Origin of the sequence: Eubacterium sp. AM05-23 (assembly GCF_003477535.1) — a bacterium.
GTDB lineage: Bacteria > Bacillota > Clostridia > Eubacteriales > Eubacteriaceae > Eubacterium > Eubacterium maltosivorans.
The window spans coordinates 1-115,343 of sequence record NZ_QUDF01000014.1; the positions used below are offsets into that span (position 1 = coordinate 1).

Annotated in this window: 98 protein-coding genes and 4 riboswitches (1 of these 102 running past the window's edge); of the genes, 69 read left to right on the forward strand and 29 right to left on the reverse strand. The window is 46.1% G+C overall.

Features of this window, described 5'->3' with window-relative positions; translation table 11 throughout:
• Both DW091_RS16565 and DW091_RS16570 read left to right on the forward strand, forming a co-directional pair.
• The coding region (locus tag DW091_RS16565; RefSeq protein ID WP_147365302.1) for a tyrosine-type recombinase/integrase at nucleotides 1–327 on the forward strand (327 nt) is incomplete at its 5' end.
• A gap of 257 nt (nucleotides 328–584) precedes the next feature.
• Nucleotides 585–5,669, forward strand: coding sequence for a hypothetical protein (locus DW091_RS16570; protein WP_118518721.1), 5,085 nt, complete (start codon nucleotides 585–587; stop codon nucleotides 5,667–5,669).
• Nucleotides 5,670–6,508: 839 nt separating this feature from the next.
• Here DW091_RS16570 and DW091_RS16580 read toward each other — a convergent pair.
• Nucleotides 6,509–7,423, reverse strand: a complete 915-nt coding sequence (locus DW091_RS16580) for a DMT family transporter (protein WP_058693997.1) — start codon at nucleotides 7,421–7,423, stop codon at nucleotides 6,509–6,511.
• A gap of 234 nt (nucleotides 7,424–7,657) precedes the next feature.
• Here DW091_RS16580 and DW091_RS16590 point away from each other — a divergent pair, with 234 nt between their 5' ends.
• From DW091_RS16590 to DW091_RS16620, 7 genes are read left to right on the forward strand one after another with little or no spacing between them, the layout of a single operon-like run.
• Nucleotides 7,658–8,287, forward strand: coding sequence for a histidine phosphatase family protein (locus DW091_RS16590; protein ID WP_058693998.1), 630 nt, complete (start codon nucleotides 7,658–7,660; stop codon nucleotides 8,285–8,287).
• A gap of 41 nt (nucleotides 8,288–8,328) precedes the next feature.
• Nucleotides 8,329–9,306, forward strand: coding sequence for a PhoH family protein (locus DW091_RS16595; protein WP_187368481.1), 978 nt, complete (start codon nucleotides 8,329–8,331; stop codon nucleotides 9,304–9,306).
• A 39-nt stretch (nucleotides 9,307–9,345) separates the two neighbouring features.
• Nucleotides 9,346–9,816 carry an rRNA maturation RNase YbeY gene (gene ybeY / locus DW091_RS16600; RefSeq protein WP_082669244.1) on the forward strand — a complete coding sequence of 157 codons (471 nt, stop codon included), beginning with the start codon at nucleotides 9,346–9,348 and terminating at the stop codon, nucleotides 9,814–9,816.
• Between the two features lie 28 nt (nucleotides 9,817–9,844).
• Complete coding sequence (locus tag DW091_RS16605) at nucleotides 9,845–10,222, forward strand: diacylglycerol kinase family protein (RefSeq protein WP_058694000.1); 378 nt, start codon at nucleotides 9,845–9,847, stop codon at nucleotides 10,220–10,222.
• Between the two features lie 22 nt (nucleotides 10,223–10,244).
• The gene (era, locus tag DW091_RS16610) at nucleotides 10,245–11,153 is read left to right on the forward strand and encodes a GTPase Era (RefSeq protein WP_118518725.1); all 909 of its coding nucleotides are present in this window, start codon (nucleotides 10,245–10,247) and stop codon (nucleotides 11,151–11,153) included.
• Between the two features lie 3 nt (nucleotides 11,154–11,156).
• Nucleotides 11,157–11,903, forward strand: coding sequence for a DNA repair protein RecO (gene recO / locus DW091_RS16615; protein ID WP_118518726.1), 747 nt, complete (start codon nucleotides 11,157–11,159; stop codon nucleotides 11,901–11,903).
• A 14-nt stretch (nucleotides 11,904–11,917) separates the two neighbouring features.
• Nucleotides 11,918–12,304: a VOC family protein gene (locus tag DW091_RS16620; protein ID WP_058694003.1), complete on the forward strand. Its 387-nt coding sequence runs from the start codon at nucleotides 11,918–11,920 to the stop codon at nucleotides 12,302–12,304.
• A gap of 60 nt (nucleotides 12,305–12,364) precedes the next feature.
• Here DW091_RS16620 and DW091_RS20750 read toward each other — a convergent pair whose 3' ends face one another.
• Both DW091_RS20750 and DW091_RS16625 read right to left on the reverse strand, forming a co-directional pair.
• Nucleotides 12,365–12,499: a hypothetical protein gene (locus DW091_RS20750; RefSeq protein WP_263422122.1), complete on the reverse strand. Its 135-nt coding sequence runs from the start codon at nucleotides 12,497–12,499 to the stop codon at nucleotides 12,365–12,367.
• A gap of 8 nt (nucleotides 12,500–12,507) precedes the next feature.
• A complete protein-coding gene (locus DW091_RS16625) occupies nucleotides 12,508–13,665 on the reverse strand; it encodes a uroporphyrinogen decarboxylase family protein (protein ID WP_118518727.1) in 1,158 nt (385 codons plus the stop codon).
• Nucleotides 13,666–13,827: 162 nt separating this feature from the next.
• Here DW091_RS16625 and DW091_RS16630 point away from each other — a divergent pair, with 162 nt between their 5' ends.
• The 14 genes from DW091_RS16630 (at nucleotide 13,828) to DW091_RS16695 (ending at nucleotide 25,567) form a co-directional block, all read left to right on the forward strand.
• The gene (locus DW091_RS16630; protein ID WP_118518728.1) at nucleotides 13,828–14,538 is read left to right on the forward strand and encodes a TetR/AcrR family transcriptional regulator; all 711 of its coding nucleotides are present in this window, start codon (nucleotides 13,828–13,830) and stop codon (nucleotides 14,536–14,538) included.
• A 154-nt stretch (nucleotides 14,539–14,692) separates the two neighbouring features.
• Nucleotides 14,693–14,810: riboswitch (cobalamin riboswitch) on the forward strand.
• A gap of 148 nt (nucleotides 14,811–14,958) precedes the next feature.
• Entirely contained in the window at nucleotides 14,959–15,711 is a 753-nt protein-coding gene (locus DW091_RS16635) for an energy-coupling factor ABC transporter permease (RefSeq protein ID WP_013381138.1), read from the forward strand.
• A gap of 1 nt (nucleotide 15,712) precedes the next feature.
• Nucleotides 15,713–16,033 carry an energy-coupling factor ABC transporter substrate-binding protein gene (locus DW091_RS16640; RefSeq protein WP_013381137.1) on the forward strand — a complete coding sequence of 107 codons (321 nt, stop codon included), beginning with the start codon at nucleotides 15,713–15,715 and terminating at the stop codon, nucleotides 16,031–16,033.
• A 79-nt stretch (nucleotides 16,034–16,112) separates the two neighbouring features.
• Nucleotides 16,113–17,000, forward strand: coding sequence for a cobalt ECF transporter T component CbiQ (cbiQ, locus tag DW091_RS16645; protein ID WP_083337076.1), 888 nt, complete (start codon nucleotides 16,113–16,115; stop codon nucleotides 16,998–17,000).
• A gap of 10 nt (nucleotides 17,001–17,010) precedes the next feature.
• The gene (locus tag DW091_RS16650; protein WP_118518729.1) at nucleotides 17,011–17,844 is read left to right on the forward strand and encodes an energy-coupling factor ABC transporter ATP-binding protein; all 834 of its coding nucleotides are present in this window, start codon (nucleotides 17,011–17,013) and stop codon (nucleotides 17,842–17,844) included.
• Nucleotides 17,845–17,991: 147 nt separating this feature from the next.
• On the forward strand, nucleotides 17,992–18,636 hold the full coding sequence (locus tag DW091_RS16655) for a cobalamin-dependent protein (RefSeq protein WP_158577926.1): 645 nt from the start codon (nucleotides 17,992–17,994) through the stop codon (nucleotides 18,634–18,636).
• A complete protein-coding gene (locus DW091_RS16660; RefSeq protein WP_058694007.1) occupies nucleotides 18,609–19,325 on the forward strand; it encodes a GntR family transcriptional regulator in 717 nt (238 codons plus the stop codon). The genes DW091_RS16655 and DW091_RS16660 overlap by 28 nt, the downstream gene beginning before the upstream one ends.
• Entirely contained in the window at nucleotides 19,322–20,023 is a 702-nt protein-coding gene (locus DW091_RS16665; RefSeq protein ID WP_118518731.1) for a GntR family transcriptional regulator, read from the forward strand. The genes DW091_RS16660 and DW091_RS16665 overlap by 4 nt, the downstream gene beginning before the upstream one ends.
• 221 nt (nucleotides 20,024–20,244) lie before the next feature.
• Complete coding sequence (locus tag DW091_RS16670; protein ID WP_118518732.1) at nucleotides 20,245–20,409, forward strand: trimethylamine methyltransferase family protein; 165 nt, start codon at nucleotides 20,245–20,247, stop codon at nucleotides 20,407–20,409.
• Between the two features lie 13 nt (nucleotides 20,410–20,422).
• A complete protein-coding gene (locus DW091_RS16675; RefSeq protein WP_207665245.1) occupies nucleotides 20,423–20,578 on the forward strand; it encodes a hypothetical protein in 156 nt (51 codons plus the stop codon).
• 75 nt (nucleotides 20,579–20,653) lie between these two features.
• The gene (locus DW091_RS16680; RefSeq protein WP_058694010.1) at nucleotides 20,654–21,958 is read left to right on the forward strand and encodes an MFS transporter; all 1,305 of its coding nucleotides are present in this window, start codon (nucleotides 20,654–20,656) and stop codon (nucleotides 21,956–21,958) included.
• Nucleotides 21,959–22,006: 48 nt separating this feature from the next.
• Nucleotides 22,007–23,281, forward strand: coding sequence for an MFS transporter (locus tag DW091_RS16685; RefSeq protein ID WP_096920008.1), 1,275 nt, complete (start codon nucleotides 22,007–22,009; stop codon nucleotides 23,279–23,281).
• 23 nt (nucleotides 23,282–23,304) lie between these two features.
• Complete coding sequence (locus DW091_RS16690) at nucleotides 23,305–24,711, forward strand: trimethylamine methyltransferase family protein (protein WP_118518733.1); 1,407 nt, start codon at nucleotides 23,305–23,307, stop codon at nucleotides 24,709–24,711.
• A gap of 94 nt (nucleotides 24,712–24,805) precedes the next feature.
• Nucleotides 24,806–25,567 (forward strand): formate/nitrite transporter family protein, encoded by a 762-nt coding sequence (locus DW091_RS16695; RefSeq protein ID WP_118518734.1) that lies wholly within the window; start codon nucleotides 24,806–24,808, stop codon nucleotides 25,565–25,567.
• Nucleotides 25,568–25,637: 70 nt separating this feature from the next.
• Here DW091_RS16695 and DW091_RS16700 read toward each other — a convergent pair whose 3' ends face one another.
• A complete protein-coding gene (locus tag DW091_RS16700) occupies nucleotides 25,638–26,522 on the reverse strand; it encodes a LysR family transcriptional regulator (protein WP_058694014.1) in 885 nt (294 codons plus the stop codon).
• Between the two features lie 153 nt (nucleotides 26,523–26,675).
• Between DW091_RS16700 and DW091_RS16705 the strand changes: the two genes are divergently transcribed.
• Together DW091_RS16705 and DW091_RS16710 are read left to right on the forward strand one after the other, a co-directional pair.
• Nucleotides 26,676–28,439, forward strand: coding sequence for an ABC transporter ATP-binding protein (locus DW091_RS16705; protein ID WP_118518735.1), 1,764 nt, complete (start codon nucleotides 26,676–26,678; stop codon nucleotides 28,437–28,439).
• Complete coding sequence (locus DW091_RS16710) at nucleotides 28,439–30,325, forward strand: ABC transporter ATP-binding protein (protein WP_118518736.1); 1,887 nt, start codon at nucleotides 28,439–28,441, stop codon at nucleotides 30,323–30,325. Before DW091_RS16705 ends, DW091_RS16710 begins: the two co-directional genes overlap by 1 nt.
• A 319-nt stretch (nucleotides 30,326–30,644) precedes the next feature.
• Here the strand turns inward: DW091_RS16710 and DW091_RS16715 are convergent, their stop codons facing one another.
• The 3 genes from DW091_RS16715 to DW091_RS16725 are packed head-to-tail and all read right to left on the reverse strand — an operon-like array spanning nucleotide 30,645 to nucleotide 33,994.
• Nucleotides 30,645–32,225, reverse strand: a complete 1,581-nt coding sequence (locus DW091_RS16715; protein WP_118518737.1) for an ABC transporter permease subunit — start codon at nucleotides 32,223–32,225, stop codon at nucleotides 30,645–30,647.
• A 13-nt stretch (nucleotides 32,226–32,238) separates the two neighbouring features.
• Complete coding sequence (locus tag DW091_RS16720) at nucleotides 32,239–33,003, reverse strand: ABC transporter ATP-binding protein (protein WP_118518738.1); 765 nt, start codon at nucleotides 33,001–33,003, stop codon at nucleotides 32,239–32,241.
• Nucleotide 33,004: 1 nt separating this feature from the next.
• Entirely contained in the window at nucleotides 33,005–33,994 is a 990-nt protein-coding gene (locus DW091_RS16725) for an ABC transporter substrate-binding protein (RefSeq protein WP_118518739.1), read from the reverse strand.
• A 301-nt stretch (nucleotides 33,995–34,295) separates the two neighbouring features.
• On the opposite strand from DW091_RS16725, the gene DW091_RS16730 reads away from it, so the two are divergent.
• Nucleotides 34,296–35,681: a sigma 54-interacting transcriptional regulator gene (locus DW091_RS16730; protein WP_058694023.1), complete on the forward strand. Its 1,386-nt coding sequence runs from the start codon at nucleotides 34,296–34,298 to the stop codon at nucleotides 35,679–35,681.
• A 44-nt stretch (nucleotides 35,682–35,725) separates the two neighbouring features.
• Here DW091_RS16730 and DW091_RS16735 read toward each other — a convergent pair whose 3' ends face one another.
• The 7 genes from DW091_RS16735 to DW091_RS16765 form a co-directional block, all read right to left on the reverse strand.
• Nucleotides 35,726–37,177, reverse strand: coding sequence for a trimethylamine methyltransferase family protein (locus DW091_RS16735; protein ID WP_013381113.1), 1,452 nt, complete (start codon nucleotides 37,175–37,177; stop codon nucleotides 35,726–35,728).
• Between the two features lie 37 nt (nucleotides 37,178–37,214).
• On the reverse strand, nucleotides 37,215–38,471 hold the full coding sequence (locus DW091_RS16740; protein WP_118518740.1) for an MFS transporter: 1,257 nt from the start codon (nucleotides 38,469–38,471) through the stop codon (nucleotides 37,215–37,217).
• Nucleotides 38,472–38,745: 274 nt separating this feature from the next.
• Nucleotides 38,746–39,537, reverse strand: a complete 792-nt coding sequence (locus tag DW091_RS16745) for an XdhC/CoxI family protein (RefSeq protein WP_013381111.1) — start codon at nucleotides 39,535–39,537, stop codon at nucleotides 38,746–38,748.
• A gap of 14 nt (nucleotides 39,538–39,551) precedes the next feature.
• Nucleotides 39,552–40,328 carry an ABC transporter ATP-binding protein gene (locus DW091_RS16750; protein ID WP_013381110.1) on the reverse strand — a complete coding sequence of 259 codons (777 nt, stop codon included), beginning with the start codon at nucleotides 40,326–40,328 and terminating at the stop codon, nucleotides 39,552–39,554.
• Complete coding sequence (locus tag DW091_RS16755; protein ID WP_041690285.1) at nucleotides 40,328–41,335, reverse strand: iron ABC transporter permease; 1,008 nt, start codon at nucleotides 41,333–41,335, stop codon at nucleotides 40,328–40,330. Before DW091_RS16755 ends, DW091_RS16750 begins: the two co-directional genes overlap by 1 nt.
• Nucleotides 41,336–41,399: 64 nt before the next feature.
• Nucleotides 41,400–42,440, reverse strand: a complete 1,041-nt coding sequence (locus DW091_RS16760; protein WP_118518768.1) for an ABC transporter substrate-binding protein — start codon at nucleotides 42,438–42,440, stop codon at nucleotides 41,400–41,402.
• Nucleotides 42,432–42,567: riboswitch (molybdenum cofactor riboswitch) on the reverse strand. Its footprint overlaps the gene before it by 9 nt.
• 92 nt (nucleotides 42,568–42,659) lie before the next feature.
• Complete coding sequence (locus DW091_RS16765; RefSeq protein ID WP_013381107.1) at nucleotides 42,660–43,574, reverse strand: hypothetical protein; 915 nt, start codon at nucleotides 43,572–43,574, stop codon at nucleotides 42,660–42,662.
• A 240-nt stretch (nucleotides 43,575–43,814) separates the two neighbouring features.
• Here DW091_RS16765 and gpmA point away from each other — a divergent pair, with 240 nt between their 5' ends.
• Nucleotides 43,815–44,558: a 2,3-diphosphoglycerate-dependent phosphoglycerate mutase gene (gene gpmA, locus DW091_RS16770; protein ID WP_118518769.1), complete on the forward strand. Its 744-nt coding sequence runs from the start codon at nucleotides 43,815–43,817 to the stop codon at nucleotides 44,556–44,558.
• A 183-nt stretch (nucleotides 44,559–44,741) separates the two neighbouring features.
• Nucleotides 44,742–46,058 (forward strand): ATP-binding protein, encoded by a 1,317-nt coding sequence (locus tag DW091_RS16775; RefSeq protein WP_118518741.1) that lies wholly within the window; start codon nucleotides 44,742–44,744, stop codon nucleotides 46,056–46,058.
• 28 nt (nucleotides 46,059–46,086) lie between these two features.
• Here the strand turns inward: DW091_RS16775 and DW091_RS16780 are convergent, their stop codons facing one another.
• On the reverse strand, nucleotides 46,087–46,764 hold the full coding sequence (locus DW091_RS16780) for an isoprenylcysteine carboxylmethyltransferase family protein (protein ID WP_058694049.1): 678 nt from the start codon (nucleotides 46,762–46,764) through the stop codon (nucleotides 46,087–46,089).
• 166 nt (nucleotides 46,765–46,930) lie between these two features.
• On the opposite strand from DW091_RS16780, the gene DW091_RS16785 reads away from it, so the two are divergent.
• Nucleotides 46,931–47,659: an NAD-dependent protein deacylase gene (locus DW091_RS16785; protein ID WP_074617133.1), complete on the forward strand. Its 729-nt coding sequence runs from the start codon at nucleotides 46,931–46,933 to the stop codon at nucleotides 47,657–47,659.
• A 30-nt stretch (nucleotides 47,660–47,689) separates the two neighbouring features.
• On the opposite strand, the gene DW091_RS16790 is transcribed toward DW091_RS16785, so the two are convergent.
• Together DW091_RS16790 and DW091_RS16795 are read right to left on the reverse strand one after the other, a co-directional pair.
• A complete protein-coding gene (locus DW091_RS16790; protein ID WP_013381071.1) occupies nucleotides 47,690–48,625 on the reverse strand; it encodes a DMT family transporter in 936 nt (311 codons plus the stop codon).
• Complete coding sequence (locus DW091_RS16795; protein WP_118518742.1) at nucleotides 48,609–49,475, reverse strand: AraC family transcriptional regulator; 867 nt, start codon at nucleotides 49,473–49,475, stop codon at nucleotides 48,609–48,611. The genes DW091_RS16790 and DW091_RS16795 overlap by 17 nt, the downstream gene beginning before the upstream one ends.
• Before the next feature lie 469 nt (nucleotides 49,476–49,944).
• Here DW091_RS16795 and DW091_RS16800 point away from each other — a divergent pair, with 469 nt between their 5' ends.
• Entirely contained in the window at nucleotides 49,945–51,267 is a 1,323-nt protein-coding gene (locus tag DW091_RS16800; protein ID WP_118518743.1) for an MATE family efflux transporter, read from the forward strand.
• Between the two features lie 47 nt (nucleotides 51,268–51,314).
• On the opposite strand, the gene DW091_RS16805 is transcribed toward DW091_RS16800, so the two are convergent.
• The 11 genes from DW091_RS16805 to DW091_RS16855 form a co-directional block, all read right to left on the reverse strand.
• A complete protein-coding gene (locus tag DW091_RS16805) occupies nucleotides 51,315–52,076 on the reverse strand; it encodes a peptidylprolyl isomerase (protein WP_038351261.1) in 762 nt (253 codons plus the stop codon).
• Nucleotides 52,077–52,138: 62 nt separating this feature from the next.
• Nucleotides 52,139–53,152, reverse strand: coding sequence for a spore photoproduct lyase family protein (locus DW091_RS16810; RefSeq protein ID WP_118518744.1), 1,014 nt, complete (start codon nucleotides 53,150–53,152; stop codon nucleotides 52,139–52,141).
• The gene (locus DW091_RS16815) at nucleotides 53,124–53,657 is read right to left on the reverse strand and encodes a hypothetical protein (RefSeq protein WP_013381064.1); all 534 of its coding nucleotides are present in this window, start codon (nucleotides 53,655–53,657) and stop codon (nucleotides 53,124–53,126) included. Before DW091_RS16815 ends, DW091_RS16810 begins: the two co-directional genes overlap by 29 nt.
• Nucleotides 53,658–53,704: 47 nt before the next feature.
• Entirely contained in the window at nucleotides 53,705–54,004 is a 300-nt protein-coding gene (locus DW091_RS16820) for a nitrous oxide-stimulated promoter family protein (protein WP_013381063.1), read from the reverse strand.
• On the reverse strand, nucleotides 54,004–55,656 hold the full coding sequence (locus DW091_RS16825; protein ID WP_118518745.1) for an ABC transporter ATP-binding protein: 1,653 nt from the start codon (nucleotides 55,654–55,656) through the stop codon (nucleotides 54,004–54,006). The genes DW091_RS16820 and DW091_RS16825 overlap by 1 nt, the downstream gene beginning before the upstream one ends.
• A complete protein-coding gene (locus DW091_RS16830; RefSeq protein WP_074617126.1) occupies nucleotides 55,607–57,391 on the reverse strand; it encodes an ABC transporter ATP-binding protein/permease in 1,785 nt (594 codons plus the stop codon). Before DW091_RS16830 ends, DW091_RS16825 begins: the two co-directional genes overlap by 50 nt.
• Nucleotides 57,384–57,758 (reverse strand): YbaN family protein, encoded by a 375-nt coding sequence (locus tag DW091_RS16835; protein ID WP_013381060.1) that lies wholly within the window; start codon nucleotides 57,756–57,758, stop codon nucleotides 57,384–57,386. The genes DW091_RS16830 and DW091_RS16835 overlap by 8 nt, the downstream gene beginning before the upstream one ends.
• A gap of 22 nt (nucleotides 57,759–57,780) precedes the next feature.
• Nucleotides 57,781–59,871, reverse strand: a complete 2,091-nt coding sequence (locus tag DW091_RS16840) for a heavy metal translocating P-type ATPase (protein WP_118518746.1) — start codon at nucleotides 59,869–59,871, stop codon at nucleotides 57,781–57,783.
• A 14-nt stretch (nucleotides 59,872–59,885) separates the two neighbouring features.
• Nucleotides 59,886–60,128, reverse strand: a complete 243-nt coding sequence (locus DW091_RS16845) for a hypothetical protein (protein WP_013381058.1) — start codon at nucleotides 60,126–60,128, stop codon at nucleotides 59,886–59,888.
• An 88-nt stretch (nucleotides 60,129–60,216) separates the two neighbouring features.
• A complete protein-coding gene (locus DW091_RS16850) occupies nucleotides 60,217–60,438 on the reverse strand; it encodes a ferrous iron transport protein A (RefSeq protein WP_013381057.1) in 222 nt (73 codons plus the stop codon).
• 12 nt (nucleotides 60,439–60,450) lie between these two features.
• Nucleotides 60,451–60,666, reverse strand: a complete 216-nt coding sequence (locus tag DW091_RS16855) for a FeoA family protein (RefSeq protein ID WP_038351731.1) — start codon at nucleotides 60,664–60,666, stop codon at nucleotides 60,451–60,453.
• Nucleotides 60,667–60,961: 295 nt separating this feature from the next.
• On the opposite strand from DW091_RS16855, the gene DW091_RS16860 reads away from it, so the two are divergent.
• From DW091_RS16860 to DW091_RS17005, 30 genes are all read left to right on the forward strand, one after another.
• Complete coding sequence (locus tag DW091_RS16860) at nucleotides 60,962–61,525, forward strand: DUF3793 family protein (protein ID WP_013381055.1); 564 nt, start codon at nucleotides 60,962–60,964, stop codon at nucleotides 61,523–61,525.
• Between the two features lie 24 nt (nucleotides 61,526–61,549).
• Nucleotides 61,550–61,978: a flavodoxin gene (locus DW091_RS16865; RefSeq protein WP_013381054.1), complete on the forward strand. Its 429-nt coding sequence runs from the start codon at nucleotides 61,550–61,552 to the stop codon at nucleotides 61,976–61,978.
• Between the two features lie 57 nt (nucleotides 61,979–62,035).
• On the forward strand, nucleotides 62,036–62,650 hold the full coding sequence (locus DW091_RS16870; RefSeq protein WP_118518747.1) for an L-2-amino-thiazoline-4-carboxylic acid hydrolase: 615 nt from the start codon (nucleotides 62,036–62,038) through the stop codon (nucleotides 62,648–62,650).
• Between the two features lie 715 nt (nucleotides 62,651–63,365).
• Complete coding sequence (locus DW091_RS16875; RefSeq protein WP_058694062.1) at nucleotides 63,366–64,022, forward strand: helix-turn-helix domain-containing protein; 657 nt, start codon at nucleotides 63,366–63,368, stop codon at nucleotides 64,020–64,022.
• A gap of 89 nt (nucleotides 64,023–64,111) precedes the next feature.
• Nucleotides 64,112–64,768, forward strand: a complete 657-nt coding sequence (locus DW091_RS16880) for an HAD family phosphatase (protein ID WP_118518748.1) — start codon at nucleotides 64,112–64,114, stop codon at nucleotides 64,766–64,768.
• Between the two features lie 119 nt (nucleotides 64,769–64,887).
• Entirely contained in the window at nucleotides 64,888–65,307 is a 420-nt protein-coding gene (locus tag DW091_RS16885; protein WP_058694064.1) for a MarR family transcriptional regulator, read from the forward strand.
• Between the two features lie 35 nt (nucleotides 65,308–65,342).
• Nucleotides 65,343–67,730, forward strand: coding sequence for an endopeptidase La (gene lon / locus DW091_RS16890; protein ID WP_118518749.1), 2,388 nt, complete (start codon nucleotides 65,343–65,345; stop codon nucleotides 67,728–67,730).
• A 161-nt stretch (nucleotides 67,731–67,891) separates the two neighbouring features.
• Nucleotides 67,892–69,007, forward strand: coding sequence for a 1-propanol dehydrogenase PduQ (locus DW091_RS16895; RefSeq protein ID WP_074617120.1), 1,116 nt, complete (start codon nucleotides 67,892–67,894; stop codon nucleotides 69,005–69,007).
• A 290-nt stretch (nucleotides 69,008–69,297) separates the two neighbouring features.
• Complete coding sequence (locus DW091_RS16900) at nucleotides 69,298–70,302, forward strand: ABC transporter substrate-binding protein (RefSeq protein ID WP_074617119.1); 1,005 nt, start codon at nucleotides 69,298–69,300, stop codon at nucleotides 70,300–70,302.
• A gap of 73 nt (nucleotides 70,303–70,375) precedes the next feature.
• Nucleotides 70,376–71,056, forward strand: coding sequence for an ABC transporter permease subunit (locus DW091_RS16905; protein WP_224168831.1), 681 nt, complete (start codon nucleotides 70,376–70,378; stop codon nucleotides 71,054–71,056).
• Entirely contained in the window at nucleotides 71,046–71,654 is a 609-nt protein-coding gene (locus tag DW091_RS16910) for an ABC transporter ATP-binding protein (protein ID WP_058696358.1), read from the forward strand. The genes DW091_RS16905 and DW091_RS16910 overlap by 11 nt, the downstream gene beginning before the upstream one ends.
• A 54-nt stretch (nucleotides 71,655–71,708) precedes the next feature.
• Nucleotides 71,709–73,586, forward strand: a complete 1,878-nt coding sequence (locus DW091_RS16915; protein ID WP_118518750.1) for an alpha-amylase family glycosyl hydrolase — start codon at nucleotides 71,709–71,711, stop codon at nucleotides 73,584–73,586.
• Nucleotides 73,587–74,159: 573 nt separating this feature from the next.
• Nucleotides 74,160–75,149: a ketol-acid reductoisomerase gene (gene ilvC, locus DW091_RS16920; RefSeq protein WP_038351264.1), complete on the forward strand. Its 990-nt coding sequence runs from the start codon at nucleotides 74,160–74,162 to the stop codon at nucleotides 75,147–75,149.
• A 116-nt stretch (nucleotides 75,150–75,265) separates the two neighbouring features.
• On the forward strand, nucleotides 75,266–76,861 hold the full coding sequence (gene cimA / locus DW091_RS16925; protein WP_096920031.1) for a citramalate synthase: 1,596 nt from the start codon (nucleotides 75,266–75,268) through the stop codon (nucleotides 76,859–76,861).
• A 22-nt stretch (nucleotides 76,862–76,883) separates the two neighbouring features.
• Nucleotides 76,884–78,146 carry a 3-isopropylmalate dehydratase large subunit gene (leuC, locus tag DW091_RS16930; RefSeq protein ID WP_058694070.1) on the forward strand — a complete coding sequence of 421 codons (1,263 nt, stop codon included), beginning with the start codon at nucleotides 76,884–76,886 and terminating at the stop codon, nucleotides 78,144–78,146.
• A 17-nt stretch (nucleotides 78,147–78,163) separates the two neighbouring features.
• The gene (gene leuD / locus DW091_RS16935; protein WP_058694071.1) at nucleotides 78,164–78,655 is read left to right on the forward strand and encodes a 3-isopropylmalate dehydratase small subunit; all 492 of its coding nucleotides are present in this window, start codon (nucleotides 78,164–78,166) and stop codon (nucleotides 78,653–78,655) included.
• A gap of 74 nt (nucleotides 78,656–78,729) precedes the next feature.
• Nucleotides 78,730–79,791, forward strand: a complete 1,062-nt coding sequence (leuB, locus tag DW091_RS16940; RefSeq protein ID WP_058694072.1) for a 3-isopropylmalate dehydrogenase — start codon at nucleotides 78,730–78,732, stop codon at nucleotides 79,789–79,791.
• A gap of 20 nt (nucleotides 79,792–79,811) precedes the next feature.
• The gene (gene ilvD / locus DW091_RS16945; RefSeq protein ID WP_118518751.1) at nucleotides 79,812–81,470 is read left to right on the forward strand and encodes a dihydroxy-acid dehydratase; all 1,659 of its coding nucleotides are present in this window, start codon (nucleotides 79,812–79,814) and stop codon (nucleotides 81,468–81,470) included.
• Between the two features lie 103 nt (nucleotides 81,471–81,573).
• Nucleotides 81,574–83,241, forward strand: coding sequence for a biosynthetic-type acetolactate synthase large subunit (ilvB, locus tag DW091_RS16950; protein ID WP_074617114.1), 1,668 nt, complete (start codon nucleotides 81,574–81,576; stop codon nucleotides 83,239–83,241).
• Between the two features lie 178 nt (nucleotides 83,242–83,419).
• Complete coding sequence (locus DW091_RS16955) at nucleotides 83,420–84,154, forward strand: flavin reductase (protein ID WP_224168832.1); 735 nt, start codon at nucleotides 83,420–83,422, stop codon at nucleotides 84,152–84,154.
• 117 nt (nucleotides 84,155–84,271) lie between these two features.
• Nucleotides 84,272–85,672 (forward strand): MATE family efflux transporter, encoded by a 1,401-nt coding sequence (locus DW091_RS16960; RefSeq protein WP_096920033.1) that lies wholly within the window; start codon nucleotides 84,272–84,274, stop codon nucleotides 85,670–85,672.
• A 211-nt stretch (nucleotides 85,673–85,883) separates the two neighbouring features.
• Nucleotides 85,884–89,429, forward strand: coding sequence for an InlB B-repeat-containing protein (locus DW091_RS16965; RefSeq protein ID WP_158577927.1), 3,546 nt, complete (start codon nucleotides 85,884–85,886; stop codon nucleotides 89,427–89,429).
• A 99-nt stretch (nucleotides 89,430–89,528) separates the two neighbouring features.
• Nucleotides 89,529–90,170 (forward strand): cytidylate kinase-like family protein, encoded by a 642-nt coding sequence (locus tag DW091_RS16970; RefSeq protein WP_058694078.1) that lies wholly within the window; start codon nucleotides 89,529–89,531, stop codon nucleotides 90,168–90,170.
• A gap of 364 nt (nucleotides 90,171–90,534) precedes the next feature.
• Nucleotides 90,535–91,371, forward strand: coding sequence for a phosphate ABC transporter substrate-binding protein (locus tag DW091_RS16975; RefSeq protein ID WP_118518753.1), 837 nt, complete (start codon nucleotides 90,535–90,537; stop codon nucleotides 91,369–91,371).
• A gap of 47 nt (nucleotides 91,372–91,418) precedes the next feature.
• Nucleotides 91,419–92,300, forward strand: a complete 882-nt coding sequence (pstC, locus tag DW091_RS16980; protein ID WP_096920815.1) for a phosphate ABC transporter permease subunit PstC — start codon at nucleotides 91,419–91,421, stop codon at nucleotides 92,298–92,300.
• 5 nt (nucleotides 92,301–92,305) lie between these two features.
• Nucleotides 92,306–93,511 (forward strand): phosphate ABC transporter permease PstA, encoded by a 1,206-nt coding sequence (pstA, locus tag DW091_RS20845; RefSeq protein WP_058694081.1) that lies wholly within the window; start codon nucleotides 92,306–92,308, stop codon nucleotides 93,509–93,511.
• Between the two features lie 11 nt (nucleotides 93,512–93,522).
• Nucleotides 93,523–94,284 (forward strand): phosphate ABC transporter ATP-binding protein PstB, encoded by a 762-nt coding sequence (pstB, locus tag DW091_RS16990; protein ID WP_074617109.1) that lies wholly within the window; start codon nucleotides 93,523–93,525, stop codon nucleotides 94,282–94,284.
• Between the two features lie 11 nt (nucleotides 94,285–94,295).
• Entirely contained in the window at nucleotides 94,296–94,976 is a 681-nt protein-coding gene (phoU, locus tag DW091_RS16995; RefSeq protein WP_224168833.1) for a phosphate signaling complex protein PhoU, read from the forward strand.
• Between the two features lie 148 nt (nucleotides 94,977–95,124).
• Nucleotides 95,125–95,212: riboswitch (cyclic di-GMP riboswitch) on the forward strand.
• A 117-nt stretch (nucleotides 95,213–95,329) separates the two neighbouring features.
• Entirely contained in the window at nucleotides 95,330–100,567 is a 5,238-nt protein-coding gene (locus tag DW091_RS17000) for a M60 family metallopeptidase (RefSeq protein WP_118518754.1), read from the forward strand.
• Nucleotides 100,568–100,577: 10 nt separating this feature from the next.
• The gene (locus DW091_RS17005) at nucleotides 100,578–101,333 is read left to right on the forward strand and encodes a hypothetical protein (protein ID WP_118518755.1); all 756 of its coding nucleotides are present in this window, start codon (nucleotides 100,578–100,580) and stop codon (nucleotides 101,331–101,333) included.
• Between the two features lie 396 nt (nucleotides 101,334–101,729).
• Nucleotides 101,730–101,908, reverse strand: a riboswitch (cobalamin riboswitch).
• A gap of 51 nt (nucleotides 101,909–101,959) precedes the next feature.
• Here DW091_RS17005 and DW091_RS17010 read toward each other — a convergent pair.
• A complete protein-coding gene (locus tag DW091_RS17010; RefSeq protein ID WP_118518756.1) occupies nucleotides 101,960–102,820 on the reverse strand; it encodes a LysR family transcriptional regulator in 861 nt (286 codons plus the stop codon).
• Between the two features lie 114 nt (nucleotides 102,821–102,934).
• Here DW091_RS17010 and DW091_RS17015 point away from each other — a divergent pair, with 114 nt between their 5' ends.
• From DW091_RS17015 to DW091_RS17055, 9 genes are all read left to right on the forward strand, one after another.
• Nucleotides 102,935–104,671: an ABC transporter ATP-binding protein gene (locus tag DW091_RS17015; protein WP_118518757.1), complete on the forward strand. Its 1,737-nt coding sequence runs from the start codon at nucleotides 102,935–102,937 to the stop codon at nucleotides 104,669–104,671.
• Nucleotides 104,668–106,416: an ABC transporter ATP-binding protein gene (locus DW091_RS17020; protein ID WP_118518758.1), complete on the forward strand. Its 1,749-nt coding sequence runs from the start codon at nucleotides 104,668–104,670 to the stop codon at nucleotides 106,414–106,416. Before DW091_RS17015 ends, DW091_RS17020 begins: the two co-directional genes overlap by 4 nt.
• Nucleotides 106,417–106,512: 96 nt before the next feature.
• On the forward strand, nucleotides 106,513–107,640 hold the full coding sequence (locus tag DW091_RS17025; RefSeq protein ID WP_096920810.1) for a DUF362 domain-containing protein: 1,128 nt from the start codon (nucleotides 106,513–106,515) through the stop codon (nucleotides 107,638–107,640).
• 465 nt (nucleotides 107,641–108,105) lie between these two features.
• A complete protein-coding gene (locus DW091_RS17030; protein WP_118518759.1) occupies nucleotides 108,106–109,389 on the forward strand; it encodes an MFS transporter in 1,284 nt (427 codons plus the stop codon).
• 20 nt (nucleotides 109,390–109,409) lie between these two features.
• Nucleotides 109,410–110,846 carry a trimethylamine methyltransferase family protein gene (locus DW091_RS17035; protein WP_118518760.1) on the forward strand — a complete coding sequence of 479 codons (1,437 nt, stop codon included), beginning with the start codon at nucleotides 109,410–109,412 and terminating at the stop codon, nucleotides 110,844–110,846.
• Nucleotides 110,847–110,850: 4 nt separating this feature from the next.
• Nucleotides 110,851–112,293 carry a trimethylamine methyltransferase family protein gene (locus tag DW091_RS17040; RefSeq protein WP_096920809.1) on the forward strand — a complete coding sequence of 481 codons (1,443 nt, stop codon included), beginning with the start codon at nucleotides 110,851–110,853 and terminating at the stop codon, nucleotides 112,291–112,293.
• A gap of 92 nt (nucleotides 112,294–112,385) precedes the next feature.
• Nucleotides 112,386–113,837, forward strand: a complete 1,452-nt coding sequence (locus tag DW091_RS17045) for a sigma 54-interacting transcriptional regulator (RefSeq protein WP_074617098.1) — start codon at nucleotides 112,386–112,388, stop codon at nucleotides 113,835–113,837.
• Nucleotides 113,838–113,860: 23 nt separating this feature from the next.
• Nucleotides 113,861–115,300: a trimethylamine methyltransferase family protein gene (locus DW091_RS17050; protein WP_118518761.1), complete on the forward strand. Its 1,440-nt coding sequence runs from the start codon at nucleotides 113,861–113,863 to the stop codon at nucleotides 115,298–115,300.
• A gap of 22 nt (nucleotides 115,301–115,322) precedes the next feature.
• On the forward strand, nucleotides 115,323–115,343 hold the start of the coding sequence (locus tag DW091_RS17055) for a trimethylamine methyltransferase family protein (RefSeq protein ID WP_118518770.1). 1,413 nt of this gene lie beyond the right edge of the window; only the first 21 of its 1,434 coding nucleotides appear in the window; its start codon is at nucleotides 115,323–115,325; its stop codon lies beyond the right edge, outside the window.

The window sequence follows — 115,343 nt, forward strand, 5'->3', positions numbered from 1 at the left end:
AAGGCCGTCCTGGCCCACTTTTTGGAAAACAGAGACCATCGCCCCAAAAAGCCTTTGATCACAGGAAAAAACGGCCGTCCCTGCGATACCCGCACAGTCCAGCGTCACTTTGCAGGCCTTAAAAAGGAGCTGGGCCTCAGCCCAAAGCTTACCTTCCACAGCCTGCGCCACAGCTTTGCCACCCGGGCACTGGAGGCCGGCGCAGAGATGAACACCCTGTCCGCCTTTCTGGGCCACGCCAGCGTCAGCTTTACCCTCAGCCGTTACGGCCACTGCGTGACAGCCCAAAAGCGGGAGCAGATGGAAAAAATAGCCGCGTGCTTTTAAAAGGTAAAAAAATAACGTTAAGTTAGGAACTTAACGTTAAAGGTATAAGCATACATACTATTAGAGTATCATAAAGGTGAAAAATTAGCAAGGCATTAAAGAAAAAAGTTAATGAAAAGTAAAGCATGTTAACTTAATAACAAATTTCGGGAATAAACATAAGCATTTTTTATATTTTCGTGTTAAGTTTCTAACTTAACGTCAGTCTGAATAAAAAAGATAGTGAAAATAGAAAAATGAACCAGAAGGAGACCACCATGAGTCCAACCGTAAAAACCACGCTTACCAAAACTTTGATCCTTGTTTTTTTCGCCTTGACGGCGTTTTTTGTGCTGCCCGGCGGGGTGTCGGCCGAAGAAAAGGCAGTGGGAGCTTTTACGGTGACGGGCGATTCCTCCGGTTACACCTATGACATAGACACCAGAACCCTGACCGTTAACAATGGCGCAGATGTGACCATTAAAAACACGGTACCAGAGACGCCCACTGAGGATAAAATCGTGGTGGCGGGTGACGCCAGCATCACCCTGGATGGGGTGAACATTAAAGTCAACAAGCAAAACGCCATCGACCTGCAAAGCGGAACTGCCAACATTATCCTGAAAGGTGATAACACTTTGGTGACAACTGAAGAAAATGGCGGTTACAGTAAAGCAGCCCTGCGGGTAGCTGAACAAGCAGCACTCGTCTTGGATGAGGGAGATACAAAGGGCAGCTTGGACGTAAAGGTGGATAGTAGTGGTTGGAGCGGCGCGGCCATCGGCTCAGATTGTGGTGATCTTGGGGAGATAAAAACAGCTGGCGCAATTACCGTTAACGGCGGCACCATTGTGGCTACGACAGTGGGGCTTCAGAAAGGTGCGGCCATTGGCGGAGGCGTGTATGGCAACGCGAGTAAAATCACCATCAATGGTGGTCATATAAAAGCCACCGTTCTAGGCGGTAGTGGTTTAAGTCAACATGCTGGCGCAGGCATTGGCAGCGGCGGACTTGGAAATAATGCTGGTGACATTACCATTACTGGTGGCGTTGTGTCGGCTAAAGGCGGAAAGTCAGATAGTCCTACTACAGGAGATAGTGGTGGCGCAGGTATCGGTGGCGGCAGCGGTTGTGCTGGCGGTGATGTTGTCATCACTGGCGGTACTGTACACGCCATGAAAGGCAGGGAGGGAGCCGAGGATATTGGAAAAGGCACTGGTAATGGTAATTCGGGGTCTCTAACCAATGGCATAGAAAAAGTCTCTCTGGTCACGCTCACCCTGAGTGGCGATTCTGTGAAAAACCAGGCCATCGACACTCTGGAAATTGGCGGTTACACAGGTGCAGACACATCATCTGCTGAAAATAAACAATACAGCATCGCCGAAATGACCACAGACGATGAGGGCAAGCTCTATCTCTACCTGCCCGATGATGACCCGGCAGCGGGCAGTTCGGCCAATGTTGCTTTACCGAACGGTAAGACAAAGACTTTATACGGGGGTGAAATTGCGGAATCAGGAAGCAGCCGTAAGGCCGATCTCGAAGCCTTCTCCATTGCCGTTGACATGAGCACCATCGGCGGCAATCTCTACATCTGGAACGATGGTTTTATGTACGGCACGTCAGCGGACGAAGCCGCCAAAATCCCATACAATGGTAATTACACCCTGACCGGCACCACCACCGCCAACGGTGTGGCTGTCATGCCCGGCTACGATGGGAAAACAGATGGGCAGGATGGCTACAAAACCATCACCCTGGACGGGCTGAACATTGACGTGAGCGATCATCAAGGCAGTTGCGCCTTTAACCTCAGAAAGAAAAACAGCACCACACCCGGCGCAATCGTCAACCTCCTGGTGGCCGCGAATAGCGACAACAACCTGAAAAGCGGCAAGCACCAAGCTGGCATCCATGTGCCGGAATCTGTCAGCCTGACCATTGACGGCTCCGGAAAATTGACGGCCACCAGCGGAGAAGGAAGCGCGGGAATCGGCGGCGATTATGAAAGTATAGAGGTTGATGCCACTAGTAGCAGCGGCAATGTCACTATCAATGGCGGCTCCGTAACAGCTACAGGTAGTGAAGGCGGCGCAGGCATTGGCGGAGGTTATGCTTTTTCAGGCTTTAGTGATGCCATCAGCACCAACGGCGCTGTTACCATCAACGGTGGCACCGTAACAGCCATGGGGAGTGAAGGCGGTGCAGGCATCGGCGGCGGTCATGCTGATGCAGATGTGGGTACCGCCAGCAGTAGCAGCGGCATGGTTACCATCACCGGCGGCACGGTGACCGCCAATGCTGGCTTTGATAGCGCAGGTATTGGCGGCGGGAGTGCTGCTTCCACATACATCACCGGTAATACCAGCAGCAGCGGCGGCGATGTTATCATCACCGGCGGCAGCGTCAAAGCCACCGGCGGCGGTAACAATGCCAGTAATATCGGAGCGGGGAATGCAGCAAACAAAACGCCTGGTACCCTCAAAAATGGCACCGGAGATGACACCAAAGACATCTACCTTACCACCATTCAAACCGCAGGCATAAGCCAAGCCACAGACGTTTACCCGGCAGGCACCCCAGCCAGCTACGGCCTGCAAGACGTCCAGACCGACAGCGCGGGCAAGCTCTATTTCTACCTGCCCGCCAACGACACCAGCGCCCCAGAAGCCTATACCACCGTCAGCCTGAAAAAAGGCAGCCAGAATGGTGCTCTGGCCACCGGCGATCTCTGGGTGGCGGACAACCACAATAATACCCTGCAGATCGGCGATGAGGACACCGGGGCAGCCTTTGACTCCAGCCCCCTGATCTACAACAAAACCGCCCAGATGCCGGCTTTAAAAAGAGAAAAAAACACCCTTGCGCCAAGTGCGATCTATTATAAAGACGCCAGCGGCAAATGGAGTGGTGACAACTCCAACGTTAACGCCGCCACCGGCTACAGCATCATCGCCCAGACCCCAGCGGATATAAACAGCGCCTATGGCCAGAAAATCATCAAGACCGCTTACGATATTAAGCAGGCCACTCCAGTTGTCACCTGGCCCACCGCCAGCCTGACCTACGGGCAGACCCTGTCCCAGGCCAGCCTGACAGGCGGCAGCGCCAAAGGCGTGAACGGCGCAGATCTGCCCGGCAGCTTTGTCTGGGAAAACCCCGATACCAATCCGGCAGTGGCCGACAGTGGTATAACCAGATATACCTTAAAGTTTAACCCAACAGATAACACAAACTATTCATCCGCCCAAAAAACGGATATGACGGTTAGCGTGAACAAGGCCAACGGCACCGCCAGCGTCACCATGGCCAGCTGGGAATACGGCCAGACACCGAGTGACCCCGTGCCCGTATCCGCTACCAACGGCACCGAAAACGTCAGCTATCAGTACAAAGAGAGTACCGCGGACGATGCCACCTACACCAGCACAAAGCCCACCATGCCCGGCCATTACACCGTGCGCGCCACCTTTGGCGCAACCACCAATTACAACACCGTCACCGCCACCGCGGATTTCACCATCCGCGAAGGCAGCTACACCGGACTTACCTTTGAAGATAAAACCATCCCCTACGACGGCAAGCCCCACAGCCTGACCGTGGCCGGCACCCTGCCCCAAGGCACCACCGTGACCTACGCGCCCCAAAGCGTCACAGACGCCGGCAGCCATACCATCACCGCCACCATCAGCGGCGAGGGCTACACCACCGAAACCCTGGAGGCCACCCTCACCATCGAGGCCGCCACCCCGGCCGTCACCATCACCCCAGCCGCCGGACAGGAAATCCTGATCGGCGAGCCCGTGACCCTGAACGTGGCCGTGGCCGGCATCAGCGGTGACACCGTCACCGGGAACGTGACCCTGAACGGCGAAACCCAAGCCCTTGAAAACGGCCATGCCGCCTTCAGCTACACCCCGGCCGACCATCAGGCCAAAACCCTGACCGCCGACTACACACCAGAAAGCAAGAGCAACTACACCGCCGCCAGCACAAGCATCACCCTGACCGCCGGCAAGAAAACCCGGGAACCCATCACCCTGAGCGATCAGACCAAAACCTACGGCGATCCCGCCTACACCCTCACGCCCACCGGCGGCAGCCTCCAGGACGGCGAAACCTACAGCTACACAAGCGACAACACCAGCGTGGCTGAAGTGGATATAAACGGTCAGGTCACCATCAACGGCGCCGGCGCCGCCCACCTCACCGTGAGCCTGCCCGAAAGCAGCGCCTACCAGAGCGCCCAGACCGTCATGACCCTGACCGTCGAAAAAGCCGCCATCACCAGCGTCACCTTCGAGGATGCCAGCTTTAAAGCAGACGGCCAGCCCCACAGCATTGAGCTCACCGGAGAGCTGCCCCAGGGCGTGACTGTGGCCTACGAAAACAACACCCAGACCACACCCGGCATCTACAAAGCCAAAGCCATGATCGACGGCGGCCAGAACTACCAGAGCCTCACCCTTGAGGCCACCCTCACCATTACCGAAAAGCCCGTCAATCCCTACGTGCCAGAGAAGCCCGAAACCCCAGACGAAGTGAGCGACAGCATCGACAAGCTGCCCACCCCCGAAGACTACGACGCCATGCCCCCCGAAGAACAGGAAGAAGTCAAAGACGCGGTGGACACCGTGGTAGACAGCATCACAGACCTGCCCGAGGAAGAACAGGCCCAGATCCCAGCAGAGGATATCGAGAAAATCAGCGACCTGTACGAAAAAATCTACAAGATCACCATCCATAAAGACACCAGCGCCGCCCAGGGGCTGCCCACCCATGTCGACGAAGCCGACATCCAGGTCTACGGCGCCGGCATGGCCGCCCAGGCCCTGGGCGGAGACGTCAAGATCACCCTGACCCAGGACCTGCCGCCCGACCATGCCACCCTGGCCTTTACCCTGGAGCTGTACGTGAAGCGGGAGAGCGGCACAGACTACCAGAAAGTCGACCTCAAAACCCCCATCGTCATCCAGTTCGCCCTGCCCGAGAGCGTCAAAGCCGATGGGCTGACCATCGAGCACCTGAACCCCGACGGCAGCGTGAAGGAAACCCTGACACCAGAGATTAAGGAAAGAACACTCACCTTCCTGACCACCAGCTTCTCAAACTTCCTGTTTGTGGAGCAGAAAGATCCGACACCGCCAACACCGACCCCGACGCCGACCACCACCGTCAAACCTGAGGGCAATGGCGGCGAAACCAGAGCCGAGAGCGTTCTGAAGAAAGAAACCAGCCTCAAAAACCCAGCCACGGGCCAAGCCGTGACCGTGGGTCAGCTTGGCGGTACCGCCGCCGTGCTGGCAGCGCTGGCTGTACTGACCGCGCTGGCGATCGGGCGGAAAAGTAAAAAACACTAGAATAAAGAAACACTGAAAGCAACAAAGAGGATGCTGGACAGCATCCGTCAAAAAACCCCCGAAGGCCGCGTTTGCATAACACACACGCGCCCTCCGGGGTTTTGATTTTTGCCGAAAAAAAGAGAAAAAAAGACGAATTTTGCTGCGACAAAAGCAGTACCAGACTGTCCCTTGCCGTGTAACGTACCAGAAGGACAAAAAACAGCAGGCAGGCGGCTGTCGCGTAACGCTCCTTGACAGCGGCCTGGCGGTCGCCGGCCTGACCGCAATAGAGAGGGACAATGTGACACAGAGCCGGACACAAACTGTCCCACAGTCTGTGACACAACTGTCCCCGTTAATAAATATAAATAATAAATATACTATTCTATTGTATTGTAATCAGGAGTCGCCGCCCTAAAAATACCCTTGTGTCAGCTCTGCTTTATGCGCACGCAGGGTTACCCGCAAGCCCGCACGCAGGCCTGCACCTTCAGCCGCACGGTGGATACAGGAGCGATCAATACAGCTTTGCCCTTGTGCTGTGGGCTTTCCACCCTGTGGATAACTCAGGCCGGGAGCTGGCGGCGCACGCGGGTTTGCACGCAGTCGGGCACGAAACCCGCACGCACAGCCGCACCGTTAATAAATATATAAATAATAAATATATTATTCTATGGTATTCTAATCAGGAGACGCCGCCCAGCTTCGCCGTATTCTGTGTTACTGTCTTTAAAGACCAGAGACCCGTTGAGAATATAGCTGTTTTTGACGCTATATGCTCCAAATAAGGGCGAAAACGGGATAAGGCATAACTATAGTCGTTATGTGACTGAAAGTCGCTTAAATCATCGCTTTTTTCAATTTTCGCAGTTTTTGCCATTCTCCGCCGCGCTGCGCCGCAGAAAGGACCATTTGGTCTCTGCGGTAATGACGCCGAGAAAAATGACAACACAGCCGATGGCCATCATCAGCGTAAAGCGGTCGCCCAGCAGAATGATGGAGAAAATACTGCCAAAGACGGATTCCAGGCTCATGAGAATAGCCGCGTGGGTCGAGCTGGTGTACTTCTGAGCCACTGTCTGAAGCAGAAAGGCCAGGAAGGTGCTGAACAAGCCCAGATACACGGCGTTAAGCCAGCCTGAGGGCGTGATGGCAGTGGTCAGCTCTCCGGAGAAAATGACATAGATCAGCGATGCCAGCGCCGTGAAGCCCAGCTGAATAACCGTCAGTGCGATGGGGTCGTGATCTTTTGAGAAAACGCCCACCGAGACGATATGGCAGGCAAACAGGAAAGCGCACAGCAGGGTGAGTCCGTCACCCGCGCCAAAGCTGAAGCCAGTGCTGAAGTCTGTTGTCAGCAGGGTAATGCCTAGCAGCATGATAAAGGCCGCGGCAAAATTATAACGGTCTGGACGGTGCTTTTTCACCGCCCAGAAGATAAAGGGCACCATCACCACATTGGTAGCAGTCAAAAACGCCTGTTTACCAGCCTGAATAAACTGCAGGCCGATGGTCTGGGCCGCAAAGGCTGTAAACAGAAAGAACCCGATGATGCACCCGGCCTTGAGGGTATCCTTCGAGATGCCTTTGAGATGCTTGAAAAAGACGATAAATGCTATTAGAAAGGCCACTGTAAAACGGATGGCCATCACCATCATGGGGGTAGTGGCGGCAATGGCGTTTTTGGAGGCCACAAAGCCCGTCCCCCAGACAACCGCCACTATCAGTAACCCGAGATCTGCCATCAGGCCTGTTTTCTTTGTTTTGTCCATGAAAAGCTCCTTTCTGAAGATATAAAGATTATTATAATAAAAATGCCCTTAAAGCACAAGGGAAACCTTGAAATAAATTTTAAAAATACACTTTTTATGAATAAATATACGAAACGAAGAGATACTTTTCAGACGGAGGCTGGTAAAATTTTAAAATTCCCGGTTCCTGCCTTTTACTATTTTGTAAAATCGTATATAATGGATATAAATAATTATGTACACGTCAGGTGAAGAATGAAATATATTTTAGTAAGACATGTAGAAACCTTTGGCAACGCCGAACACCGCCTCAATGGCCATACCGAATCCGATTATACGGCTTTTGGGGTACGGATGAAGGAAATGCTGGTGGATGAGCTGGTTGCTCTGAACAAAAAAATTCCTTTTGATGAAATTTATGTGAGCCCCATTTCGAGGGCGTATAAAATTGGAGAAGCAGTGGCAGAGCGCCTGGACAGGCCCTTTACGCCAGACGACCGTCTCAAGGAATTTAACTTTGGTATTTTTGACGGGCTGACCGCCGACGAGGCCATGGCTCTGGACAAAAAAATGTGGGATACCTGGATGGATGACTACAACCACGTCACCCTGCCCGGGGGCGAGAACTATACCGATTACCACAACCGGATGAGTGCCTTTTTAGCCGAGCACGCCGCGGTCCACGCCCATAAGAATGTGCTCATCGTAGCCCACGGCGGCACAGTGCACAGCCTGCTGGTCAACCTGCTGGATCTGCCCCTTCAGTCGAAATGGCATTTTAATATCAAGCTTGGCAGCATTACCGTGGTGGACTGCCCAGAGGGCTTTGGTATGCTGGAGGCGCTTTACACGCCCGATTATGACAGTATTAAACTAAATCCGTAAAATATCAGGAGGTTCATTTGGAAGAAATCACAAAGGACATTATGATTGAATCGCCGGAGACGATGTCAAAGGTTTTCGGCAAATATGACGAAAATATCAAGCTCATTGAGGAGCGCTTAAAGGTCGATGTCATGGTGCGCGGCGGCGCGCTCAAAATCCGCGGCGAGAGCAGGCGGGTGGAGGCTGCCGTAAGGGTTATCGAGGAAATGATCCGCACCATCGCGGGTCAGGGCGGCATTACAAAGGATAATACCGAGTATATCCTCACGCTCCAGTCCAAGGGGCTGGAGAAAGAATACAGCGCCCTGAACGATGATATCATCTGCTACACCATGCGGAGCAAGCCCATCCGCAGCAAAACCCTGGGCCAGAAGCGTTATATTGATGCCATCCGCCATAACGACATTGTTTTTGGCATAGGGCCGGCCGGCACGGGCAAAACCTATCTGGCCATGGCAATGGCCATCACTGCTTTTAAAAATGGCGAGGTGGATCGTCTGATTCTGACTCGCCCGGCGGTGGAAGCCGGTGAAAAGCTGGGCTTTCTGCCAGGCGATCTGCAGGATAAGGTCGACCCTTATCTGCGGCCACTGTACGATGCGCTGTTTGAAATCATGGGGGCCGAGGCCTTTGAAAAGAATATGGAAAAGGGGCTCATCGAGGTGGCGCCGCTGGCCTACATGCGTGGGCGGACGCTCGAGAATGCCTATATTATACTGGATGAAGCCCAGAACACCACGCCAGAGCAGATGAAAATGTTCCTGACCCGCTTTGGCCAGGGCTCTAAAATCGTGGTGACCGGGGATATTACCCAGATCGACCTGCCCGGGGGCAAGCGTTCCGGCCTTAAGGAGGTCCGTAGGATTCTGCGTGGCATTCAGGACATTGCCTTTATCGAGTTTTCACAGGACGATGTGGTGCGCCACCGCCTGGTTCAGCGCATTATTGAGGCCTATGACCGGAATGACAAGGCGAGGGAGAAAAAGCTCGCGCTTGAGCTGGCTGAAAAGCCAGACTAAAACCATCAGGGCGTTAATGAAGAAGGAGGAGAGAACAAATTGCCATTAGAACTTAATTTGGAAATTGACAACCGGAGCGAGGTCGAGCTTGACGCGGCGGTCTACGAAAAGGTTGAGGAATACATTTTAATCACACTTCAGCAGGAGAATGTTCTGGTGCCCTGTGAGATCAGCTTTTCGCTGGTCGTGCCTGAGGAAATTAAGGAGCTTAACGCTGAGTACCGGGGCATCGACAAGGAAACCGATGTGTTGTCTTTCCCCATGCTGGAGTTCCCGGAAGATGAGGATATGATCACCTATGAGACGGGGATACCGGTCATGCTGGGGGACATTGTCATCTCAACGACACGGGCGGCAGAGCAGGCAAAGGAGTATGGGCACAGTTTGGAGCGTGAGATATGCTACCTAAGTGTGCACAGCGTGCTGCACCTGTTGGGCTATGACCACATGGAAGAGGACGAAAAAAGAGTGATGCGCGCCCGCGAAAAAGCCATTATGGGCGACGACTGACCGTTTTTCAGTTAAGGGGGAGAGAAAAATGCGCCGACGTTTAACAAGCAGTTTTGGATACGCATTTGAGGGTATTAAATATGTATTAAAAACACAGCCCAATATGAAGATACACAGTGTCATTGGCCTGTTCGCCATACTGGCTGGCTTCTTTTTCAAAATATCGGAGGCCGAGTGGCTGGCCATTGTCATTGTGATCGGCTTTGTGCTTATTCTAGAGGTAGTCAACACTGCGGTCGAGACGCTGGTGGACCTCTACACAGAGGAATACCACCACCTGGCCAAAGTCTCCAAAGATACGGCCGCCGGCGCTGTACTGCTCATGGCCATCGTATCTGTGGTGGTGGGGCTGATCATTTTTCTGCCAAAGATCTGGGCTATGATCGCACCTCTTATCTTTAAGTAAAACAAAAGTAAAAGGAAAATTTATGCATAAAAATACAGAACAACCATTTAAATCAGGTTTTATCAGCATTATCGGCCGACCCAACGTGGGCAAGTCCACGCTGCTTAACAGCATCATGGGCGAGAAGCTGGTGATCACGGCTAACAAGCCTCAGACCACGAGAAACGCCATCCGCTGTATCCACACCGACGCGGACAGCCAGATGGTTTTTATCGACACACCGGGCATGCACAAGCCCAAGAACAAGCTTGGGGATTTTATGCTCAAGTCCGCTGAGGACACCATCTCCGACGTGGACGTGGTGCTCTTTTTGGTGGAGCCTGAGGACAGAATCGGCCCGGGAGACCAGTACATTCTGGATAAGCTCGCGGGAAGCCGGACACCGGTAATCCTGATCATTAACAAGATCGATACCGTGCCCAAGGAAGAACTGCTTAAGACCATTGCGGCCTATCAGGACTATACCTTCCTGGACAGCATTATTCCTGTCTCGGCCTGGAATGGCGACGGGGTACAGGAGCTTCTGACGGCCATTAAAAAGCATCTGGAGCCAGGTCCCATGTACTTTCCGCCGGATATGGTGGTGGATCAGTCCGAGCGCTTTATTGTGGGCGAGCTGATCCGCGAAAAGGTTCTGCATCTGCTCAAGGATGAGGTGCCCCACGGTGTGGCGGTTGAAGTCACAAAAATGAAGGCGCGTGAGGATAAGAACATCGTCGACATCGACGCTACCATTTTCTGTGAGCGCAAAACCCACAAGGGGATTCTGATCGGAAAGCAGGGCTCCATGCTCAAAAAAATCGGAACCTACGCCCGAAAGGATATTGAATTCTTTTTAAAAACCCCGGTCAACCTTCAGCTCTGGGTCAAGGTAAGGGCAGACTGGCGCGAGAAAACCTACGACCTTAAGGATCTGGGATATACCGAGTAGCCTATGGCACTGGTAAAGACGAAAGGCATTGTGATCCGCGAGCAGCCCTTTCAGGAGCAGGACAAGATTCTTACCCTTTTTACCGAGGAAGAGGGAAAGGTTAAGGCCATCGCCAAGGGGGTAAGGCGGAACCGCAGCCCGCTGGTGGCAGCGACCCAGCTCTTTGCCTACAGCGAGTTTGTCTACTATCCCGGCAAAAATTTTGCCAATATCAATCAGGCCAGCCTCATACAGTCCTTTTATCCGCTGCGCAACGATCTGATAAAGATGTCGCTGGCTTCCTACGTTTTGGAGCTGCTGGACGCTTTTTACGATTACTATCAGGGGAATAAGGCCGTACTGCGGCTGGTGAATTTTATTCTGTTTTACATTTCGGAGGATAAGAGCCAGAGCAACGAGGCGCTGGTCGCCGCCCTTCAGCTAAAGCTGACAGAGGTGCACGGCATACGGCCGGTTTTTGACACCTGCGCGCTTTGCGGCAGCAGTGAACATTTAACGTATTTCAGTATTGAAAATAACGGCGTTTTATGCGAAAATTGTCATCGGACAGAAGGCTATAGCTACCGTCTTACCCCGGAGGTGATTACGGAGATGGTTTATCTCCTCGTCACCCCCATTAAGGCGATAAGACAGCGGGTGTTTGACAAAACGCTGGTGCGGCGTATCATGGATATGATGAACCACTATATTTCTTACCAGCTGGCGAAAAACCTCAAAACCTATGACTTCTACCGGGACTTAAATTTATAAGGAGGAACAACATTATGGGAAAATACCGTATGGCACATACCATGATCCGTGTAATGGATCTTGAAAAATCACTGGCATTCTATGAGGATGCGCTGGGCTTTAAGGAAGTCCGCAGAAAGGACAAGCCGGAAGGCAAGTTTACCCTGGTATATCTGGGCGACGGCCAGACTGATTTCACTCTGGAGCTGACCTATAACTACGACCCCGAAAAGCCTTATGTCATCGGCGATGGCTACGGCCATTTGGCAGTGGAGGTCGAAGACCTGGAAGCCAGCCATGAAGAACACAAGGCCAAGGGCTACGACGTTACCGACCTCAGCGGCCTGGACAACGGCGTTAAAAGCTACTATTTCATCAAGGACCCAGACGGGTATAAAATTGAGATTATCCGCCTGAAATAAGCGAAGAGCACAGAAAAAAGCCCCCGGTTGCCGGGGGCTTTTTTATTGCAGCTCGCCGCTTTACATGATCAGGCTGAGTATAAACATCTCCAGCTCGGTTTCGGTAACTTCAAGATTACTTTCGATCATGGAGCGGTATGCTTCAGGATAGCTCTCAACAATTTCTCTGTCTAACTGTGTTAATTGATCTTTCATGTTTCACCTCAATACTGTCCGTACTCACGGACGAAATTCAATACAGCCTTCAGTTTATCCGGGTCAGCATCATGAAAATCCAGGGCGGATTTGTTCAGCCCAAAGTAAAAGCGGCCGTTTTTCATGCCGATATCCATCAGCTCGCGGGCTTTGTCAACACACTCCTCGGTAGAGTAATCCGAAAAGTAGTTCAGCGGATAGGAGCAGCTGAGCATGTGGTCCTGGCCGAGGGTGGCAGTCGCCTGCTCAAAATCCTGGTATTCCACAGCGATGACGATTTTATCCTTTGGCAGATCCTGATAAAAGTCGAAGAAACGGCCGTCGCGGTAGTCACCCTGGAAGTTGACATAAAGGGTGACGCCCTTATCAGTTAGCATTTCACACAACTTTTTGAAGGTAGGCCAATAAAAACGTTCAAACTGCTTCTGATTGATCATCGGCGGCAGGTGAGACCAAGTGCAGGCCAGTGGGAAGCCGCTTTCATCTGCCATGTTGGTGGTTTCCACATAGCGGGCCATAACGTTTAACAGCGCGTCGCAGGCGGCTTCGACATCGTCCTTTCTGCGCCGCAGATCCATGGAAATTTGGGTGATGCCCCGCAGATGGTCTGCCAGAAGGTCGAAGGGGGCGTAGAACATAGTGCCGTAGTAGAGCAGCGCATTGTTTTCCATGGTTTTTTCAAAAATCTGGTCATAGAAGTGGTGAACCTGATTCTTTTCATAAAGCAGTGCCTTGGCAAAGGCCATTGTGCTGTAGGGGGCTTCACGCCCCAGCTCGGTGTACATGCGGGGCAGCACGCGGGATGCGATGCAGTGGATAGGATCCTCGATGAGCTCGGGGTATTCCTCCGGAAGCAGTGAGGTCACCTCCGGATGCTGCATATAGCCGTTGACGCGGTTCTGAACCCACACCTTTGAGCCCAGCAGGGCATTTTTCTGCGGCGGCAGAAAAACCACACTTTGGGTCAGATCGATGTCAAAGTCCTTCATGACCTGGTCATAGCCTGCGATAAAGCCGTCGTAATCCCAGAAGGAACGAATGCAGTCCTGTTTTGTATACTCACAGATATAGGTGGGCTCAAAGTCCATCATAATGGGGACATAGTCCATTTTTTCGCCGCGAACACCGCGCATAAAATTATCCAGCTTTGCCTGAACATTTTCCATTTTGTTTTGTTCTCCCTTATTTTTACAGATTTAGACAAAATGTGCACATATTTTGAATACGTTCAATATACACCTTTTTTAAAATTTTGTCAACGTTCAAAATTTGTTTCTTTATTTTTTTTACGGTGGATGCTATAATATAATAAAAAACGTGGAGGAGCCATGGCTAACTATAAAAACGGCCTCGAGACAAAGGAAAGCCTTTACCAGAGCGCCAAAAAGATTTTTTATCAGAAGGGCTATGATAAGACAACGGTCAAGGATATCATCACCGATGCCAGGACAAAACAGGGACTTTTAAACTATTATTTCGGGGCGAAGGAGAACCTGGCTGTTCAGATCTATAAGGATTTCTGCAACGATGTTGTTTTCTGCGTGGACGAGAAGAAAGATGAACTGGGAAGCCTGCCGCGGGGGCTGCTATTGGATATGATCGGCTATCGGGCTTATTTTAAGGCGTTGTTTACAGACGACGCCGTCATGCGGTTTTATGCAGAGGTCTCAAAACTGCCGCTGTTCGCGAGAAGCATGCTTGATCTGCGGGATTATTTCTTTAGCCTGGAGCTTGAGAGTGAGGCCTATACAGGCATTAACCCAAAGCTGAAGGAGCGCAGATATTTCGAGTATCTGAAATCGCTGACGGTTGGAATGGAAATTCAGGTGTTCAGGGATGTGCTCGAAAAGCAGATTGATCTGGAGCTTCAGGACGCTGTTGACTGGTTTTTCTTTGATTATTACAGCTTTCTCTTTACCGATGCGGGCTATATCCGTGAAAATATCGAAGCGTCAAGACAGGTTGTCAGTCGTTTTATCTTTGAGATTACCCCGACCTTTGAGATCAGCTTGTCAGTACAGGCGGGCAGGCGTCTCTAGTAAGAAATGTGTAATAAAGTTAGCTGAATCAAAGTATACCCATAAGGGGTACAGGTATAAGGGGCTCTGGTAGATTTTAAATAGATGCAACAGAGGTATTGACAAAACAAGTTTTCAAGCATATAATAAATGTAAATTCGGCATTGTTATTATTGTCCTTTGGTTGTCCATCGGCCTCACGATGGTTTGAGCACAATTGGGTGAAAATCCCAAACGGTCCCGCCGCTGTAAGACGAAAGTCAAGTCAGATTGCTGACCATAGGATTTTAAGCTGCATTTGGTTACGAGAGATAACTGAATGTAAGGACGAGGCTGTGTGTATCTTTGGCACACCCATTTCGTACTTTCATCGCTTATCTTTTTTGATGAGCGATTTTTTTATGGCAAAGTACGTTGGGAACAAGTTTGAGGAGGTAGAAAATGACAAAGAGACAAAAACAAGTTGTGACCATGCTTGGGGCATGGGCGCTGGTCTTCGGTATCGTGCCCGCGGCAAACGCGATGCACATCATGGAAGGCTATTTACCGGTTGGCTACTGCATTATGTGGGGTGTTTTATGTATACCTTTTCTGGCAGCCGGCTTTTTCTCCATTAAAAAGACTCTGACAGGCAACAGAAGGGCGATTACCCTACTTGCGATGGCGGGCGCATTTATCTTCGTGATCTCTTCTTTGAAAATTCCATCCGTTACGGGCAGCTGCTCGCACATGACCGGTACAGGCCTGGGCGCCATTTTATTTGGCCCAAGCGCGGTCAGTATTCTGGGTATTATTGTACTCTTATTCCAGGCGATCCTTCTGGCCCACGGCGGTTTAACCACCCTTGGCGCCAATACTTTCTCCATGGCGATTGCAGGTCCCTTTGTGTCCTTCGGAATCTATAAGCTTTGTCAGAAAATGAAGGTAAACCGCAAAATCGGGGTATTTTTGGCAGCCTGTATCGGCGATCTGTTTACCTACTGTGTCACCAGTATTCAGCTGGCCTTTGCCTATCCGTCAGAAACGGGCGGCGTAGCGGCTTCAGCGGTTAAGTTTTTGGGCGTCTTTGCTCCTACACAGCTGCCGCTGGCCATCATCGAGGGGATTTTAACGGTTATTATCGTCATTGCTCTGGAAACCTATGCGAGCCCAGAGTTAAAATCAATTGGATTTTTAGCAGCGGAGGAAGCGTAAGATGAGCAAAAATAAAAAATTAGTTATTGTTCTGCTGGTAATCGTCGCGCTTTTGGTAGTCGTTCCGCTCTTTGCCCTTCAGGGCGCAGAGTTTGGCGGCTCCGATGATGCGGGAAGTACCATGATCGAAGAAATTCAGGGCGGCGAATATGAGCCATGGTTTACGCCAGTGCTTGAAACGTTGATCAACGGTGAACTGCCAGGTGAGGTTGAATCACTGATCTTCTGTCTCCAGACCGGTATTGGCGTTGGCATTCTGGCTTTCTTTATGGGCCGGCTGGTTGAACGCAAAAAGCTCGGGAAAGAAGATTCAGAGCTGTAATCGCATTTCCGGGGGTAGGGAAACCTGCCCCTTTTTTATGATTTAAAGTAAAAAATCCTTAATGTAAAGGAGCTTGTTCGTGAAAGTATTTTTAGCAGCGCTTGCGATTCTGTGTGTGTGTGGCCTGGTATACTGGTTTCGCCACCGGGAGTGCGCCCACAGACATGGCGGACACCATGGACATTCCCACGGCGGGGCGGTTTTTTCCATTGATGTACTTGCCTATAATTCAAAGATCAACGGCTGGAATCCTGGCTTTAAAGTAGGGTTTTCCCTGTTGCTTCTGCTCATCTGTGTCATCGCCAATAACCTCTATGTGTCAGTTCTGGTTATTTTGATCACAGCTTATATTACGGTGGTCATGGGCGGCGTACACTTTAGGGATTACCTGAGCTTTTTAAGGGTGCCGGTGGCGTTTCTCATCCTTGGGAGCATTGCCATCCTCTTTAATTTTTCAAAGGAGCCTCTGGGACTTTGGGCCCTCAACTGCCATTTCTTTTATATTTATATATCCCATGACAGCCTTATGACGACGCTGTATCTGTGGGGCAAAGCCTTTGGCGCAGTCAGTGCCATGTATATGATGTCTCTGTCCACACCGTCCACTGAGGTCTTTGGAGTTTTGCGCCGAGTGCATGTCCCCAAGCTTGTCATTGAGCTGATGAATATGATTTACCGGTATATTTTTATTCTGATGGACACGCAGGCCAAAATGAAAAACTCGGCGGAGTCCCGGCTGGGCTACTGTGATTTTAAGACAGCGGTTTATTCTTTCGGTCACTCCATGAGTAATCTTTTTGTGGTTTCCATGAAGCGCGCAAGCCAGTACTATGACGCGATGGAAGCCCGGTGCTATGATGGCGACCTTCTGTTTCTAGAGGCTGAGAAGCCCCTGCGCAGGGAGCAGGTAATGGCTGCGGGACTGGTCGTACTGCTGCTTACAGCTGTCTGGATTTTAAAATTCTAGGAGAGGCAACATGAAAGAAACAATCATTGAAATAAAAAATCTTAAGTACGCATATACCGGGGACAAGCAGGCGCTTCGGGGCATTGACGTTACCATTGGCAAGGGGGAACGCATTGCGGTTATCGGCTCCAACGGAGCTGGAAAGTCAACCTTTTTCCTGAACCTCAACGGTGTGCTCACGCCGGACAGCGGCGAAATTTATTTTAAAGGCCAGAAGCTGACCCGGGATAAAAAGGACCTGAATACCCTGAGAAAATCTATCGGGATTGTTTTTCAGGATGCGGATAATCAAATCATCGCGTCAACAGTCATGGGAGAGGTTTCCTTTGGTCCCATGAACCTTAAGCTTCCCAGAGACGAGGTGGTCCGCCGGGTCGATGAGGCGTTAGAGTACATGAACATTACGGATTTTAAGGACCGGCCGCCCCATTATCTGAGTGGCGGTGAAAAAAAGCGAATCACCATTGCTGATATTATTGCCATGCACTCCGAGGTCATTGTTTTTGATGAGCCTACCGCGGCTTTGGATCCATTAAATGCGGAAATGCTGGAGGAGGTACTTGAGAAGCTGGCCGCCCAAGAAAAAACTATGCTGATCTCCACCCACGATGTCGACTTCGCTTACCGCTGGGCGGAGCGCGCCCTTGTTTTCTGCGATGGGCAGATCATTGCTGACGCTCCGCCAGTTGAAATTTTTGACGATGAGGATATCCTGAAAAGGGCCAATCTGAAAAAGCCTATGATGCTGGAGATTTATAACGCCATGGTAAAAAAAGGAATGCTTCCGGATGATCGGTCTTATCCGAAGGATGTGGCGGCCTTTAAGCGTCTGCTTGAGATCTGACATACAGCAAGCTAAAAACGAAAATTTACAGAAGAACCAGCCCCGAACATGCTGGTTCTTTTTTGTCACCAATTTGGCCTGATGTGGTTGTTTTTTATGAGTATGCTATGTTATACTAAAGGAGATTACAATACCAGTGAGGCGGAAATGATTGAACAATTAATTACTGCTTTTGTAGAGCTTGACGAGGAGCTCATCAATAAATTGACTAAACGGGCACTGCGGAGCGGCATAAAGCCCTACGAAATTATCGAGGCAGTCAATTTTGCGCTCGGCGAAATCGGGAAAGGCTTTGAGACAGGGGAGGCGACGCTCTCAGACCTGATGATGTCGGGCATTCTTTATGAGCAGATCATTAACTCTAAAGAGATGCATCTTTATGATCAGATCGAGCAGACCAACAGCTCTGGCCTGATTCTCTTGGGGACCATAGAGTCGGATATTCATGACATCGGCAAGTCGATTTTCAAAAGCGGCGCGATTATCTCAGGCTTCAAGGTCATTGATCTGGGTGTAGATGTCTCCTCTGATATTTTTATAAAAAATATCATCAAGTATCAGCCGGATATTTTGGGAATCAGCGTAGTCTTAACCAGCGCTGTGGACTACATTAAGCGGACCATTGATGTTATCACGGGCGAGGGGCTGAGGCAGAATTTAAAGATTATTCTCGGGGGCAGCTTCATCGATGATGAGATTGTCCGGTGCTGCGGGGCCGATGGTTACGCAAATAATATTTTGGATGGTGTAAAGCTGTGTCAACGATGGATGGAAGAAAGAGCCAATCGGTAAAATATCAGCAGATTGCTGACGATATCCGTTTAAAAATACTGGGTGGAATCTATGCCCAGAATGAGATGCTCCCATCAGAGAAAAAACTGGGTGAGAAGTATGGCGCAAGCCGGCTGACCATCCGAAACACGCTTAACCTGCTGGAGAACGAGGGATATATCTACACGAAGGCAGGGAAGGGCTCTTTTGTAAAGGGTGTATCCACTGATCTGTATCGGATTGATATGGACATCAACAGCATTCTTAACGGCGGATATGACCGGGTAGAGCTGATCAAAGCTAAAATGATCAAGCCAGATATCGATCTGGTTTACGAGCTCAAGGTTTCAAGGGAGAGCAAGATCGTCTTTATGGACTGGCACATTTTTAAGAACGAGGCGATTATTGGGTACGACAGGCGTTTTATCCCTTATTTCAGAGGTCTGCCCATTGATGAGAAGGATTTGACCTACACAGGCCTGAAGGATATGATCAAGGACTCCCAGACAGATTTCAGGGAGGAGATTGTCATTAACGGCATTATTCCAGAGACGTGGCTGAAAGAAAAAATGGGCATTGACAGCAAAAATACCGATTCGCTTCTCTTAGTGGAGCGCAAAATTTATGATGACCGGGGAACCCCCACCGGCCTTGACCGCCTGTACCTGAACGCGAATGAAAGCTGTATTAAAGGAGTTTTTAGCGTATGAGCAATGAACAACTGTTTACGACCTATCAGGTTGTTTATGAGGATTTGAAAGATAAAATTCTGGACAAAACGTTTCAACCCGGGGAAAAACTGCCTTCTTTCAGTGAGCTGTGCGAGATCTATAACGTGAGCAATATAACAGTCCGCAGGAGTATTGAGCTGCTGCGTCAAAACGGCTATGTCCATTCCAAGCCGAGAATTGGTAATTTTGTAAATGAAATTAAGAATGAGGTTTACGCTCTGCGCTATAACCAGCGAACCTCCATGAAACATGAGCCGACAGACGTAAAGGTTCTCTCGGTCGATTCGGTCGATCTCGAGGAGATGAAGCAGTACACCAAGGTGCGGCCAAACCGGCGCGCCAGGTGTATTAAGATCGCCCGTATACACTATTTTGGACAGCTGCCTGTTATGTATGAGCTGATTTTTATCCTGCACAACCCGCGGCTTAACATCCATTCCTATAACGAGGAACGCTGGATCAGTGACGGTATCAGCGTCATTAACAATTATGACATCAATAAAAAATTTTATCTGTCTGTCGATAACCACTGTGGACCGATAAAGGATAAACTCTATCTGGAAGCTGAGGACAGTATGTTTCGCATCCTTATCGAGTACTACACAAAACAAAACCGCTTTGCGGGCATTTCCGTGAGCTTTGCCAGCTGTGATGATATAGATTTTCAGATTTCGTAAAAATTTATAAATTTTCTTGACAACGCATACAAAAGGTGTTAATCTTATTTCAGAAATTACCGTTAGAGTAATTCAATTGAGTATAACATGTTATATATATTTAAACGGAGAGGAGATGGTTTTCTAAGAGGCTTATTTTTTTATAGCAATTGAGTATAACATGATATTTATAATATCTTGGCAAATTAAATTGATTGATGATTAAAATTTAGGGGAGAATCATGAAATTAAATTATTCAATTGGAACAGACGAAGAGGTACAGTGTATTCACGAGACAAGCCTGAAGATCTTGTCGGAGGTGGGCGTGTCCTTTCGGTGTGAAGCGGCCTTTGATATTTTCAGGAAGCACGGGGCCAGGACTGAAGCATCTGATGGAAGGCTATGAGATTAATGACTCGATGATTATGTTCGATTGGATGCAGGCAGGCTGCCCATCTGCTGAGTCGCTGGCGACAAAGGAATGGCAGCGGCGGCTGGAGGAATATACAATGCCTGAGCTGTCTGGGGAGCAGGCGAAAATTCTTGATACGCTCATCCCTGAAGAATATCGTTAATGTTGGACTTATCGGGGGCCGGATTACCCTGGCCGTCTGATAAGCACTGTTTTACTAAACAAAAAGGAGTAAAAAATGAAAAATTCTAAGTTGAAAAGCATCCTTCAGTTTATTGTGCTCTGCGCCGGAGGAAATGCAATTTTTTATGTTATTTTTATGCGAAGCAGCTTTTACGAAGCTTTTCTGGAAGCTTTCACAATGACAAATGAGCAGTTCGGCGTTTTGTTCAGCTGCTATGCCTGGGTCGCTGTCGCTACCTATTTCCTGGGGGGGATCGTGGCTGATAAGGTTTCTACAAAGGTGTTGATGGTTATATCCTTTGCGGGAACCGGCCTGCTCAATATCTGGTTTGGCACCTTTCCTAAATACGAGACAGCGCTGCTAATCTATGCGCTGATGGGTGTTACCACAACGCTGACCTTCTGGGCAGCTTTGCTGAAGGCCACAAGACAGTTTGGCCAGAGTGTGGGCAGTGAGAGTAAGGCCTTTGGCGGGCTGGAAGCCGGTAAAGCGATTTTTGAAGTCATTTTCGGGACACTGGCGGTTTTCCTGTTTACGAAATTTGCCGTTATGTCGGCAGGGCTCCGCTTTGTCATCTTCATGTATGGCGGCATTTTAATTCTTCTGGCGATCATCTCCCTGTTTGTTTTTGATAACGGCACGGGTGACGAGGCAGTTATCAGTGAGGAAAGCCCCTTTAAGCTGCTGCTGCAATGCCTGAAAAATGTAGACATCTGGATATGTGCCCTGATGGGCGCCGGAGCCTATGCCATCGGGAGCACCCTGGGCTCATACTGTGGTGATATTGTCGGCTCAAACTATGGCGCCACTGTTGCAGTTATGGGGTATGTTGGGGTCATGACCGCTTATTTCAAACCTTTTGGCGGGCTGGGCGCCGGCTGGTTCGGTGATAAATTTGGACCGAGTGCGGTGCTGTTAATTCTAAGCATTATCCTCACAGGTTTTGCCATTGTTTTTGCTTTTCTTCCCACCGGTCCAGAATATATTTGGCTGTTTTTAGTCCTTTTCGCAGTCGAGATTGTGTGTACAGGCGCTTTCAGAAGCCAGAAATATGCGACTATTAAGGAAGCGCGGGTGCCAATGTCTTTGTCTGGGACAGCCTTCGGCTTTATGGCCACCATTATTTACGCGTCAGATGCTTTTTTGCCACCAGTAATCGGCCGTTTTCTGGATACCTATGACTCAGTGACTGCTTACCGGTACACTATGCTGATCCTGGCAGGATTTGGCCTGCTGTCTGTTGTACTGTGTCTGATTTTCAGATACCGCAATAAAAACAATATTAAAGAGATTTTAGTTGAGGAGAGAGAGGCTAAGGTCCTTCGCAAAGAATCCAAACAAAAAAGCGCCCAGGCTTGAATCCATGTGTTAGAAAAACCAATGGATTACACGTAAAGGGAGTTAATCATGAAAAGGCAAAGGATCAGAAGTGTTTTGCAGTTTATAGTATTGTGCTCCGGCGGAAACGCGATCTACTATGTGGTTTATATGCGGAGCAGTTATTACAATGCTTTTCTAGAAGCTTTCACGATGACGAATGAGCAGTTCGGTGTTTTATTCAGCTGTTATGCATGGGTAGCGACTCTGACATACTTTCTGGGTGGCATTGTGGCTGATAAATTTTCACCGCGAAAACTTCTGACAATTTCTTTTCTGGGAACAGGTCTGCTAAACCTCTGGTTTGGCACCTTTCCGCCCTACAATGTAGCGATTTTGATATATGCGCTGCTGGGTATCACTACAACACTCACCTTTTGGGCCGCTTTGATTAAAGCGACAAGACAGTTTGGACGAAATGTAGGCAGTGAAAGCAAAGCATATGGGGGACGAGAAGCAGGAGCTTCGTTTTTCGAGATGCTTGTCGGAACCTTTGCGGCTTGGATGTTCACACACTTTGTATCGCTATCCATGGGGCTGCGCTTTGTTATATTTTTATATGGCAGCATTTTGATATTTCTGGCCGTGGCATCCTGGTTTGTCTTCACAGACGATCTGGAAAACGATGAGAATATTAACGATGAGAAGCCCTGGAAAATTATCCTCCGCTGCCTTAAAAATGCCGATATCTGGCTCATTGCCATCATTGCGCTGGGAGGCTATACGATTGGGAGCACCATCGGGTCCTACGGCAGCTCCATTGCCAATCTGAATTTTGGGGCTTCTGTATCATCAATGGCCTTTATCGGCATGCTGACAGCCTATTTTAAGCCTGTTGGGGCTTTGGCCTCTGGTTTCTTCGGTGACCGGATGGGCGCGAGTAAATCAATGCTGTGGCTGATCAGTCTGCTGATTATCTGCGCGCTGGTGATTGGCTATATACCAGGCGGCGGTGCGAGTCTGTATCTGTTTATCATTGTATTTATTATTGAGATCATATTGACGGGTGCAGTCAGGGGACAGCTCTATGCGCCGCTGAATGAAGCAGATATTCCGATGAAGTTCTCGGGAACTGCCATCGGGCTTATCTCCACCGTCGCTTATGCGTCCGATGCCTTTTTACCGCCAGTGATCGGAAAGCTACTGGACACCTATCCGTCGGGTATGGCTTACCGGTATGTAATGCTGATGCAGGTGGGCTTTGGCGTTATGGCTGTTGCCGCCCTTGTAATCTTTATGAAGCGAAACAGAGGACGTATTCGGCTGCTGGCAGAGGAAGAACAAAAAAAGAGAAAGAAAAACTAATTTAACAACGAGGAGACAAGAGAATGAAGCTAAACTATTCGATAGGAACAGACCAGGAGATTGAAAGGATTCATGAGGAGAGCCTGAGGATTTTATCAGAGGTCGGCGTGGTTTTTCACTGTGAGGAGGCCATTGAGATTTTTAGGAATTATGGCGCGAAGGTTGAAAATGACGTTGTCTACATCGACAAAAAAATGGTTGATGAGGCTCTTGCATCTGTACCGCAGTCCTTTGACTGGTATGGACGTGACGGTGATAAGATCACAGTGGGTGATGGAAAAACCAAAAATGTTCCTGCCTACGGGCCCATTTATGTTTTAAAAGAAGGCAGCTATGAAAAAGCAAGTCATGAGCATCTGGTTAACTTTCACAAGCTCCATGAAACCAGTAAAATAATGGATGTATCAAATCCAAATGTTATTGATGTATCCTACATTCCGCCAGATATCAGAGAGCGGTACCGCCTTGGTGTGGCGCTTGAGTACTGTACCAAACCGATGATGGGACTGGTCGAAGGCAAAGAGGTGGCAGAAGAAAGCCTTGAGATGATGCGCCGCTTTTATGGTGTAGACCATCTGGGTGACAGGATCATCGCCGCTGGCCTGATTGACACAATGGGGCCGATGCGCCTTTCAACCTCAATGGCAGAGGCGTTGATTACCTACTCACGCAGCGGGCAGGCGTTGATTATCTGCAGTGGGCAGACCCTCGGTATTACTGCGCCGCAGTCAATGGCAGGCACCTTTATCTTAGGCAATGCTATGATCCTGGCATCCATTGTGCTGTCGCAGATTGTGCGGCCGGGCACCCCGGTCGTCTATTGCGGAAAATTTGATTCTGCTGATATGCGTCTGTCCTCTGGAGCGGCCTACGGTGGTATTGAGAGCCTGTGGAGTGCGGCGACCTCAGCGCGGATGGCCCGTTATTATAATGTGCCGCTGCATACCGGTGCGGGCAATACAGACTCTAAGCTCATGGACTATCAGGCAGGTGCAGAAACCTTTATGAACCTGTTTTCGGCTTATGCGCTGGATACAGACTGCCTTGTGCACGCCTGCGGTACGCTGGACTCCTTTAATTCCATCGGCTATGAAAAATATATTTTAGACGAAGAAAAGATTGAATCACTGGAGCATCTGAAGCAGGGCTACGAGGTTAATGAAAAGACTGTGATGTTTGATTCCATCAAAAAGACCGGCCCCTCCGGCCAGCATTTTGAGCGGACACAAAAGTCTTATCGTACTGATTTTATCATGCCGAAGCTTTCGATCCGGGATAACCATAACAGCTGGATACAGGCAGGCTGTCCGTCGGCAGAATCGCTGGCGACAGAGGTTTGGAAGAAACGCTTGGAAGAATACGTTAAGCCAGACTTTAACAAGGAGCAAAGAAACATTTTGGAAGACTTGCTGCCCGAAAAATACCGTTAAAAAGCAACAAAGCAGTTCTGCGCTGTGACGATGGTCACGGCGCTTCTTTTTTAGCCTTGTTATAATTTTCACAAAAGAGTGAGGAGGTTAACAGATGTTTTTAGAAGCGTTTACAAGTGTGCAGAAGGCAGCCGCGGCCAAAACCGGGCTGCTGAAAAAGAACCCCTTGGGCTATTTTGTGGCAGCCATGCTGGCCGGTGCTTTCATTGGGTTTGGTGTTTTATTAAGTTTTACCATCGGCGGACTGCTGAGCGGAGAGCCCTATGCCAAGATTGTCATGGGAACAGCCTTTGGCGTTGCCTTGAGTCTGGTGGTTATCGCCGGGGCAGAGCTTTTTACAGGAAACAATATGGTCATGGCAGCAGGGCTTATGACAAAATCGGTCACCATGGCGGATACCTTGAAACTGTGGGGAATCTGCTGGCTTGGCAATCTGGCAGGCTCTGTGCTGCTGGCCCTTATTTTCTGGGGAGCCGGCTTTGCAGCCGGACCGGTCGGTGAGTTTATTGCAATGTCGGCAGCGGCCAAGATGGGTCTTTCACTTGTACCCCTGTTCCTGAGAGGCGTTCTGTGTAATGTGCTGGTTTGTCTGGCTGTGTGGTGCGGCTTCAAATGCAAATCGGAAAGCGGGAAGCTTATTATGATTTTTTGGTGCCTTTTTGCCTTTATCACGACGGGCTTTGAGCATAGCATCGCGAATATGACACTGCTGACGATCTCCCTGCTTGCGCCCATGGAAGCAGCTGTCAGTATCGGTGGCTACGTGTATAATCTGATCGTCGTAACCCTTGGCAATATGGTTGGCGGTATTCTCTTTGTGGCGATTCCGTATTATCTCATTTCTAAAAAGAAATAAATAGTATAGTTTGCCATTTATCTCCCTCGTTCAAAAACACCTAAGTATAGTGCTCAGGTGTTTTTTGCTGTTATAAGGAAAAGCTGGCCTTTGTGAGCTCAATAAAAAGTTTGAGCATAGGGTCTTTTTTCTTTCCCTTATAATACAGACCATAGGAAACGTTGCCTTCTGGGGCATAGGGAATGTAGGCCAGCTCAGGATCGCGGCTTGGCGGCAGATCGGGCAGAAGGGAGAAGCCCAGACCGGCCTTTACCAAGGTACAGGCCTCGTCAATATTTTCAGAAAAGTAGGAATTTGCCGGCGAGAAATTGGACGCCTCTTTCTGCTGAAAAGTCGAAATATCAGAAAAAACCGGCACTGGCGGCTGGCAGAGCACAATGCTGAGCTCTTTAAGCTCGTCCTGAGATACAGATGGCTGTCCTGCGAGAGGATGGTCCTTTGGCAGGACACAGGCAATGGGCGCTTTGATGAGCTCGATATAGCTGAGGCGGAGTTTATCGGTCTTTTCGTTTTTAAATTCGAACATGACGTCAATGGTCTCATCGGCCAGAAGATTAGCGAGGGCGTGAAAGGGAACCATTTTGATAATAGGGTGCAGCAGGGGAACCTGTCTTTTCATTTCCTTAATAATACCTGGAAGAAAAGCGAGTTCCATTCTGCTGTGGAACCCCATGGCAAAAAAGGAGAGCTTATCTGCGCTGTCATCGTGAAGCCGCATTTTTGAGATTTTCATAAGGGACAGGATATTTTTGGCGTCGGAAAAAAAACTTAGTCCAGCCTGCGTTAAGGATACGGAACGTGTGGTACGGTGAAAAAGCTTCACGTTTAGCTCTGCCTCCAGAGTGTGTATCTGGTGGGTAACTGAAGGTTGTGTGATGTGCAGGGCTTCCGCTGCCCGGGCGAAGTTCAGGTTTTCTGCGACCTGCATAAAGCATTCAAGCTGTGTGCTGTTCATAGGGGCCTCCTTGATTTATCAATAAAACTTTTCTTTGCTTATTAATTGATACTCTTAATTAATAATAACATTTTTTGAATTCACTTTCAATGTGATTTGTAGTTTAATAATAGATAAAACAATAAAAACAACAAACTTTGAAAGGAAGAAAAAATGGTAAAAACACTTTTGGGGCAGGTGAAGCAGTATAAAAAGGCTTCGCTGCTGACGCCCTTATTTACAGCTTTGGAGGTTGTAATGGAGGTTTTGATCCCCTGGGTCACATCACTTATCATCGACCGGGGAATTGAGTCTGGAAACATACAGCAGGTTTATTTTTACGGAGGGATCATGGTGATCATGGCCATGGCAAGCCTGACCTTTGGCATTCTGGCGGGCAAGTACGCGGCCAGCGCGTCCTCAGGCCTGGCCTGCAACTTGAGGGAGGGGATGTATGAAAATATCCAGCGCTTCTCCTTCTCAAACATCGACAAGTACAGTACGGCTGGGCTGGTCACACGGCTTACCACGGATGTTACCAATGTGCAGAACGCCTACCAGATGATCCTGCGTATGTGTACCCGTGCGCCGCTGATGCTCATCAGCGCCATGGTCATGTGCTTTTTCATCAACGCCCGGCTGAGCCTGGTCTTTGTGGCGGCCATTGTGGTTCTCGGCCTGGCTCTGGCATTGATTATTTTAAAGACTACCAAAATTTTTGACCAGGTTTTTAAAAAATACGATGCTCTGAATGAAAGCGTCCAGGAAAATGTATCGGCTATACGGGTGGTCAAGGCCTATGTCCGGGAGGACTATGAAAACACCCGCTTTTCCAAAGCGGCCGCCAACCTGTACAGGCTTTTTGTTAAAGCGGAGGGGATTCTTGCCTTTAACAATCCAGTCATGATGTTTGTTATTTATGGCTGTATTCTTGGAATTTCATGGCTTGGCGCTCAGATGATCGTGGTCGGTAGTCTGACAACTGGCGAATTGACCGCTATGTTCAGCTATATCATGAACATCATGATGTCTCTGATGATGCTGTCCATGATCTTTGTGATGGTGACCATGAGTCTTGCCAGCTGCCGCCGTATTGCCGAAGTACTGGAGGAACAGGCCGATATCAAGGACCCGGTGCGCCCCCTGACAGATGTAGAGAGCGGTAATATTGATTTTGAACAGGTTCATTTTGCCTATAAAAAGGGCAGCGGTAAGGAAACCCTTTCAGCCATCGACCTTCACATCCGCGCGGGTGAGACCATTGGCATTATCGGAGGCACGGGCAGCGGTAAGTCGAGTATGGTCAACCTCATCAGCCGGCTTTACGATGTAACAGACGGCAAGGTGATGGTGGGCGGCAGAGATGTCCGGGATTATGACTTGGAGGCCCTCAGAAATCAGGTGGCCGTGGTGCTTCAGAAAAATGTACTGTTCTCAGGGACGATTTTGGACAATCTGCGCTGGGGCAATGAGCAGGCGACGCTGGAGGAATGTAAACATGCCTGCAAGCTGGCCTGTGCCGATACTTTTATCGAGCAGCTGCCCGACAAATACGACACGGTTATTGACCAGGGCGGCACCAATGTTTCCGGCGGACAGAAGCAGCGTATCTGCATTGCGCGGGCGCTCCTGAAAAAGCCAAAGGTGCTCATCCTGGACGATTCTACCAGTGCGGTGGATACCGCTACAGACGCCCGGATACGAAACGCCTTTATCAGCGAGATTCCAGGAACGACCAAGCTGATTATCGCCCAGCGTATCTCCAGCGTCGAGGACGCTGACCGGGTCCTGGTGATGGACGAGGGGCGCGTTGACGCCTTTGACACGCCGAATAATCTGCTGAAAACAAATGCCATCTATCAGGAAATTTACGCCTCCCAGGTAAACGGCGGCGGAGATTTTGACGAGGGAAGTATGGAAATGGAGGCGGTGAGCTAATGAACAAAATTAAAAAAGACGGTCTGAGCATAAAGGCTCTTGGCCGTATTCTGGCAATGATTGTAAGAAACTACAAAGCAACCACAGTGGTGGTGCTTTTATGTATTTTTGGCTCGACTCTGATCACAGTCAAAGGAACCCTGTTTATGCAGACCCTGATTGATGATTATATTATCCCCCTGACTGGAGCCGCCAATCCTGATTTCGGACCGCTGGCCACAGCGCTCGTCCGTCTGGCTTGCATGTACCTCATGGGTGTGGGGCTGGCATTTGCCTATAACCGCATCATGGTCAATGTGAGCCAGGGAACCCTTAAAAAGCTCAGAATTGAGCTTTTTACCCATATGGAGGCATTACCCATCAAGTATTTTGATACCCACGCTCACGGTGATATCATGTCGGTTTACACTAACGATGTCGATACCCTCCGCCAGCTCATCAGCCAGAGCCTGCCGCAGATTATCCAGTCCATTGTCAGCATTGTTACCACCTTCGTGAGTATGCTGTTTCTGGACATCCCCCTGACAATGGTGACGCTGGCCATGACGGTGGTTATGCTGGCCGCAACCTCAAAGCTCGGCGGAAAATCAGGCGCTTATTTTGCGGCGCAGCAGAGGGATCTGGGCAATGTGAACGGCTATATTGAGGAGATGATGAGCGGTCAGAAGGTCGTCAAGGTTTTCTGCCATGAGGAAAAAAGCCTGGAAGGCTTCAGGGAACGCAATGACCGTCTCCGTGAGAGCGCCAACAGCGCCAATAAGTTCGCCAATATTCTCATGCCTGTCAACGCGAATCTGGGCAATATCAGCTATGTGCTGTGCGCTATTGTGGGTGCGGTGCTGGCTTTGAGTGGCAGCGTAAGCCTGACTCTGGGGACACTGGTGTCCTTCCTTACCCTGAATAAAAGTTTTACACAGCCCATCACCCAGGTCAGCCAGCAGCTTAACAGCATTGTCATGGCTCTGGCAGGGGCTGACCGTATTTTCAACCTTCTGGAGGAAAAGCCAGAGACTGACGACGGTTATGTCGAACTGGTAAACGCAGTGGAGAAGGCGGACGGCGCTCTTTTAGAGAGCGCAGAACGCACAGGTCTCTGGGCGTGGAAACATCCGCACAGAGCAGAAGGCACTGTTACCTACAAACGGCTGGAAGGAGAGGTTACCTTCAACGGCGTCGATTTTGGCTACGACGATATCCATATGGTATTGCATGACATAAGGCTTTTTGCCAAACCGGGGCAGAAGATTGCCTTTGTGGGCAGTACCGGCGCAGGAAAGACAACCATCACCAATCTGATCAACCGCTTCTACGACATACAGGACGGGAAAATACGCTATGACGGTATTAACATCAACAAAATCAAAAAGGCCGATCTGCGGCGCTCACTGGGCATTGTCCTGCAGGACACCCATCTTTTTACAGGTACTGTCATGGACAATATCCGCTTTGGACGGCTGGATGCCACCGATGAGGACTGCATCGCTGCTGCGAAACTGGCCAATGCCGACGGATTTATCAGCCGGCTTCCGGATGGCTACCAGACCATGCTCACCGGCGACGGCGGCAGCCTGAGCCAGGGACAAAGACAGCTTCTGTCCATTGCCAGAGCTGCGGTTGCCGACCCGCCGGTGCTCATTCTGGACGAGGCCACCAGCTCCATCGATACCCGTACCGAGGCCATGGTACAGGAGGGAATGGACCGACTGATGAAAGGCAGAACCACCTTTGTTATCGCCCACCGCCTCTCCACTGTCCGCAACGCAGACTGCATTATGGTACTGGAAAACGGCCGCATTATTGAGCGCGGTACCCACGATGAGCTCATTGCCGAGGAGGGGAAGTATTATGAGCTCTATACTGGAAACTTTGCCGAGGAGGCAGCCTGAGTTCAGAGAAAAGCCTAATTGCTCCTAAAAGACAGAGAATAAACCGTTCAGATAGTTTTTCTGACTGAGCAGTCAACTGGAAAAACTTTTTCGATAGGCTGGTCTTCGGATATGGAGGCAGTCTTAAAGCTGGCTTAAGGGCAGCCGCCACTTCACATAACCATCACATTGCCGGTTTATACTATAGTCAAGTTAAGAAATTAACTTACTAATCTCTAACGGGCTGTATGAGATTAAAACAAAAACTTTTTCATTTCTTTTCCTTTTTATAAAGACCCTTTCATGGAGTAATGGACATGAAGGGGTTTTTATTTTGTATTCAGTTCAGATACTTTTGCCATTTTGAGGAGACAAAGCTGGTGAGCGCTTTCAGAATAAGGTTGCTCACAAGAATGATCAAAGAGACAAAAGCAGCGCATTCAAAGAGCCGCTGTCCCTCAAAGACAGGGATCATCAATGCCAGAGGCATATTGTTAACCGTGCTCAGGAACGAAATGGCGGAGATGGTGATCATACCATTGATAAAATAATAAGTGAACATCTCAAGCAGCGTACCGAAGGTGGAGGGCAGCAGCACATCCCGGATCATGCGGTGCTTTGGAATGTTCAGTGTCATGGCGATATCCTCAAAATTCGGATTCAGCTTGAGCAGAGCGTTGTGCGCCATGAGATAGGGCGATGAAAAGAAATGGATGGTGTTGACAAGGACGAGGATCATGAGCGTCCCGTAAAGGATACTGCCGCTGAAAAGCGTGACATATCCAAGGCCGAGCACAATACCAGGCACCGCGACTGTTACCAGTGAGATAAGATGCAGGCATCTTGATGTAAAGGTCTGTTTTCCTCTTGAGGTAAAATAGGCCACGGTAAAGGCAATGGCAGTCCCGACAAGCGCTGTGAGCAGGGACATGACAATGGCATTAAAAAAGTATTCGCCAGCGCCGAGCTGGAGCGTCTGCAAAATGCTGTCAAAGGAAAGCGACAGGTCAACCGGATATTTTTTAACAACAGATAAAACAACAAAAGCGATGATCGGCAGGTTAAACAAAACCGCAGTCAGGATACAGAAGCCGGCAGCGCAGCGGTCGCGCACCGGAGAAGCCTTGATCTTAAGCCTTATACTGTTTGTGCCGCTTTGGCTGTCCCGGCTGAAAAAGTCGATGATAAAAGCCAGAATGGCCGGCAGAAGCAGGATAATCCCAACAACAGCACCGTTAGAGAAATTGAGCAGGCCCAGGACCTCGCGGTACATATAGGTTGAAAGCACACGATACTTGCCGCCAACTGCCAGAGGGACGCCATAGTCGGTAAAAATCATGGTAAACACAGCAAAAAAGGCCGAGATTAACGGTTTTTTCAGATAAACAAGGGTGAGGTCTGTAAACTGGCGGAGCTTTGAAACACCCATGACCTGCGCCGCTTCGTACAAGGCGTCATCCTCGTATTTAAAAACATCCAAGAGCATTAAAAAAGCGATGGGGAACGTATAGAGCACAGAGCCAATGACAATGCCTGAGAAGCCGTAAAGGCTGAAGCTGGTATGCAGCAGGTTTGTAATGATCCCCTTTGCGCCAAAGAGAATGACCAGCCCCATACCGTGCGAAATGGAGGGGATGAGCATTGGCAGGGTCAGGGCTGGGATCAGAATGTTTTTAAAAGGCATGGCTGTTTTCGCCACGCACCAGGAAAGCGTCAGCGCCAGCAGGATTGCAATAAGCGTCGCGGTGGCAGTCACCAGAACAGACCGCAGAATAACCTCCCCGAAAACCGGTGTAAACAGCAGGTTTTGAATGCTTTCTGTGGTGATGGTGGCAAACATATTGAACAGGGGAAGAATCAGGGTAACAAAAAAGAACACGACGAATAAAAACCTCAGCGATTTAGATTTTATCCATTTCATGGTAGTGCCTCCTTTATTTTCCTGTGAAACGACGGAACGCTGCCAGTTTTTCCATCAGGTGAAAGACAACAAATTCTTCAATATAGGCATTGGCGGGGTGATGATAAATGTTGAAAGGCGTATCCAACTGCTCGATGGTGCCATTGCTCATGACCATAATGCGGTTCGACATGGAGAAAGCCTCCTCCTGGTCATGGGTAATGTAGATCATCGTCACGCCAAACTCCCGCTGGATGCGCTCCAGCTCAAAGCGCAGTGTCAGACGGGTAGAGGCATCGAGAGCGGACATCGGCTCGTCAAATAAAATAATATCCGGATTCAGCGCGAGGGTGCGCGCGATGGCCACACGCTGCTGCTGGCCGCCGGAAAGCTTGCCGGGCCTTTTATCCAGATGGTCGGACAGACCAATGCTGTCAATGGCAGCGCGGGCGCGTTCAATGGCTTCCTTTTTGGAAAACTTGTTGATTTTAAGGGGATAGGCCACATTTTCCAGAACAGTCATGTTTGGAAAGAGGGCATAATTTTGAAAAACAATACCCATGCCCCGTTTGTCAGCGCTTAAATGTGAGATATCTATTCCGTCCTTTATAATACAGCCTTCGTCCTGATCTGTGATGCCGATTAGAATCCGGAGCAGCGTTGTTTTACCGCAGCCAGAAGGCCCCAGGATGGAAAGAAACTCACCGGAGTAGACCTCAAAGCTGATATCATCCAGAATTGTTTTATCGTTGTAGGACTTGTGTATATTTTTAAGGGTAAGTTTAACTGTTTGCTTCATGTCAGTACCTCCAGCGTTTCAGCAGATTTTCTTTATGTTTGATGTCATTGATGTCCGTCATGTCACCGTAGACAATGTTTTGCGGGTAACTTGGGATCGTGATAGTCTGATTTTTAAAGATGGGCTCAGGGGAGAAAAGCGCCTTATCTCTGTAAATAAAATGGTTGTATAGATAGCTGAATACTGCCGCCACATCCCCCGGGTTATCCCGGTCCTTCAGCATGGCAAAGGATGAGGTGTTGTAAGGGGAGCCCTCTTCAAAGTAGATGATTTTAAAAGGCATGCCGTTGTTGATTTCCTGGACGACGGTGAAGGTAAGACCCAGACCAATAGCCGCTTCCCCCTGGATCAGCAGATTGACTGGTCCGGAGCCGGAGGCAGTGAAGAAAATAACGTTTTCGACCAGCTTATCGAGGTAGTCAAAGGCCTCGTCCTCGCCCATAAAGTTTACCATGTTTTCAAGAAAGAGGTAACCGGTGCCTGTGGATTTGGGGTCAGGCATGACAATCAGGTTTTTATACTCGGGTTTAAGCAGATCCTCATAACAGGTGGGCTCAGGCAGCCCTTTTTCAACCAAAAGTGCTTCATTGACGACAATACAGCCGCCGTAGCGTTCCCAGATAGCATATTCCCGGCCCGGTATTTTAAATTCATCCAGATACAGACTGTCATCATAGCCGTTTAAAGGCTCCAGATAGTCTTTAAGGCTTTCGGAATAGGCTGTGTCCAGTCCAATGATGATATCGCCCTCGGATTTTGTACCCTCGGCTTTGAGCTTTGAGGCGACCTTGCCAGTTGAAAGGCTTTGGACATTGACAGTGATATGGGGGAGGTCCTTTTGAAGTTGTTCAATCATGTCCTGATTTCTGAAAGACTCAAGACAAGAGTAAATGACGACTCGTTGGCCATCTCGCCTGGCGCAGCCGCAGAGATTAAACAGAAGAACAGCGGTGCTGAAAAAAATAATAAGGGCAGATAATTTTCGTTTCATGTGGAGAACCTCCTTTTTACTATTTATATATGCAATATTAATGCCATAAGTCAAAAAAATCAACAAAAACGCTGTATTATTTTTTAATTTACGAAAATTAGAAAAACAAGGCTGTTTATATTGTTTGAAAGGGTGAAATCTCTTAAAAAACAAAATTTACTTAACAAAATTTGTTTCAAATTTGAAAATAAGCAGTTCAAATTTGACTCAAAATCAGTTATAATAAGCTAAGAAAACGATTATAATTTTATGATAAGTTGTAAAAATTTTAAAATTACAAAAAATGTAAATGGGGAGAGTTATGGCAGAATTAGGTTACAGTGAAGAATATCAGACATATTTAGACAGCCTGACAAAGGAAACGCTGCTTAAAATTTTGGAGAATGCGTACACAGAGGTTTTTGTGACAGACGCAGACGATCGGTATGTCTACACTAATCCGGCTTGTATGCGCCACTATGGCTTGACGCCGGAGCAGATGAAGAACATGAACCTTCAGAGTGAGCTGAGGCCTGAACGATGGAAAATATCGCTGTCGGGACGGGTAAAGAAGTCAAAAAAGGTCATCATTGCAGAGAACAAGTATTACGCCATGGAGCAAAATGTAGTCACTATCTCTGTTCCGATTCTCGACGAAGATGGAAACGTGGAAATGATTGTATCAACGACTCAGGACCCCATTAACAGCTACGATTTCAGCATTAAGAATGAGGTTAAAACCATCGTGTCAGAGGAAGAGGACTCTGGAGAGATCATCGGCTCAAGCAAGGCTATCAAGCGCTGTCTGTCCATTTTACAGAAGGTGTCCAAAACCGATATCAACGTTCTTATTTTGGGCGAATCAGGGACAGGTAAGAGCTTTTTGTCAAAATATGTTCATACTAACAGCTTACGCAGGGACAAGCCCTTTATATCGATCAACTGCTCGGCAATTCCGGAGACTTTACTGGAATCTGAGTTGTTTGGCTATGTTCCCCATGCCTTTACCGGCGCCAGCAATAAAGGAAAGGAAGGCTTGATCAAAATTGCCAACGGTGGGACCCTTTTTCTGGATGAGATTGGAGAGCTCTCCCTGCCCATGCAGGTCAAGATACTGGATGTTATCGAAAATAAACGCTTTATTCCTGTGGGGAGCACTACCCCGGAGCACGCGGATATCCGAATCATCACCGCTACAAATAAAGACCTGTATCAGCTGGTGCAGGACAATAAATTCAGGGAGGACCTTTACTGGCGTTTGAACAGCATCAAGACCACACTGCCGCCTCTGCGGGAGCGGCCAGAGGATATCATCTCCTTGGCAAACTATTTTTTGAACGTGTTTAATGAAAAGTATAAAACCAATAAGTATTTTTCCAAAAAAGTGCCGCCCCTTCTGTGCGGGTACCACTGGCCAGGCAATATCCGTCAGCTTCGCAATCTGGTGGAAAGGCTTGTGATCCTGTCCGATGGAAAGGTCATTGAAGACTATGATTTTCAGCATTTTACCTCAGAGGAGGAGTCCGGATCAAAGAGGGTTGTAAACTCTGACTACGAATCAGTGATGGAGGAGGCAGAGCGCAGACTGGTGGAGAATAGCTATCTTTTTTACAAGAGCAGCCGGAAAATGGCAGAGGCCTTAAACATCAGCCAGTCCAAGGCTTACCGCCTTATACGCAAATATGTGTATGACGAGAAGGAAGACTAGAAATAGGAAAAGGTGATGCGCTGCTGAGCGCATCACCTTTTTGCTTAAAGGTCGTATTTATAAGGATCAGGGAGGTATTCGTTTAGTATTTCTTTTTGTTTTTTGGTCGTTTCAGGAAGCTCGTATTCGTCTACGCGGCGTTGTACTTCCTTTTTAGCGCGGTCTAGGGCTGTTCCGAATTTTTCACGATCCGCCAGCTTGTCACCCTGTTTATTAAAGTACTTCGGCAGGTAGTGTTCTTCACGGTAGTCCTTTGGTGTTCTGCCTTTGAGGTAGTTGCCGCGCGGACCGACTTTAAGCATAAGGTCAACGCCGTCCTTTTTGTCGGAAATGGCGATGCCTTCGTAGAGGCGTTTCAGCATGGAGACAACCTCTTCATCCAGCACCAGCTTTTCAAAACTACCGAGGTTAAAGGAGCCGAGGGTACCGACAGAGTGAGAAACAAAGTCTGCATTGCCCAGGTAGGTTGGCAGAAGGGTCATCATGGTTTCTGCGCCTGCCTGATAGTCAACAGTGAGGGAGTCGGAAAGACCGCCGCCAGAGCCTACCGGCACACCGTAGTAGCGGGCCATGGCGATACCGGCAAAGCCGAGAAGGGTATTTTCAGGGCTGCCGATTGCCAGCTTGACCTCACGCATATCAGTCGGGGCGCTTAAAGTACGGTAAATGGTCGGGGTTCCGGGTTTTACAAGCTGCGTGAAGACCATGGCGGCCAGCAGCGTTGCGTTATCCTGCACAACGGTTCCCATAATGCTTGGGGGGGAGGTAAGATTGGTCATGGAACAGACTGTGAACTGGACAATCTGGTCTTCATCCAGCATCGCCAGCATATTTTCCAGAACCTCACTGCCGACAGAAAGAGGAGAAATACAGCAGTGGTCAGTCAGAATAATATTTTTGTCCCACACATCATAGAATTTTTTAATGAGCTGGATAGAATCGCGGGTGCCCTGGCGGATGCTCTTACCCCGGGTATGGTTACTGTTGACAATGGTTCCGTAAACAGGTTTGGTATTGTATTTTAGCAGCAATGCCTGCTGCGGATTAAAGAGATTTTCAGAGTTGCGGTCAAGATCCGCGGTATCCGAGGATACGATACGGGTAACATCGATAACATCACTGGACTCGATGAGCTTGTAAAATTTGATGACATCCTCAAGGGTAGAATCACGGATCGAGTCGTCCTCATGTACCAGCTGGGGAGGCCCGCCGGCGGTGGTGATGACCGGGGCGCCATCCACAGAAATGGTGGAGAAACCAGCGCGGCCATGGAGTTCAAAGCTCTTTGGTACGGTTTGCAGTGCATTATTAATTATATCCTCATCGAGATAGACGATTGAGTTCTCGACACGTGCACCGTGTTTTTTAAAGACATCCAGCACTTCTTCGTGCTTGAATTCTACACCGACTTCCTTTAAGACGCGAAGGGTACTCTCGTGGATTTTTTCGACATCATCCAAACTCAGAAACAAGTCATAAGCGTTTTTGCGTAACATTTTTCTACCTCACTTTTATTGTAATTTTAATTGAAAACTAAAGGGCCTGCTGTGTGTTCTTTTTCTGGATCATCCGTCTTAAGATAATGCTGATCAAAAGGCCGACGGTCACAATACCGAGAACGAGCATAAAGATATAGCTGTAGCCTTCTTCGCCGTATTTATCCAGCATATTGCCGCCGATCAGATAGAAGAAAGCATCGGGTGAAAAGGCAACGGCCGAGACAATACCGACGATGGTGCCGTAATATTTGTTCGGGATTCTGGCTTCTGTGATGGGGGTATACCAGCAGGGGACAGACAGGTTATAGATCGCTGCAACCATGAGCAGCAGAATAACCGCGATGATGGCAAAGGAAGGGCTGCCTGGCAGCAGCAGCGTAATGCCGATAACGATGATGCCTAGGATGAAGTCCACTGTCATGACCTTGGTGGCAGATTTCATCTTATCAATGAAAATACCTGAGATGGGATTCATGATAATACGCACGCCATAAGATCTGAAAATGGCGATAAAGTTCATCATGACCACCGGAATGGCAAAGGCATCGGTCAGATAGGGTGTGAAATAAGAGGCGCTGCATTTAAAGGTGTAGGAGCAGCAGCCCATTAAGGCGATCAGCCAGACCTCGGGCATTTTCACGACATCGCCCAGATATTTCAGCTGGAATTTTTCATCCTGATCCTCCTCGGTCAGGTAAGTATCCCGCTTTTCGTTGTAGAAGAACAAAAGGACAATCCCAGGCAGGATATTAAAGAAGGCGTACAGGTAAAGCATGTAACGGAAGGCTTCGACATCGCCGGCCCCAGAGAGGCCTGCGTAAATACCTGAGGCAATGAAGCCAAGAGTCATTCCTAAAAGGCCATTAAAGGCAAACATAAAACCATACATTTTCCCCTGCTCGTGTTCCTCGCCGATGGTATGGGTGAATTTTACAAAAGCGCCGTAGAAAGTGCAGACAACAGTGATGGCAAAACCCATCTGAATAGCCAGCATGATAGGATAGCTGGGAAGCGTGGCCATCAGCAGGATCAGGGCGCCGGTTCCAAAGCTTGAGATAAGCAGCAATGGTTTGAGTGGAAAACGGTCGGATAGAATACCGGCGATGATGTACATAAAGACTGCAATAATACCAAAAACCGTGATCAGCATTCCAAGCTGGCCATCTGTATAGCCGAGGGCCCCCTGCATGGCTTTGTAATAGTAAGTTGAAAACCAGGGCATGACGTTTTGGGAAGAGTAGAGCATTCCCATAAAGAACATGAGAATATAACGTTTTTTCTTAAGGTCCATTGTTTCTTTTCCTTTCTAAAAATGTTTCAGATCTCTGATGCCAATATGTTAATGCAAGATGCGTGCCATAAAACGAAATAAATATAAAATTACGAAAATATAGTGTATTAAAAGAGTTTTAAAAGGGGTTTGGAAAATAAAAAAGAAGAAATTACAAAAAATAATTAAAAGTGAGTCTAAAATGAATCGGGCTTTCACAAAAACAACTCAAAGATTCTGAACAAAAAATAAAAAACCGGAGAACCTGTCTCCGGTAAAATTATAAACATATCAATTAGAGATCCTTTAAATGCGCGCCACTTCGTTTATATTTAACCGCCAGCATTTCAGCGACAATGGAAATGGCGATCTCCTCAGGGGTTTCACCGCCAATATCCATGCCAATGGGCGCATAAACTGCTTCCAGCTGCTCATGGGTAAAACCCTCTGAACGCAGCTTTTCATAAACCGCTGCGATTTTTTTTCGGCTGCCGATCATTCCAAGATAGGCGGCCTTTTTGGTCAGAGCTGCCGCCAACGCTTCTTTGTCAAAACGATGGCCATAAGTAGTAATGACGATAAAGGCTCCAGCGGGAATCGTCAGTGCCATAATCCCTTTGTAGAAGTCCTCAACAGGCACATAGGTATCTGCCAGCAGGATGGCGTCTCCAATCTGGTCCTCTGCGCGGGTATCGACCAAAGTGATATCAAAGCCAGCCAGATGGGCGGCTTTCATAAGGGCAGTTCCAACGTGGCCAGCGCCGCAGAGCAGCAGACGCGGTCTTGGGTTTTCAACCTCAATAAATACAGAGAAGTCGCCGCCACAGACCATACCGTTTTCGCTGTTCAGGACATAATCCTTAACGGCGTTTTCGCCATAGCGGATACATGCTTGAGCGTCCTGTATGGCCAAAAGCTCCGAGCTGCCGCCGCCAATGGTGCCAATGCTGTTGCCATCCGCGGTTACCAGCATTTTGCCGCTTTTTCTGGGGACAGCGCCGTTGGCCCGGATGATGGTGATGACTGCGTAGGGACGCCCGGCTTCCTCCAGCTTAAGCTGTTCTTCCAGTAATTTTTTTGGATTCATGGTAAACCTCCATTTTATAGTTTTGGTGCAAAGCAGACCCGGCGGCCAACAGAAGGAATTTCCTCAAGCCGGAGGTCGATGCCGTAAAGATGATTAAGAAAGGGCTCCGTCAATACCTCCTTACATTTGCCAAAGGTAAAGGTGCCGTCCCGTTCCAGGACAGCCAGCTGATCACCCAGAAGCAGCGCATGGTCGGGATTGTGTGTGGTCAGCGCAATGCCATAGCCCTGAGAAGCCATGGTGCGGATTGTCTTAAGAACCTGAATCTGGTTGCCATAGTCCAGATGGGCGGTGGGTTCATCCATCAGGATAAAAGCCGGCCTTTGAGCCAGAGCTCGCGCAATGCTGACCTGCTGCCGTTCGCCGCCGCTGATTTCGTTGTAGGGCTTATCTCTGAGTGCCGCGATCCCCATGGACTCCAGCGCAGCCATGGCAGCGTCAAAATGAATCTGCTTTGGCCGTTCAAAGGTGCCAATGTGCGGGGCGCAGCCTGTCACCACATAATCTAAAACAGAATAGGAAAAGGCAGGGACAATGATCTGTGGCACATAGCCGATTATTCTGGCAACCTCCCGGTGGGAGAGCGTCTCCATGTTCTTTCCGTCAATCAGGATATTACCCTCCCTGGGCTTAAAAAGGCCTGCAATACAGTTGAGCAGCGTTGTTTTCCCCGCTCCGTTTGGTCCCAGAATGGATATTACCCGCCCAGCGTTAAGGGTAAAGTCAATACTTTTTAGCAGAGGAGCGGCTTCATCATAGGAGAAGGACAACTTTTCAATTTGTATCTTCATCAGCTTACCTTTGCTTTCTGCCGGTATAAAAGCCAGGCAAAGAAGGGCGCGCCGATGAGTCCTGTCAAAACCGAAAGCGGAATTTCCAGAGAGGTGGCGGTCCGGGCGATGGTATCAATGAGAAGAAGAAAAATACCACCCATCAGCATGGTTACCGGGAGAGATTTAATATGGTCGGAGCCGGCCAGCATCCTTGCGAGATGGGGCATGATCAGCCCAATCCAGGCAATGGTTCCGCTGATACAGACCGCACTGGCTGTCAGCAGGCTGGCGATCAGGATGATGATCCATCGGATTTTTTTAACGTTAACCCCAAGGCTCTGGGCTTCAATATCGCCAAAGGAAAGGATGTTGATCCGAAAGGAGAGGCTCAGCAAGATAAACGCGCCAACAGCGAACACAGGCAGCACAGAAAGAATTTCATGAACCTTTATGGAGGCCAGACTGCCCATTTGCCAGAAAACAATGGCGGCGAGATCCGTATCATTTTCAGAAGTGAATTTCATAAGTCCAAGAATTGAGTCCATAAAGCCGCTGGTGATAATACCGGCAAGCACCAGAACAAGGTTGCTCTGGTTGCGCAGGAGCTTTGGAAAGGTCATGGTCATAAGCATGGCGATGATGCCGAAGGCAAAAGCAGACAGCTGACGCGCAAGCATACCGCCGCCCAGCAGGATTGAAAAAGCCGCGCCTACACAGGCGCCCTTGGAGACACCGAGCAAGTCCGGCGATACCAGTGGGTTTTTAAAAATGCCCTGATAGACCGCGCCGCAGAGTGAAAGCACCGCACCAATGCTGACTGCGGCAATGACACGGGGCAGCCGAATGACAAAAAAGACGTTTTCCATGGCCAGATTCCCCGGCTCGCCTGTCATTTTAGTCTGGATGGCATAAAGCATATCCTGAGGGTTAACTGTATAACGCCCAACGCAGCAGGCGATAACCATGAGCGAGAGCAATATGGTGCTCAGTACAATAATGAGATGTCGATGTTTTGTGTTCTTCATAGCAGATAAAATGAAAGGGCCGGCAGGCAATTGCACAGCCCGCCAGCCCGGAAGACTTCAATGCTTATTGAAGCCCAAGCTGTTCCTTGGTAAAGGTTTTGCCGTAGACCATCTGATAGAAGGCATCGACATCCTTCATAAAATCATCTGAGCTGTAAAGATCACCGTGAAGATTATTAGCTGCCCAGCAGACTCCCAGTACAGAGGAGGCGGTGGGGTAGTCCCACGGCTCCAGAGAGGATGGAAAGACATAAACGGCTTTATCCTGTACGGCTTTAATGCTGCTCCAGGCTGGGTCGTTCAGAAGATCGTCGGCCTTGTATTTAGCATAGGAGGGTATCCAGATAATATCGGGATTCCAGCCGACAATCTGTTCAATGCTCACATCGGCGAACTCCCCTTTTTTATCGACCCCGCTGACTGCGTTAGTACCGCCAGCCTTTTCGATAATATAGGTCTGAATCATGGCGTCGGGCGCAACGGTGAGAGGGCTGGAACCGCCTAAAAATAAAATGGACGGTTTTTCAGAGGCTGAACCCACCTTTTTGCTGACATCGGCGATTTTATCGTCGATAAAGGAAGTGATTTCTTCCGCGCGTTTGTCCTCACCCAGAGCCTTTCCGATAATTTTCAGAGAGTTGGTGACTGTGTCAAAGCTTTCATCATTGGGGAGAGCAACAACTGCCGGGACGTTGACTTCGGCGAACTGGTCGGCTTGATTGGCGAAACGTTCAGGCAGAATAGCGAGGTCTGCGCCCAACTCCATAACTGTTTCCATATTGATATCCTTGGCCTTACCGATTTGCGGCAGGTCGTCATATCCGTCGATTACTTCCTCGTACAGGCCACGGGCCATATCTTTATTTCCAAATCCGACAATGTATTTGCCACCGCCGCCAATGACAACCGCAGTATTTAAGGATGGATTGTGTGTTCCCACCACCTTCGTCGCTGGTGCAGGAAGCGTCACCTCGCGTCCGATGGCGTCTGTGACTTTAATCTCGCCGGATGCTTTGTCTGACGAGTCCTCCTGCTTTGGGCTGCAGGCAGTCATACTTAAAATTAAAGTAAGGACCAGAATCATGCACAGTAGTTTTTTTCTCATTTTTTTACTCCTTTTCAAATACAGAAGGTAAAGCCGTTTCCAACAGTACCCTATCGTGGCAAAACCATGAACAAATTATTTTGGGCAATCCGTTTTTAGGTTAAGTCCATCAGAGCTTGTTATATAAATTCATTATAGCACGGTTTGATAACGTTTTAAAGAAGAAAAATAAAACTCCCCGCTCCCTGTGACAGAAGCGGGGTTGCAGATGGATGATTTTTATTGAGGATTCACAAGCTCATCCAGCAGCTTAGGGAGCTTCGCTTCAATTTCCTCGTCTTTAAACTGACAGGTGCCGACAGCCTTATGGCCGCCACCGCCATATTTCAGCATTAAACTGCCAACGTCAATGTTGGAAGTCCGGTTTAAGACCGAATAACCAACAGCCACAGAACAGCCCAGACCACCTTTGCCGCTGACAATCCAGGCAGAAATATTCTGCTTTGGATACATACTGTAAATAAGAAAACGGTTCCCCGTATAAATAGGGTCGACGCCGCGCAGATCAGAGATGATGACATCGCCGTCGGTTCGGGTATATTTGTTTACCATTTCCTTAAACTTGGCGGTTTGCTCAAAATAAACTTCGATACGCTCCTGAACGTCGGAAAGGTTTAGAATCTCATCAGTGGACATGGTACGGCAGGCATCAATAAGTTTTTCCATCAGCTGGTAGTTGGAGATGGTAAAATTACGCCAGCGTCCAAGCCCGGTTCTGGGGTCCATCAGAAAACCGATCAATATCCAGCCTTCCGGGTTTTGAATTTCATCAATAGTCAAATTGCCAGAGTCCACCTTGTCGACGGCGGCCAGCATTTCATTGAAATGTGAAAAGCGTTCCTCACCGCCATAGTATTCGTAAATGATTCTCGCACAGGATGGCGTGATACGGCTTTCACCTTTATATTTGCCTTCAAGCTGATTGCGCTCAAACTCACTGGAATGATGGTCAAACCAAAGGCCGCAGCCCTCCACAAAAGGGACATTTGCCAGACAGTCATCTTCGTTGACCTCTACCAGGCCATCCTGCAAGTCTTTAGGATGGGCAAATTTCCAGTGGTCAATGATTCCGGCTTCCTTGAGCAGCGCGCCACAGACAAGGCCGTCGAAATCAGAACGGGTAATTAATCTCATAATATTAGCTCTCCCTCTCAGATATTATTATCATCAAACAGGTGTTTTATTGCCTGTATGTCAATTATAGTTGATAACAGCAGGGACTTCAACTTGATTCTAAAGTAAAATTTAGATAAAGATGAGAATGAATCTTAGTTGTAAAAAATAATTGGGTATAAAAAAGAATCATTTTTGAAAAATATGCAATTTCCAGAGATTTTTGGGTATAAAATTTTAAAAGAACTGGAGATGATAAAGATGAAGCTTGTACTTTTAAGACATGGTGAAAGTGAATGGAACCGCCTGAACCTGTTTACAGGATGGACGGACGTAATTTTATCGAATAAAGGTATTAAAGAAGCCGCAGACGCTGGCAATATGCTAAAAGGAAAGGACTACGATTTTGATATCTGTTACACCTCTTTTTTAAAACGAGCGGTGGATACCTTAAACGTGGTTTTGGATACCATGGACCGGGCCTGGCTGCCAGTCATAAAGGACTGGAAGCTTAACGAACGCCATTATGGCGCCTTGCAAGGGCTGAATAAGGCCGAGACAGCAGAGAAATACGGAGAGGAACAGGTCAAAATCTGGCGCCGATCCTTTGACGTCCGTCCACCGGCTCTGGAAGCGGATGACCCCAGAAATCCACAGCTGCAGGAGCAGTATCGAAATGTGGAAAAAAGCGAGCTGCCTTTGGCAGAAAGCCTGAAGGATACGATCACTCGCGTTATTCCTTATTATGAAAATGTGATAAAAAAGGATATGCTTGAGGGCAAACGCGTTCTGCTGGTAGCCCACGGAAACTCGATCCGCGCGTTGGTTAAATATTTTGAAAACCTGTCGGAGGATGAGATCATGGGTGTCAATATTCCAACCGGTATTCCTTTGATTTATGAATTCGACGATGACTTTAATATGACTGACCATTACTACCTGGGAGACCAATCCATTATTGAAAAACGAATGAAAAAAGTGGCTGAGCAGGGAAAAGCAAAATAAAAAACAGAAAAAACGGTGGCTTTCTGGCCACCGGTTTTTTGATGGGGTGAAGGCATACACCACCTTCTAAAGGGCAGATGGTATGACCATTTTAAATACTGGTTGAATTTAACGACGAATTCACTTTGCATCTTGTGTATTTTTTCGTTATAATAGAATCAAAAGTGAGGGGAGGTAACAGACATGGATGCACTCAGTTTATTAAAAATCATTATCACTGCGCCCTTTGGCATTGTCTACTTCCTGCTTTTGTCGAACTGGCGTTTTTCAAAAACAAAAACCTTTCTGATCACTGGAGTCGGGATACTTGGGGTTATTATTCTTGATATTTTAATGGAGCTCAGACTGCCCTACGGCTTGAGTGATTTGGAGTTTCGTCTGCTGCATATCATTATCGCTGCGGGATTTGTCATTATCCTTTCCCGTTATAATGATGCGAGGACCTTTTTTTCCTTTCTTTTGTCATGTACCTTTGTGGCGATCCAGGACCTGTTCTGCGGTATCCTGGCACCTTATATGCCAGATGGCGTTGGAGAGCTTTTAAACCAGATATTAATTTTTATGATACTGGCGTTGGTAATTATAAGATTTATCCGCAGGCCGCTTCTTGAGACACTCGGACAACTACAAACAGGCTGGATACGCTTATCGTTGATTCCCATTTGCCTGCTGCTTTCATTCTTAAATGTCGCTTCTTACCCTGCGCCTTTAAATGAACGGCCAGAAAACATTCCGGCAGCTATTGGCCTTTGTGTCGCTATTGTTTTGTACAATGGAACCATCTACACAATCCTCAAGCAGCAGAGCAGCTATTTTCAGAGTACAAGGGAGCTTTCCGCCATGCAGCTTCAGATGACATCCTTAAAAAAACACATACAGGCCATTGCTGAGAGCGAGGAGCATCTCAGAATTTTCCAGCACGATCTCCGGCATCTTACAAATGCGTTAACTGTGTGTATCAAAGCAGGGCGTGATGATGAGGCGCTGGCCCTCCTGTCTTCCATGAATAATACCATTGAGAAGATCAGCCGCCCAGCGGTTTATCACTGCGAGGATGAGGTGTTGAACGCTGTGCTGTCCGTTTATGAGCAGATGGCTGAAAATGCGGGTATTAAGGTGTGCATAAGAGTTGATCTCCCAGAAACACTGCCTATCAGCGGAGAGGAAATATCCCTGGTTTTCGCCAATGGTATCGAGAACGCCATTAACGCCTGTCATCAAATCAGCAGCGTTGATGAACGGAGAATCAGCATTGTTTGTTCCCCGGTAGGATCGCAGCTGTTTATTGAAATTACCAATACCTACACGGGAAAGATATTGTTTGATGCGAAGACAGGCTATCCGGTGACGCGGGAAAAGGATCATGGTATTGGTACACAGAGCATCTCGGCATTTGCCAGGCGTTATGGCGGATTGTTAAAATATAAAGCGGAAAACGGTTTGTTCTCAATGCGGCTTATTCTGCCGCTCTATGAAGATAAAAATGACATTACACTGTAACTAATCGGTCAGTATACAGGTTTTAGGTTTACCAGATAAATGGGATTAATCGGTATTTTACCTGTTGAGCATAGCGTACATAGCCGGGGAAAGAGGCCAGCAGCGATTGATCCTCATAATAGGTTCGCAGGATCAGCAGAAGGACTATGACCGCGGACACAATACCAGTGGCCCACCCAAAAATCATCCCGACAGTGACGGCCCAGAAGCTCATAAAGAGGTAGCCGGGATGTCTTACAAAACGGTAGGGACCACTGCTACAGACTACGGGCTGAGCATCCTTCAGCATCGGCGTGTCCGCTTCATAGTACTTGTTTGAAAGCAGCGCCCAGGACATCAGCAGGTTGGCGACAGCGCTGAGAACAAGTCCGGCAGCCACAACCGGCTGAGGTACCGAGGACCAATGGAACCGTGTTTCCAGCCCGGCAACGATGTAAATGCCGTAAAAAGACAAAGGACTGCAAAAATTGCGAAGGGTGATATCGATCCCGGAAGCTTTCTCTGCATTTTTTTCTGGAAACGACAGAGCGGTTGGGTTGCGGTGTAACAGGACAGCCAGTGTGCCAGCCATGATAATCAGATATAAAATAAAATAGATCCAGCCGCGTATACAGCCCAGAGTCCCGGCTGCAACTAAAAAACAGGACAGGCTTAATATTTTTTGCAGCATTGCCAGGGCGGCAAAGCCAATGGTTTGTTTTTTCATAAAAAATTCTCCTGAAAGAAAAATTGGATTTTAAAAATGTTGTTATTATACCATATTTCAAGATCCTTATACAGTAGAGAAGGATGGTTTATCACTCTTTTAGTAGAAATGATTGATTTTTTTATCATAAAGTGTGATATACTAAAAATAAAAAGAGGTTTTAGCCATGGAACAGATTGAACAATTGCAGAAAATTATTGATGAGGGAAAAAGCATTGTATTTTTTGGCGGAGCGGGTGTCTCAACAGAAAGTGGGATTCCTGATTTTCGCAGCAGTAATGGTCTTTATATGCAGGAGTACCGCTATCCGCCTGAACAAGTGGTAAGCCACAGCTTTTTCGTAAACCATACAGAAGCCTTTTATGATTTTTATAAAAACAAAATGATGTTTTTGGACGCTAAGCCAAACGCTGCCCATATGAAGCTGGCAGAGCTTGAAAAATGTGGAAAGCTTAAAGCTGTGGTGACACAAAATATCGACGGTTTGCACCAGGCAGCAGGTAGCAGGACGGTTTATGAGCTGCACGGCAGTATTCATCGCAATTACTGTCAAAAATGTGGGAAGTTTTTTGACGCCGCCTATGTTAAAAATGCGGATGGAGTGCCAAAATGCGACGCCTGCGGGGGAATGATCAAGCCAGACGTAGTGCTTTATGAAGAGGCTCTTGACTCAGATACTATCCAAAAAGCCGTGCAGGCAATCAGTGAGGCGGATACGCTGATTATCGGCGGAACATCTTTGGTCGTTTATCCGGCAGCCAGTTTTATTGATTATTTTAGAGGAAAGAATCTGGTGGTTATCAATAAGGACGCCACTGCCAGAGAATCAGAAGCTTCCCTGGCGATCCACGACGCCATTGGCAAGGTTATGGAGCAGATCAAAGTTGAATGCTGACGCTGACACAGAAAAGGAGGAGCTGCGTGCTTAGCTGCGCAGCTCCTCCTTTTCATTTACTATTTTCTGACGCTTGAAATTAAGACGGCTTTCTGAAAGAAACAAGCCGGCAATGGTTAGCCCAATGCCCAAAATAGCTGGCAGGGTAATGTGCTCATGAAGAATAATGACAGAGGTAACAACCGTAATGACCGGGACCATATAAATATATACACTGGTCTTGACTGGACCCAGGAGCTTAACGGCCAGGTTCCAGGTGACAAAGCAGAGCGCTGATGCGCCAAAGCCCAGGAATAAAATATTTGCTAGATTTTTAAACTCAATAAAAACCGAGAGATCCAGATGGAAACCAAAAATAAACAGGGCGGGAACCATAAAAAGCAGCCCATAGAAAAAGATTCTTCGGGTAGTCAGAATGGTTCCATAGCCAAAGCTGCTGATTTTTTTGGTGAAGGTTGAGTAACCAGCCCAGACGACAGCAGCGGTAATGGCCAGCAGATCACCTGCCGGGTTAAGCTGTACGGTATTGTCACCGCGGAAGCTGATCAGGCAGATGCCTGTAATCGCCACGATAAACCCGATGAAAAACCGCGGCCCGGGCCGTTCTCCATGAAGGAAAAAGTAATCAAACAGTGCGGTGAAAAAAGGCGCAATGGCAATGATTACCCCGACATTTGCCGCCAGAGTAAGGGTGAGGGCAAAATTTTCCAAAAGAAAGTAAAGCGTGACGCCGAGAAGACCGGCAGCCATAAAATAGAATTCCTGTCTGCGGTTGTCTAGCCTGAGGCCTTTGGGTGTGACCAGCCATAAAATCAGATAACCGAGAAAAAAGCGGCAAAACAGAATTTCAACAGGCGTAAGCACTCGCAGCAGCACTTTTGTGGCGATAAAGGTAGTTCCCCAGATGACAATGGTAAAAAAGGCAGCAATGTGGCCAAAGGATGTACTCTTAATGTTCGTGTTCATTGGTAGAAGCCTCTTTCTTTGAATGCTTATCTGTCTGGAAGATTTTCTGGTATTGTCTGGGTGTCAGCCCAATAAAATCCTTAAAAAAACGGGAAAAGTGGCTCTGGTCAGAAAAGCCAGTCATGGCAGCGGTGTCAATGGGCGGTATACCCTGTTCCAGCAGCTTTTTAGCCCGCTCAATACGAATTGACTGAAGATAACGGTATGGGGAGACGCCAACCTGTTTTGTGAACAGCAGCAAAAAATAAGACTTGCTGAGCCCGGCAAGAGCCGTTAAATCGTCCAGGGAAATATTGTCAGAAAAGTGATCCTCCATATAGGCACAGACGGCTTTGATTTTATTATCAGGCTCGGCGGTGCTGCTCTGTTCAAAGGGGGAACTGTATTCACGAAAAATTTGTTCCAAAAGCAGAAAGAAAGCCTCCTCCTTTTCAAAGCGTGATGAAAGCTCGACAATCCCTGTATAAAGATCATTTAAGGCAGAGGTAATGTCACTCTGATAGACGACGTTTTGGGTAAAAAACGGTGTGTAGGGCTGGCCGGTAACCTCGTGAGCAGCGATTTTCATGATATCAGCAGGAATATTGACAGCCCTGTAGTCCAGGATTTCTCCGTTCCTTGGGGAGCAACGGTGGCTGTCTCTTGGATTAAAGAGCACCAGATCACCGGCGCTCAGGTCATACTCCCGATCTCTGCACCACAGATGCCGTCGTCCGCCTTCTACAAAGCCGATAACGTAATAATCATGAAAATGATTGGGAAATGGCTGTACAATTCCAGTCAGATGGTATGCTTCAATTTTCAGATCTGTATCATAGTAAACATGCCGCTGTTCTTGTTCAAATGTCATGTAATTGCCTCTCTTTCTGGTTTTATTTTAGCAGAAGTGCTGGCTTGTGTCTTGTATGATCTTCCAGGTGAAAGATAAAATTTTAAGAAAAAGAATAGAAAAAGCCATAAACAGGACCCTGGAATTGAAAAGTTTGGAGTTTATCTGCTGCCGGATGCGTTTATGCCACTGTTAACAGTGACTCAATCGTTCTGGAAGATTTTGCGCGATCTCATCATCTTTTTAAATTTATAAATGTTTAAATACTGTTGATCAGGGTATATAAACATTGCAATATCATACCAAACCCTTATCTTTGATAATCTCGGACAACCAAAAAGGCCGCTGTTGCTTTTCCGCATCAGCGGTCTTTTTGTAGTTAAAGAAAAAAATTTTCCGTATCGTAAAGGCTTATGTTATAATTTTGAAAGATTAACAAAAACTAACGGGTCTGCTGATTAATGGTAAATGGCCCTAAAGGGAGAATAAAATGGATAAAAACCAACTGGTTAAACAGCCTGTTCCAAAGCTGTTCTTTCACTATCTGCTTCCGGCGGTCAGTGGGACGATGGTAACCTCTATTTATATTTTAGCCGATACAATTATTATAGGAAAAGGTATCGGCACAGAAGCAATGGCTGCCTTAAACATTGTTCTGCCTGTCTTTAACCTTGTTTTTGGAACCGGCCTGTTGTTTGGTGTGGGCGGCTCTGTGCTGATGTCGATCAGCCGGGGACGGGGAGAAGAGAAAAAGGGACAGCAGTATTTTACCACTGCCTTTATCCTTAATCTGCTGGCAGGGATTGTTTATATATCGCTTTTCTTTGCCTTTGGGGAAAACATCATGCTTTTCTTAGGTGGAACCGCTGTTACCATGCCATACATCATGGAATATGCCCCTTATATTGCAGGTGGTGCACTGATCTTTAGCTTTTCATCATTTTTACAGGCCTTTGTCCGAAATGATGGTGCGCCCAGGCGTGCAATGGCGGCTGTTATCGCGGGCGGTGTGTTTAATATTATCTTTGATATACTGCTGGTTTTTCCCCTTCAGATGGGAATGTCCGGCGCTGCACTGGCCAGCGTTATGGGATCTGTATTAACAGATTGTATCCTGATTTCGCATTTCTTTTCCAGGCAAAACGGGCTGCGGTTTTGTTTTGGAGGGCTGAGATTATCTTTTTTCAAAGCTGTTTTTGCCAATGGCGTTACCAGCTTTCTGATTGAAATTTCAGCTGGTATCGTTATTTTCGCGTTTAACCATCAGCTTTTACGCTATGTGGGAGAGATTGGCGTCAGTGCTTATGGTGTTATTACAAATACGGCCTTTGTGGTCACCGCTTTAAGTAATGGTGTCAGCCAGGCAGCTCAGCCAATTTTGTCAACCAATTATGGCGCTGGAAAGTTTGATCGTATCTACGAAGTGCGGGCTCTGGGGGTGAGGACAGCTCTAGCCGTTTGTGCTTTGCCGGCACTTCTTGGGCTTTTGATGCCGGATCTGTTTACCTATATTTTTTTAAACCCCTCACCGGAAGTACTGGCGCTGTCTGCAACGGCCATACGCATTTATTTTATTGGTTTTTTTGTTACAGGAACCAACATGTTCATTATCAATTATTTTCAGGCAGTTGTACGGCCGAGGATTTCTTTAGGCCTGTGTCTGTTTAGAGGCTGTGTTTTCAATTTGTTTTTAGTCACTGTGCTGCCGCTTTTATGGGGTGTGACAGGCATCTGGATGGCAGTACCCTTAACAGAGTTTATCTCGCTTGGAATAGGTGTACTCTTGATAAAAAGAATTTCCATTGAACAGTAAAAAAGATTGAAAAAGAAAAGGCCTGAGCAGAAAGCCAGGCCTTTAAATTAGAATAAGCCGATTTTTACATCGACATCATATTCTTTTTTTAGTTCATCGACACGATCAAGGAAAGCGCGGTTTTGTTTTTGCCCAAGAAGATACTGGCGGGCGCTCTCCTTTACCACATCGTAAGGAATAGTTTCAGAGGTTTTGCTGTCGGTCACCTTAATGATGTGCCAGCCAAAGTCTGTTTTTACAGGTTCATCGCTCATTTCGCCAACCTTCATAGCAAAGGCGGCATTTTCAAATTGTGGTACCATCTTTCCTTTTGAGAAATAACTCAAATCGCCGCCCTGTTCTCTTGACGGGCAGACAGAGTAAGCTTTTGCGGCTTCTTCAAAGGTTTTGCCTCCATCCTTGATTTCCTTAATAATATCAATGGCCTGCTGTTCAGATGGCAGTAAAATATGGCTGGCGCGGATGCTGTCCGGTGCGATGAACTGTTTGGGGTTTTCATCATAAAACTTTTTAACCTCTTCATCGCTGACTTCTACATTTTTCATGAATTTGGCAATCATATGCGATTTCAGCAGCTTTTCTTTTGCATCCTCAACCAGAGCGAGATACTCTTCAGATTCGTCCTCGTGATCTTTCTTCCCTTCCAGATAGAAAAGTTCCTGAGCAACAAGCTCCTCGAGTAATTTTCTGCGCCCTTCCTTTGTACGGAACTGGCCCTGCTGCTCCTGAGGTAATTGTTGTATTAAAGCTTCCAGGTCGGTATTGTAAATTTCTTTACCTTCGACCACTGCTACGACTTGTTTTTCCATTTAGAAAATCTCCTTCTATTAATAGTCATTAAATTAAATATTATAGTTTATATTTCTCTTTGTCAAGGGGCGGTTTGGTATACAATGATTTTTTCAGGTTTTACAAAGCTTTTCAAATCCCGCTCTATTTGCCTGATCAGAGCATCGCTATCTGCATAGCTGACGTCGCAGGTGCTTTCGGTTAAAGACCAGGCAAAAACCGGACAGGTCGGATCTTTTTTATAAAAGGTCTTAAACTGCTTACCGCTGATTCGAAAACCGCCGATGTTAATATCCAGCAGCTGGTTTAAATCAAACTGTTTTCCCAGGCTGTCGATAAAGTCGCGGTATATCCTCGCACTGTTGTTGATAGGCATTACGGGCTCAATGGAGAATCGAACTGTCGCATGGGCTCTAAGCGCCTGAGATACTGCCGCCATCCGCGTTGCAAGGGAAGGGGTATGACGTTCGTAAAGATGGATTACCGGATCGGGGAGCAGCGACCAGGCAAAAATGACATTTTGAGGCGGGTCTGAGATGGGAAAACGCCCGGCTTTTGTTTTCACCTCGATCGTCAGGTTAGCATGTCTTTTAGCTAATGCGAGCCATGGGCCCAGAAAGTGGGTAAGCGGATCAAGCGCCATCAAATCACTGTCATAGGAAATGGCCAGATAAAGGGGCTCACAGCTGGATAATAAATCCTGTTCTACAGAGGTGATGAAATCCTCATTATTGACAAAAATAACTATGTGCCCGGAGGGGTAGATACTTTTTAAGTAACAATAGCTGCAATCATAAAGGCAGTTCATGATAATACCAGTATAGTAAAAGCGTGCATGTCCAAAGTTTTCACAATAGGGAGAACCATCATAATAAAAATCCTGCTTTTTTCGGGCTAAAATAAGATTTGGGGAACGCTTCTGTGCAATGAAATCCTGATGGTGCCGGTTGAAAATTTGTGAGTAGTCATCAATATAAATAAGACTGTCGTAATTGATTTTTTGTAAAATAGCCTGTGTGTTTGGATGATGGGCTGCCCCCTTCTCAATGTAAATGTGTGAAAAGGGCTTAGCACCAGAGGTTTTTAAGTAATGCATTAAAAGCGAAGCTCCTTTCTTTTTTGATGGTAATCTTAAGCTCAGTATAAGGGAGAAGAGTATTAGAAAGGCAGGCTGAATCTCTGAGCTTTTTCGAAACGCATGCTTTTGTAAAAGTGATTTTTTGTGTCTGAGTCAGGCGAAGCGCGGACTTTGTTTTTTCCATCAGCAGAGATTCCTCTGGGGTAAAAAAGGGCTCCTCATCTTTTTCAAACATAGCCTTCCAGCGGGAAAAGGTTTTTTGCCATTCAGGGTTGTCATTAATCCTCAGCAGAACAATACGATGGGGCGGAAGCTTTCTAAAAGCTGTTTCCAGCGCAGCGGTAACATCAGTGCTCAGAGCATCATCGACAGAGAGATATAAAGATCCCTCGTCAAAGGGATGACGATAGAGAATATCCGGGAAATAGCAATGTGTTTTCCCATTTTTTCTTATCGAAACTTGATTGACGAGGGTCCAGTTTTTAATATTTTGATCATTAACGAGCAAGTAAAAATATTTCATGTCGGCCTCCTTTGAGGTTATTTTACCTCAAAGAAGGCCGTTTGTCATCAGCGATTGCTTTCAATCATATGCTTAACCACCAAAACAGGATGATGAAAAAGCATCCGGGGGCCTGAAAAACGCATTACCTCCTGCACGCGTTTTCGCATTTCCGGTTTGTAGCAGTGGACCGGACAATGGCTGCAGAATGATTTTGAATCCTGAAAAGGACATCGCTCCAGGCGGCCCAGAGCATAATCCAGAAGTGCCTGGCAATCGGGACACAGGTTTTTTTGGCGGTGCTTTTTTAAGCAGTAGAGGCGGATCATTTTTTCAATAATATGCTGTTCAGATTTTACACATGCCATTAGGAGAGCCTCCCGTTTTCTATGGAATAATCCAGGTCGGTGATACCCATGGTGGAACGCCGGTGAGAAACCAACACAACGGTATGGTTAGCGGCATGCTCCCGGATGGATTTCAAAATAATCCCTTCATTCAGGCTGTCCAGATTACTGGTAGGCTCATCGAGAAGAATAAAGGGCGCCTGGTGTAAAAAGGCTCTGGCCAGCCCGATGCGCTGCCGTTCACCACCCGACAAAGACTCTCCAAGCTCGCCTACGGGAGTATCATACCCTTTAGGAAGCTGAGTGATAAAATCATGGATAGCGGCTTTTTTAGCAGCTTCAGCCACTTCCTCATCACTGGCGTTCAAACGAGCGATACGAATATTTGCCCCGATAGTATCATTAAAAAGGTAGGTGCTTTGAGTGACATAGCTTTCATTTTTACGGAGACTATGGGTGTTGACAGCTCGGATATCATGGCTGGAAAGCTCAAGACAGCCGGACTGGCGGTCCCAAAAGCGCATGAGCAGTTTAAGAAAGGTAGACTTTCCAGAGCCGCTTTTTCCATGAATACCAATAACCTTTGAGGTGGGGAGTTCCATGGTAATATTGTCGAGGATTATTTCGTCGTCATAGGCGAAAGAGAGGTTTTTACATGAGGCTCCGTCAAAGGTAATATCCACACCCTTCTCAACTTCACTAACAACTGGACTTTCGTCCAGAATATCCAGCACACGCTCTCCAGCGGCAAAGGTTTGAAGCAAATTGTTTGAAAGGCTGCTGAGCGCTGCGGTTGGACCAAAGGAGCTGAATAAGGCAACGGTTGGAATTAAAATACCCTCAAAGCCGACAATTCCCTGACGCATTAGTATAATAGAGGAAAAAAGCATCGCGAGATCAAAAAACAGGATAACTGTATTTGTAACAGCAGCTGATAAACCTTCCTGATTTTTCAAGGCTTTTTGCTGAATATCAAGAGCATCGGACTGGCGTGTGATCTCTTTTAGCCTTGAGGGGCCGCAATGGTATTGGATACATTCCTTTAAACCGCGCAGGCTGTCCAGAAAATAGGTGTTGAGCTCGCCAAAAAGTCTCCGATAGCTTCTTCCTTTATCTGCCCCAAGCCGTGAGGCAGCTACAGGAATGAGAAGCCCTACACAAAGATAGGCGACGACGGCAATAAGGCCGAGCAGCAGATGAAACTGCCCAATGAAGATTACCATGATTAAAGAGGTGATAATAGCGATGGCAATGGGGGCGATGGTGTGCGCATAAAATACTTCCAGAAGCTCGATATCGCCAGTAATGACAGCAATCAGATTGCCTTTATCCCTGCCTTCCAGTTTTGCAGGAGCAAGCTTGCGAAGGGCTTTAAAAACCTTGTCACGGATAATAGCAAGAAGCTTAAACGCGATATAGTGGCCGCTGGCCTGTTCAATATAATGAAGCACGCCGCGCAAAAGCCCCAGGATAAGGATGACCATAAAAAGCAGCTTTAAATCTATTTTCTGGATATCCAGAATGGAAAGAATACCATAGCTGCCCAGGATGGTAATAAAAATTGCACATAGATAGCCCGCAACACCCATAAGGATCGTGAGCAGCATGATGTGGATCAGCGGCTTAACCAGCCCGATAAGCCTCATCATGATTGAGATGGGATTTCTGCGCATAGACAGGAGTCTCCTTTCCATAATTTTCAAGAGATGTCTGGGTAAAATACAGATCTGCGTAGTAGCTGCTGTTTTCCAAAAGCTCTGTATGCGTTCCGGATTCGATGATACGCCCTTTATACAAAACATAAATTTGATCGGCGGAACGCACATTGGCCAGTCGATGGGAGATCAGCACAACCGTTTTGGTATGTGCCAGATCCTCGATGACGTCCATGATCTGCTCTTCGCTCTCCACATCTATGTTAGAAGTTGCTTCATCGAAAATATAGATTTCCGAGTCGTGAAGAAGCGCCCGCGCGAGGGACAGACGCTGACACTGGCCTCCGGAAAGGTTTGAACCATTCTCCAATATCTGAGTATCAAGCCCTTGCTGTTCTATAAGAAAATCATAGAGACAAACCCGTTTGAGTGCAGCGTACAGTGCTTCGTCACTGGCATTTGGCTGGGCCATTAAAAGATTGTCGCGAACAGTTCCCTTGAAAATTATACTGTTGTGACTTACGAGGGTGATATTTTCCATAATGCTGGCTTCAGACAGGGATTTTAAATTTTGCTTTCCAATACTGATATCGCCGCGGTAACTGCGATGAGCACCCATAATAAGTGAAGCGATGGTACTTTTTCCACTGCCAGATTCTCCGGCGATGGATACAAATTTTCCCTTTGGAATACTTAGGGAGACGTCTTCCAGAACAGGGCGCCCGACATCATAAGAAAACTCAATGTGATTTAAACGAATATCCGCGTCCTCTGGATCAATATTACCCGCGGCGTGGACAGGCTCATCAAGGTCAAGCAGACGAAAAATTTTATCCGATGCGGCCATTCCATTCATTGCGATGTGAAAAAAAGAGCCCAGCAGACGCAATGGGATAAAGAATTCCGCTGAAAGCATAATCAGTGCAAAGGTACCGCCAAAGGAAATATTTCCTTTCATAAATTCTGTGACCGCCAGAATAATCCCGACGGCAGCGCCCCCGTAGGCGATAATATCCATTACAGTTACAGAGTTTAATTGCATGGTGAGGACCTTCATGGTTATTTTTCGGAATTTTTCGGACTGAGCATTCATTTCTTCATTTTTATAATGATCCGCCTCATAAATTTTAAGGGTCGTCAACCCCTGAAGATTTTCAAGGAAGCTGTCTCCTAGTTCTGTATAGGTACTCCAATATTTTGATAGAAGCCTCTTGGCGATTTTTTGTACAGCTACAATTGAAACAGGGATAAGCGGCACACAGATCAAAAGGATCAGTGCGGTTTTCAAATTAACAAACGAGAGAACTGCAAACAGGGTTAACGGTGCGAGAAGACTATAAAAAAGCTGCGGAAGATATTTGCCAAAATAAATATCTAGTTGTTCAACACCCTCCACAGAAACCTGAACTACTTCGGCTGTAGAAATTTTTTCATTGTAGCTTATGCCCAGGCGAAGAAGTTTTTCATATATTTTTTCACGCAATGTTTTTTTTACACCGGAGGAAGCTGCGTAAGACATTTTTGAAGCCATAAGAGTAGCGGCAAACCGTACAATCAAAGACACACAAATGATTACCAGATAGCCGGATATTTTAATGCTTTCAATACCGTCTGTTAAAATATTCTGCAAAAGCCAGGCGATGGTGAAAACAATCGCCATGTTTGCTAAAAGACAGATCCAGTTAAAGAACACATTTAAAAAAATATAGTGGTTAGCCTTACCCATCATATGTGTCAGGCGTTTGTCAATCATTCTGTACCTCCTGAATGGTTTTAATCCTACAGATGAAGTAGTAGTATTTAAAAATCATTACCGCAATGATGAGGATACGCGCATAAATGACATCGACCAGACAAAAGGCCAGGATCAGCATAGCGGAGGCAAAGGACAGAAGCGAAATCTTAGTTTTCAGTGTCATGGCTCGTTCCTTAACGAAGCTGTCCAGATGTTTTTGATAAATTTTTGTACTCAAAAACCAGTCATTAAACCGCTTGCTGCCCCGCGCGAAGCAATAGCTTGCGACAAGAAGGAAAGGGGTGGTTGGGAGCACCGGCAAGATAACACCGATGGCTCCAAGCCCGAAGAATAAAAAACCAATAATAAGATAAAGTGTTTTCATAAAACTCCTTTCAGATAATCGATCATACAGGTGGCTTTAAGCAGGGCCGCATACTGGCCGCGCTGATAAACATTGTAGAAAAATTGTGTAAAAAGGCAGAGGCAGCAGGAGGAATAAACCCAATGAGCCCGCCTGCCAGCAGCAGGCTGTTAAATCCAATGATGACATGGAAATTTTTTTGGATGCGTTCCATTAAAGACAGGCTGAGGTGCCGCAAAGTAACAAGTGCTCTGAGGTCTGTGCTGAGTAGCGTAATATCAGCAACCTCACGGGCAATATCAGAGGAATCTTTCATGGAAACAGAGACATTTGCAGCGGCTAAAGCCGGTGAATCATTAATGCCGTCACCCACCATGATAACCTGGTGGCTCTCTTCCTTCAGACGCTCGATGACTGATGCCTTGTCTTCTGGTAAAATTTGCGCCTGGTATTCCGTAATGCCAAGCTGGGCTGAGACGTCTCTCGCGGCTTCATCACTATCGCCAGTAAGCACGATAATTTTCTTTATGCCAGATTCGCGGAGTGCCTGTATGGTTTCAGCAGCTTCTGGACGGAGAGGGTCATCAATACAGATCATTCCGGCCAATGTGTCACCCAAAGCTAAGAAAATCGCCGATTTGCCATGACCTTTTTCTTCGATGATGGATTTTTGTTCTGGCGTTACGGGAATCCATTCATCCTCTACAATGAAATGGTAGCTGCCAATAAGCGCCTTTTTGCCGTGAAGCTTTGAACGAATCCCATGTGCAACGACATATTCTACTTCGGCATGCTCTTCACGGTGCTTTAGATTTTCCTGTTCTGCTTTGTGAACAATGGCGTGAGCAACACTGTGAGGGAAATGCTCTTCAAGACAGGCCGAGGTTTTCAGAACCTCTGTCCTATTATACGGTGGAAACGGAATAACCTCACTGACGCTTGGAGAGGCAACGGTGAGCGTTCCGGTTTTATCAAAAACAATGGTATCTGCCAGAGCATAAGATTCGAGAAATTTCCCACCCTTTACCACGATTTTATGGTTTGCGGCTTCACGCATAGCTGAGATGACGGAGATCGGTGTTGCAAGTTTGATGGCGCAGGAGTAGTCAACCAGCAGGACAGAGGCCGCTTTTGTCGCGTTTCTGGTGAGTAAAAACGCCAGACCAGATGCCAGAAAGCTGAAGGGAACAATGGAGTCCGCTAAATTTTCGGCATGGCTCTGTACATCCGCTTTCAGGTTTTCAGATTGGTCAATAAGCTCGATGATTTTGTTCATACGAGTCCCGTTTCCAATAGCACGTACCTTTATAACAATGCTGCCGTCTTCAACGACGGTTCCTGCATAGACTGAATCCTCCGCTTTTTTTAAAACGGACTGAGATTCGCCCGTCATACAGGCTTCGTTAATGTAGGCTTCACCCTCACAGATAGTACCATCTACTGGGATTGTGCCGCTAGTACGGACAATAATAGTATCATCCTCTTCAAGCTGGCTGATGGGTGTGCTTATAAAGTTGCCATAACTATCCTGTTTCCATACGGTGTCAACATTAACAGACAAGCTTCCTGCCAGGGCAAGCTTTGTTTTTTTCCTTGTGTAGTCTTCCAGTAAATCTGAAAGCGACAGGAGAAACATAATGGAGCTTGCGGTTCCATAATCTCCCTGTGCTAAAGAAACGCCAATGGAGGATGCATCTAAAACATCGACATTAATACGGAAATTAAGCAAGCTCTTTATTCCGCGCACAACATAGGGGACAGCGCGGAATAAAGTGATTACATGACGGACAGGAGAGGGAAGAAGCCCCCGGAAAAGTAATCGGCGGACAATTCTAAACGCAAGCGCATATTGAAAGTCTGCGTCAACTTCAGAAGTGGTGTCTCTCTCGGCTGGCGGTATGACGGGAAGTTCTGCAGGCACTAAAGTATCAATGAAGTCTAAAAGTAAAGAACGGGAGTCATCGACATAAAAAATTAAAAGGCTTCCGTTGATACTGGAAGCCTTTGCGTCGGTAACTATGGTTTGTGCCATCAAAACAGAAGTTATACTGTAGCCTTCATCAAGAGAAAAAGCATTACGCCCGCAACGCAGACGAATGCGTCCAGGCATATCGTGAACGATGGTGTATTTCATAGTCTGACTACTCCTTATTCTCCAGCAGATTCAGCTTTTTTTGACTCGAGTTTTGCTTCATAACAGAGATCAACAGCATCTTCCTTGATATTTTCATACATCACTTTAGCATCATCCTGCAATTTCATACCAGAGGCTAAAGCACTTACAAAGAATTTATGGGCGCATTTACTCTTTAAAGCTTTTACACCAAGAGTGGCCGCCGCAATACCGCCAATAAAAAAAGTCAACTTATCATTTTCTAAAACATTCTTCATAATTATACTCCTTATAAATTAGTCCACTCGATATTTGTTTTACTATCTATACATGATTAGAAAAAACTAACAAAAACATAAAATAAAATTACTCTACAATAATACTTTCGGCGTCAGCTTTTCTAAGTGATAGCTCATAACCTCGTACTGTTACTTCTATCGGGTCGCCTAAAGGAGCAACCTTTCGGACAAATATATCGACACCTTTGGTAATTCCCATATCCATAATACGACGTTTGATTGGCCCTTTGTTTTCAATTTTTACAACTTTTACTGTTTGACCACATGGAGTGGCTTTTAAAGTTTTCATATTCATATCTCCTTATTCGTTGATCATTATTCGATTTGCCATTGATTTATCAATTGCAACTCGTGTATCTTTAACATTGATGATCATGTTGCCGCCTAGTTGAGAAACGACAGTGACATTATCACCAATAACAAATCCCAAACTATTTAAAAAACGTTTTGTTTCATCTTTACCATTAATTTTCATTATTCTTACTGGTTCTCCCATACGGGCCATACTTAACGGCATCATTCATACCTCCTAATTCAGTTAGATGCTCATAAAAATGTTAGCCGCATCTGATATCTTGTTTAAAGTTTAACCTTTTGTGATAATATTGTCAAGAAGAATTTAGCGATTGATTCAATTTCGAGAGAAAAAATAGCGTAATATTAACTAATTTATAATCATTCCTATTTAATGAAAAGGTATTGACAGAATAAAAAACGCGTGCTAAGATGTTTTCAGTTAGTTAGCTAGCACTAACAATAATTCCAAAGTTAACGCTGGAATCATTGAACATATAAAAGGGGAAATAAGACAGATGCTGAATGATTTTGATAAATTACTGGGTTTTCATTGTGCCCCAACCCTGATGGGAATAAAAGAAGCGAATCTCATCTGCTGCGCAAAGAAGCAGTTTGCAGATATTTCAGATTTGTTATCTGAGTATAATGCCTTTTTGAATCATAAAGGTTTATACCTTGAACCGTTATGGGAAACAGAACGTCGCGTATTGGTTCTGGTTTATCAAAAAAAGAAGCTTACAGAGAGTCTTAAAGAACCAAAAGTAATAAACTTTTTAGAAAAATATGGTTATCAAGAAAATATGACTTTTAATGAACTGCTGGATAACCTTAAAAAAAATGTAAGTGCAACAGGAGATTTTCCACACGAAATTGGTGTTTTTCTGGGATATCCCATAGAAGATGTTGAAGGGTTTATCCTCAATAAGGGAAAAAACTGCCAGGTGTGTGGTTGTTGGAAGGTATATTCGGACGTTGAAAATAAATTGAAATTATTTGAAAAATATACAAAATGCCGAGATGTAGTTTGCAGCTATATTAATCGGGGAGCCTCAATCAGACAATTAATGCAAGCTGGTTGATAAAATCATTAAAGGAGAATAAAAATGGATAAAATTGCAGTTATTTATTGGAGCGGCACAGGAAATACAGAATTAATGGCCAATCGTATTGCGGACGGTATTGAAAAAGGTGGGAAAAGTTCAGAGACTTTTTTTGTAACGGATTTTAGCAAAGACAAAATCGCGGATTATGATCATATTGTTTTCGGATGTCCGTCGATGGGGGCAGAAGTGCTTGAAGAAGGCGATTTTGATCCGTTCTTTACGGATATTGAAGCCAACTTAAAAGATAAAAAAGTGGCTTTGTTTGGCTCTTACGGCTGGGGCGACGGTGAATGGATGAGAGACTGGGAGGATCGTGTTCGTGAAGCTGGGGCAGTGCTTTATGACGAAGGGCTGATTATTCAGGAAACACCAGATAGTGATGGTGAGGAAGAGTGCGTTGACTTTGGAAAAGGATTTGCGCAGTTTTAGTTTTACAGGCCGGCAGAGATCCGGCCTTTTTGTTATTCATCTTAGAAAGGACAAAATATGAGAGCGGCAATCAATAAACAGGAATTACTTGAAAAATGCAGATTATTGCTTTTGGAAATGCTCGGAACTGAAAGAGGAGGTAAAGCCTACAGGTCTTTTGAGCTTAGCTACGATGCTTTGCTGACAAAAGAATCGTCTGAAGAGACAAAGGGCGAGCTGCCGCAGATGCGGGAGATTGTGCTGCGCACAATAGCGTTATATCAGGCATTGCTTAAGATAAAAATTTCATGGCAGCAAACCGAGGAAATATTAAAAGCGCTTATGAAAGGGTATGCTGTTTTAATGTCTAGAGAGCTGGAGAGGCTGTCGTCAACGCCGTTCTTTTTTGCGAACTATCGAAAAAAGGTAGAGGAAGGTTATAGCGATTATTTTTCTGAAAAAGAATGGGATATTGAATTGATTGAAAATACACGCAGCAAGTTGTGCTTTGATATTAAAGCCTGTCTATTTTTTGATGTTTTAAAAGCAAATGATTGCGTCATTTTAGCTCCTTTATTTTGTGAATTTGAAAAAACTGTTTTTGAAGGTATGGAAGATAAAGTTGGATTTAGTCGTCCTTATTATAAAGGGAAGGGAGATGATTATTGTGAGCTAAGCTTTTATAAAGTCTAAATAAAAAAAGCCTGCCAGTAAAGCCTGCAGGCTGTTTAATGAACAATGAATGATAGCATTCATCAATTCAAGAGAGGTTAATTGGATGTGTTGGGAAAGGAGCCTGCCTGCCCTTGGCAGGCTCCAAAAGAAGGAGTATCATTTCCCGAAACACTTTTGAAGAAATTAATAAGTTAGTTTCAGCAGCTTTTGAAAGTGGATTAAACAATTCATTGGTATTTGAACGAAGTTGATTGTTAAAAGGATTTGTCTTAATAGGAATACTTCTCACATGTTACGGTGAGTGATTATCGCTGTGCTTCGATAATCTTCATCTGATTGGCTGCATTAATCAGAGAGAGTGTGTTGTTGTTCAGTTTAGCCGCTTAAGTTAAGTATAACTAACTTATGACATAAGTATACAACAAAGAAAAATAACTGTCAAGTATAAAATATAAAAAACTATCTTTATTTTATTACAAAATGAAACTTTTTCGTTATTGATGTAACTTTGTTTATGCAATTTTCTTTTGCAATACCAAGGTTTAGATGGTAGTGATTGAATTATATATCAAGATATAAATAAAACGATTATTGAAAAAGAAAATATAAAAAACAGCGAAAAAGACGATATTTTTACTGAGAATATTGGTTGTTATCATGAGAATCAAATGGTACAATTACTGTATTGGAAAATAAAATTCTCCATTAGTAATTAAAGAAAGCAGGGTGAAGTATGGCCGAAAAATTAACAACTAAAGGGAAAAAGACCCGAGAAAATATAATGAATACTGCAAAAAAGCTGTTTTATGAACGCGGTTATACCAATACAGGAATCCAGGATATTGCAGAAGAGGCAGGCGTGAAGCTTGGTACGATGACCTACTATTTCAAAAAAAAGACGGATTTAGTGGGTGAGATTTACAATACATATTTCATGGGGCTTTACAATTCTATCAGCGAGACATTGGGACAGGAGGCAACGCTGTTTACAAAATACTGTTTTACGCTGATTTGTTTTTTCGATGATATTCTTAAAGATTCAAAAAATGCTCGGTTTTATTATGAAATATTGGAAAAAGATGCCAGCCGTAAAGAGCGTCTATACTTAATTAAAACATTCAATCGCTCATGTCTTGATTTTTTCAATAAATCATATGAGAAAGATGATCTGGATGCATATGCCATTACGAATTATGGCGCGCAAAAGGAAATATATATGGATTATTACGATAGAGAGCTGCCCTTTGATGCACACAAAGTTGTGGAGTATCTGGTACGCAATACATTCCGTATTTTGGCCATTGACAAAGAAACGCTCGATAATACTATTGAGCAGGCTTTTGATTTTTCTGAAAGCGGACAGCTGTCAGAAATTCGATTTCTGATTTAATCTGGAGATTGGGCGTTTTGGTTTAAAAAAGCGTTTGTAGAAACAATTTTATGATATTTATATAGAAAAATGTTTTTTAAGGAGATGAAATGATCGAGGCAGTCATTTTTGATATGGACGGAGTCATTATTGATTCTGAACCAGACTATAAACAAATTGAGATGGATATGTATGATGAAATGGGCCTGGCGATGTCTGAAGAGGACGCAGTGAAAAGTATGGGCAGAGTGACAGTTGACTGGTGGCGAGAGCTGAAAGAACGATTTGGTTTTGAAGAGAGTGCTGAAGAGCTTGCAGAATATGAAAACAAGCTGTATCTCGACTTTTTATTCAGTGATGAAAAGCAGAAAACTATGATGGAAGGTGTGGATACTTTCCTGAAAACCTTAAAGGACAAAGGCTACCGCATCGCAATTGCCTCTTCCTCAACTGTTCCTGCGATTAATCGTGTGCTGGAATTATTTAATTTAGAGGAAGCGTTCGATGTAAGAGTTTCAGGTGATCATGTCGCTGTAGGGAAACCAGCCCCAGATATTTTTTTGAGAGCTGCAGAGTTATTGAATGTAGATCCTGAAAAATGCATGGTCATTGAGGATTCTGGAAGCGGAATTCTGGCCGCTAAGCGGGCTGGAATGCAGTGCGCGGCGTATCTTAGCGGGCCGGAAGGTCAGATTGATTATCGCCTTGCAGACTATCAAATCTCAGATTTTGGCCGTTTCTTTGAAACCGTAACGGTTATGAATTAACTTAATTAAAACTTTAGATAAAGAAGCCCTGTCTTGACACTAGGTCGGGATGGGGCTATAATTATGTTTGTAAAGTTAGGTTAATGCTAACTAATTAATTATGGTAAAAGGTGGACAAAATGACATGTAAAAGACATGAGCTCTATCAGGCTTACATGAAGCTTTTAGAACTAGGAAGCCAGTGTAGCGAGACCATCAGCCACGAATGCCAAGCCAAAGCATTGACTCGTAAGCAGGTTTATTATTTACGGATCATTGATGAAAATAATGATATGACCTTTAGCAAGCTGGCTGATTTTACATCAAATTCTAAGCCAACCATAACGGAAGTGATCAATAAGTTTATTTCCTGGGATTGTGTTTACAAAGAAAAATCGGATAAAGATAAGAGGGTGTGCTATATCCACCTGACACCCAAAGGGAAACGCATTGCTCGGGCAGAGGAATTGACACAGCTTCGACTGATCGAACGCATTGAAGCCTGTCTGGATGAGTCGGAAATTAATACACTTATTACCCTGTTAAATAAACTAAATTAACGTTATGGATTTAAATAAAATTGAGGAGGACATTTATGAATTTAGAAATGAAGCATACAGCAATCATTCCAATTACCGAAACGGTTATCTATCCTGGTGTAGCAAGCCGTATTTTTGTAAATGAAGTGATTGGCCAAAATATAAAAAAACTGATCGTTCGCAATGACACCCTGGCTGTCGGTGTTACGACAAAAGATTATCATGCGTACGACCTCCTGACGGGAGATTCTTTTTACTCTGTTGGAGTACTGCTGAATTTTGATAATATTCAGCGGGCAGACAATGGTTATATTATTGATATTAATACATTAGGAAGAGTGCGCGTCAGCAATATTGTCAATGATGGTGAAGGACTTGTGGGCGATTATTATGAACTCGAGGATATTCATGATTTGGATGAAACCGAGCAGGCAGAAATGATTGACTATATCAAGGGTATCATGGGAGATATTGGACGTAACTTCAAAGGAGCGGATTATTTTGTCAAGCTTCTCGAAGGGTTCCATTCGATTGAAGAAGTGATCGGCTATACCGTCCCCATGATGGGCATTCCGATTTCCAGCAAGCAGGAACTTTTGGAAATCGACTCAGAAAAAGAACGGGCACTTAAATTTATCGACTATGTGATCCGCGAAAAAGACTCGGTACATTTGCAGTTGGAGATTAGCAAGAAATATTCCAAGCAAAAGGATAAAGCTTACCGTGAAGCCATGCTCAGAGAGCAATTGAAAAATATTCGTGCAGAGTTAGGTGAAATGGACTCTGAAGAGGAGGAAGAAGCAGATTACAGAAAACGTATCGAAGAATCCGATATGCCTGAAAAAGTCCGAAAGGTAGCAATGAAAGAGCTTAAAAAGCTAGAGGCTGCGGCTCAGGGAAGCGCTGAAGTTAACGTAATTCAGAATTACCTCGATTTGTTGCTAGAACTGCCGTGGCACAGTGAAATTAAGGAAATTGATATCGATAAGGCCAGAAACGTCCTTGATTCGCACCATTATGGTATTGATGATGTAAAAAAACGTATCATTGAGCATTTAGCTGTTATGAAGCTGAAGGAAGATAAACAGGGCTCCATTCTGCTGCTTGCCGGACCTCCGGGAACTGGTAAAACAAGTCTTGGAAAGAGTATTGCCGAAGCGCTGGATCGTGAATACGTGCGTGTCAGTCTTGGCGGCGTCCGGGATGAATCTGAAATCCGCGGGCATCGCCGGACTTATGTTGGCGCTTTGCCAGGCCGTATTATCAAGGGAATCAATGATGCTGGAACCATGAACCCAGTTTTCATTCTGGATGAAATTGACAAGCTGGGTATTTCAAATCAAGGTGACCCATCGGCGGCACTTTTGGAAGTTTTAGACCCAGAACAGAACAACACGTTTGCAGATCATTATCTGGAAGTACCGTATGATTTATCCGACGTTTTCTTTATCGCGACTGCCAATGATTTAAGCACCATTCCAGCACCGCTTTTAGACAGGGCGGAAATCATTGAGCTTTCCAGCTATACAAACCGTGAAAAACTGCATATTGCCAAGGATCATCTGATTCCGAAGGTATTAGACGACCATGGTCTTAGTGCAAGTCAGCTGACCATCAGCGACGAAGCGCTGCTTCAGATCATTGAAAACTATACCGCAGAAGCGGGTGTTCGAGGACTGACCAAGCAATTGGCGAAGATTGCCCGTGTGGCAACGGAACGCATTGTTTCCGGAAAGTGCGAAGAGCTGGCAGTTACAAAAGACAATCTAAGAGAAATTCTTGGCAACAAGACCCGACGCCATGAAAAAGCGGGCGAAAATAATAAACCCGGCGTTGTAACCGGTATGGCGTGGACCGCTGTCGGAGGGGAAATCCTTTTTACAGAGGCCACTATTATGCCGGGAAACGGAAAGCTGACCTTAACCGGCCAGTTGGGCGATGTTATGAAGGAAAGCGCAACCATTGCCATGAGCTTGATTCGTTCCCGCCTCGGTGGTGAAAGCAATGGGTTTAACTATTTCTCCTACGATACGCATATCCATGTACCTTCCGGAGCAACACCAAAGGATGGTCCAAGTGCAGGTGTAACGCTAACGACTGCTCTGGCCTCCTTAGTTCTCGGTAAACCGGTAGATAGCAAGCTGTCTATGACTGGTGAGATTACCCTGAGTGGTCAGGTGCTGCCGGTTGGTGGAATCAAGGAGAAGGTTATTGCGGCTCATCGCAGTGGTATTGAAAAGGTACTGCTGCCAAAAGAAAATCAAAAAGACATTGAAGATATTCCAGAAGAAGTGCGCAACGAATTAACCTTTGTTTTTGTCGACACCATTGAAGATGTGCTGAAAGAAGCGCTTGGTGTTGATTTACCAGAATGTGATCTGAAATTTGATGTTTTATTAAATAAACCGGAAGATAAGGATCATACCCCTTCAATGATTTTATAAAGATTAATGGGACCAAGGCTCAGGCCTTGGTCTTTTTTATTCCAAAAATTTATATGATGTCGACGGGTTTTTTTCTTTTGAAAAGTGAAATGAAAGGTTAAAATAAATTAACATTCTATACTGGAAGCTTTACGTTTATGGATAAATACCAGGAGGGTAACATGGAAGTTTTTGAATTAAATACAAAGGTCATCAGCGGCGTTGACTGTCTTGAATATTTTAATCAATATAAGAATAAGGGAATCTTCATTGTCTGTGACAAATTTCTTGCCGAAAACCAGTCGATAACTAAAATTTTAAAAGAGATCGACGATTCGAATAAAGTGGAGCTGTTTACCGATGTGGTACCAGATCCACCGCTCGAAGAGGTGGCGGCAGGGATGAAACGGCTTATGGCAGGCAACTGTGATGTGATTGTCGCCTTTGGCGGAGGATCAGCCATCGACGCGGCTAAAGCGATTCTTTTCTTTACTGCCAAGCAAACAGGTAAGGTTTTTGAATTTATTGCGATTCCAACCACAAGTGGTACCGGTTCAGATGCAACCGCTGCCACGGTTATCACTGATTTACAGGCAAAGGTCAAGCATCTCTTTGCAGATCCAATGATGCTGCCGGCTGTGGCGCTTTTAAACCCGGATTTCACAAGAAGTGTTCCTAAGCCAATTGTGGCCAATACCGGTATTGATGTATTAACGCACGCTCTGGAAGCTTATGTAGCCCAGGGAAGAGATAATTTTTCAGACTGCTTTGCTGAAAAGTCTGTTCAAATTATCACCCAGTCTCTTCTAATCACATATAATGATCCAGATAATACTTACCATCGTGAACAGATGCAGGTAGCGTCTACTATGGCGGGGATGGCTTTTAATAAAGCTGGCCTTGGCATTAACCATGGTATTGCACATAACCTGGGCGGTATGTTTCATATCCCACACGGGCTTGCCAACGCAATCTTGCTACCACATGTTGTTACCTTTAACAGCCGTGATGATGGATGCCTGAATCGTTACGCACAGCTCGCTAAGGTAACAGGGATTTCACCTTTTACAGATACATCCAGAAATGCTGTAGATAAGCTTATTGCCTATATCCGGGATATTATGAAAAAAATGGAAATGCCAACCTCTTTGATTGCGTGGGGAATGGACAGAAATGAATTCGAGGCTGGAAAACGTCAGCTTGCAGAGAATGCTCTGGTCGATACCTGTACCCAAACAACGCCTTTAATGCCAACTGCGGAGGAAGTACTGGAAATTCTTAATAATATATCTAAGTAAATTTAAAACAGCGAGGCAGAGCTTTTAAACGCTGCCTTGCTGTTTTTTGTGTAAAACAACGCCAAAAAGAGAAAAAATGTAATCCTTGCCAGAAAATTAGAGCTGTGATATACTAAAACCGATAGAATACCCTAACAGAGAAGGCTTAGCAGCCTGATTTGGAAGGAAGATGAAATCAAAAGCGCATGCTATGCATGGGTTCCTTTTAGGTTACATACTTCCTGCCACGGCTGGAAGTTTTTTTATTTTTATGGGTATACATTCACAATAACGTTTAAAGGAGCTTTGAAATGAAAAAGAAAAGATGGCTTGCTGTTGTCGGTTGCCTTTTGGCAGTGATTTTAATGAGCGCTGGCTGCTCAACAAAACAGGTTGAGGAAGAACCGAAGCCAGAACCTCAAACAGTTAAAATTGCGGCTTTATCTGGCCCCACTGGAATGGGTATGGCAGAAATGATTACTGAAGGTGTGGAACTGGGAGAACAGGTAGAACCGGAATGGACAATCGCCACAGCCCCCGACCAGGTAACGGCGGGAATTATTAATGGTGATTATCAGATCGCGGCGGTGCCAACTAATCTGGCCGCTACTCTGTATAATAAAACAGAGGGTAAGGTTATTTTAGGCGCTGTGAATACATTGGGAACTTTATCCATAGTAGCAGATAAAAATGAGAATATCAATTCTATGGCGGATCTCAAAGGAAAAACCATTTATGCGACTGGACAGGGTTCTACACCCGAGTATGTTTTAAACTATCTGTTAGACAAAAATGGCCTGACGCCAGGAACTGACGTAACCATTGAATGGTTTGGAGAACACAGTGAAGCGGCCGCTAAGCTTGCGTCAGGAGAAGGCTCTATTGCCATGCTGCCGCAGCCTTTTGCCACAGCAACCCTTGCCAAAAATGAAAACTTGAAGGTAGCTGTTGATATGACGGATGCCTGGGAAAAAGCCACAGATGGAACAAAGCTTGAAATGGGCTGTGTGGTAGTCAATAAAGAATGGTCTGAAAAGAATCCAACGATTGTCAAAAAGTTTATGGAAGCGTATAAAACCTCAGTTGAAACGATCAATGTTGCTGATGAGCGTGCCGCTAATGATGTTGTGGAAGCAAAAATCATGGATAATCAGCAGATGGCTCAGAAAGCGATTCCGAATTGCAGCATTGTTTTTATTACGCCGTCTGACGCCAAAGGCGACCTGCAAAAATACTTTGATATTCTGGCTTCTTTTGAACCGAAATCAGTAGGAGGAAAGGTGCCAGGTGAAGATTTCTACGGACTCACATATTAAAAAAATGCCGCCAGGAGTTCTTAAACTTCTGGCAATCCTTTTTTGGGTTGGGGTTTGGCAGCTTGGTGCCAGCATGGTAGGAAACAGTCTTGTTTTGCCATCGCCGTTGGTAACCTTAACCGGTGTCGCCGGTGTGATTAGCGAGGCGGGTTTTTTTAAAGACCTTGGCATGACCCTGATTCGGGTTTTTGGCGGAATTGCCGTTTCTGTGGCGCTTGGCATGGCGGTGGGGATGCTCAGCGGGCTTAACCGTATTCTCTATGAGCTGATGCTGCCCTTTGTTACGGTGGTGAGGACTCTGCCGGTGGTATCGGTCAGTATTCTGATTAACCTTTGGATTCAGTCAGGCTGGGTGCCGCTGATGGTAACCTTTTTAGTTTGTTTTCCCATTACCTGGACAAACGTGGTGGAGGGCATCCAAAATACCAGCAGCAATCTTCTGGAGATGGCTGCGCTGTATCATGTGCCTTTTAAATGGGTTCTTAAGGATATTTACCTGCCAACGTTGAAGCCCTACTTTGCATCTGCGTTAATGAACGTTATCGGAATGGGCTGGCGATCAACCGTAACCTCTGAGGTTTTGGCCAATGCGCTTCCCTCTGTTGGGATGAACCTATATTATGCTAAGGTATATCTGGAGACAGAGACATTGTTTTCATGGACATTGATTGTCGTAATATGCAGTTTTACCCTTGAGAAACTGACCGTTTGGTTTTTGAGAAAAATAAAGGCCGGTGATGATTATGGATATTAAAATAAAAAATCTGACAAAGGCGTACGGAAACGAAGTGATTTATCATGATTTCAGTATAAAATTTCCTGAAAATAAAATTACGGGCATCATGGGACCGTCTGGTAGCGGGAAAACGACACTGCTGAATCTGCTGGCCGGTGTCACGGCACCAGATGATGGCATTATTGAAGGGGTGGAGGACGGGAAAGTTTCCTATATTTTTCAGGAGGACCGCCTTTTACCTTGGCGGACAGTAAAACAAAATCTTTGCTTTGTGCTGGACAAAGAGCAGGAATCGATGGTGACGCCCATTCTTGAGATGGTGGGTTTAGCGGCGTATGCAGATTATTATCCAAAGGCTCTGAGCGGAGGAATGCGTCAGCGTGTTTCTATTGCCAGGGCTTTTTGTTATCCTTCGAGCTTATTGTTGATGGACGAGCCCTTCAGCAGTCTGGACTTTGAGCTTAAAGACCGGCTGACTGAAGATTTTAAACGCCTTTGGCGGCAAGATCCTAAAACAGTTATCTATGTAAGCCACAACCGGGATGAGCTTACAAAGATTTGCAACGCGATCTATTTACTAAAAGAAAAACCTGTTAAGATTGAGAAAATTACATAATATTAAAGAAAAAAGTGTTATAATTAAAAAAATAGCATTAGCGGGAGGAACCCTATGGATTTTGGCGACTTTAACGTGTATCATATTTTTACAATGGGCTTTGCCGGAGCCGAGGAATACCAGGAGCAGTGCGGACAACCTGAACACCGTCTCTGGAAAATTGAAAATCTCTTGGAATACTTAAAAAAGTTGGGCATTAACACTATTTTGCTTGGACCGCTGTTCAGCTCAATATCTCATGGATATGACACAACAGATTATTATACGGTTGATAAACGTTTAGGAACAAATGAAGATTTAACCATGCTTGTGAATAAGTTGCATGATAGCGGCTTTAGGGTTGTGCTGGACTGCGTGTTTAATCATGTGGGCAGAGATTTTTTTGCCTTCCAGGACATGAAGCAAAACCGGGAAAACTCACGATATAAAGACTGGTTTCTGAGCGTTAACTTTTGGGGAAACAACAGCTTTAATGATGGCTTTAGCTATGAAAATTGGGCTGGCCACGATAATCTTGTCAAGCTGAACCTTTATAATCCCGAGGTGAAGGATTATTTAAAGAAAGTCATGTATTTTTGGATTGAATCATTTCATATAGACGGCGTCCGAATGGATGCGGCCAATGTGATGAATACTAAGTTTTTGAGAGAGCTCTGTGATTTTTCGAAAAATCTGAAACAGGATTTTTGGTTTGTCGGAGAAAGCGTTCACGGCGATTATAATGTGCTGGTGCAGGAAGGGCATCTTGATTCTGTAACCAATTACGAGGACTATAAAGGGCTGTATTCCAGCCTGAACACTAAAAATTATTTCGAGATTTCCTTTTCGCTGAACCGTCTTTTTGGCGACTATGGCATTTATAAAGATTTTTATACTTTTAATTTTGTGGATAACCATGATGTGGACCGGGTAGCGTCAACCTTAACCCGCGAGGCATGGTTGTATCCCCTTTATCTGATGCTTTATACAATGCCGGGAATCCCTTCGATTTACTATGGCAGCGAACAGGGCGCCAAGGGTGTGAAAGGAAATGGAACAGACGCGCCGCTCAGACCAAATTATGAAAGCATGCATTTTGATGAGCAGTGTGATTTATATCAGAAAATCTGCCGTATGGCTGCGGTTAGAAGATCATCGAGAGCCCTTCGCTACGGTGATTATAGGGAATTGTTTGTAAAATCGCAGCAGATGGGGTTTATAAGGCGTTTTGAAAATGAACAGGTTTACGCCCTGTTTAACAGCGAAGAGAGTCCTGTCAGAGTCGAGCATCATGACCTGAGAGGAAAATTCAGGGATTTGTATAACGATGAAATGATAGAGTGTGATGGCAGTGTTGAAATCCCTGGAGATTCAGGACGTGTACTGGTCGCTGAGGGCTGCGGACTTACTGTTGAGGAAATAACTGCGCAGGCAGAGGAGCAGTCTGTTGTAGAGCTCAAATCCCAAGAAGTGAAATGCGAACAGGCATTGGAAATCCCCAAAGGGGTGAGCATGCAGGATACTATGTCTGAAGCTATAAAGGAGGCTGAGAAGGGAATCCAGGCAGGTGAGGTACCTGTTGGGGCAGTGATTGTGCGAAAGGGAGAGATCATTGCAGCTGCCCACAACCAGAAAGAAACGCTACAAGATCCAACCGCCCATGCCGAAATACTGGTAATCCGTGAAGCTTCCCGGAAACTCGGGCGCTGGCGCCTGGACGACTGTGAGCTTTACGTTACTGCAGAGCCGTGTCCCATGTGTATGGGGGCGGTTATCCAGAGCAGAATCAAAAAATTGGTTTACGGGACGTGGGAAACCCGGTTTGGCGGTGTTGAGACAACGGCAGAGCTTGGAAAACATCCAATGCTCTCAAATGCAACCGAGATTTATTCTGGAATCTGTGAAGAGAAATGCCAGGAGCTGCTGGAACGTTTTTTTCAAAACAACCGTTAGATAAAATAATGCACCGTAGAGTGGGCGTGAATAAAACCAGAACCATTCTGCGGTGCTTTTAAGATTTAGACCTCTAAAGTATCAAAAGAAAAACAATTTGATCAGGGGTAAGCGGTTTCAGGTTGTTAAAATTAAAACAAGTAAAAATAAGTGTTGACAAAGGTTTTAGAAACAGATATAATCTTTTCAACATCAAAAATATCTAACAGCTATGACCAAGAGAAAGATACCGTAGGTCTTTATTCCAGAGAGTTGGCGAATGGTGTGATGCCGACAATAAAGGGGTATGTAATACTCACTTGCGAGCTGCTGACCTGAAAGTTTACCAAACTAGTAGGGGAAGCCGTTATCCTATAACAGGAGTGTCAGCGTTAAATGACTAGGGTTAAGAAGGACAGTCGTCCATTCCGACCTGAAGAGGAAATGACCGCGAGGTTGTTTTAAAGAAGAGTGGTACCGTGGATATGTATATATTATCCGCCTCTTTTTATACAATGACAGAATTGTATACAAAGAGGCGGTTTTTTTATATAAAAAATTATTCTTAAGAGTTTTTTAGGAGGAACTAAAAAAATGGCAACATTATTTTATGACAAAGATTGTAATTTAGGTTTATTAGACGGTAAGAAAGTAGCTGTTATCGGTTATGGCAGCCAGGGCCATGCTCACGCTTTAAATATGAAGGAATCCGGTGTGGATGTGCGTATCGGTTTATATGAAGGCAGTAAATCCTGGCCTAAGGCTGAAGCGGCTGGCCTGACAGTTAAAACTGTTGCCGAAGCTGTAAAAGAATCTGATGTTATCATGGTATTGCTTCCAGATGAAAAGCAGGCTCAGATTTACGCAACCGAAATTGAACCGAATCTGGAAGACGGCAATTACCTGGCATTTGCCCATGGCTTTAACATCCACTTTAAACAGATTGTTCCACCAGCAGGTGTAAATGTATTTATGATCGCGCCAAAAGCTCCCGGTCATACTGTAAGAAGTCAGTTCGAAAAGGGCGAAGGTGTCCCAATGCTGATCGCCGTTGAACAGGATCCATCTGGAAATACTCATGATATCGGATTAGCTTACGCAAAAGCCATTGGCGGCGCAAGATCCGGTATTCTGGAAACCAGCTTCCGTGAAGAAACTGAAACAGATTTGTTTGGCGAACAGGCTGTTTTATGTGGCGGGGTTACAGCTTTAATGAAAGCAGGCTTTGAAGTGCTTGTGGAAGCTGGCTATGAACCAGAAAGCGCATACTTCGAATGTATTAATGAAATGAAACTGATTGTTGACCTGATCTTCAAAGGTGGCTTCTCTATGATGCGTTACTCAATCTCTGATACCGCTGAATATGGCGACTATGTAACAGGCTCAAAAATTATTACTGAGGACACAAAAGAAGCCATGAGAGAAGTATTAAGAGACATTCAGGAAGGTACTTTTGCTAAAAACTGGTTACTTGAAAACAAATGCGGCAGACCATATTTCAATGCCAAGAGACGGATTGAATCGGAACAGCAGCTTGAAAAAGTCGGCGCGGAATTAAGAAAGATGATGACCTGGGCTGACTGATTGTCCAGTTAACGCTTATTCACTAAGAAGGCAGAAGGTTATCCTTTTGCCTTCTTTCATAAAATAAACAAATTGCTAAAATCCCTTCGTAATGGAGAGTAGAAAGAGGAACAAGAATGTCCGAAAAAATAATTTTATTCGATTCTACCCTTAGGGATGGAGCCCAGGCAGAAGGAATCTCCTTTTCTGTAGAGGATAAAATTCGGGTACTGGAAACGCTGGACCGGGTAGGTATTGATATCATCGAGGCAGGGAATCCCGGATCAAACCCAAAGGATATCGAGTTTTTTGAACGCGTTAAGGATATCGAACTGAAGCATTCAAAGCTGTGCGCATTTGGCAGCACGAGAAGAAGCAGCATTGGTGTGGAAGACGATACAAATTTGCAGGCGATTATCCAGGCGGATACACCGGCTGTTGCCATTTTTGGAAAAGCATGGCCTTTCCATATTACGGAGATTATTAAAACGACGCTGGACGAAAACCTCGCGATGGTTGAGGATACAATGGCTTTTCTAAAAGCGAATGGGAAAGCTGTAACCTTTGACGCAGAGCATTTCTTTGATGGTTATAAGATGGACCCGGCATATGCCATTGAGGTTTTAAAAGCGGCTGAACGCGGCGGAGCTCAATGCGTCGCCCTTTGTGATACCAATGGCGGAACCCTCCCCATGGAAATTATGGAGATTGTAAAGCATGTTGCCAGTGAAGTAAATATTGCTGTTGGTATTCACTGCCATAATGACAGCGGTCTGGGCGTGGCAAATAGCATTATGGCGGTACAGGCCGGGGCAAGACAGGTACAGGGAACTTTTTTAGGCTATGGGGAACGGTGCGGAAACGCCAATCTTTCTTCGATTATACCCAATCTTCAACTAAAGCTGGGGTATGACTGCCTGAGCCCAGAGTCACTGGAAAAGCTGACCAGCTCGGCCATCCGTATCGCGGAGATTTCGAATTACGTATTGTCTGGAAGAGAGCCCTTTGTAGGTAAAAGTGCTTTTGCCCATAAGGGCGGCATGCATATTGACGCGGTATTAAAAGCGCCGACCTCCTTTGAGCATATTCCACCGGAATCTGTGGGGAATCAACGCCGGATTCTCATGTCTGAGGTGGCTGGCCGCAGTACTATTATTCAGCTGATTAATGAGATCGACCCGAATCTGACGAAAAAATCAGAGGAAACCACACGGGTGATGGATAGAATTAAAGAGCTTGAGTATCAGGGATATCAATTTGAAGGCGCTGAGAGCAGCATTAAGCTTCTGATCCGTAAGGAGCTTGGAAAATACCGTCCGTTTTTTCAGATCGAAGATTTTAAAACCATTGGTGAAAAGCCAGTCGAAGGTCGTGCTCTCAGTGCCTCTGCCGTTGTGAAGGTCAACGTTGAAGGACAGTCTGAGATTAACGCGGCTGAAGGGGACGGGCCTGTAAATGCTTTGGATAAAGCGCTTAGAAAAGCCTTGGAGATCTTTTATCCAAAGATTAAAGAAGTGCGTCTGACAGACTTTAAGGTACGTGTGATTGATAAAGGCGCGACAGCCTCGAAAGTCCGTGTCCTGATTGAAAGCACCGACGGCGAGGATATCTGGACGAACGTTGGCGTTTCCACTGACGTTATTGAGGCCAGCCTTATCGCGTTAATCGATTCGATTGAGTATAAGCTTCTCAATGATATGGAAAAAAAATTGAAAGAGTTTAAATTTATATAAATCAAGAAGGAGAGTGATCATTTTGGGTATGACAATGACTCAGAAAATATTGGCGGCACATGCCGGTCTGGAATCCGTAAAACCGGGTGATTTGATCATGGCAGACCTGGACCTGGTGTTGGGAAATGATATTACCTCACCAGTAGCCATCAATGTTTTTAAAAATATTAATAAGGAAACGGTTTTTGACAAAGATAAGGTTGCGCTGGTCCCAGACCATTTTGCGCCGAACAAAGATATCAAGGCTGCCGAACAGTGCAAACAGGTTCGCTGTTTTGCCTGTGAACAGGATGTCACCAACTATTTTGAAATCGGCGAAATGGGTGTAGAACATGCACTGCTGCCGGAAAAAGGACTGGTAGTCGCCGGCGACGTGGTGATTGGGGCAGATTCTCATACCTGTACCTATGGTGCATTGGGTGCCTTTTCGACCGGTGTCGGCTCGACTGACATGGCGGTTGGTATGGCGACCGGTAAAGCGTGGTTTAAGGTGCCGCCTGCAATCAAGTTTAATCTGAGCGGTGCTTTTAAGGAAGGCGTTTCGGGAAAAGACCTGATCCTCCACATTATCGGCATGATTGGCGTGGACGGCGCGCTTTATAAATCAATGGAATTTGCCGGCACGGGTGTATCAAATCTGACGATGGACGATCGCTTTACCATTGCCAATATGGCCATTGAAGCCGGCGGCAAAAACGGTATATTCCCAGTTGACGATAAAACCATTGAATATATGAAGGAACATTCCACAAAGGAATACAGAGCTTTTGAAGCAGATGAAGACGCTGAGTACGATGCCGTGTATAATATTAACTTGGCAGAGATCAAGTCTACGGTGGCATTCCCGCATTTACCGGAAAACACTAAAACAGTTGATGAAATCACTGAACCGGTCAAAATTGACCAGGTTGTTATCGGCTCATGTACCAATGGCCGTTTCTCAGATTTTAAAAAAGCCGCAGATTTGATGCGGGGTAAACACGTGGCCAAGGGGATCCGTGTTTTGATTATCCCGGCAACCCAGCAGATTTACCTGGATTGTATGGAAGCAGGCTATTTAAAAGACTTTATTGAAGCAGGCGCAACGGTGAGCACACCGACCTGCGGGCCGTGTCTGGGTGGACATATGGGTATTCTGGCAGCGGGAGAACGTTGTGTTTCCACAACAAACCGTAACTTTGTTGGACGTATGGGCCATGTGGATTCCGAAGTCTATCTGGCAAGTCCGGAGGTTGCGGCGGCATCTGCTATCCTGGGCCGTATTGCCGGACCGGAAGAATTATAAAAAGGAGGAACGCATCGATGAAAGCAAAAGGAAAAGTATTTAGATATGGCAACAACGTTGATACAGACGTTATTATACCGGCAAGATACCTGAACACCAGCGATCCTCTGGAATTAGCAGAGCATTGCATGGAGGATATTGACAAGGAGTTTGTTAAGCGTGTTGAAGACGGGGATATTATAGTCGCTGATGATAATTTTGGCTGTGGCTCTTCAAGAGAGCATGCGCCAATTGCCATCAAAGCCTCGGGCGTATCCTGCGTCATCGCCAATAGTTTTGCGCGTATTTTTTATCGCAATTCCATTAATATCGGCCTGCCGATTCTGGAATGTCCAGAAGCGGTGGCGGCTATTGAAGCGGGCGACGAAGTAGAAGTGGATTTTGACTCTGGCGTTATCACTGACGTGACCAAGGGACAGAGCTTCCAGGGGCAGGCCTTCCCTGAATTTATGCAGAAGCTGATCGCAGCGGGCGGACTTGTAAATTACGTCAACGAAAACCTCATTTAGCTTCATTATATATAAACTGGGTTTTCAGGCTATATTTTGAAAAAATTTGAGTAAGATACAGAGGAGAAAAATCAATGAATTATAAAATAGCAGTTATTAAAGGGGATGGAATCGGCCCTGAAATCGTAGAAGCCAGCATGAGAGTACTGGATAAAATTGGCGAAAAATACGGTCATACCTTTGATTATACAGAAGTTCTGGCAGGAGGCGCGGCCATTGACGCCTGTGGCACACCGCTGCCTCAGGAAACAGTAGATATTTGTAAAGCCAGCGACGCGGTATTATTAGGTGCTCTCGGCGGTCCGAAATGGGATAATCTGCCAGGGGACAAGCGTCCGGAGGCCGGCCTTTTAGGCATTCGCAAGGCTCTTGGCCTGTTCGCAAATCTGAGACCAGCGATGCTTTTTGAAGAGCTGAGAGATGCCTCGCCGTTAAAATCTGAGATTATCGGCGATGGTCTGGACGTTTTAGTTGTCCGCGAACTGACCGGTGATGTATATTTTGGTGAAAAGAAAAAGGACGGCGATTTCGGTGCTTCGGACTTAATGAACTACACCCGGCCAGAGGTGGAAAGAATTGCCCGTGTGGCCTTTGACAGTGCGAGGAAACGTGGCGGAAAGGTAACCAGTGTCGATAAAGCAAATGTCCTTGAAACCTCGCGTTTCTGGCGCTCAGTTGTTCTTGAAATTGCCAAGGAATACCCGGATGTTGAGTTGGATCATCTGTATGTTGATAATGCGGCGATGCAGCTTGTTATTAATCCACACCAATTCGATGTTATTTTAACAGGAAATCTTTTCGGGGATATTTTATCCGATGAGGCGAGCATGCTTACAGGCTCCATTGGAATGTTGCCCTCTGCCAGCCTTGGCGAAGGTAAGTTTGGCATGTATGAACCGATTCACGGTTCTGCGCCGGATATTGCAGGGCAGGATAAAGCCAACCCGATTGCCACTGTACTGTCCGTCGCAATGATGCTGCGATATTCTCTCGGCCTTACAGCCGAAGCGGATAATATTGAAGGCGCAGTGAAAAAGACCCTTGCTCAGGGATACCGTACTGGTGATATCGCCAACGAAAATAGCGACGTTGTTGGCTGTGTGGAAATGGGTGAAAAAATTATTTCTAATTTATAATAAATATGAGGAGAAAAAATATGCGTAGTGATTCCGTAAAATCAGGAATGCAGAATGTGCCGAAGCGGGCGCTTCTGAGAGCGCTTGGTTTAACAGAAGAAGAAATGACAAGGCCTCTAGTTGGCGTCGTTAATTCTTTTAATGAAGTGGTTCCGGGTCACATGAATTTAGATAAAATTACAGAAGCGGTAAAGGCAGGCGTTCGTCTGGTTGGCGGGGTTCCTCTGGAATTTCCCGCAATTGCCGTCTGCGATGGGATTGCCATGGGACATCAGGGCATGAAGTATTCACTGGTTACCCGTGACCTGATCGCCGACTCCACCGAGGCTATGGCAATGGCTCACGCCTTTGATGCTATGGTAATGATTCCGAACTGTGATAAAAATGTTCCGGGCCTTTTGATGGCGGCGGCTCGTCTTAATCTGCCGACCATTTTTGTCAGCGGGGGCCCGATGCTGGCCGGCCGTGTAGGCGATTTAAGAACAAGCTTTTCCAGCATGTCTGAGGCCGTTGGCTCTTACACGGCTGGAAAAATGTCCAAAGAAACGCTGGAAGAATACGAATGCAATACCTGTCCGACATGCGGTTCCTGCTCGGGGATGTATACTGCCAACAGCATGAACTGCCTGACCGAGGTTTTAGGCATGGGTCTGCGTGGCAACGGCACGATTCCGGCCGTTTATTCCGAACGTCTGCGCTTGGCTAAACGTGCGGGTATGCAGGTTATGGAGCTTCTTGAAAAAGATATCCGCCCGAAAGATATTATGACTGAGGATGCATTCAGGAATGCTTTGACAATGGATATGGCACTGGGATGCAGCACAAATTCGATGCTGCACCTGCCGGCAATTGCCCATGAGTGCGGAGTAGACCTGAATCTGGAAATTGCCAATGAGCTCAGCGAAAAAACACCGAATCTGTGCCACCTGGCGCCAGCGGGCCATACTTATGTCGAAGACCTGAACGCTGCTGGAGGAATCTATGCAGTTATGAGTGAAATCAATAAACTTGGCCTGTTAAAGACCGATTTAATCACCGTCACAGGAAAAACAGTGGGTGAAAATATTGAGGGGGTTCAGAATATGAATCCTGAGGTCATCCGCCCAGTGGAAAACCCTTATAGTAAAACAGGCGGCATTGCCGTACTGAAAGGAAGTCTGGCACCAGATACCTGTGTGGTTAAGCAGTCCGCTGTGGTGCCGGAAATGCTTAAGCATGAAGGCCCTGCCAGGGTGTTTGAAAGCGAAGAGGCAGCGCAGGAAGCCATTAATAATGACCAGATCAATCCTGGCGATGTCGTGGTTATCCGATATGAAGGGCCGAAAGGCGGCCCGGGTATGCGCGAAATGCTGAACCCGACCTCAGCCATTATGGGAAGAGGGCTTGGAAGCTCTGTTGCATTGATTACAGACGGCCGTTTCAGCGGCGCTACAAGAGGCGCCTGTGTCGGTCATGTTTCACCGGAAGCAGCGGCCGGCGGTCCAATTGCTTTCGTAGAGGAAGGCGATACCATTGCCATTGATATTCCCAACCGCAGCATCGAGCTGAAGGTGAGTGAGGAAGAACTGGCTAAACGTAAGGAAGGCTGGACACCAAAAGAACCAGACATTAAAACTGGTTACCTGGCCCGTTATGCGAAGCTTGTATCTTCTGCAAATAAGGGAGCTATTCTAGAATAGTCAGGGTTAGCGGCTGCTATAAAATATCGTACTGCCAGATATTACTTCTGGCAGTACGATTGATTTATATTTGTTGTTAACCAGAGAAATAGAGGAGAGAACTATGAAAAAAGCAGAAAAATTATTAGGATCAGAGATTGTCGTACGCTGTCTCGAGGAGCTGGGAGTTGAACACGTTTTCTCTTTTCCGGGCGGCGTTGTCATACCACTTTTTGATGCTTTCTATCGGATGGATCATACAATCACCCAGATCGAGCCCTGTCATGAACAAAATGGTGTTCACGCAGCTGATGGATATGCCCGTGTCAGCGGTAAGGTGGGAGTTGCAATCACGACATCAGGCCCGGGAGCCACAAACGCCATTACCGGGATTGCCAATGCTTATCTGGACTCTGTACCGTTAGTTGTCTTTACCGGACAGGTAGCCCAGTCTCTTTTGGGAAAGGATTCCTTCCAGGAAATTGATATTGTGAGTGTGACAATGCAGATCACAAAACACAGCTTCCAGGTCAGGGATGTTTCGATGCTGGCGCCATCTATTTATGAGGCCTTTAATATTGCCTCTACGGGCCGTCCGGGCCCTGTTGTCATTGATATTCCAAAGGATATTTTTATGACTGAAACAGAGTATATCCCCCTGAGCGACGAGCGGAAGCCTGTAAACTATTTTCCGACGCCAAGTCGGGACGCATTGGTCCGCTCGGCAGAGTTTATTAATCGGGCAGAGCGCCCTATGATTTACGCTGGTGGCGGTGTATTAAAATCGGGCGCAAGCGAGGAGCTGGTTGCCTTTGCCGAAAAAGCAGGCATTCCGGTCGCCAATTCTCTGATGGGGTTGGGCTGTATCCCGAGAGATAATCCGCTTTCACTGGGCTTTGTCGGGATGCATGGTTCTCAGGAGTGTAATCTGGCTGTGATCAACTGTGATACACTGATCGCCATTGGCGCTCGTTTTAGTGACCGTGTTACCGGAAATATCAATGAATTTATGCGGGATAAAAAGATTATTCATATCGATATTGACCCGACAGAGTTTGAAAAGAATATTCAAGTCAATGTACATATACAGGCAAACATTAAGGATGTGCTGCCGGCTCTTTCTAAGCTGGTAGAAGAAAAGAAACATCCAGAATGGTACAAGCAAATCGCAGAATGGCCGTTGCCCGAACGTCCTAAGGATGAGTATAATCCTAAAAATATGCTAGAGCACATCAACCAGGTTTTTGAGGACGCCTATGTTGTAACTGAGGTTGGGCAGCATCAGATGTGGGTTGGCCAATACTGGAAATTCAAATTTCCGGGCCAGTATGTTACTTCCGGCGGTCTGGGAACCATGGGCTTTGGCCTGGGTGCGGCAGTGGGTGTTCAGCTTGCTAAACCGGATAAGGATGTTATCCTGGTTGCAGGCGATGGAAGCTTCCGTATGAACTGCCAGGAACTGATCACGGTGAAACGCTATAATCTGCCCATTAAGATATTCTTGTTTGATAACCAGACGCTTGGTATGGTTCGTCAGTGGCAGAAGCTTTTCAATGAAAAACGTTATGCCCAGACTGATTTAGATCAGGGGACGACGGATTATCTTAAGCTGGCGGCTGCCAGCGGGATCAAAGGCTTTGAGGTTAACACCCTTGAGGAGCTAGATGATGCGCTCGAAAAGATTAAAGAAATGAAGGAGCCTGTTCTTGTTCATTGCAATATTTCCAAGGAAGAGGGCGTATACCCTATGGTTCCAGCTGGAAAACCAATTGACGAAATTTATTATGAATAGAGAGAAGAAGCCTCATGCTTTCATGAGGCTCTTTTTATATGAGATGATATGAGAATATTTCGTTGTTTGTTTAAAAAAAGTAAAAATGGGTATATAATGAAATTGACAAAGACTGTTTTTTAAATTAAAATTATTCTAAAATGTTTTGTTATTGAGAGTAGAAAATTTAAAGAAAGTGGTGAATATTTTGAAAAAATGGAGATGTACAGTCTGCGGTTATATTCATGAAGGCGATGTGCCGCCGACAGAGTGCCCGATCTGCGGTGTGGGACCGGATAAATTTGAATTAATCGAAGAGGAAAAGCCTAAAAGATGGCGTTGCACAGTCTGTAATTATATTCATGAAGGCGATACGCCGCCGGAAAAATGCCCAATCTGTGGCGTAGGACCGGATAAATTTGTGCTGGTAGAGGATGAGCCAGAGGATGGCCTTTCTAAGGAAGAAAAGGATAACCTGCAAAGTCTGTTGTTTAATGTCAGCTATGGACTCTATATCATCTCTTCAAAGGATGGAGACAAGATTAACGGCATGACTTCGAACAGCTTCATTCAGATTACAGACACACCGCTGCGCGGTAGTGTATGCATTAACAAAGGAACCCGTACAGCTGAAATGATCGAAAAATCCGGCGTGTTTGGCGTTTCAGTTCTTGGCCAGAATAACCATGATCTGGTAACTCATTTTGGTTTTCAGAGTGGGCACACTGTAGATAAATTTAAAGATGTTTCCTATATTACAGGTGAAAAAACAGGTTGTCCCGGTTTACCAAATACCCTGTGTTTCATTGAGTTGGAGGTAGAAAAAACAGTTGACCTCGGAACACATAATATGTTTATCGGTAAAGTTGTCGGCGGTGAGGCTTTTCATAAGGCAGAACCAATGACATACGCTTATTACAGGGCAACACGATAAAAAATCAAGAATCCGTCATTTTGACGGATTTTTTTATTTTTCATTGACATTAAACGGGTTTAAATTTATAATTAGTTTCATGCGAAACCATTGATCAGTAAAAAGAGAGGAGAGAATATGTCGGAAGAAATTGTTAAAAATCAGGATAGTTCGTATTTTGCGACTGAGCGAATCGGAAAACTCATCGCTAAATTTGCAGTGCCCTGCGTTGTGTCAATGCTGGTAAACGCACTTTACAATATTGTCGATCAGATATTTATTGGGCAGGGGGTAGGATACCTTGGCAATGCCGCTACAAATGTGGCTTTTCCCCTGGTAACCATCTCTTTAGCCATCGCACTGCTCATCGGTGACGGCTGTGCGGCTTATTTTAGTCTGAAGCTGGGTGAGGGAAAAAATGAGGAGGCTGCCAGAGGTGTAGGAAATACAATTTCTATGCTGGCGCTCGCTGGAATTCTTTTTTTTATTTTTGGAATGCTTTTTTTAAAACCAATGCTTCATTTATTTGGTGCAACAGAAACTGTTTTTCCCTATGCTGAAGCCTATACACGCGTTATTGTTGTCGGCCTGCCCTTTGTACTTGTGGGTGCAGGGCTGAATTCGGTTGTTCGCGCAGACGGGAGCCCGCGCTTTTCCATGGCAGCTATGATAGTGGGCGCCATTATCAATACGATTCTGGACCCGATATTTATTTTTATTTTTGGATGGGGTGTTTCGGGCGCTGCTTTTGCAACAATTCTTGGGCAGATTGCCACCTTTGTTATTACGATGTTTTATCTGGTACGATTTAAAAATATTACTTTAAAAAGTGAGTATCTGAGGCTAAAGGGAAAAATCTGCAAGATGGTCTGCTCATTGGGCATTTCAAGCTGCGTAAACCAGCTGGCCGTCACTGTGGTCGTGATTGTGACTAATAATGTGCTGGCATACTATGGTGCAATGTCACCTTATGGGGCAGAGATTCCCTTATCAGCCATTGGAATTGTCATGAAGGTAAACCAGATTCTGATGTCGATTCTTATTGGCATCGGCGTGGGCTCGCAGCCGATTATCGGCTATAATTACGGTGCGCAAAATTATGAACGGGTGAAGAAAACCTTTTTTATGTCTGCGGGAATTGCAACGGTATTCGCCTGTATTGGTTTTGTGTTATTTCAATTCTGTACGCAGGGAATTGTCAATATTTTTGGGCAGGAGGATGCGCTGTACAACGACTTTGCGCTCAGAACCTTCCGGGTTTTTCTGGCAATCTGCTTTCTGAATGGCTTTCAGATGGTAACTTCGATTTTTTTCCAGGCCATCGGAAAACCTCTAAAGGCTACATTAATATCCCTTTCAAGGCAGATTCTTTTTCTTATACCGCTGTTTCTTATACTGCCGATATTTACAGGCGTTACCGGAGCCTTGTATGCAGGCCCAATTGCGGATGCTATGGCTTTTCTGCTCGCGTTGGTTTTGGTTATGCTTGAAATGAAACATCTTAGCAATTTAATTGCGCAGGATGGGGGAGCGCAATGAATGAAATATAAAAGACAAAAATGTATGCATTAAGCTGATATGCTAAAAGCGAAGCCTGATCCTGGGGCTTCGCTTTTTTGGTTGAGAGGGTAGACGTGTCACGTTTGTGTCACTTTATGGGTGTGAATAATGATAACCTGTATTTTTAAAAGACTCCTAGATTGATATAATTATAATGTAAATTTTTTTGTGGATCATGAAGGAGTCTAAAATGAAAAACTATCCCTACAGAATGAGAACACTGATAGCATTATTATCTGCTATCAGTATGGTGTTATTTATAAGTATCATAGCGCCAAGCGCAGCTTTGGCGGAAGAGAATATTTCTGTTTCGACAGTAGGTGCTTTACAACAGGCTGTTGATCAGGCAGAAGATAACACAACGGTTACGCTTGCTGATAATTTTGTGTTTTCTGATACGGCCATTAATATGCCTGACAAAAATGTATCGATAGATGGCAGCGGTTTAACCTGGAATGCCGGTACTTTTACAATCTCTGGAAATGGTACTGGAAGCTTAACGATTGAAAATTTTAAATTTGACGGCAGCCATATTTCTGGAACCTGTTTAATGAATAAGGCGGGAAATGGAACTGTAATCATTAATAATACAGAGATATTTGATTCGTCAACCGGTGCAATTGGAATCGCCGCCACAGGAAATGCCAGAACAGTCATTTCACACACAAAGATTTACAATAACGAATCGTACAATGCTGCTGCAGCCATTAATATAAGCGGGAACAACACCACTTCGATTGAAATCAATCATGTAACGATAGAAGAGAATACCGGCCTCGGAGCAGGCTATGAATGCGGCGCGATTGCCGCGAAATTTTATAGCGGTGATCTTCGTATAAACAACAGTGTTTTCAGAAATAATATTAATAACTGTATGAATTCGGGCATTACTGGTGGTGGTGGCGGCGCCATGTCTTTTCATTATCTGCGTGGCAATATATCAATCAATGAATCCTATTTTCAGGAAAACAAAACAAACGGCACAGAATCGCCAGTGGCAAGTACCTATGACGGCGGCGCTATTTATATTTTTGATGGACGGGATGGAGCCACTATTACCATTGATAAGACTACTTTTGATAGTAATCTCGCTTATGATGACGGCGGCGCACTGCTCATCCAGGGGACTGGAAACCCGGGATTGACGACAACCATTACAAACTCAACTTTTTATAACAATAAAGCTTATGGACTGACGGGAGGCAATCGCAGCGGTGGAGCAATACAGTTTTTTAAAAACGGCGGCTCCAGCAAAATGACAAATGTGGTTACCAGCTGCACCTTTACGGGAAATCAGTCTGGAAACGAAAAGACCACCGTTGAGCAGAGAGGCGGAGCAGTGGGCCTTTCGGGCGCGGGACTGTTTGCCACAGCTACGGTAACCAACACAAACGCCCTATACATTGGAAATAGCGTATACGACAGTACCGGTGAAGTGAACAATGCCAGTAATTATAAGGATGTTTCGAATACCAGCACGCTTCAGGAAGGGGCATCCAATGTAATAAACGCAGATAGGAGCGCTGTGCCGAAGTATACGACTCAGATGGTACTGGGGACAGATGATCCGGATTTAGTAAATAATTATTCCAGTATAACAGCAGGTATGGACGGTGAGGTTATAAGGACAATTCCAATTAAACCGGAGGGGATTGCAGACAATACCAACACAGGCGCGGGCTTATTGCCTGAGGACCAACGTGGTTTTAAACGATATAAGGACAATGGCGCTGTGGAGATGTCCTGGGCAAAGTACAACGCAAATGGCGGGCAATGGAAAAACCTGCCGGAGATGGTTTACCGTGGAGTCGAGTATTACGAGAAAGACAGTAGCGGTGCAGTAGAAAATTACTTTAAGGTAGCCTACGAGGATGGAGAAGTCACCATACCTGAAAATCCTGTCAGAGACGGGTATGTTTTCGATGGATGGAAAAACCTGGAAACCGGGGCGATACAAAATGATTGGCCTTTTGTATTGGATGATAATATTATCTTTGAAGCACAGTGGCGGGCCGCTGAATATATAGTCATCTTTGACGCCCAGGGAGGCTCCGCGGTAGCGCCAATCACAAACGTGGCGTCAGGCTCGCTGATAGCGGAACCAGAGGAGCCGATCTATGAGGGACAGACCTTTGGAGGATGGTATCGAGAGGCTGAAACCACGACCGCGTGGGATTTCACGGCCGATAAAGTTACGGAGGATATGATCCTGTACGCAAAGTGGATGTCAGTGCCTCGGTATACAGTCACCTTTGACGCCCAGGGAGGCTCCGCGGTAGCGCCAATCACAAACGTGGCGTCAGGCTCGCTGATAGCAGAACCAGAGGAGCCGATCTATGAGGGACAGACCTTTGGAGGATGGTATCGAGAGGCTGAAACCACGACCGCGTGGGATTTCACGGCCGATAAAGTTACGGAGGATATGATCCTGTACGCAAAGTGGATGTCAGTGCCTCGGTATACAGTCACCTTTGACGCCCAGGGAGGCTCCGCGGTAGCGCCAATCACAAACGTGGCGTCAGGCTCGCTGATAGCAGAACCAGAGGAGCCGATCTATGAGGGACAGACCTTTGGAGGATGGTATCGAGAGGCTGAAACCACGACCGCGTGGGATTTCACGGCCGATAAAGTTACGGAGGATATGATCCTGTACGCAAAGTGGATGCCAGTGCCTCGGTATACAGTCACCTTTGACGCCCAGGGAGGCTCCGCGGTAGCGCCAATCACAAACGTGGCGTCAGGCTCACTGATAGCGGAACCAGAAGAGCCGGATTATGAAGGCTTGTTTTTTGAAGGCTGGTATAAGGAGGCCGGTACCATAACGCCATGGAATTTTGCGGCGGATACCGTTACAGAGGATATTACCCTGTACGCGAAATGGTCAAAGGTTCTGCTTTATACAGTAACCTTCGATTCACAGGGCGGCTCGGAGGTTGCGCCTGTCGTGGGTATTATTCCAGGCAGCTTTGTCACCGAGCCAGAAGAACCAACACGTGAAGATTTTATCTTTACCGGCTGGTATAAAGAGGCCGAATGTCTGTCCCTGTGGGATTTCAGACAGGATAAGATCAATGATAACATTACCCTTTATGCTGACTGGGAACCTATCCCCCTTGTGCTTTATACTGTAACTTTCGATTCACAGGGCGGATCACCTGTCGAATCCATTCATAATGTTAATGCAGGCTCTGTAATTGCAGAACCTGAGGAACCAAAAATGGAAGGATATGTGTTTAATGGATGGCATAAAGAGCCTGAAGGATTCAATTCCTGGGATTTTGAGAATTATACTATAAATGAAGACACGACGCTGTACGCCAAATGGTCTGCCATTTCTGCACCAGAAACTTATACGGTAAGCTTTGATTCACAGGGTGGATCACCAGTGGAGGCGCTTCGTGATATTCCAGGCGGCTCAACGGTTAAAATGCCTACAGAGCCAGTAAGAGATGGTTATAAATTTGGCGGCTGGTTCATTGAGGCGGAAGCCTTGACCGCCTGGAATTTTGATACTGGCCGTGTCAATGGAAATATGACATTGTACGCCAAATGGACCGCTGTTCCGACAGAAAACGGAGATAAAGAAACACATGAAACGTTAATGGCAGAGAATCGGTCTGAAGGCTCTCCTCATACTGGTGTTTTTTCAGGCGTTTCAATATCTGTCATTGTTTTACTGGTCATGGCTTCTGGTGTGGTTCTTGCCATAAGGGTCAGGAAAAGAAAACAAGATTAAAAGCTCCCTTCAAATGATATTTAAAATGAAACACTTGAATTTATTGGCAAAAACAGGTAAACTAGAGCTAGAAACCAATGAATAAAGGGGGAAGCAAACATGAGTGAACGTATTATTATAACCATTGCCCGTCAGTTTGGTAGCGGTGGAAGAAACATTGGAAAAAAACTGGCAAAAGCACTGGATATTCCGTTTTATGATCAGGAGCTTATTGACGAGGGCGCTAAGGAAAGCGGTATTAATCCTGAAATGGTTAAGGATCTGGAAGAAACACCGACCAATTCGCTGCTGTACTCCATTGCTACCAGCTCATTCTTTGGTGCCGGACACTTTTCGCCAACGGTCGAGCTGCCAATGACCGACCGCTTGTTTTTAGCCCAGTCTGATGTGATCCGGAAATTCGCGTCCGAAGGATCCTGTGTGATCGTGGGGCGTTGTGCGAATTATGTTCTCAGGGATGATGAGGATACTGTAGATGTTTTTATTCATCGAGACTTTGGAGAACGGGTCAATCAGGTATCTAAAATCTATGATTTAAATCTGAAGAAGGCTGAGGAGACGGTTAAAAAGATTGACAAAAGGCGAAGCAATTACTACAGTTATTATTCAGACAAAAAATGGGGACAGGCTGATAACTATGACCTGTGCCTGAACAGCGGCGCTTTAGGCGAAGACAGCTGTGTGGATATTATTAAAGCCTTTATTGAAAAACGAAATATACGTAAAAAAGCAAGAGGTTAAAAACCTTTGCGCCCATTGGATATTTTCAATGGGCTTTTTTATTTTTTGGGTATAAAGGAAATAAGTAGTCAAATCAAAAAAAGCTTTCTGAAAACGTGACATTTTTGAGCTTTAACCTGTTTGTAATACGCTCTTAACATGGGTTCGCTATAATTGAGGAGTCCTGAACAGGAAAGCAAGGTTTCGTTCAGCTGGGAAAATAAAGATTCGAGGCAGAAAACGAAGCGCCATGATCCGGAGCGTAAGCGGCGCGATTTAACCTGATTTTAACATTGGCTTAACATTCTCTGCGCGAATCCGGCGGCTTTCTTTGATATGATTACCGTAATGTTAAATTTAGGTTAATCATGAAGGAGAATGAATAATGAAAAGATCTTTGTCTTGGATGGCGGCATTGATGGTTTTATTTTTGCTGGCCCTATCGCTTTCCGGCTGCGGCAATGAGAAGCTGCCAGCCGGTTCAAGTGAAATTTCAGGAGAAATAAATGGCGGCGGTTCCACCTCTGTTCAAAAAATCATTGACGCCGAAGGCGCGGAATTTGGAGCGCTTCATCCGGCGGTAAAGTTTACCTACAGCGGGACTGGTTCTTCCGACGGCATTAAAAACGCTGCGAATGGAACCTACTCCTTTGGCTGTGCATCCAGAGAGCTTAAAACGTCTGAACATGGCGATTTGACCGAGCTGGTGTTTGCCTATGACGGGATCGCGGTGATCGTCAATGATAAGAACCCCGTGGAAAATCTGACAAAGGATCAGATCAAAGCAATCTATACCGGAAGGATTACCAACTGGAGAGAAGTTGGCGGTGAAGACCGCCCGATCGCGGTAGTATCAAGGGAAGACGGCGCCGGAACACGGACGGCGGTCGAGGAGCTTCTGGATTTTACAGAGCAGCTGAAACCCAGCGCAACCGTTAAAGAAGGCAACGGAAATGTCCAGTCCACAGTCGCGGCGAATCCCAATGCCATCGGCTATGTTTCCATTACCTTTGTCGACCGATCAGTTAAGCCCCTCCGGGTGGATGGCGTGGAAGCAACCATGGAAAATGTGCTGAACAAAAGTTATGGTCTGTCACGGCCATTTTTAGCACTTTATAATGAAAAAAACATTACGCCGCAGACAAGGGCTTTTCTTGATTTCATCATGACAGACGAAGGTCAGACGATTGTAGAAAAAAATGGCGGAATCAGCGTGAGGTAGCATTCTGCTTTTAAAATAAAATTCTTTAAGAAAGTGAGATCATTTACTTGGAAGAAAAGAAACAAACCAAAGTAAGCGAGAAAGTTGTTGAAAAGATATTTTTACTTTGCGCTCTTGTATCGATCATCAGCGTCGTTACCATTACCATCTATGTATTTGTCAATGGGCTGGAGCCTTTTGTAAACGGCTCTTACTCTTTCCTGAAATTTATTTCAGGGACAGAATGGCGGCCCGGGTCGGATATGTATGGCATTTTTTACATGATCGTCGGTTCGGTTTATGCGACCTTGGGAGCTATTGTCATCGGTGTTCCTATCGCATTGTTAACCGCGGTGTTTATCTCTGAATTGGCAGGTACCCGCATTGGAAAAATAGTCCGTTTTGCGGTTGAACTGTTGGCCGGAATTCCTTCGGTGCTCTACGGTGTGTTTGGCCTCGGGATTATCGTCCCTTATGTGTTAAAGATTTCGCCCATGGCACAGGGTGAGTCCCTTTTGGCGACAATCATCGTTCTGGCGGTTATGATCCTGCCCACAGTCGTCAGCATTTCGGAAACCTCCATATCCGCCGTTCCCGACGCCTATCGGGAGGGTTCCCTGGCCCTGGGTGCGTCTAAGATTCAGACAATTTTCAAGGTGGTTATTCCAGCGGCTAAATCGGGTATTATTACAGGTATTATTTTGGGGATTGGCCGGGCCATCGGGGAAACCATGGCGGTTATGCTGGTGTGCGGCAACCCGATCGCGGGTATTCCGACCAGTCTTTTTGATCAGATTCGCCCTTTAACCACGAACATTGCGCTTGAAATGGGCTACGCCTCCGGTGTGCACCAGCAGCTTCTGTTCTCAACCGGTGTGGTCCTGTTTGTGTTTATTATGATCATCAATTTTGTCGTTAATAAATTCGTCGAATCAAAAATTGGAGGCTGAGAAGCATGAGCAGAAAAGTAAAAGACAATTGTGTGAAAGGCGTTATCTACGCGGCCACAGCCATCACGCTTGGCATCTTGTTGTTTATTATTGGCTTTATCTTTGTTAAAGGGATTGGCATGGTGGACTGGAATTTTATCACTCGCGATTTTAACGATAAGGTGGGCTATCAGATGGTGGAAAAGAAAGATGTACCCCTTTCGATCAATGAAGCAGACCTTTTGTCAAAATCGGATTACTATAAAAAGTATGAAACACCAGACGGCGAGCCGCTTTATATCGAGTCTCTGGGAGCGGCCATTATGAAGGTTGATTATTCAAAACGAAACGATCAGCACAAGCAGGTGATTTTCAGTTATATCGAAAAGGACTCGAGCTTAAACGCCACTAAGGACACAACCGGAAGGGGCACGGCGGTTAAGACCGACTATGTGCTTGAAAGTGTGGACGGCGCCGAGGTGTCGGATTTATCATTGGAAGAGATTGCTCAGCTGGTACAAAATGGCGGCGGTACCCTTAAGCTGAAAGTGGTTAATCCGGGCGGCGGGATTTTCAGCAATATCGTCACAACGCTGTACATGGTATTTCTGTCATTGGTTATCGCGCTGCCGATCGGTATTTTAGCAGCCATCTATATGACGGAATACGCCAAGCCTGGCCGACTGGTCAACGCGATTCGCTTTGCAACGGAATGCTTGTCGGGGATACCTTCTATTATTTTTGGTCTCTTTGGTATGGCGTTTTTCGTGGTCGCGCTCAAATTTCAAATATCCTTACTGTCAGGGAGCTTAACCGTGGCGATTATTCTGCTTCCGGTCATTATACGGAGTACAGAGGAAGCCCTGAAAACCGTCCCGGTCAGTTACCGCGAAGGCTCCCTGGCTCTTGGGGCAACAAAGCTGCAGACCGTGTTTAAGGTCGTGCTGCCATCTGCAGTCCCCGGTATTGTGACGGCGGTGCTCTTAAGTATTGGCCGTGTGATCGGCGAATCTGCGGCGCTGCTGCTCACTGCGGGCACCGTTGCGCAGATTCCGGGAACGCTGCTTTCGCCGGGGAGCACACTGACGGTTCAGGCCTACTATGTGGCTAAAGAGGAAGGAAATATCGAACTGGCCTGTGCTATTGGTATTATTATTGTATTGATTGTCATTGTATTGAATATTTTATCAAGACTGGCAGCGGACAAGCTGGATGTTGCCCATAAAAAATAGACGAGGTTAAAATGGATAAGAAGAAAAAATTTGATGTGAAGGATCTGGATTTGTATTATGGTGATTTTCAGGCCTTAAAAAAAATCAATATTGATATTTATGAAAATGAAGTGACCGCTTTTATCGGCCCGTCAGGCTGTGGAAAATCTACATTTCTGCGCTGTCTGAACCGCATGAATGACTTAATTGACTCGGTTCGTATCGAGGGGACCCTGAATTTTGACGGTAAAAATATCTATGAAAAAGATACGGACGTTATCCAGCTCAGAACAAAGGTGGGCATGGTTTTCCAAAAACCTAACCCGTTTCCGATGAGTATCTACGATAATATCGCCTATGGTCCAAAATGCCAGGGCTTGAAAGATAAGAAGAAACTTGATAAAATTGTACACGACAGTCTGGTAGGAGCGGCTCTGTGGGATGAAGTCAGCGACCGTCTGGGCAAATCCGCCCTCGGCCTTTCCGGTGGGCAGCAGCAGCGTCTGTGCATTGCCAGGACCATCGCCATGCAGCCAGAGGTTATCCTGATGGATGAGCCAACCTCGGCCCTTGACCCAATCGCTACTTCAAAAATTGAAGATTTGATGGAGGAGCTTAAAAAGGACTACACCATTATCATCGTCACACATTCCATGCAGCAGGCTGCCAGAATTTCAGACAGAACCGCTTTCTTCCTTATGGGAGAAATTATTGAGTACAATGAGACAAATACTATTTTCATGAATCCAGAAGATAAAAGGACTGAGGATTATATTACCGGCCGATTCGGTTGATAAAGGAGCGAATGATGCGAGAAGTTTATAACGAAGAATTAAAAACCATTAAGAATGAAATTTTATTGATGTCTTCCCAGGCAGAACGCATGCTGTCGGATTCGATTACGGCGCTGGAAGAACAAAATGTCAAGCTGGCCAGAAGCGTCATCAGCCGGGATGACATTGTGGATTTAAAGGAAATCCAGCTTCAGCAGATTGTCAGCGAGGTGATTGCGAGGCAGCAGCCCGTCGCAGGGGATTTGAGAAGACTTTCCTCCACCTATAAAATTATTACAAATCTTGAAAGAATCGCTGACCTGGCGGTGAATATCTGCCAAAAGGTGATCTGCCTGCGTAAGGAAGAGTACTATAAAAAACTGGACAATATCCCGCAGATGGCAAAGATGGTGGAAGATCAGCTTAAAATGTGTATTCAGGCTTATATTGACGAGGATATCAGCAAGATGGATGATGTGATCCGCTATGAGGATGAAATCGACCGTTTGAACAATACCCTGCACAGCGACTGTATCGCAGAGATCAACCAAAATCCGGAAATGGCGCTTCAGGCTATGAGCTTTTCTTTTATAGGGAGCCATTTGGAAAGAATTGGTGATCATGCCACTAATATTTTTGAGACCGTCTATTTTATTGTCACTGGAAATTATATGGATTTTAATGACTTAAATACAATCCCAGAGGACGAATAAACCATAGGTTTTATCCTGGACCAGAGTAGATTTTTGCGCTGGTCTTTTTTTATTTATGCAAAATAATCAAAGAATCTTGACGAAAAGAATCGTGCTTGATATAATGAGGCATAATCTATACTGATTTTAATTTAATAACGTTTTTAATACGTAAAAAGGGCAAATCTGCTGAAAGGCAGAGACGCAAAACTAAAGGGCCTAAAGCCGTTAAACGACGATGGCAGCCAGTTGCTACAGTAATCCATGATTAGTAGGTGGATACCCCACGGCTGCGCCCTTTTGCAGCCGTTTTTTATTTTTAGAAACAGGATTAATTAAAGATCATTCATCAGAATAAGGAAAGGGAAAAGAACATGAAAAAATGGTTGGCTTGTTTTATGTCCGTTGTGATGCTGTTTGCGAGCTTTCCGATATCCATTTTGGCAGAGGAAACTGTACAGGAGACCTCCTCCGAAACTGCGGAAACGGATATTGTGACAGAAAATCAGGAAGAGGCCGGGCCAGAGGAAGCCTTGGAGGTCATCTCCTCTTTGGCAGATGAAGCTTCAGAGCCGCAGGCGGAAGATGAAAAAGACAGCATGATCCGCACTGGCGGATCCGCGGAACTTGTCGGGAATATGGAGGTGGAAATCCATTTTACCCAGCCCAAGACAAAGCTGCTTGAAACCGCTGTCCTGACACTGGCTTCCGATGACGGCACCGTAAAGGCAATCCTATTAAAAGATATCGTAAATGAAAAAACCTTAACTGATTTTGGCGGCAGGAGCATTCAGTACAAAACCTTGCTTTTTGATAAAGCCTCCGATAACAGGGAGAGCAGCAATGTTTTTTACGATGCACAAAACCCAGATGCAAAAATTTATTTTGCCAATGTCAATTTGTATAATCTGCCAGTCGGCGACTATACAATAACTGTTTCGGATATGGGGATAATCCCTGTGCAGGCACGGGTACGCCTTGAGGGAAGCTCGAAACGTGTCGAGTTTATGGACGGTGCAGTTTTAGCTGGAGACGTAGATAGTAACGGTATTATTGACGATGCCGACTACGACGCTGTCATGAAAAAGCTGGGCTCCTCCGAAACCGATTATGATCTTAATGGAGATGGACTTGTCGATATTGTCGATCTGGTCTATCTGCAGGAAAATATGGGCGAGGCCTATGATGCCGAAAAGGTACAGATCAGTGATACGTCCCCGATTGTGGATCCGGGAAATGTGGTCATTGAAAAAAATGTATCCAATCCTGTCGTGGTTAAAAGCGGTGATATTGCTCAGCTTTTCAGCACGGCTTCTGACCAGGCAGCATCAGTCCAGTTCGCCAAAGAGGATGAAGGTGTGATTTCTGAGGAAGCGCCGCTGGAGATTCCGCTTGTCATGCAGGAACCCGTCAAGGCAACAGAACTGCGGATTGCCCCCAATGAACTAGGCCTTGAAAATGCGCCCAGAAGGGGACGTGTTGAGGTGGTCGATGAATTCGGGGAAAAAGAAACCCATAGTTTTGACCTCCAGGACAAGGTGGATTATCTCTTTTTAACCGATGAAGCTTCCCCGTCGACCATTGTCATTAATTTGGATAAACAGGTAGCCATCAAAAAGGTTACCATCTTTGTGACAGAGACCAATAAGGCGAGCAGCAATCTTGCGGAAATCTCAAAAGTTGAATTTTTAAATAATACCAAGGATAAAATCGTTGAGCAGGTTACGAGCATACCTGCAAATGTCAAAGTGGTTTCTGGCAACGAAAGTCTGACGGTCAGCTGGGAGGCACAGCCTAATGTAACCGGCTATGAAGTAAAGATGAGTTTTACAAACCCTACAACCGGTAAAAATGAGACTACGCTGACTGCAGTGGATGGAACTTCTCTGACAATTAACGATTTAATCAATTTTGTGGCATATAAAATTTCAGTACAGTCGGTTAACCGTTCCGAAAGCGGAAATTGGGAAAGTGGTTTCAGCGCTCCGGTTATCGGAACGCCAATGCCAACCTCAGTGCCTGAAAGGCCAGAGGGTATAACCTTAAAAGGCGGATACCGCCAGATCACTGTCAATTGGGAAAAACAGAAAAATTCTACCGGATACAATGTCTATTACCGTGAAAAAGGGATGGGCGACTATATAAAGGCCGGGGATTTGAGCGGCACCAGCTATGTAATTGAAAATCTTAAGGACCAAGCTGAATACGAGGTCTATCTGACAGGCTATAACGCCATTGGAGAAGGCGCAAAATCGCCGGTATACACCTGCGCGACCGAGTCCATTGATCCGCCGGTCACTTCGAACTATAAGCTGATTAACCGGGCCGGAGAGGTGAACCAGCCGACTGCTCACATCAAAGATGTCACATATCCTTATTTAAAGGAGAGTGATTACGAGAAAGCTTTTGATAAGTTTGATATTGTAGATAATGATTACACCTCATACTGGAACTATGGCGGCTGGAACGCTGGCGGCTGGGCCGGCGCCCTGCAGGCACCGGTCGTTGAATTTGACCAGTCTTATGAGATGAATGATATTGTGCTGGTGCGTGGCGAAGGCGAGCCGAGCACTTACAATGCTTATATGAAAATCCGCTGGTGGGATGAAAAAGGACAGGCTCACGACCTGAATATCGGCAATAATTTTGCGGTTCAGTCTAAAAAAAGCACGAACGGCAAAGAATATTACCGTATCCGCCTAAACGAAAAAATTAAGCCTGTCAAAATTCAGATTAACCCGGCGCTTTATTGGGCTGGCGCGCCAAATGCACGCTGCCGGATTTCAGAAATAAAATTTTATGAATATGATAGTTTGGCAGATGAGACAAATGCCCTGTTTGTGGATGATTTACATGTGGAGCTGAAAGACAGCATAACGATGGAATATGTTGATAAGCTTATTGAGCGGGCCAATACGCCAGACCCTGTCAGCAGTGAATTTCATCCGGATAAGGATTCCATTCTTTCTGAGCTGACATTGGCAAAGGCTATTTTGAGCGAAACAAACATCGACGATACCATGCTTGTGGACCAGAATGTGTCAAACGCTAAAAATGGAAACTTAGGCTTTGCAATGGCTTTGAATGATTTTCAGCCTCTTGGTCTTGCAGCCAGAGCGGGTGATACTATTAATGTCTATGTGGGAACAGAGGGAAATGTCCTGCCACAGCTTGTTTATACCCAGTATCATCCTGATGTTAAGACAGGGTGGAGCAAAACCGTTAACCTGAAGAAGGGTAAAAATGAAATTACCCTTGACCAGATTGGAGGGGAAGACAGCGAACGTGGCGGCGCCCTATATATCCGTTATCCCAACGCCAGCCCGTCTGGTAAGGACATCAAGGTGAGAGTAGCAGGCGCTACAAGGATCCCCAGCCTAAATCTGACCGGTATTACGGATGAAAATAATGCGAAAGCGGCAATTCAGTCCTATGTTAAAGAGCTAAAGGATTTTGTCGCTACTGTACCGGATCTGTATGTGGATGAAGACTCGAAATACCAATGGGACAAAAAGTCCAGTATCTATAACAGTACAGATATTATGACAAATCAGATGCTGTTATCTGTACCGGCGACAGCTGTACTGGAGGCCCTCTCCGGTTCCGAAAGCGAACAGGTTGAGCAGCTTTATCAGAACAGCCTGGCCATGGAACAGCTGATGGATATCACCTACCGCTCAAAAGGGCTGTCTCGGGATGCGAAAGACGCAAAAGATCAATGGCCTGGTTCCAGAATTAATATTCGATATACCCGTATGTTTACCGGCGCGTTTATGTATGGGACCGGACAGCATATCGGCATTGAATATGGCTCGGTCGGCGGCCTGACACACGGACGCCCGCATACAAAACAGGTAGATGGAACCATGGGTGGTGGAAATCTCTATGGCTGGGGAATTGCCCATGAAATTGGACATGTGACCGACGAAGGAGATATGGTATACGGCGAGACCTCCAATAATATTCTGTCACAGATGGTTAAAACCTTTGATGAAAAAACAGAAGCACGTGCGGATTATCCTGCAATCTACCAAAAGGTGACATCCGGTACAAAGGGCTACGCGAGCAATGTTTTTACACAGCTTGGTATGTTCTGGCAGCTGCACTTAGCTTATGACGACACCTATAACAATCTCGAGGATTCCGACAGCTTTTATGGGCGTATGTATCAAAGCTACCGAAGAAACACGGTGAAGACAGATAAAGATAACCTGTTGATTCGTATGGCGAGCGATGCAGCCCAGAAGGATTTAACAGCATACTTTGAAAGATGGGGGCTGACAGCGAACGATGAAACCATCGAGTATGTGAGCAAGTACTCCAAAGAGGAGCGTGCGATCTACTACCTGAATGATGACGCAAGACATAAACGGATCGAAAAAGCGACGGCGATGGACAAGAACACCAAAGTCGAAGCCACACTGGGCCATACCGTGGAAAATGGAAAGGACTCAAAGCGGATTACCTTCAATTTAGGTGTAAACAAAAACCCCGAAACCATTTTAGGTTATGAAATTATTCGAAACGGCGAGGTAGTTGGCTTTACAACAGACAATACCTATACAGACGTAATTTCCTCCATGAACAACCGTGTGTTGAAATACGAGGTAGTCGCTTATGACAATTATCTGAACAAAACTGAGGCTCTGGCGCTGGAACCCATCAAAATTCAGCACGATGGCAGCATTGCCAAAACAAAATGGACCATGGATACAGATATGACCTCGGAAGGAGATACTTATATTGAGGATTGTACAGGCTCAGGCTTAAACCATCCAGCTCTGACCAGGCTTTATGATGATGATTACAGCAACCTCTATGAAGGAGTAAAAGGCCCCGGTAATGCGCAGATTACCATCAATCTGCATGAAAATATGCCCGTTGTCGGTTTTAAATACACTGCAGCCATCAAAGATGGGGCCCTCGCGGAAAATACCATCAAAAACTACATCATTCAGGTAAGCGAAGATGGCTCAAACTGGCAGGATGCCGCAAAGGGGAGCTTCACGTTAACCGCTGAAAACCCAGAAGCGACGGTTTACTTTAATGAAAAAGATCAGGAAGGCGCGAACCAGCTGGTCACATACCGTGCAGAATATGTGCGTATCACAGCGAACGGCGCATCTGGGATAAGCGCATCCGAATTTGACATTATCGGACCTCCAGGAGATAACGTAGAGCTTGAACAGAGTGGTGTAGGTCTATTGGAAGAAGATTTCGTCTACGATCCAGCCCAGCCCGCCATCAAAGCAGGATCGCTCATCTTTACAGGCAGCTACCGAGGCCATCCGGGCTTTAACGCTGTGCTGCTGAAAGACCAGGACGGCAACAATGTTGTCGGCAAAAATAATGAGGCTGCGAGTATCTTTATGGCAAATATACCTGAAAACGGCAATATCGGCGAAATCAGCCAGGGAACTTGGATTTACTGGATTGACAAGGACCAGCTGGATATGAAAATGCTCCCTAAAACCGTCAAGGCTGAGCTGTACCGTGTAAACAATATGGAAACCAACGAAGGCCAACGCCTGACCAGCGATACCCTTGATGTGGCATTACCTGAGAGCCTGCCGAACATCAGGCTGACCGGCGGACAAATACCAGAGGAATAGGAGACCAGGAATGAAGCAAAATAAAAAAATGAGAAAATTAGGATTGAGCTGCCTTGCAGCCATTATGGTGATCCTTTTTTCAATGCCGGTCATGGCAGCAGATAACAGCCCAGAACTGTTGGTGACAAAGGGAGAAAGTGCCAACCAGGTGCAGCTTTCACTGACGCATCTTGGGGATAAAGCCATTAAAGGCTTTTCCCTGGAGCTGAAATTAACCGGCGGAGAAGCATTTTTTGACGGAACCATCGAACCGGGAAGCGCCCTCAACACAGAAGACACCCGCGTAAAAATGCTGATCGGAAATGATGGAAAAGAAGCCAGGCTGGTGGTCACCAGAAAGGGACAGCTGCCAGCCGGCAGTATTGATATCGGCGCCCTGACGGTAAAAGGGAAAAGCGGCGAAAAATACAGGATCGAGGCCAGTGGCCTTGAAATGGTGGATGTATCTGATTATCAAAAGGATACGGCCGCAGTGGTAGCAGCAGACAAAAATTCTGATGATAATCTGGTGATTGTTCAGCAAGATACCGAAGTTCCCGATCAAAGCCCAGAGGTTAGGCCAGAGATTCCAGAAGAAGGCCAGAGCAAAGAGGATCCGGCCAATCCGAAAAATCCGGACGGGGTGTCTCCTTCAAGACCTTACGGGCTGGCAAACCCGTCTACCGGCGTCATCACTGACCCTGGCGCCGCCGCGTTTGTGACAGGTGGTATGCTCATTGTCATACTGGCTGGCCTGGTGGCGTTAAAGCGCAAAAGATTTTTATAAAGAATAAAAACAAAAATCCCGCTGATAAACTCAGCGGGATTTTTGTTTTTGAGAAATTGATTAATCTTTTCAGGCGTTAAAGCTAGAAAAAGGGAGGACAGTATTAATAAATAATACATTGTATTTTAATAAATATTGGGAACCGTTTAAATTGTTTGGGGAAAGGGGTGTTACACACCACCCCTTTTTGGCGTTTTAAAATGGCAGATTTTAATCCCAAACAAATGTCAAATATTGAGCGATGATTAAATTGTTGGAGATGTAGGTTCTGTGTTCATTGAAGTCCAACCATGTACGGGAAGGAGGAGAAATAAAAAATCCTTCTCCAAATGCGAAGAAGGATAAAAAATACTAACACGGTACATGATAGCTCTTAAACCCTCTAAATCGGAGGCAATTAAGAATAAACTCCTATATAGGTCTTCTGGCTCGGTAATATCATTCCGTTTCCCTTCCCATCCGTCAGGACAGTGGATTGAAACGGGCATTTTACCTTACAGCTGCGATTACAGCAAAGGATTTTCACCTTTTTCCCTTGAACATAGGATCATTCAATATTTAACTAAATCTATAATACACCAGATATTGTGGCTTGTCAAGGGTGAAAACGAAAGAATCCTACAACATTAAAAAAATGCTAAAAAATCCCGGGCGATGCGGCTCAGGGTGTGGCCTCTTTTCCAGATAAAGGCGATCTGGGTATTTAAGGCTTTTGCATCAATGCTTTTGCAGACGGTATTGGCCGAAGCAATGATCTGGCTGGCAGAGCTGGGAATAATGGCAACACCGATGCCGGCGCCTGCCCACATGAGTGAGGTCCGGGCATCGTCATTTTTACAGATGGCTTTAGGCGACAGGCCAGCAGCGTCAAAGGTTCCCTCGATCAGGGATTCAAAGCGGCGGTAATAGATAAGCGGCTTCGCAGCCAGCGCCTGAAGAGTGACAGTGTCGGAAGGATTCCCCTCAAAAAAGGATGGGTTTCCGACTGCGGCCATGGGCTCGGACGTTAAGAAGTGGGTTTCAAAGCCATCTGGACGAAAGGGGGTGCGCACAACGCCGAGCTCGATGATGCCAGCGTTTAAAAGGTCGATAACCTGGAAGGTAGTGCCCTCGTGAAGCTCGAAGCGGATATGCGGATGCAGGGAATGAAAGGCAGGAAGAGCCTCTGACAGAATGATGGCGCCGGATGAAGAGATGGTGCCAAGGGTGAGCGTGCCCTCCAGCCCATCGTGGATATCGCGAAGCTCCCGTACTGTCTGGTCTGCCAGAGTGAGCAGGGCACAGGCCTTTTCATATAACGCTTTGCCTGCTGCGTTCAGCGTGATTTTTCGGGCGCCCCGTTCCATCAGCTTTACGCCAATTTCAGTTTCCAGCTGTTTGATCTGCTGGCTGAGTGGGGGTTGGGAAAGATTAAGTTTTTTGGCCGCGGCAGAGATTATTCCCTCTTCTACTACGGTTTTAAAATAAAGCAGCTGTTTTAGGTCCATCGCGGCGCCTTTCTATCTGTATTTTATATAGAAGATATATAAACTAAATATTATTCATATGGTTGTTTTTATGATATCATAGCCATAATGAGACGTAAAGACAGGAGAACAAAAATGATAGAACTCGCGCATTATCTTAAGCATTTTAAAAAAGAAATGATTCTCGGACCATTTTTTAAGCTGACCGAAGCAGTATTCGAGTTAATCGTCCCGCTGGTTATGGCCAGCATTATTGACGTGGGGATAAAAAACGGAGATACCCGTTATGTTTACCATATGGGTGGGCTGATGGCGGCGCTGGGAGCAGTGGGCCTATGTTTTGCGCTGACTGCTCAATATTTTGCCGCCAGGGCCTCTCAGGGGACAGGTACGCTGATACGCCGTGATTTTTTTGCGCATATTAACCGGCTTTCCTATGCAGAGCTGGACAAAATTGGCACGCCGTCCCTCATCACCCGGATTACCAATGATATTGACCAGCTGCAGGTGGCGGTGGCCATGACCATCCGGCTTTTACTGCGGGTCCCCTTTTTAATTATCGGCGCGACCATCATGGCGATGACCATTGACCTGAAGCTGTCCGTTATTTTTCTGGTGGCGGCGCCGCTCATCGCTCTGACCATTTATTTTGTCATGAGCCGTGCCGTGCCAGTCTATAAAAAAATTCAGGCGCGGCTTGACGGCATTTCGCTCATTACCCGTGAAAACCTGGACGGGGTGAGGGTGATCCGGGCTTTTTCCAGGCAGAAAAGCGAAACAGCCCGCTTTGCGGCGGCGAATAAGAATCTGATGAAGGCATCGCTGAAAGCCGGGCGTATTTCCTCTCTGCTCAATCCTCTTACTTATGCGATTGTCAATATCGCCATTCTTTTTATTCTGTGGTTTGGGGGTATCCGCGTCAATGCTGGCGATCTGAGCCAGGGAGAGGTCATTGCTTTTGTCAATTATATGACGCAGATTTTACTGGCATTGATTGTCGCGGCCAATCTGGTGGTGATCTTCACCAAGGCGGCTGCCAGTGCAGCCAGAATCAACGCCGTTTTTGACACGGAGCCTTCGGTAATCCCGGGGGCTGCGCTGCCAGGACCGGTATTTGCCAATACAGGGGATGAAATCCGATTTCAGGATGTCTCCTTTTCTTATAACCAGAATAACGAATATGCCCTGAAGAACCTGAGTTTTTCCATTAAAAAGGGTGAGACCATCGGTGTTATTGGCGGTACAGGGGCTGGGAAAAGCACACTGGTCAATCTGATTCCCCGTTTTTACGACGTGACTACGGGGCGTGTCGACGTGGCAGGGGCTGGTGTGAGAGAATATCCTTTGGGACAGCTCCGGTCTAAAATTGGTATTGTACCTCAAAAAGCAGTGCTTTTCACCGGAACAGTTCGTGAAAATATGAAATGGGGGAATCCTCAGGCGAATGATGAAGAAATTGAGCAGGCTCTGGAGATTGCCCAGGCAGCCGAGATCATCCAAAAGATGCCGAAAGGCCTGGATACCGAGATATATCAGGGCGGCAAGAATCTGTCCGGTGGACAGAAGCAGCGTCTCACCATCGCCAGGGCACTGGTGCGCCATCCCGAGATTTTGATATTGGACGACAGCGCCAGCGCCCTTGATTTTGCGACCGATGCGGCGCTCAGAAAAGCCATCCGTCAGAAAACAGGAGAAATGACTGTGCTGATGGTGTCACAAAGGGTGACAACCGTAAAAAATGCAGACCGGATCATTGTGCTGGATCAGGGAAAAATGGCAGGTTTTGGCACTCACGAGGCGCTTTTTAAAGACTGTGGCGTGTACCGTGAAATCTGTCTCTCACAGCTGAGCAGCCAGGAGGTAAACAAATGAATGAAAAAAACAAAATACCGGTGATTCCGAGGCTGTGGGCCTATGCAAAGCCCTATGGCATTTTTCTTTTTCTCGGCCTTGTCTGCGCGGTGATCAGCATTGCCCTTGCTTTGTGGATGCCGGTTTTGATCGGCCGCGGGGTAGATTATATCGTGGGGCCGGGTCAGGTGGATTTTTCGGGGATTATGCGCTATGTGGTAATTTTGGGTGTCAATATCGGCGTCACGGTTATCTTTCAATACCTGATGAGCCTGTGCACCAATCAGATTACCTACAAAACAATTCAGGATATCCGGAAGGAGGCCTTTGAAAAATTTAATACCGTCCCGCTTAAGTATATCGACAGTCACTCGCACGGGGATTTGATGAGCCGTTTTGTCAATGATATCGAACTGATCTCAAATGGTCTGCTTCAGGGCCTTACTCAGCTTTTTACCGGTGTCGTGACGATTCTGGGAACGCTGGGCTTTATGCTGTCGATCAATCTGCGCATTACAGTAGTGGTAGTCCTGGTCACGCCTTTATCCATTTTTGTGGCAGGGATTATCGCCAGACTTTCCTATAACAAATTCAGGGAGCAATCTGTGGTGCGCGGCGATCTGAGTGGTTTTGTGGAGGAAATGGTAGGCAATCAGAAGGTGGTCACGGCTTTCAGCCATGAGGCAGCAGCAGAGCAGCAGTTTGAGGCCATTAACCAGCGCTTGTACCGCTGCGGCGTTCGGGCGCAGTTTTATTCTTCGCTGACCAATCCTTCCACGCGCTTTGTTAACGCTATGGTTTACGCGGCTGTGGGCATAACCGGAGCGCTTTCAGCCATACGCGGAGGCCTGAGTGTAGGGCAGCTGTCGAGCTTTTTAGCCTATGCTAACCAGTACACCAAGCCCTTTAATGAGGTGACTGGTGTGCTGACAGAAATCCAGACGGCCTTTGCCTCGGCCAGAAGGGTCTTTGCCCTGCTGGATGAACCGCCAGAACCAAGCGACGCGGCGCTTCCGGCGCTGCCGCTGGCAGAAGGAGCGGTGCGCGCAGAACATGTGGATTTTTCATATCAGCCGGATACGCGCCTCATCAGGGATTTGAACATTAATGCCGAGCCGGGGCAGCGGATTGCGCTGGTAGGGCCGACAGGCTGCGGAAAGACCACGATCATCAACCTGCTCATGCGTTTTTACGATGTCAACCGGGGTACTATTGCCGTGGACGGGCATCCGGTAAAAGGCGTGACCCGGAGCAGTCTTAGAGAGCAGTACGGCATGGTGCTCCAGGATACATGGCTGTTTTCAGGAACGATACGGGAGAACATTGCCTATGGCAGACCGGACGCCAGCGATGATGAGATCGTCGAGGCCGCTCGAAAGGCCTACGCCGACAGCTTTATCAGGCAGCTTGAAAAGGGCTACGATACACAGATTGCCGAGGGCGGAGAGAACCTCTCCCAGGGGCAGCGGCAGCTTCTCTGCATCGCCAGGGTCATGCTCACCAGACCGCCAATGCTCATTCTCGATGAGGCGACCAGCAGCATTGACACACGAACTGAGATCCGTATTCAAAACGCATTTAACGATATGATGAAGGGCAGAACCAGCTTTGTGGTTGCGCATCGGCTGTCCACCATCCGCGAGGCGGATATTATTCTGGTGATGAACCAGGGACGTATCGTGGAGCAGGGAAACCATGCATCTTTGCTGGCTCAAAATGGTTTTTATACAAAACTTTACAACAGCCAGTTTGAGGGAAGCGAGTAGGGGATTTTTGCTTTGGCGAGCAGCTAAAACGGGTATCTAAAATGATGGGTTTATGATAAAATAATCTGGAACAATTCAAGGAGGCGTTAAAACAATATGAACGAAAAAGCAAAGGTCTATTTTACGAATTTCAGAGCGAATCCAAAAATGAATCTCCTGCAAAAGCTCAGAAAGCTGATTGTGGCGGCAGGAATGACCGACATTGACTTTGAAAATAAATTTGCGGCGATTAAAATACATTTTGGAGAGCCTGGAAACATTGCCTATCTTCGGCCCAATTTTTCAAAGGTCGTTGTGGATTTGATCAAAGAGGAAGGGGGAAAGCCCTTTTTAACGGACTGCAATACCTTGTATGTGGGCCGTCGGAAGGACGCTCTGGAGCATCTCGACGCGGCTTATGAAAATGGCTATAACCCCTTTACCACCGGCTGTCAGCTGATCATCGCCGATGGCCTTAAGGGGACAGACGAGGTGGAGGTACCAGTCAATGGCGAGTATATCAAGGAGGCCAAAATCGGGCGGGCCATTATGGATGCGGATGTTTTTATCACGCTGAGCCATTTTAAGGGCCATGAGAACACCGGATTTGGCGGCGCGCTTAAAAACATTGGGATGGGCTGTGGCTCCAGACGCGGAAAAATGGAAATGCACAATGCGGGCAAGCCACATGTCATCGAAAAGAAATGCCGCGACTGCAAAGTATGTAAGGATATCTGCGCCATGAACGCCATCTCTTACCCGGAAAAAGCTGTGATCGATCATGACAAATGCGTGGGCTGCGGACGCTGTATCGGGATATGTCCTTTTGATGCCATCACCACGCCCAACGACGAAAGCTTTGATGTGCTCAATAAAAAAATGGCCGAATACAGCCTGGCTGTTATAAAGGGCCGGCCGAATTTTCATATCAGCCTGGTCATGGATGTTTCACCATTCTGCGACTGTCATGCTGAAAATGACCTGCCGATTATTCAGGATGTTGGCATGTTTGCCTCTTATGATCCGGTAGCGCTTGACATGGCATGTGCCGACGCCTGTAATCAAGCGCCCATTATTCCCGGCAGTTATCTGGCAGATCAGATCCATAAAAACCATGTTCATGATGCCGAGGAGCATGACCGCTTTACCTGCACCCATCCCGAAACTGACTGGCGGGTGTGCCTTGAGCACGCAGAAAAAATCGGACTTGGAACCAGGGCCTATGAATTGATTGAGATAAAATAGTGAAAAAGACTGTCTGAGTAATCAGGCAGTTTTTTGATTTTATGGAAAAGACATTTTTTCTTGTTTCTACAGGAATGAATGTCTTTTTTTATTTGATAAAAACCATTAATTTACAAAAAATATCAAAATAAGACCAAAAGCGCAAAAAAATATTGCGCTTATAGAAATTAGAGCATAGACTGTAAAGGTTTTAAAATGAGCTAAACAAAAAATTGCGCGCAATTTTTTATGTAAAAGCAACAATAAAAAATTGTAAAAATGTTTTTATTTTATATTTAAAGGAAAAAAAGATATTTAAAAAAGCTTTTTAATAAATTTTCGTAAAAAAACAAAAAATATCTTTGGCACAAAATTTGCAAATATTAATTTCAAGCCAATTTTATACGAAAGGAGGGCAACAATACGTCAAAAAGGCTGTGAGCTCGCGGTAAATATGTATTTTTAGAATGATCCAAGGGGGAAAAAATGAAAAAATTTGATTTCAAACGAGCAATTCAATTTATTTGTCTGTGCGGCGCAAGCATTATTTATTATGTACCTTATATGAAAGCCAGTTTTTACGATGCTCTGATCCAGGCTTTTAACGTCACGAATGTGGAACTCGGGATTATGACAAGCGCTTACACGACCATGACAATCGCCACATATTTTTTAGGGGGACTGGTGGCTGATAAGTTTTCGGCGAGAAAGCTGCTGGCTTTTTCCTATGTAGCTTCGGGACTGTTGTGTGTAGGGTTTGGTACGATCCCGGATTACCGGGTCGCGGTCGTGCTTTTCGCCATCTTAGGGGTTACGACAACCTTAACCTTCTGGTCCGCCTTAATTAAGGCGATTCGAATTTTTGCAAGACCAGGAGAAGAAGGAAAGGCGCAGGGCGATGTTGAAGGGACCAGAAGTATCCTGGCAGCCGTTCTTGGAACCATTGCTATTTTTATTTTCAGCCAGTTTTCCAACATTGTCACTGGTATGCAGGTTGTTATTTTTATCTTTGGCGGGGCCTGTATCCTGATTGGAATTCTCATCTGGATTTTCTTTGAAAGGGACGAACCGGACAAGGACAAAAATTTGGGAATTGGAAAAATTCTGTTAACCTGCCTTAAAAATCCAAACGTATGGTTGATGTCCTTTATCGTTTTTGGCGCTTTTATTTCCTGCACGACAACGCCCTATATGACGCCGTACGGAACGCAGATGTTTGGCCTGTCCATAACACTGGGGGCAATTCTGGGTATGTTCAGGGATTATATGCAGCCTATCGGCGCTTTGATCTCGGGGAATATCAGCAATAAAACCGGGATTTCGAAGCTGTTGATTATCGTCACTGCGCTGTTGGCAGTTATCAATATTTTTATTGCGATTATCCCGCAGCAGGCATCCCTGGTTATTCTGGTATTTATTGGTACTGCGCTGGGCTATATTATCCTTGGAGCTGCCAGGGGAATTTATTTTGCAACCCTGCCGGAGGCAGATATTCCAATGTACATGTCCGGTACAGTAATTGGGATCATCTCCACCATTGGCTTTTTGCCGGACAGCTTTATGCCAATTATTATCGGTAACTGGCTGGATAGCTATCCGCCGGAGCTGGCATACCGCTTTATCTTTATAGCCGCAGCGGCCGGAGCAATATTTGCATGTATTATCTCCATTATTTTTCACAGACGGAATAAAGAAACCATTGCGAAGCTGGCAGTGATTCAAAAAGAAGGAAAAATTGCAGATAAAAAAAATGCAGAAGAAGCCGTATAGACACGGAAAAGAGGTGAATTATGAAAGCTTATGAAAAGTATATTTCGAAAGAATCAGTTGAAAAGGTACATGAAAACACATTGAAAATTCTGTCTGAGATTGGCATCAATTTTGAAAATACACGAGCGCTGGAGGTCTTTAAAAAATACGGTGCAAGGGTAGAGGGCGATACCGTCTTTATAGATGAAAAAATGCTTGAGACGGCGTTGAAAACAGCGCCCCGGAAATTCATGATTTATTCCAACTCCTATAAGGATATGGAAATTGGCGGCGGCAGCATGATGAAGATTGCGCTGGCGTCCAATATTTATATTCAGGATGGGGACAAAATTCGTAAGACGACAAACGAGGACAATATCAATCAATTTAAAATGGGAGTCATGAGCCCGGTTATCGACTCTGCTGTGCTAAACCAGTTTCCAGACGCTCAGAAATTTACGGCGGAAGAAAAGGTGTTTGGCGTTTATGCCATGGACTTAAAATATTCGGGAAAAAGCCATATAAACGCCAATGAGATGACGTTAGGGCTGGACCCTGAGGCTGTTTATGATTTGACGCGGAAGGGCATTCAGCTGATTAAGGAATTTGAAGGGATCAGGGACCAGTACGTATGCTATCGAAGCTTAAACGTGCTGTCGCCCTTGACCTATGACAGCGCGCCGGTCGAAAAGATATTCGCCGCCTGTGATGAAAATCAGCCGTTGATTTTATCGCCTTGTGCAATGCCTGTATTGACCGGCCCACCTTCTGTTGCAGGCATTCTTTCAATGAACAATGCAGAAATATTGGCTGGTCTTGTGCTCATCCAGCTGATACGGCCCGGAACCGGCTTTGTCTATGGCAATACATCGGGCTCCTCCGATTTAAAAACACTGCAGCTGACGATTGGTACACCCGAGACAGCCTTGATTGCTTACGGAACCGCCGCGCTGGCAGATTACTACGGCCTGCCATTCAGGACCGGCGGCTCGCTATCGGACGCCAAAGATTTAGATGGACAGGCTGGCGCTGAAACGATGATGCTCCTAAAGGCAACGATAGATGTTCAGCCGGATGTAATCTACCATACCATCGGGACAATGGGGACCTTTAATGTGCTGAGCCTTGAAAAATTTATCATGGATGAGGAAATTATCGGTATGCTTGAGCGCGAACGAAGTGGTATTGACTGCTCGGAAGAGAAATTATGCTTTGACGCCATCAGGAAGGTTGGGCCAAGAGGGACGTTCCTGAAAGGTAGAACACCTAAGATGTATCGTGAAGAATTTTACAGGGCGGCCTTATTTAACAAAGAGGATCCAAACCAGTGGCAGAATGAAGGGAGCGTCAGCATTAAGGAAAGGGCGAGGGCAGAGGTTAAGAAACGCCTGGAAGCCTATGAGGCGCCTGAGAGAACCAAAGACCAATGTAAATTATTGGATGCATTTATCCCCCAAATTTACAGAGAAGGGATCTAGTTAGATGAAAGCGTATGAAAAGTATATTAAGAAGGAAAAAATTGAGAAGATACATGAAAAAAGTCTGCATATCTTAAAACATACCGGAATCAAATTTGAGCATCCGGAAGCGCTTGATATTTTTAAAAGAAACGGTGCATCGGTTGAGAATGATACAGTCTACCTAGACGAAAAAATGGTACAAAACGCATTAGAAACAGTACCAGAGAGCTTTACACGGTTTTCATTAAAAGGAAGCTACGAGGTAGGACACGGTTCCAGAATCATGCGGCCGGCTGATGGATCCATCTATTTATCCGAAAATGGACATATCCGAAAGATGACGAACAGCGATATTATCAGACAGTTCAAATTAGGCGAGGCCAGTAAGATTGTCAACAGCAACGATGTAAACGGGTTCTTGGAAACAGAGCATTTTAGTAAGGAACAAAAGATTTTTTCGAACATCGCAATTGCCTTAAAATACAGCCACACAGCGCCTGTGGCCCTCATGCCCAGAACCTTCGCGCTTTCTGAGAAGGAGAGCGTGCGGGAAGTCTTTGCCGAGGGAATTCGGCTGGTCAAACGATTTGAGGGTGTGGAAGACGATGAAAAATACGTAATCTCCTACGGTGTCAACACACTGTCCCCGTTATGCTATGATCATGACCCGATCGAACGCATTTTGGCGCATTGCGATGAAAACCAACCGTTGTGGATCAGCCCGTGTGGGATGGCGCTCCTGACAGCGCCTCCGTCAATCGCTGGGATGATGGCCATGACAAATGCCGAGACACTGGCAGGGATTGTCCTGACACAGCTTTGCAGGCCAGGGCTGCCGGTTGTCTATGGCAATACCTCGGCAGGCACGAATCTGAGAACACTGCAGCTGAGCATTGGCGCGCCCGAGTCTGCGCTGATCTGTTATGCGACAGCAGGTCTGGCTGATCTTTACCACATGCCTTTCAGGACAGGTGGAGCGTTGAGCGACGCAAAGGATTTTGATATTCAGGCAGGTATTGAGTCCGAAATGCTCACTTTTGCAACGCTGGACTGCGGCGCAGATCTGGTTGCACACGCCTGCGGTATTATGGGCTCCTTCAATGTTATCAGCTTTGAAAAGTATATCGTAGACGAGGAAATAACCGCCATGTGCAGCCGCCTGATTAGGGGGATAGACTGTGATGAAAGCCGTTTTTGCATTAAAGAGATTGAAGAAACCGGCGCACGGGGCACTTTTCTAAAAGGCAGGACGCCAAAAATGTACCGGGAAGAATTCTACCTGCCTGAATTTTTGAATAAAGAAGATCCCAACCAGTGGATGAACAGGGGAGCTCCAAGTATTGATGCGCTTTGCAAAGAGGAGGTTGAACGTCGCATCGCGTCTTATGAGGCCCCTGAAATTACCAAAGAGCAGGATGATCTGCTCAGGCCTTATATTCCTGTTGAATATAGAGAAAACATATAAATAAAGTAGTGATTCTTAATTAAAAATGCAGCCGTTTTGCCATACAGGTATTTTAGGTTAAAATACCATCACCAAAAATCAAGAGGTGCTTTATGAAAAATGGGAAAACAGATAAAAAATTAATGCCAACAGAATGTCTTGAAAAAATTGAGGATTTCTGCGTGCTGGTTGTCGATAAAAACAAAAAAATTATTGCCTATTCAAAAGGCTGTGAACGTATCGAGGAGATGAAAAGAGAGGATGCAATCGGCAAAAACCCAAATGAAATTTATGAACCAAATGATCCGGATAAGGCCATCACCCTGAACGATGAAAACCGCTCTCTGCTGTTGAACACTTTAAAGGATGGGCGCTGCTATAAGGATACCTTCTCTTACTATAAAACACAGAACGGTAAAGAATGTACGGTGCTCTTTAATTCTTTTCCTGTTTTTGATGAAAGTGGAAATATTGAAATGAGCGTCGGCACCTACCGCGAAATATCAGAGTATTTTAATTTAATTGATACGATCAATAAAAAGAATCATGACAACGGCACGTTAAGCGCCGTTAAGCTCCATAATAACACACAGTATACCTTTGAGGATATTATAGGTGAAAGCAATGAAATGAAGCAGTGCATTGAAAAAGCCAAGCTGGCCGGGACAACAGATGTACCGATTATGATATCCGGAGCCACAGGGACAGGAAAAGAGGTATTTGCCCAGAGTATTCATAATATCAGTGATCACAAAAAGAATCATTTTGTGGCTGTTAATTGCAGCGCGATACCCGAGAACCTTTTGGAGAGCACGTTGTTTGGTGTGAGAAGCGGCTCCTTTACCGGAGCAAAAGAACGAAAGGGCCTTTTTGAAGAAGCTGAAGGCGGAACCCTTTTTCTGGATGAGTTAAACTCAATGAATATCAGTATCCAGTCCAAGCTGTTGAGAGTACTGGAGGAGAAAAGATTCAGAAGAGTTGGCGGGAATAAAGAGATTATCGCAAATGTCAGGATAATCGCGGCGATTAACCAGGATCCCCTGGAGGCCATCAAGGAAAACCGCCTGCGCTCAGACCTTTATTACCGGCTCAGCGTTTTTAACCTTCAGCTGCCGCCGTTAAAAAATCGAAAGGAAGATATCATTGCCCTCTCGAACCACTATATCTCAGAGGTGGCAGCCTTTTTGGGGAAAAAGGTCAACAGCCTGTCCAAAACAAGCCGAAAAATCCTGCTGCGGCATGACTGGCCGGGGAATATACGAGAGCTGCGGCATGTTATTACCCAAAGCCTGTATTTGGCTGGAAATGACTGCTATGCGCTGGAAAGCTCATGCCTGCCCGAATACCTGCTGGAGCGCTACAAGGTAAATGAAGAAAAACAAATGGATTCTCTGAGCTTAGGTACCAACAAAAACCTCAGAGAGATGGTTGATAATTTTGAAAAAGAAACGATTATAAAAGCGTTAAGGCAGAAAAACCATAACGTTACGCAGGCGGCAAAGCTCTTAAATATTTCAAGACAAAACCTGCAAAATAAAATGAGAAAATATAAAATATCCGGATAGTTATCCAGATGGGAGAAATAAAAATGAAAAGCTATGAACGTTTTATATCCAAACAAGAAATTGAAAAAATCCATGAGTATTCACTGAAGATTTTATCAGAAATCGGTATGCGCTTCGAGCATGAGGGAGCTCTGGAGGTTTTTAAAAAACACGGTGCCCGTGTGGAGGGGCAGACTGTTTTTATTGATGAAAAAATGGTGACAGAGACCCTCAAATATGCGCAGCGGAGCTTTACCGTAAAATCCTGCAAAGGCGATCTGGAAATTGGCAGCGGCAAACAGTATAATGGCGCGATCGGCGGCAATGTGTACTGCCACTATCCAGACGGAGTGATCCGGAAAATGAGCAATGAGGATACATTAAACCAATTTAAACTTGAGGATACCAGCGATATGCTTGATTTTGGGACCATCAATTATTTTCAGGACTATTCAAAGGGGTTTACTGTAGACCAGAAAATATTCAGCAATATTGCGTTGATTTTAAAGTACGGGCATAAACCGCTTTTCCTGACAACCGCCAATACCTTTGCGCTGTCGGATAAAAAAGAGATTAAAAAAGCTTTTGAAAAGAGCGTTCAGCTTTTGAATGATTTTGAGGGAAATGACGCGGTGCACAATGTTTATATTTTAAATACCCTGTCGCCTCTTACCATGGACCACGACCCGTTAGACAGAGTATTTGTTCTCTGCGAAGCAAACCAGGGCATTATGTTCGCACCCTGCGCCATGCCGCTTATGACAGCGCCTCCCTCCATTGCTTCGATGGTGGCTATGACTAACGCCGAGGTACTGGGCGGCTATGTGCTGGCAAAACTGCTGAATCCAGATGTACCGGTAGTCTACGGCAATACCTCGGGCGCTACAGATATGCGGACAGTTCAGCTTTCAATCGGGGCGCCGGAATGCGCATTGGTCGTTTATGCGACAGCCGGCCTGGCAGACTACTATGGGATGCCATTCAGAACCGGCGGCTCACTCAGTGATGCGAAAGACGCCGATATTCAGGCCGGGGCCGAATCGATGATGATGATTACGGCCACGCAGGACGTCAACGCCGATATTGTTCTGCACGCCTGTGGCTGTATGGGATCATTTAACGTAACCGATTTTCGCAAGTTCCTGATCGACGAAGAAATCCAGAGAATGAATCAGCGGCTGTTTGCGGGAATTGACTGCAGTGACGAAAAATTCTGTATGGATACTCTTAAAAAGGTTGGGCCAAGAGGTGCTTTCCTGACAGGACGCACACCTAAAATGTACCGCGAAGAGGTCTATCTTGCCAAATATTTTAATAAGGATGACCCAAATCAGTGGCAGAACAAGGGAAGCGTCAGTGTGGTTGATATCGCACAGCAGGATGTCGAAAAACGCCTGGCCTCCTACACTCCGCCAGAAATCACAAAAGAGCAGAATGATCTGCTTCAGCCTTATCTGCCCGATGCCTATAAGGAAATGATCTAAAGTGGAATGTAAGGGAACAGCAATGAAATCTTATGAAAAGTAT

Bases quoted from the DNA above. Each gene is read 5' to 3' on its own strand.
- DW091_RS16570 (WP_118518721.1), top strand. From the start codon at position 585: ATGAGTCCAACCGTAAAAACCACGCTTACCAAAACTTTGATCCTTGTT.
- DW091_RS16580 (WP_058693997.1), bottom strand. From the start codon at position 7,423: ATGGACAAAACAAAGAAAACAGGCCTGATGGCAGATCTCGGGTTACTG.
- DW091_RS16590 (WP_058693998.1), top strand. From the start codon at position 7,658: ATGAAATATATTTTAGTAAGACATGTAGAAACCTTTGGCAACGCCGAA.
- DW091_RS16595 (WP_187368481.1), top strand. From the start codon at position 8,329: ATGATTGAATCGCCGGAGACGATGTCAAAGGTTTTCGGCAAATATGAC.
- DW091_RS16605 (WP_058694000.1), top strand. From the start codon at position 9,845: ATGCGCCGACGTTTAACAAGCAGTTTTGGATACGCATTTGAGGGTATT.
- era (WP_118518725.1), top strand. From the start codon at position 10,245: ATGCATAAAAATACAGAACAACCATTTAAATCAGGTTTTATCAGCATT.
- recO (WP_118518726.1), top strand. From the start codon at position 11,157: ATGGCACTGGTAAAGACGAAAGGCATTGTGATCCGCGAGCAGCCCTTT.
- DW091_RS16620 (WP_058694003.1), top strand. From the start codon at position 11,918: ATGGGAAAATACCGTATGGCACATACCATGATCCGTGTAATGGATCTT.
- DW091_RS20750 (WP_263422122.1), bottom strand. From the start codon at position 12,499: ATGAAAGATCAATTAACACAGTTAGACAGAGAAATTGTTGAGAGCTAT.
- DW091_RS16625 (WP_118518727.1), bottom strand. From the start codon at position 13,665: ATGGAAAATGTTCAGGCAAAGCTGGATAATTTTATGCGCGGTGTTCGC.
- DW091_RS16630 (WP_118518728.1), top strand. From the start codon at position 13,828: ATGGCTAACTATAAAAACGGCCTCGAGACAAAGGAAAGCCTTTACCAG.
- DW091_RS16635 (WP_013381138.1), top strand. From the start codon at position 14,959: ATGACAAAGAGACAAAAACAAGTTGTGACCATGCTTGGGGCATGGGCG.
- DW091_RS16640 (WP_013381137.1), top strand. From the start codon at position 15,713: ATGAGCAAAAATAAAAAATTAGTTATTGTTCTGCTGGTAATCGTCGCG.
- DW091_RS16650 (WP_118518729.1), top strand. From the start codon at position 17,011: ATGAAAGAAACAATCATTGAAATAAAAAATCTTAAGTACGCATATACC.
- DW091_RS16655 (WP_158577926.1), top strand. From the start codon at position 17,992: ATGATTGAACAATTAATTACTGCTTTTGTAGAGCTTGACGAGGAGCTC.
- DW091_RS16660 (WP_058694007.1), top strand. From the start codon at position 18,609: ATGGATGGAAGAAAGAGCCAATCGGTAAAATATCAGCAGATTGCTGAC.
- DW091_RS16665 (WP_118518731.1), top strand. From the start codon at position 19,322: ATGAGCAATGAACAACTGTTTACGACCTATCAGGTTGTTTATGAGGAT.
- DW091_RS16670 (WP_118518732.1), top strand. From the start codon at position 20,245: ATGAAATTAAATTATTCAATTGGAACAGACGAAGAGGTACAGTGTATT.
- DW091_RS16675 (WP_207665245.1), top strand. From the start codon at position 20,423: ATGATTATGTTCGATTGGATGCAGGCAGGCTGCCCATCTGCTGAGTCG.
- DW091_RS16680 (WP_058694010.1), top strand. From the start codon at position 20,654: ATGAAAAATTCTAAGTTGAAAAGCATCCTTCAGTTTATTGTGCTCTGC.
- DW091_RS16685 (WP_096920008.1), top strand. From the start codon at position 22,007: ATGAAAAGGCAAAGGATCAGAAGTGTTTTGCAGTTTATAGTATTGTGC.
- DW091_RS16690 (WP_118518733.1), top strand. From the start codon at position 23,305: ATGAAGCTAAACTATTCGATAGGAACAGACCAGGAGATTGAAAGGATT.
- DW091_RS16695 (WP_118518734.1), top strand. From the start codon at position 24,806: ATGTTTTTAGAAGCGTTTACAAGTGTGCAGAAGGCAGCCGCGGCCAAA.
- DW091_RS16700 (WP_058694014.1), bottom strand. From the start codon at position 26,522: ATGAACAGCACACAGCTTGAATGCTTTATGCAGGTCGCAGAAAACCTG.
- DW091_RS16705 (WP_118518735.1), top strand. From the start codon at position 26,676: ATGGTAAAAACACTTTTGGGGCAGGTGAAGCAGTATAAAAAGGCTTCG.
- DW091_RS16710 (WP_118518736.1), top strand. From the start codon at position 28,439: ATGAACAAAATTAAAAAAGACGGTCTGAGCATAAAGGCTCTTGGCCGT.
- DW091_RS16715 (WP_118518737.1), bottom strand. From the start codon at position 32,225: ATGAAATGGATAAAATCTAAATCGCTGAGGTTTTTATTCGTCGTGTTC.
- DW091_RS16720 (WP_118518738.1), bottom strand. From the start codon at position 33,003: ATGAAGCAAACAGTTAAACTTACCCTTAAAAATATACACAAGTCCTAC.
- DW091_RS16725 (WP_118518739.1), bottom strand. From the start codon at position 33,994: ATGAAACGAAAATTATCTGCCCTTATTATTTTTTTCAGCACCGCTGTT.
- DW091_RS16730 (WP_058694023.1), top strand. From the start codon at position 34,296: ATGGCAGAATTAGGTTACAGTGAAGAATATCAGACATATTTAGACAGC.
- DW091_RS16735 (WP_013381113.1), bottom strand. From the start codon at position 37,177: ATGTTACGCAAAAACGCTTATGACTTGTTTCTGAGTTTGGATGATGTC.
- DW091_RS16740 (WP_118518740.1), bottom strand. From the start codon at position 38,471: ATGGACCTTAAGAAAAAACGTTATATTCTCATGTTCTTTATGGGAATG.
- DW091_RS16745 (WP_013381111.1), bottom strand. From the start codon at position 39,537: ATGAATCCAAAAAAATTACTGGAAGAACAGCTTAAGCTGGAGGAAGCC.
- DW091_RS16750 (WP_013381110.1), bottom strand. From the start codon at position 40,328: ATGAAGATACAAATTGAAAAGTTGTCCTTCTCCTATGATGAAGCCGCT.
- DW091_RS16755 (WP_041690285.1), bottom strand. From the start codon at position 41,335: ATGAAGAACACAAAACATCGACATCTCATTATTGTACTGAGCACCATA.
- DW091_RS16760 (WP_118518768.1), bottom strand. From the start codon at position 42,440: ATGAGAAAAAAACTACTGTGCATGATTCTGGTCCTTACTTTAATTTTA.
- DW091_RS16765 (WP_013381107.1), bottom strand. From the start codon at position 43,574: ATGAGATTAATTACCCGTTCTGATTTCGACGGCCTTGTCTGTGGCGCG.
- gpmA (WP_118518769.1), top strand. From the start codon at position 43,815: ATGAAGCTTGTACTTTTAAGACATGGTGAAAGTGAATGGAACCGCCTG.
- DW091_RS16775 (WP_118518741.1), top strand. From the start codon at position 44,742: ATGGATGCACTCAGTTTATTAAAAATCATTATCACTGCGCCCTTTGGC.
- DW091_RS16780 (WP_058694049.1), bottom strand. From the start codon at position 46,764: ATGAAAAAACAAACCATTGGCTTTGCCGCCCTGGCAATGCTGCAAAAA.
- DW091_RS16785 (WP_074617133.1), top strand. From the start codon at position 46,931: ATGGAACAGATTGAACAATTGCAGAAAATTATTGATGAGGGAAAAAGC.
- DW091_RS16790 (WP_013381071.1), bottom strand. From the start codon at position 48,625: ATGAACACGAACATTAAGAGTACATCCTTTGGCCACATTGCTGCCTTT.
- DW091_RS16795 (WP_118518742.1), bottom strand. From the start codon at position 49,475: ATGACATTTGAACAAGAACAGCGGCATGTTTACTATGATACAGATCTG.
- DW091_RS16800 (WP_118518743.1), top strand. From the start codon at position 49,945: ATGGATAAAAACCAACTGGTTAAACAGCCTGTTCCAAAGCTGTTCTTT.
- DW091_RS16805 (WP_038351261.1), bottom strand. From the start codon at position 52,076: ATGGAAAAACAAGTCGTAGCAGTGGTCGAAGGTAAAGAAATTTACAAT.
- DW091_RS16810 (WP_118518744.1), bottom strand. From the start codon at position 53,152: ATGCATTACTTAAAAACCTCTGGTGCTAAGCCCTTTTCACACATTTAC.
- DW091_RS16815 (WP_013381064.1), bottom strand. From the start codon at position 53,657: ATGAAATATTTTTACTTGCTCGTTAATGATCAAAATATTAAAAACTGG.
- DW091_RS16820 (WP_013381063.1), bottom strand. From the start codon at position 54,004: ATGGCATGTGTAAAATCTGAACAGCATATTATTGAAAAAATGATCCGC.
- DW091_RS16825 (WP_118518745.1), bottom strand. From the start codon at position 55,656: ATGCGCAGAAATCCCATCTCAATCATGATGAGGCTTATCGGGCTGGTT.
- DW091_RS16830 (WP_074617126.1), bottom strand. From the start codon at position 57,391: ATGATTGACAAACGCCTGACACATATGATGGGTAAGGCTAACCACTAT.
- DW091_RS16835 (WP_013381060.1), bottom strand. From the start codon at position 57,758: ATGAAAACACTTTATCTTATTATTGGTTTTTTATTCTTCGGGCTTGGA.
- DW091_RS16840 (WP_118518746.1), bottom strand. From the start codon at position 59,871: ATGAAATACACCATCGTTCACGATATGCCTGGACGCATTCGTCTGCGT.
- DW091_RS16845 (WP_013381058.1), bottom strand. From the start codon at position 60,128: ATGAAGAATGTTTTAGAAAATGATAAGTTGACTTTTTTTATTGGCGGT.
- DW091_RS16850 (WP_013381057.1), bottom strand. From the start codon at position 60,438: ATGAAAACTTTAAAAGCCACTCCATGTGGTCAAACAGTAAAAGTTGTA.
- DW091_RS16855 (WP_038351731.1), bottom strand. From the start codon at position 60,666: ATGCCGTTAAGTATGGCCCGTATGGGAGAACCAGTAAGAATAATGAAA.
- DW091_RS16860 (WP_013381055.1), top strand. From the start codon at position 60,962: ATGCTGAATGATTTTGATAAATTACTGGGTTTTCATTGTGCCCCAACC.
- DW091_RS16865 (WP_013381054.1), top strand. From the start codon at position 61,550: ATGGATAAAATTGCAGTTATTTATTGGAGCGGCACAGGAAATACAGAA.
- DW091_RS16870 (WP_118518747.1), top strand. From the start codon at position 62,036: ATGAGAGCGGCAATCAATAAACAGGAATTACTTGAAAAATGCAGATTA.
- DW091_RS16875 (WP_058694062.1), top strand. From the start codon at position 63,366: ATGGCCGAAAAATTAACAACTAAAGGGAAAAAGACCCGAGAAAATATA.
- DW091_RS16880 (WP_118518748.1), top strand. From the start codon at position 64,112: ATGATCGAGGCAGTCATTTTTGATATGGACGGAGTCATTATTGATTCT.
- DW091_RS16885 (WP_058694064.1), top strand. From the start codon at position 64,888: ATGACATGTAAAAGACATGAGCTCTATCAGGCTTACATGAAGCTTTTA.
- lon (WP_118518749.1), top strand. From the start codon at position 65,343: ATGAATTTAGAAATGAAGCATACAGCAATCATTCCAATTACCGAAACG.
- DW091_RS16895 (WP_074617120.1), top strand. From the start codon at position 67,892: ATGGAAGTTTTTGAATTAAATACAAAGGTCATCAGCGGCGTTGACTGT.
- DW091_RS16900 (WP_074617119.1), top strand. From the start codon at position 69,298: ATGAAAAAGAAAAGATGGCTTGCTGTTGTCGGTTGCCTTTTGGCAGTG.
- DW091_RS16905 (WP_224168831.1), top strand. From the start codon at position 70,376: ATGGTAGGAAACAGTCTTGTTTTGCCATCGCCGTTGGTAACCTTAACC.
- DW091_RS16910 (WP_058696358.1), top strand. From the start codon at position 71,046: ATGGATATTAAAATAAAAAATCTGACAAAGGCGTACGGAAACGAAGTG.
- DW091_RS16915 (WP_118518750.1), top strand. From the start codon at position 71,709: ATGGATTTTGGCGACTTTAACGTGTATCATATTTTTACAATGGGCTTT.
- ilvC (WP_038351264.1), top strand. From the start codon at position 74,160: ATGGCAACATTATTTTATGACAAAGATTGTAATTTAGGTTTATTAGAC.
- cimA (WP_096920031.1), top strand. From the start codon at position 75,266: ATGTCCGAAAAAATAATTTTATTCGATTCTACCCTTAGGGATGGAGCC.
- leuD (WP_058694071.1), top strand. From the start codon at position 78,164: ATGAAAGCAAAAGGAAAAGTATTTAGATATGGCAACAACGTTGATACA.
- leuB (WP_058694072.1), top strand. From the start codon at position 78,730: ATGAATTATAAAATAGCAGTTATTAAAGGGGATGGAATCGGCCCTGAA.
- ilvD (WP_118518751.1), top strand. From the start codon at position 79,812: ATGCGTAGTGATTCCGTAAAATCAGGAATGCAGAATGTGCCGAAGCGG.
- ilvB (WP_074617114.1), top strand. From the start codon at position 81,574: ATGAAAAAAGCAGAAAAATTATTAGGATCAGAGATTGTCGTACGCTGT.
- DW091_RS16960 (WP_096920033.1), top strand. From the start codon at position 84,272: ATGTCGGAAGAAATTGTTAAAAATCAGGATAGTTCGTATTTTGCGACT.
- DW091_RS16965 (WP_158577927.1), top strand. From the start codon at position 85,884: ATGAAAAACTATCCCTACAGAATGAGAACACTGATAGCATTATTATCT.
- DW091_RS16970 (WP_058694078.1), top strand. From the start codon at position 89,529: ATGAGTGAACGTATTATTATAACCATTGCCCGTCAGTTTGGTAGCGGT.
- DW091_RS16975 (WP_118518753.1), top strand. From the start codon at position 90,535: ATGAAAAGATCTTTGTCTTGGATGGCGGCATTGATGGTTTTATTTTTG.
- pstA (WP_058694081.1), top strand. From the start codon at position 92,306: ATGAGCAGAAAAGTAAAAGACAATTGTGTGAAAGGCGTTATCTACGCG.
- pstB (WP_074617109.1), top strand. From the start codon at position 93,523: ATGGATAAGAAGAAAAAATTTGATGTGAAGGATCTGGATTTGTATTAT.
- phoU (WP_224168833.1), top strand. From the start codon at position 94,296: ATGATGCGAGAAGTTTATAACGAAGAATTAAAAACCATTAAGAATGAA.
- DW091_RS17000 (WP_118518754.1), top strand. From the start codon at position 95,330: ATGAAAAAATGGTTGGCTTGTTTTATGTCCGTTGTGATGCTGTTTGCG.
- DW091_RS17005 (WP_118518755.1), top strand. From the start codon at position 100,578: ATGAAGCAAAATAAAAAAATGAGAAAATTAGGATTGAGCTGCCTTGCA.
- DW091_RS17010 (WP_118518756.1), bottom strand. From the start codon at position 102,820: ATGGACCTAAAACAGCTGCTTTATTTTAAAACCGTAGTAGAAGAGGGA.
- DW091_RS17015 (WP_118518757.1), top strand. From the start codon at position 102,935: ATGATAGAACTCGCGCATTATCTTAAGCATTTTAAAAAAGAAATGATT.
- DW091_RS17020 (WP_118518758.1), top strand. From the start codon at position 104,668: ATGAATGAAAAAAACAAAATACCGGTGATTCCGAGGCTGTGGGCCTAT.
- DW091_RS17025 (WP_096920810.1), top strand. From the start codon at position 106,513: ATGAACGAAAAAGCAAAGGTCTATTTTACGAATTTCAGAGCGAATCCA.
- DW091_RS17030 (WP_118518759.1), top strand. From the start codon at position 108,106: ATGAAAAAATTTGATTTCAAACGAGCAATTCAATTTATTTGTCTGTGC.
- DW091_RS17035 (WP_118518760.1), top strand. From the start codon at position 109,410: ATGAAAGCTTATGAAAAGTATATTTCGAAAGAATCAGTTGAAAAGGTA.
- DW091_RS17040 (WP_096920809.1), top strand. From the start codon at position 110,851: ATGAAAGCGTATGAAAAGTATATTAAGAAGGAAAAAATTGAGAAGATA.
- DW091_RS17045 (WP_074617098.1), top strand. From the start codon at position 112,386: ATGAAAAATGGGAAAACAGATAAAAAATTAATGCCAACAGAATGTCTT.
- DW091_RS17050 (WP_118518761.1), top strand. From the start codon at position 113,861: ATGAAAAGCTATGAACGTTTTATATCCAAACAAGAAATTGAAAAAATC.